At 35.5% G+C, this 115,343-nt stretch carries 89 protein-coding genes, 2 tRNA genes, 2 rRNA genes and 1 pseudogene (1 of these 94 running past the window's edge); 61 read left to right on the plus strand and 33 right to left on the minus strand.

The window, feature by feature from the left end:
* The first annotated feature begins 422 nt into the window (after nucleotides 1–422).
* The 8 genes from HAV12_RS11015 to HAV12_RS11050 all read left to right on the plus strand — a co-directional run bounded on the left by HAV12_RS11015 (nucleotide 423) and on the right by HAV12_RS11050 (nucleotide 8,762).
* Entirely contained in the window at nucleotides 423–2,924 is a 2,502-nt protein-coding gene (locus HAV12_RS11015; RefSeq protein WP_171569708.1) for a T9SS type A sorting domain-containing protein, read from the plus strand.
* 300 nt (nucleotides 2,925–3,224) lie between these two features.
* A complete protein-coding gene (locus HAV12_RS11020; RefSeq protein ID WP_171569709.1) occupies nucleotides 3,225–4,310 on the plus strand; it encodes an IS3 family transposase in 1,086 nt (361 codons plus the stop codon).
* 34 nt (nucleotides 4,311–4,344) lie between these two features.
* Complete coding sequence (locus tag HAV12_RS11025) at nucleotides 4,345–5,520, plus strand: IS3 family transposase (protein ID WP_171569710.1); 1,176 nt, start codon at nucleotides 4,345–4,347, stop codon at nucleotides 5,518–5,520.
* Between the two features lie 960 nt (nucleotides 5,521–6,480).
* Nucleotides 6,481–6,897, plus strand: coding sequence for a hypothetical protein (locus HAV12_RS11030; RefSeq protein WP_171569711.1), 417 nt, complete (start codon nucleotides 6,481–6,483; stop codon nucleotides 6,895–6,897).
* Nucleotides 6,898–6,940: 43 nt separating this feature from the next.
* Nucleotides 6,941–7,225, plus strand: a complete 285-nt coding sequence (locus HAV12_RS11035; RefSeq protein ID WP_171569712.1) for a helix-turn-helix domain-containing protein — start codon at nucleotides 6,941–6,943, stop codon at nucleotides 7,223–7,225.
* A gap of 94 nt (nucleotides 7,226–7,319) precedes the next feature.
* On the plus strand, nucleotides 7,320–7,535 hold the full coding sequence (locus HAV12_RS11040; protein ID WP_171569713.1) for a helix-turn-helix domain-containing protein: 216 nt from the start codon (nucleotides 7,320–7,322) through the stop codon (nucleotides 7,533–7,535).
* Entirely contained in the window at nucleotides 7,532–7,846 is a 315-nt protein-coding gene (locus HAV12_RS11045; RefSeq protein ID WP_171569714.1) for a HipA N-terminal domain-containing protein, read from the plus strand. The genes HAV12_RS11040 and HAV12_RS11045 overlap by 4 nt, the downstream gene beginning before the upstream one ends.
* On the plus strand, nucleotides 7,839–8,762 hold the full coding sequence (locus tag HAV12_RS11050; RefSeq protein ID WP_171571675.1) for a HipA domain-containing protein: 924 nt from the start codon (nucleotides 7,839–7,841) through the stop codon (nucleotides 8,760–8,762). The genes HAV12_RS11045 and HAV12_RS11050 overlap by 8 nt, the downstream gene beginning before the upstream one ends.
* A 774-nt stretch (nucleotides 8,763–9,536) precedes the next feature.
* Here the strand turns inward: HAV12_RS11050 and HAV12_RS11055 are convergent.
* The gene (locus HAV12_RS11055; RefSeq protein WP_171569311.1) at nucleotides 9,537–10,814 is read right to left on the minus strand and encodes a glycosyl hydrolase family 18 protein; all 1,278 of its coding nucleotides are present in this window, start codon (nucleotides 10,812–10,814) and stop codon (nucleotides 9,537–9,539) included.
* 135 nt (nucleotides 10,815–10,949) lie between these two features.
* On the opposite strand from HAV12_RS11055, the gene HAV12_RS11060 reads away from it, so the two are divergent.
* Both HAV12_RS11060 and HAV12_RS11065 read left to right on the plus strand, forming a co-directional pair.
* A complete protein-coding gene (locus tag HAV12_RS11060; RefSeq protein ID WP_171569715.1) occupies nucleotides 10,950–11,126 on the plus strand; it encodes a hypothetical protein in 177 nt (58 codons plus the stop codon).
* A 39-nt stretch (nucleotides 11,127–11,165) separates the two neighbouring features.
* Nucleotides 11,166–11,834, plus strand: a pseudogene (locus tag HAV12_RS11065) (IS6 family transposase).
* Between the two features lie 65 nt (nucleotides 11,835–11,899).
* Here the strand turns inward: HAV12_RS11065 and HAV12_RS11070 are convergent.
* The 7 genes from HAV12_RS11070 to HAV12_RS11100 all read right to left on the minus strand — a co-directional run bounded on the left by HAV12_RS11070 (nucleotide 11,900) and on the right by HAV12_RS11100 (nucleotide 17,852).
* Complete coding sequence (locus tag HAV12_RS11070) at nucleotides 11,900–12,259, minus strand: hypothetical protein (protein WP_171569716.1); 360 nt, start codon at nucleotides 12,257–12,259, stop codon at nucleotides 11,900–11,902.
* Nucleotides 12,260–12,985: 726 nt separating this feature from the next.
* Nucleotides 12,986–13,474, minus strand: a complete 489-nt coding sequence (locus HAV12_RS11075) for a hypothetical protein (protein ID WP_171569717.1) — start codon at nucleotides 13,472–13,474, stop codon at nucleotides 12,986–12,988.
* Between the two features lie 491 nt (nucleotides 13,475–13,965).
* Nucleotides 13,966–14,334, minus strand: coding sequence for a hypothetical protein (locus HAV12_RS11080; protein WP_205423371.1), 369 nt, complete (start codon nucleotides 14,332–14,334; stop codon nucleotides 13,966–13,968).
* Nucleotides 14,335–14,860: 526 nt separating this feature from the next.
* Nucleotides 14,861–15,214, minus strand: coding sequence for a hypothetical protein (locus HAV12_RS11085; protein WP_171569719.1), 354 nt, complete (start codon nucleotides 15,212–15,214; stop codon nucleotides 14,861–14,863).
* Nucleotides 15,215–15,356: 142 nt separating this feature from the next.
* Nucleotides 15,357–15,824 (minus strand): hypothetical protein, encoded by a 468-nt coding sequence (locus HAV12_RS11090; RefSeq protein WP_171569720.1) that lies wholly within the window; start codon nucleotides 15,822–15,824, stop codon nucleotides 15,357–15,359.
* 208 nt (nucleotides 15,825–16,032) lie between these two features.
* A complete protein-coding gene (locus tag HAV12_RS11095) occupies nucleotides 16,033–16,533 on the minus strand; it encodes a hypothetical protein (protein ID WP_171569721.1) in 501 nt (166 codons plus the stop codon).
* Between the two features lie 365 nt (nucleotides 16,534–16,898).
* Nucleotides 16,899–17,852, minus strand: coding sequence for a hypothetical protein (locus tag HAV12_RS11100; protein WP_171569722.1), 954 nt, complete (start codon nucleotides 17,850–17,852; stop codon nucleotides 16,899–16,901).
* A 774-nt stretch (nucleotides 17,853–18,626) separates the two neighbouring features.
* Between HAV12_RS11100 and HAV12_RS11105 the strand changes: the two genes are divergently transcribed.
* The 6 genes from HAV12_RS11105 (at nucleotide 18,627) to HAV12_RS11130 (ending at nucleotide 24,308) form a co-directional block, all read left to right on the plus strand.
* Nucleotides 18,627–19,625, plus strand: a complete 999-nt coding sequence (locus HAV12_RS11105; protein WP_171569723.1) for an SDR family NAD(P)-dependent oxidoreductase — start codon at nucleotides 18,627–18,629, stop codon at nucleotides 19,623–19,625.
* Nucleotides 19,626–19,638: 13 nt separating this feature from the next.
* Nucleotides 19,639–20,307 (plus strand): SDR family oxidoreductase, encoded by a 669-nt coding sequence (locus tag HAV12_RS11110; protein WP_240345266.1) that lies wholly within the window; start codon nucleotides 19,639–19,641, stop codon nucleotides 20,305–20,307.
* Between the two features lie 257 nt (nucleotides 20,308–20,564).
* Entirely contained in the window at nucleotides 20,565–21,380 is an 816-nt protein-coding gene (locus HAV12_RS11115; RefSeq protein WP_171569724.1) for an AraC family transcriptional regulator, read from the plus strand.
* 548 nt (nucleotides 21,381–21,928) lie between these two features.
* Nucleotides 21,929–22,195, plus strand: a complete 267-nt coding sequence (locus HAV12_RS11120) for a hypothetical protein (RefSeq protein ID WP_240345267.1) — start codon at nucleotides 21,929–21,931, stop codon at nucleotides 22,193–22,195.
* Nucleotides 22,196–22,872: 677 nt separating this feature from the next.
* On the plus strand, nucleotides 22,873–23,646 hold the full coding sequence (locus HAV12_RS11125) for a sensor histidine kinase (protein WP_171569726.1): 774 nt from the start codon (nucleotides 22,873–22,875) through the stop codon (nucleotides 23,644–23,646).
* Nucleotides 23,643–24,308: a response regulator transcription factor gene (locus tag HAV12_RS11130; RefSeq protein WP_171569727.1), complete on the plus strand. Its 666-nt coding sequence runs from the start codon at nucleotides 23,643–23,645 to the stop codon at nucleotides 24,306–24,308. Before HAV12_RS11125 ends, HAV12_RS11130 begins: the two co-directional genes overlap by 4 nt.
* Nucleotides 24,309–24,814: 506 nt before the next feature.
* Here HAV12_RS11130 and HAV12_RS11135 read toward each other — a convergent pair.
* Nucleotides 24,815–25,081, minus strand: coding sequence for a hypothetical protein (locus HAV12_RS11135; protein ID WP_205423372.1), 267 nt, complete (start codon nucleotides 25,079–25,081; stop codon nucleotides 24,815–24,817).
* A gap of 306 nt (nucleotides 25,082–25,387) precedes the next feature.
* The gene (locus HAV12_RS11140) at nucleotides 25,388–25,654 is read right to left on the minus strand and encodes a hypothetical protein (protein ID WP_205423373.1); all 267 of its coding nucleotides are present in this window, start codon (nucleotides 25,652–25,654) and stop codon (nucleotides 25,388–25,390) included.
* Here HAV12_RS11140 and HAV12_RS11145 point away from each other — a divergent pair.
* From HAV12_RS11145 to HAV12_RS11180, 8 genes are all read left to right on the plus strand, one after another.
* Nucleotides 25,653–27,290 (plus strand): T9SS type A sorting domain-containing protein, encoded by a 1,638-nt coding sequence (locus HAV12_RS11145; RefSeq protein ID WP_240345275.1) that lies wholly within the window; start codon nucleotides 25,653–25,655, stop codon nucleotides 27,288–27,290. The genes HAV12_RS11140 and HAV12_RS11145 overlap by 2 nt on opposite strands.
* 133 nt (nucleotides 27,291–27,423) lie before the next feature.
* Entirely contained in the window at nucleotides 27,424–29,142 is a 1,719-nt protein-coding gene (locus HAV12_RS11150) for a choice-of-anchor tandem repeat GloVer-containing protein (protein ID WP_171569729.1), read from the plus strand.
* A 33-nt stretch (nucleotides 29,143–29,175) separates the two neighbouring features.
* Nucleotides 29,176–29,478, plus strand: coding sequence for a CPBP family intramembrane metalloprotease (locus HAV12_RS11155; protein WP_171569730.1), 303 nt, complete (start codon nucleotides 29,176–29,178; stop codon nucleotides 29,476–29,478).
* A 925-nt stretch (nucleotides 29,479–30,403) separates the two neighbouring features.
* Entirely contained in the window at nucleotides 30,404–34,099 is a 3,696-nt protein-coding gene (locus tag HAV12_RS11160; protein WP_171569731.1) for a two-component regulator propeller domain-containing protein, read from the plus strand.
* A gap of 175 nt (nucleotides 34,100–34,274) precedes the next feature.
* The gene (locus HAV12_RS11165) at nucleotides 34,275–37,244 is read left to right on the plus strand and encodes a TonB-dependent receptor (RefSeq protein WP_171569732.1); all 2,970 of its coding nucleotides are present in this window, start codon (nucleotides 34,275–34,277) and stop codon (nucleotides 37,242–37,244) included.
* Nucleotides 37,245–37,260: 16 nt separating this feature from the next.
* Entirely contained in the window at nucleotides 37,261–39,003 is a 1,743-nt protein-coding gene (locus HAV12_RS11170; RefSeq protein WP_171569733.1) for a RagB/SusD family nutrient uptake outer membrane protein, read from the plus strand.
* Between the two features lie 210 nt (nucleotides 39,004–39,213).
* On the plus strand, nucleotides 39,214–40,185 hold the full coding sequence (locus tag HAV12_RS11175) for a tartrate-resistant acid phosphatase type 5 family protein (protein ID WP_171569734.1): 972 nt from the start codon (nucleotides 39,214–39,216) through the stop codon (nucleotides 40,183–40,185).
* 563 nt (nucleotides 40,186–40,748) lie between these two features.
* The gene (locus HAV12_RS11180; protein ID WP_240345268.1) at nucleotides 40,749–41,885 is read left to right on the plus strand and encodes an alkaline phosphatase; all 1,137 of its coding nucleotides are present in this window, start codon (nucleotides 40,749–40,751) and stop codon (nucleotides 41,883–41,885) included.
* 257 nt (nucleotides 41,886–42,142) lie between these two features.
* Here HAV12_RS11180 and HAV12_RS11185 read toward each other — a convergent pair whose 3' ends face one another.
* Together HAV12_RS11185 and HAV12_RS11190 are read right to left on the minus strand one after the other, a co-directional pair.
* Nucleotides 42,143–42,670: an ankyrin repeat domain-containing protein gene (locus HAV12_RS11185; protein ID WP_171569735.1), complete on the minus strand. Its 528-nt coding sequence runs from the start codon at nucleotides 42,668–42,670 to the stop codon at nucleotides 42,143–42,145.
* A gap of 10 nt (nucleotides 42,671–42,680) precedes the next feature.
* Nucleotides 42,681–44,204, minus strand: coding sequence for a catalase (locus HAV12_RS11190; protein WP_171569736.1), 1,524 nt, complete (start codon nucleotides 44,202–44,204; stop codon nucleotides 42,681–42,683).
* A 92-nt stretch (nucleotides 44,205–44,296) separates the two neighbouring features.
* Here HAV12_RS11190 and HAV12_RS11195 point away from each other — a divergent pair, with 92 nt between their 5' ends.
* The 9 genes from HAV12_RS11195 (at nucleotide 44,297) to HAV12_RS11235 (ending at nucleotide 55,302) form a co-directional block, all read left to right on the plus strand.
* Nucleotides 44,297–45,253, plus strand: a complete 957-nt coding sequence (locus tag HAV12_RS11195; protein ID WP_171569737.1) for a hydrogen peroxide-inducible genes activator — start codon at nucleotides 44,297–44,299, stop codon at nucleotides 45,251–45,253.
* Between the two features lie 64 nt (nucleotides 45,254–45,317).
* The gene (locus HAV12_RS11200; protein ID WP_171569738.1) at nucleotides 45,318–45,971 is read left to right on the plus strand and encodes a metal-dependent transcriptional regulator; all 654 of its coding nucleotides are present in this window, start codon (nucleotides 45,318–45,320) and stop codon (nucleotides 45,969–45,971) included.
* 800 nt (nucleotides 45,972–46,771) lie between these two features.
* Entirely contained in the window at nucleotides 46,772–47,362 is a 591-nt protein-coding gene (locus tag HAV12_RS11205; RefSeq protein ID WP_370528497.1) for a superoxide dismutase, read from the plus strand.
* A gap of 1 nt (nucleotide 47,363) precedes the next feature.
* Nucleotides 47,364–47,828, plus strand: coding sequence for a tetratricopeptide repeat protein (locus tag HAV12_RS11210; protein ID WP_171569740.1), 465 nt, complete (start codon nucleotides 47,364–47,366; stop codon nucleotides 47,826–47,828).
* 28 nt (nucleotides 47,829–47,856) lie between these two features.
* Nucleotides 47,857–48,459, plus strand: a complete 603-nt coding sequence (locus tag HAV12_RS11215) for a peroxiredoxin (RefSeq protein WP_240345269.1) — start codon at nucleotides 47,857–47,859, stop codon at nucleotides 48,457–48,459.
* Nucleotides 48,449–49,909, plus strand: coding sequence for a M17 family metallopeptidase (locus HAV12_RS11220; RefSeq protein WP_171569742.1), 1,461 nt, complete (start codon nucleotides 48,449–48,451; stop codon nucleotides 49,907–49,909). Before HAV12_RS11215 ends, HAV12_RS11220 begins: the two co-directional genes overlap by 11 nt.
* A 55-nt stretch (nucleotides 49,910–49,964) precedes the next feature.
* Entirely contained in the window at nucleotides 49,965–50,543 is a 579-nt protein-coding gene (locus HAV12_RS11225) for a peptide deformylase (protein WP_171569743.1), read from the plus strand.
* 121 nt (nucleotides 50,544–50,664) lie between these two features.
* Nucleotides 50,665–51,303 (plus strand): 2,3-diphosphoglycerate-dependent phosphoglycerate mutase, encoded by a 639-nt coding sequence (locus HAV12_RS11230; RefSeq protein WP_171569744.1) that lies wholly within the window; start codon nucleotides 50,665–50,667, stop codon nucleotides 51,301–51,303.
* An 882-nt stretch (nucleotides 51,304–52,185) separates the two neighbouring features.
* Nucleotides 52,186–55,302 carry a TonB-dependent receptor gene (locus HAV12_RS11235; RefSeq protein ID WP_171569745.1) on the plus strand — a complete coding sequence of 1,039 codons (3,117 nt, stop codon included), beginning with the start codon at nucleotides 52,186–52,188 and terminating at the stop codon, nucleotides 55,300–55,302.
* A 592-nt stretch (nucleotides 55,303–55,894) separates the two neighbouring features.
* Here HAV12_RS11235 and HAV12_RS11240 read toward each other — a convergent pair.
* A complete protein-coding gene (locus HAV12_RS11240; RefSeq protein ID WP_082564369.1) occupies nucleotides 55,895–56,065 on the minus strand; it encodes an Arc family DNA binding domain-containing protein in 171 nt (56 codons plus the stop codon).
* Nucleotides 56,066–56,068: 3 nt separating this feature from the next.
* Nucleotides 56,069–56,923 (minus strand): SPFH domain-containing protein, encoded by an 855-nt coding sequence (locus HAV12_RS11245; protein WP_171569746.1) that lies wholly within the window; start codon nucleotides 56,921–56,923, stop codon nucleotides 56,069–56,071.
* Nucleotides 56,924–58,167: 1,244 nt separating this feature from the next.
* On the opposite strand from HAV12_RS11245, the gene HAV12_RS11250 reads away from it, so the two are divergent.
* From HAV12_RS11250 to HAV12_RS11260, 3 genes are all read left to right on the plus strand, one after another.
* Nucleotides 58,168–58,995, plus strand: a complete 828-nt coding sequence (locus tag HAV12_RS11250; RefSeq protein ID WP_205423375.1) for a hypothetical protein — start codon at nucleotides 58,168–58,170, stop codon at nucleotides 58,993–58,995.
* Nucleotides 58,985–61,441: a hypothetical protein gene (locus tag HAV12_RS11255; protein ID WP_171569748.1), complete on the plus strand. Its 2,457-nt coding sequence runs from the start codon at nucleotides 58,985–58,987 to the stop codon at nucleotides 61,439–61,441. Before HAV12_RS11250 ends, HAV12_RS11255 begins: the two co-directional genes overlap by 11 nt.
* A 171-nt stretch (nucleotides 61,442–61,612) precedes the next feature.
* Nucleotides 61,613–62,692, plus strand: a complete 1,080-nt coding sequence (locus HAV12_RS11260; RefSeq protein WP_171569749.1) for a hypothetical protein — start codon at nucleotides 61,613–61,615, stop codon at nucleotides 62,690–62,692.
* A 6-nt stretch (nucleotides 62,693–62,698) separates the two neighbouring features.
* Here the strand turns inward: HAV12_RS11260 and HAV12_RS11265 are convergent, their stop codons facing one another.
* The 3 genes from HAV12_RS11265 to HAV12_RS11275 all read right to left on the minus strand — a co-directional run bounded on the left by HAV12_RS11265 (nucleotide 62,699) and on the right by HAV12_RS11275 (nucleotide 65,005).
* Nucleotides 62,699–63,166 (minus strand): RadC family protein, encoded by a 468-nt coding sequence (locus HAV12_RS11265; RefSeq protein ID WP_171569750.1) that lies wholly within the window; start codon nucleotides 63,164–63,166, stop codon nucleotides 62,699–62,701.
* Nucleotides 63,167–63,559: 393 nt separating this feature from the next.
* Nucleotides 63,560–64,591, minus strand: a complete 1,032-nt coding sequence (locus HAV12_RS11270; RefSeq protein WP_171569751.1) for a DUF932 domain-containing protein — start codon at nucleotides 64,589–64,591, stop codon at nucleotides 63,560–63,562.
* A gap of 27 nt (nucleotides 64,592–64,618) precedes the next feature.
* Complete coding sequence (locus HAV12_RS11275) at nucleotides 64,619–65,005, minus strand: single-stranded DNA-binding protein (RefSeq protein ID WP_171569752.1); 387 nt, start codon at nucleotides 65,003–65,005, stop codon at nucleotides 64,619–64,621.
* Nucleotides 65,006–65,415: 410 nt separating this feature from the next.
* Here HAV12_RS11275 and HAV12_RS11280 point away from each other — a divergent pair, with 410 nt between their 5' ends.
* The 9 genes from HAV12_RS11280 to HAV12_RS11320 all read left to right on the plus strand — a co-directional run bounded on the left by HAV12_RS11280 (nucleotide 65,416) and on the right by HAV12_RS11320 (nucleotide 79,998).
* Nucleotides 65,416–67,077, plus strand: coding sequence for a hypothetical protein (locus HAV12_RS11280; protein WP_171569753.1), 1,662 nt, complete (start codon nucleotides 65,416–65,418; stop codon nucleotides 67,075–67,077).
* Between the two features lie 11 nt (nucleotides 67,078–67,088).
* Nucleotides 67,089–67,505 carry a hypothetical protein gene (locus HAV12_RS11285; protein WP_171569754.1) on the plus strand — a complete coding sequence of 139 codons (417 nt, stop codon included), beginning with the start codon at nucleotides 67,089–67,091 and terminating at the stop codon, nucleotides 67,503–67,505.
* 10 nt (nucleotides 67,506–67,515) lie between these two features.
* Nucleotides 67,516–68,610 (plus strand): hypothetical protein, encoded by a 1,095-nt coding sequence (locus tag HAV12_RS11290; protein ID WP_171569755.1) that lies wholly within the window; start codon nucleotides 67,516–67,518, stop codon nucleotides 68,608–68,610.
* Nucleotides 68,611–68,638: 28 nt separating this feature from the next.
* Entirely contained in the window at nucleotides 68,639–70,357 is a 1,719-nt protein-coding gene (locus HAV12_RS11295; RefSeq protein WP_171569756.1) for an amidohydrolase family protein, read from the plus strand.
* Between the two features lie 3 nt (nucleotides 70,358–70,360).
* Complete coding sequence (locus tag HAV12_RS11300; RefSeq protein WP_171569757.1) at nucleotides 70,361–72,517, plus strand: AAA family ATPase; 2,157 nt, start codon at nucleotides 70,361–70,363, stop codon at nucleotides 72,515–72,517.
* Complete coding sequence (locus tag HAV12_RS11305) at nucleotides 72,514–73,338, plus strand: HNH endonuclease (protein WP_171569758.1); 825 nt, start codon at nucleotides 72,514–72,516, stop codon at nucleotides 73,336–73,338. The genes HAV12_RS11300 and HAV12_RS11305 overlap by 4 nt, the downstream gene beginning before the upstream one ends.
* Before the next feature lie 603 nt (nucleotides 73,339–73,941).
* Nucleotides 73,942–75,861 (plus strand): hypothetical protein, encoded by a 1,920-nt coding sequence (locus HAV12_RS11310; protein WP_171569759.1) that lies wholly within the window; start codon nucleotides 73,942–73,944, stop codon nucleotides 75,859–75,861.
* A gap of 2 nt (nucleotides 75,862–75,863) precedes the next feature.
* Nucleotides 75,864–77,576 carry a hypothetical protein gene (locus tag HAV12_RS11315; protein ID WP_171569760.1) on the plus strand — a complete coding sequence of 571 codons (1,713 nt, stop codon included), beginning with the start codon at nucleotides 75,864–75,866 and terminating at the stop codon, nucleotides 77,574–77,576.
* A gap of 436 nt (nucleotides 77,577–78,012) precedes the next feature.
* Nucleotides 78,013–79,998: a tetratricopeptide repeat protein gene (locus tag HAV12_RS11320; RefSeq protein ID WP_171569761.1), complete on the plus strand. Its 1,986-nt coding sequence runs from the start codon at nucleotides 78,013–78,015 to the stop codon at nucleotides 79,996–79,998.
* A gap of 28 nt (nucleotides 79,999–80,026) precedes the next feature.
* Here HAV12_RS11320 and HAV12_RS11325 read toward each other — a convergent pair whose 3' ends face one another.
* From HAV12_RS11325 to mnmE, 3 genes are all read right to left on the minus strand, one after another.
* Nucleotides 80,027–80,689: a phage integrase SAM-like domain and Arm DNA-binding domain-containing protein gene (locus HAV12_RS11325; RefSeq protein ID WP_171569762.1), complete on the minus strand. Its 663-nt coding sequence runs from the start codon at nucleotides 80,687–80,689 to the stop codon at nucleotides 80,027–80,029.
* Nucleotides 80,686–81,249, minus strand: a complete 564-nt coding sequence (locus HAV12_RS11330) for a helix-turn-helix domain-containing protein (protein WP_171569763.1) — start codon at nucleotides 81,247–81,249, stop codon at nucleotides 80,686–80,688. The genes HAV12_RS11325 and HAV12_RS11330 overlap by 4 nt, the downstream gene beginning before the upstream one ends.
* Before the next feature lie 233 nt (nucleotides 81,250–81,482).
* A complete protein-coding gene (mnmE, locus tag HAV12_RS11335; RefSeq protein WP_171569764.1) occupies nucleotides 81,483–82,883 on the minus strand; it encodes a tRNA uridine-5-carboxymethylaminomethyl(34) synthesis GTPase MnmE in 1,401 nt (466 codons plus the stop codon).
* 195 nt (nucleotides 82,884–83,078) lie between these two features.
* Here mnmE and HAV12_RS11340 point away from each other — a divergent pair, with 195 nt between their 5' ends.
* Both HAV12_RS11340 and HAV12_RS11345 read left to right on the plus strand, forming a co-directional pair.
* Nucleotides 83,079–83,912, plus strand: coding sequence for a universal stress protein (locus HAV12_RS11340; RefSeq protein ID WP_171569765.1), 834 nt, complete (start codon nucleotides 83,079–83,081; stop codon nucleotides 83,910–83,912).
* A gap of 68 nt (nucleotides 83,913–83,980) precedes the next feature.
* Nucleotides 83,981–85,753 (plus strand): DNA mismatch repair protein, encoded by a 1,773-nt coding sequence (locus tag HAV12_RS11345; RefSeq protein WP_171569766.1) that lies wholly within the window; start codon nucleotides 83,981–83,983, stop codon nucleotides 85,751–85,753.
* Nucleotides 85,754–85,970: 217 nt separating this feature from the next.
* Here HAV12_RS11345 and HAV12_RS11350 read toward each other — a convergent pair whose 3' ends face one another.
* From HAV12_RS11350 to HAV12_RS11375, 6 genes are all read right to left on the minus strand, one after another.
* Nucleotides 85,971–86,600 (minus strand): DsbA family protein, encoded by a 630-nt coding sequence (locus HAV12_RS11350; protein WP_171569767.1) that lies wholly within the window; start codon nucleotides 86,598–86,600, stop codon nucleotides 85,971–85,973.
* Between the two features lie 446 nt (nucleotides 86,601–87,046).
* Nucleotides 87,047–88,165 carry a DNA polymerase III subunit beta gene (gene dnaN / locus HAV12_RS11355; RefSeq protein WP_132037587.1) on the minus strand — a complete coding sequence of 373 codons (1,119 nt, stop codon included), beginning with the start codon at nucleotides 88,163–88,165 and terminating at the stop codon, nucleotides 87,047–87,049.
* Between the two features lie 107 nt (nucleotides 88,166–88,272).
* A complete protein-coding gene (gldG, locus tag HAV12_RS11360; RefSeq protein ID WP_171569768.1) occupies nucleotides 88,273–89,958 on the minus strand; it encodes a gliding motility-associated ABC transporter substrate-binding protein GldG in 1,686 nt (561 codons plus the stop codon).
* Nucleotides 89,958–90,683 carry a gliding motility-associated ABC transporter permease subunit GldF gene (gene gldF, locus HAV12_RS11365; protein ID WP_171569769.1) on the minus strand — a complete coding sequence of 242 codons (726 nt, stop codon included), beginning with the start codon at nucleotides 90,681–90,683 and terminating at the stop codon, nucleotides 89,958–89,960. Before gldF ends, gldG begins: the two co-directional genes overlap by 1 nt.
* A gap of 89 nt (nucleotides 90,684–90,772) precedes the next feature.
* On the minus strand, nucleotides 90,773–91,069 hold the full coding sequence (locus tag HAV12_RS11370) for a putative quinol monooxygenase (protein WP_171569770.1): 297 nt from the start codon (nucleotides 91,067–91,069) through the stop codon (nucleotides 90,773–90,775).
* Nucleotides 91,070–91,234: 165 nt separating this feature from the next.
* A complete protein-coding gene (locus tag HAV12_RS11375) occupies nucleotides 91,235–92,062 on the minus strand; it encodes an S-adenosyl-l-methionine hydroxide adenosyltransferase family protein (RefSeq protein WP_171571676.1) in 828 nt (275 codons plus the stop codon).
* A 183-nt stretch (nucleotides 92,063–92,245) separates the two neighbouring features.
* Here HAV12_RS11375 and HAV12_RS11380 point away from each other — a divergent pair, with 183 nt between their 5' ends.
* The 8 genes from HAV12_RS11380 to HAV12_RS11410 all read left to right on the plus strand — a co-directional run bounded on the left by HAV12_RS11380 (nucleotide 92,246) and on the right by HAV12_RS11410 (nucleotide 100,089).
* Nucleotides 92,246–93,196: a PhoH family protein gene (locus HAV12_RS11380; protein WP_132037591.1), complete on the plus strand. Its 951-nt coding sequence runs from the start codon at nucleotides 92,246–92,248 to the stop codon at nucleotides 93,194–93,196.
* Between the two features lie 194 nt (nucleotides 93,197–93,390).
* Nucleotides 93,391–93,753, plus strand: a complete 363-nt coding sequence (locus tag HAV12_RS11385; RefSeq protein WP_171569771.1) for a DUF1801 domain-containing protein — start codon at nucleotides 93,391–93,393, stop codon at nucleotides 93,751–93,753.
* A gap of 139 nt (nucleotides 93,754–93,892) precedes the next feature.
* A complete protein-coding gene (locus HAV12_RS11390) occupies nucleotides 93,893–94,723 on the plus strand; it encodes a Cof-type HAD-IIB family hydrolase (RefSeq protein ID WP_171569772.1) in 831 nt (276 codons plus the stop codon).
* A 189-nt stretch (nucleotides 94,724–94,912) separates the two neighbouring features.
* Nucleotides 94,913–95,119 carry a hypothetical protein gene (locus HAV12_RS22925; RefSeq protein ID WP_240345153.1) on the plus strand — a complete coding sequence of 69 codons (207 nt, stop codon included), beginning with the start codon at nucleotides 94,913–94,915 and terminating at the stop codon, nucleotides 95,117–95,119.
* 108 nt (nucleotides 95,120–95,227) lie between these two features.
* Nucleotides 95,228–97,258, plus strand: coding sequence for a prolyl oligopeptidase family serine peptidase (locus HAV12_RS11395; RefSeq protein WP_240345154.1), 2,031 nt, complete (start codon nucleotides 95,228–95,230; stop codon nucleotides 97,256–97,258).
* Nucleotides 97,259–97,394: 136 nt separating this feature from the next.
* Complete coding sequence (locus HAV12_RS11400; RefSeq protein ID WP_171569773.1) at nucleotides 97,395–98,351, plus strand: phosphoribosylaminoimidazolesuccinocarboxamide synthase; 957 nt, start codon at nucleotides 97,395–97,397, stop codon at nucleotides 98,349–98,351.
* Between the two features lie 29 nt (nucleotides 98,352–98,380).
* The gene (locus HAV12_RS11405) at nucleotides 98,381–99,520 is read left to right on the plus strand and encodes a glycoside hydrolase family 26 protein (protein WP_171569774.1); all 1,140 of its coding nucleotides are present in this window, start codon (nucleotides 98,381–98,383) and stop codon (nucleotides 99,518–99,520) included.
* Nucleotides 99,521–99,708: 188 nt separating this feature from the next.
* On the plus strand, nucleotides 99,709–100,089 hold the full coding sequence (locus tag HAV12_RS11410) for an ankyrin repeat domain-containing protein (protein WP_132037597.1): 381 nt from the start codon (nucleotides 99,709–99,711) through the stop codon (nucleotides 100,087–100,089).
* Nucleotides 100,090–100,161: 72 nt separating this feature from the next.
* Here the strand turns inward: HAV12_RS11410 and HAV12_RS11415 are convergent, their stop codons facing one another.
* On the minus strand, nucleotides 100,162–100,701 hold the full coding sequence (locus HAV12_RS11415; protein ID WP_171569775.1) for an SRPBCC family protein: 540 nt from the start codon (nucleotides 100,699–100,701) through the stop codon (nucleotides 100,162–100,164).
* Nucleotides 100,702–101,202: 501 nt separating this feature from the next.
* On the opposite strand from HAV12_RS11415, the gene HAV12_RS11420 reads away from it, so the two are divergent.
* Nucleotides 101,203–101,583, plus strand: coding sequence for an ankyrin repeat domain-containing protein (locus tag HAV12_RS11420; protein ID WP_171569776.1), 381 nt, complete (start codon nucleotides 101,203–101,205; stop codon nucleotides 101,581–101,583).
* 206 nt (nucleotides 101,584–101,789) lie between these two features.
* On the opposite strand, the gene HAV12_RS11425 is transcribed toward HAV12_RS11420, so the two are convergent.
* The 6 genes from HAV12_RS11425 to HAV12_RS11450 form a co-directional block, all read right to left on the minus strand.
* Complete coding sequence (locus HAV12_RS11425) at nucleotides 101,790–104,888, minus strand: efflux RND transporter permease subunit (RefSeq protein WP_171569777.1); 3,099 nt, start codon at nucleotides 104,886–104,888, stop codon at nucleotides 101,790–101,792.
* 2 nt (nucleotides 104,889–104,890) lie between these two features.
* Nucleotides 104,891–105,976: an efflux RND transporter periplasmic adaptor subunit gene (locus tag HAV12_RS11430; protein WP_171569778.1), complete on the minus strand. Its 1,086-nt coding sequence runs from the start codon at nucleotides 105,974–105,976 to the stop codon at nucleotides 104,891–104,893.
* Between the two features lie 12 nt (nucleotides 105,977–105,988).
* Complete coding sequence (locus HAV12_RS11435; protein ID WP_171569779.1) at nucleotides 105,989–107,236, minus strand: TolC family protein; 1,248 nt, start codon at nucleotides 107,234–107,236, stop codon at nucleotides 105,989–105,991.
* 84 nt (nucleotides 107,237–107,320) lie between these two features.
* On the minus strand, nucleotides 107,321–108,682 hold the full coding sequence (locus HAV12_RS11440) for a HAMP domain-containing sensor histidine kinase (RefSeq protein WP_171569780.1): 1,362 nt from the start codon (nucleotides 108,680–108,682) through the stop codon (nucleotides 107,321–107,323).
* Complete coding sequence (locus tag HAV12_RS11445; protein ID WP_171569781.1) at nucleotides 108,679–109,359, minus strand: response regulator transcription factor; 681 nt, start codon at nucleotides 109,357–109,359, stop codon at nucleotides 108,679–108,681. Before HAV12_RS11445 ends, HAV12_RS11440 begins: the two co-directional genes overlap by 4 nt.
* Before the next feature lie 69 nt (nucleotides 109,360–109,428).
* Nucleotides 109,429–110,517 (minus strand): M42 family metallopeptidase, encoded by a 1,089-nt coding sequence (locus HAV12_RS11450; protein WP_171569782.1) that lies wholly within the window; start codon nucleotides 110,515–110,517, stop codon nucleotides 109,429–109,431.
* An 81-nt stretch (nucleotides 110,518–110,598) separates the two neighbouring features.
* Here HAV12_RS11450 and HAV12_RS11455 point away from each other — a divergent pair, with 81 nt between their 5' ends.
* From HAV12_RS11455 to HAV12_RS11475, 5 genes are all read left to right on the plus strand, one after another.
* A complete protein-coding gene (locus tag HAV12_RS11455; protein WP_171569783.1) occupies nucleotides 110,599–111,279 on the plus strand; it encodes a DUF4294 domain-containing protein in 681 nt (226 codons plus the stop codon).
* 1,051 nt (nucleotides 111,280–112,330) lie between these two features.
* Nucleotides 112,331–113,844: ribosomal RNA gene (locus HAV12_RS11460) — 16S ribosomal RNA — on the plus strand.
* 121 nt (nucleotides 113,845–113,965) lie between these two features.
* Nucleotides 113,966–114,039, plus strand: a tRNA-Ile gene (locus HAV12_RS11465).
* Between the two features lie 98 nt (nucleotides 114,040–114,137).
* Nucleotides 114,138–114,211: transfer RNA gene (locus tag HAV12_RS11470), tRNA-Ala, on the plus strand.
* A gap of 185 nt (nucleotides 114,212–114,396) precedes the next feature.
* Nucleotides 114,397–115,343: ribosomal RNA gene (locus HAV12_RS11475) — 23S ribosomal RNA — on the plus strand; it runs 1,937 nt beyond the window's last position.
* The 16S and 23S rRNA genes sit together here with 2 tRNA genes alongside, the layout of an rRNA operon.

Below are 115,343 nucleotides of genomic sequence, written 5' to 3' on the forward strand. Positions count from 1 at the left end.
ATGGAGACATAAAAAAAAGAAGTTTAAAGATCAAAATTTAGAGATTGAATTAATATGTAAATTTTCAGCATCTAGTTTTATTCTAATTTTAATTGCGTCAGATACTATTAGTAAGCAGTTGTTATTAAATGATGTACTGATAAAAACACTTCCCGATGAGGTTTGTTTTGTGAGATTATTTAAAAACATAATAATAGAGGATAACAAACTAATTATTACAGAATTTCAGAATAGACCTAAATTTATATTTGACTTGGAAGATGTCTATAAAAAAGATTTGTTTTTAAGTTGACTGATGTTGGATTAATTTATGAGCAACTTGTATGATAAAACCCGATAACTACATATTAAACTTCCACATCACTTGCAATTTAAATACCTTTCTTATCATTACTTTACTATCTTTGGCCAAAATCTGAAATATGCGAAAACTATTACTTTTACTGTTATTGCTTCCTTCTTTATTTCAAGCGCAAAATGCAGCTAGTGCCGATCCGGGATTTATTCCTGCCACGGTTTGGAATAATTATGAAAAACAAGTCAACGATATGGCGCTTCAGTCCGACGGCAAAATTGTCATTGCGGCTACCCAATATGATTACGATACGGGATGGACGCGAACCATAGAACGACTCAATGCAGACGGTTCGAGTGATGCTGCTTTTAGGGTATTGACCGATAATACGGCAAATACGCATAAATGTCTGATACTGATACAATCCGATGGCAAAATTATATTGGGCTCCCAATTTACCGTAGCAGGTGTAATCAAACCTATGATTCGGCTGAACACCGACGGTAGTATTGATACAACCTTCGACACGCCAGCTTTGCCAGCGTCTTCTTATATTTACTGTTTGACCTTGTTGCCAGACGGGAAGCTACTGGTTGGAAATGACTCTTCTAAAAAACTGCTTCGCCTGACCGCCGATGGTGCTTTAGATACCACTTTTTATGATGAGCATCCCGAAATACAGTCTTGCAGGGCCGTATTGGTATTGCCAGATGGCAAGTTGATTGTAGCCGGCTCAATGTTAGATCCAGGAGGGGCGGTTACGTACTACAATATTGAAAAACTAAATGCCAACGGCACAATAGATCCGACATTTGATATCAGCACCAGTTTTATAGGTCGGAATGGTTATACGTCTTCATTGGCATTACAGCCTGACGGAAAAATACTGGTGGGCGGAAGGTTCGATACATGCGACGGAAACAATTCTAAGAGCTTAGCACGGCTGCACCCCGACGGAAGTTATGACAACACATTTACATCTCCAATATATGACACAGAACCTGTGGTAAATGACATTTTGGTGCGACCTAACGGCAATATCCTGATTGGAGGTAATTTTAGCGCGAGCAGTATTTATGGTATTGCTATGCTGTTACCAAACGGTTCAGTAACTTATTCTTTTTCGCCATCGACGACTGGTACTAGCGTTAGGATTACAGAATACTCGGAGGTGCGCAGGGTCGTGCAGCAACCTGACGGTATGATCTTGCACTGTGGTGATTATGGAAATATTGGAGGCCAGAATAATAAGACCAACATGATTCGCTTGCTCGGTACTGATAGCTACCTTGTAAACGGCTATACCCGACTTGACATGCAAAATAACGGGTGTACCGATGCCGATCCCGGATTTCCGTACCTTAAGTACAAACTGGTGAACGGTGCGACCCAAAGTTCTTATTATTCCAGTTCCAATGGTTACCATGGCGTAATGCTCAAAAATGGCACAAGTGTTATCACACCTATACTTGAAAATCCGACTTGGTTCAGCGTTTCGCCATCAAGTATCAGTCTGAATATGCCATCGGCAACGAATTATGCAAACCAGAATTTCTGTGTGACCGCAGTCGGAAGCCACCATGATTTGTCGGTTGTAATAGTGCCAATTAACCGAGCGACACCAGGTTTTGACGCCTATTATAAAGTTTTGGTTAGGAACAATGGCAATCAAACGGCAACAGGTACTGTACGATTTACGTACGATGCCGCTACGGCGGAATACATCCAAAGTACCCCTTTGGCCGCAAGCGCAGGTTTTGGCTCGGTGACATGGAATGTTGAGGGTTTATTGCCGTTATCTGAAGTTAAATATATTGTAAAACTAAACTTAAACAGCCCTACCGATACGCCACCATTGAATGCCAATGATATATTGAAATTTTCAGTAGTGGCAAACATTGCTCAAGACGAAGTTGCGACAAATAATGAAGCTACATTGGAGCAAACGGTAGTAAATTCGTTTGATCCTAATGATAAGATTTGCCTCGGAGGTGACTATGTGCGCCCGGAACATGTAGGTGATTATATGTATTACCGCATCCGATTCGAGAATTTGGGTACGGCATCGGCGCAAAACATTAAGGTGACCGATATGATTGATACCACTAAATTTGATATCGCTAGTTTGAGTCCAGTAGACGGTAGCCATCCTTTTACTACCCGCGTGATACAAGGTAATCAGGTCGAGTTTATGTTCAACAACATACAGCTTGGGTTTGCTGATGAGAATAATGATGGCTATTTGGTTTTTAAAATTCGTTCATTGAATTCGCTTACAGAAGGTGCTGTGCTAGAGAATATAGCTTCGATTTATTTTGACTACAATCTCCCTGTTGTGACGAATATTTCGGCCGTGACGGTGCAGACGTCTTTGCATACTATATCATTTGAAACGATTAAATTGGCGCTTTATCCTGTTCCTGCGGGCGATATGGTATTCATCAGTATTCCCAAACAAGTTAATGTTCAGTCAGTAACAGTGTATAATCTTTTAGGGCAGTCGGTACTTGAAAATGTAAGACCCGGACCCCAAGGCGATGTGAATGTTACAACACTTGCCAATGGAAGCTATTTAATGCGGGTGAGGACGGAACTGGGCGATGGTGTGATGCGGTTTGTTAAAAAGTAGGTGCTCGGCGTAATTGGTAGTGTATCAGATTAGGTGTTTTTACATATTAGCGATTTAACTACGTGAAAGAGAATATAAATTTGTAATTTTTGAATGGTAAAAGAGACGACCTGCAGGTCGTCTCTTTTGTTTTTGATATTTTAAAAAGCCTTAAAATGCTTTTATTGTACCTTAGTGTATCAAAAGGAAGTTGATCAATAAAGAGAACGAAATAGGTCGTATTTCGTTCTCTATTACTGTTTATACATCTAGGTCATTAAATTGCTTACATTCACCGATAAAGAATCTGAACTTTCATAAATGAAAAAACTTAAAATTTACGACCGAAGTTTCAAATTGAAAGCTGTCCAATTAAGTTATGAGATAGGTATGTCAAAAGCTGCAAAAGAACTAGGTATATCGCCTTCTCTAATGACTTATTGGCGAGATGAACTTGATAAATTTGGAACAGGAAGTTTCTGTGGAAGAGGCTACTTTAAGACTGCCGAAATTAAAAGATTTTCCGAACTTAAAAGAAAGCTTAAAGAATCAGAACTTAAAATTGAGATTTTTAGAAATGGTAGTAAATATCTTGATCAAGGAAAGACAATTATTTTTGATTTTATTGAAAAGAATTCAGACAAGTATTCCCTTTCACAAATGAGTGAAGTTTTAAGTATTAATAAGGGGACATATTTAAAGTGGAAGCGTGAGATAATATCGCCAAGCAAACGCCAAATCATTTTATTACAAGAACAAATAACTTCCATATTCTTTGAATATAAAGAAATATATGGGAGTGCAAGAATTGCTGCAGAATTACAAAGTCGAGGCTTTACGATACAACAACGACAAGTTGCTAACCATATGAGTGAGCTAGGTCTCGTTAGCAAGGTAAGAAGAAATTATAAAATCAAAACTGTTTCACGTTATAATCCTTTTGTTTTTCCTAATATTTTAAATCAACAATTTACAGTTGGAGAACCTGCTAAAATTTGGGTATCTGGGATAACTCGTATTCAAACGATGAAAGGACTTTTAATTCTAACTATTATTATGGATTTATTTGATAGAAAAATTATCGGTTGGAGCCTGAGCAATGGATTAACCGTTAAAGAGACTACAATACCAGCCTGGGACATGGCTGTTCAAAATCGTGAAACAAAATCGGGTTTGATATTTCACTCCGATAGAGGAATTCAATATGCAAATAAGATGTTTAACCGTAAATTAGACTCTTATAAGTATATTATACGAAGTATGAGTCGACAAGAGAATCATTTAGACAATAGTGTTCCTAAAACCTTTTTTACTCACCTTAAATCTGAGTTAGTCGATTTAAATATGCTTCTAACCAAAAACCAAATGGAAGAAAAAATATTTGAATATCTTGAAAATCTCCATTAAAAATATTCTGCTATAAATTATCAAACTTCTGACTATGATGAAATACGATCGTACTTTCAAAGAAAACGCAGTTAAATTAAGTTATGAGCGAGGCAAAAAGCAGATTGCAAGTTTTGCAAGAGAATTAGGAATAGCTCCAGATTCCTTGTACACTTGGCGAAAAGACTTTGAGAAATTTGGAACAGGAAGTTTTTGTGGAAGTGGTCACTTAAAATTAACTACTGAACAAGCTATCATTGCGAACCTTGAAAAGAAGGTTAAAGATTCAGAACTTACACTGGAAATTTTAAAAAGGGGCAGTAAATATGTGACTCAAGGAAAAGTAATGACTAAAAAATTCATAGAAAGCAATAAATCTGAATTTTCGGTTACAAAAATATGTGCCGTATTACAAGTATCTAGAGCCACGTATTATTTAAGAAAAAAACGAGAACTTTCAGCTACAGAAATTCGAATAAACTTATTAAAAGAGCAAATTACAGCTATATTTTATGAATTTAAGCAAAAATACGGAGCAGAAAAAATTGCTAAAGAACTTGAAAAGAGAGGATTTAAAATGTCAAGTTCCCGGATACATGTTTATATGAAAACATTAGGCCTTCGTAGAAAAACCAAAAGAAAATTTAAGGCGACAACTGATTCAATTCATAATCATTATGTATCTAAAAATGTTTTAAATAGAGAATTTACAGTTAGTGAGCCTGCTAAAGCTTGGGTGTCAGACATTACATATATACAAACTATGAGAGGCTTTTTGTATCTTACAATTATAATGGATTTATTTGATAGGAAAATTATTGGATGGAATTTAAGCGACACAATGAGCACTAAAGCAACTACTTTGCCTGCATGGGAAATGGCCGTTAAAAACAGGAAAATCACTAAAGAATTAATTTTCCATTCTGATAGAGGCTCTCAATATGCTAATAAAATTTTCACTGATAAATTAGACTCTTATAAATTTATGAGGCGAAGTATGAATCGTAGACAAGATCATTACGACAATTCCGTTTCCGAAAGTTTTTTCGGCTCTTTTAAAAAAGAATTAATTAATGGGAATAAACTTTTGCCGAGAAAACAGATGAGAACCGAAGTATACGAATACATTGAAAATTGGTATAATAAAAAAAGAAGACATTCATCTTTAGGCTATAAAACCATCGAAGAATTTGAAAATATTAATAAATCCCTCTATGGTGTTGTTTTTTAGTTTATCAATATAAGTAAGTATTATTACCTAAAATAAATGTTCAGCTGCAGATTAGAACCTAAACTTCCTAGGGTTTGATTTCGCTGAATTTTTGATTTTAAAAAATGTGAAATGCCACGATTTTGCCACAAAACTTAGTCCAGTGAAATATCTTTAAAAACTGCCTTAACTTTTTGTGGCAAAAAAGGTGTCCACTCCAGATAAATTGTTCATTTTTTTAGCTTGTCCATTTTAAATGAACAGTGAGATTTAATGAACAATGTTTAACAATTTCAAATTTATTGCATTTAATTTATTTTACTATTGTATCTAAATCTTGTGATTTTTTTTAAAAGATATCAGAAGCTGTAGTTTTACTCCGATATTTTTTCCATTATTGATTTATAAATTTTAATATTAATATTGTTGCTAATGTTTGTTATTTCATACATATTAGGTGTTTTTGATTGAAATGACGAACATCGATCCATTATATTGAAGCGTTTTTTGAATCCGTAATTATTTCTCATTCTGACATAGAATTTTCCTGAACTCATTATAATCAAGTATTGTAATATTTACTGCTTTAGCGGTAAAAAAGCTATTTGATATTCCTTTTTGATACTTTGAAGTTTTTAAAATACATTTTTACTGCTTTAACAGTAAAAATTATTAATACTGGAAAATTCGGAGATTTTTACTCTTATACATGATCTTGTTAAAATACATATTATATTCAAATTCATCATGTCTGCTGGGGCTTAGTGCTAGTTAATTGTAGTGTAAATACTTAAATGTTAAATAAATAAATAAAAGATTGGAATGTGACAAATGGCACAGATAATCCCATTTTCGACAATTATTTTAGCATTGTTTATAATCAGATTGGTTTTACAGCTTTAATAACATACAAGCATTGTTGGTGATTGTCCGACAGAAACTTCTGCTGAAAAAAAAAATCAGAAATAACAACTTATTTAAATGACGAAATCCAAGACCTATGATATTTTAGATAATTTTTTTAAACTCGATATGAGGGTAAAAAAGATTGAAAACTTAATGATTTTAAATGAATCTCAAAATAATCTATCATCGTCTGAAAGATGCAAAAGCTCTTACAGTAAAAGTGAACTTGCAATTCTTTTCTATATCTTGATGGATGAAGGTCTGTTATTTTTTGATTCAGCTGATGTAAAAAAAAATCGGATCAGTTTTCAGGAATTTATAAGTGGAAATTTTACATATAGAGATAATGAAGGAGTTCAGAAAAAAATAACTAGAATAAGCAGACAGTTTTCCGAGTGTAAAGGTTATACTTATAAAGAGAAACAGATAAAATTTTTAGATGACTTGATTGGAATATTGATGGAGCGGAAAAGAAAACTTGAGAACTGGTAAGCTGAGGAAGAGAAAATTTATAACATTAACAGACAATTCAATTATGACAAAGAAAGAAAAGAGACAGGCTTTTATAATGGAGATTAAAAATATTATAGATCCTTTAATACTAAAATTGGAAATGATCGATTCAAAAATCAGTAAAGGGAAAACCTTGAGACCTGCTTATTACAGAAATGAAGATTTAAAAAAGATATTTGGGCTGTCTAATAATACTATTATAAAATATAGGCAGACGGGAGTGCTTCCATATACCAAATTGGGAGATATATTTCTATACGACAGTGTAAAGATTGAGGAAATTCTTAGTAAGAATATTGGTACTTGAATTTTACCGCTAAAGCAGTAAAACAGCACTTAATTCATTTCATTTTTTTGGTTTATGAACTAATATGTGTATATTTACTGTTAAAACGGTAAAAATGGAAGATTTTAATTTAGGTGCATTTATTAAAATGCATCGTAAAGAAGCTGGACTAACACAGTTGCAGCTTGCAGACCTTGCAGGTATTGGAAAAACTACGGTTTTCGATATAGAGAAAAATAAAGAGTCGATAAGATGGGATAACTTAAAGGCTGTCATAAAAGTTTTAAATATAGATATTAGATTAATAAGTCCTCTAAAAAATAAATTATGAGAAGTGCCATTGTTTACGTTCATGATATTAGAGCGGGAATTCTTTCCGAAGATGATTATGGAAAATATCAATTTACATATGATAATGATTATGCCTTAGCACCTGTTTCATTAACTATGCCTGTAAGTCATAGAACATATTCATTTAACGATTTCCCCCCTTTTTTCGAAGGACTTCTTCCTGAAGGAATTATGCTCGAGGGACTTTTAAAGATAAGTAAGATTGATAAAAAAGATTATTTATCACAGCTTATTGCAATCGGGGGTGATCTAGTAGGAGCTGTAACTGTAAAAGCAATTGATAATGAATAGATGTCTAATTACATATGAACCATGCGGTGAAAATTTATACAGTGAAGCAGGTTTGCGAATGCTTTCACCTTATTTAAAAACCCTTGAAAGCCTTCCATTCTCTGCATCAGAATTGAGACAGGAAGCAGCACAACGGGCAACTAAGTTATCAATTCAGGGTGTACAGCCAAAATTAAGCGCGATACTGTCTGCCAGAAACCAGCAGTTTGAGATTGTAAATCAGCACGGAAATTTCATTATAAAACCTCAGAGTGACATTTTTCCTGAATTGCCTGAAAATGAAGATTTGACTATGCGGATGGCCAAATTTTTTGGAATAAGCGTACCGCTGCATGGACTGGTGTATGGAAAAGATAACTCAAAATCATATTTTATAAAAAGATTTGACCGCTATGGCAAAAACAGAAAATACGCTACCGAGGATTTTGCCCAGCTGACAGGAAGTTCAAGAGATACCAAATACAATTTTACAATGGAAAAAGTTGTAAAGGTTATCGACGAATACTGCACTTTTCCATCAGTTGAAAAAGCTGAGTTTTTCAAAAGAATTATTTTTTGTTTTATAACCGGAAATGAAGATATGCATTTGAAAAATTTTTCACTAATGACAAAATCTGGACAGGTTAGATTGACTCCCGGATATGACTTATTAAATTCATCTATCGCTATTAAAAATCCTCAGGAAGAAATGGCTCTTACTTTAAAAGGAAAAAAAAGTAATTTTAAATCCGGTGATCTGATAGAATATTTTGGAAAAGAACGATTACAGTTAAGTGATAAAGTAATTGATCTTACAATAAGAAAAATGTTTGACAGCACTCAAAAATGGAATGAATTAATCGAAATTTCTTTTTTATCATCGGAAATGAAAGAAAAGTATATTCGGCTATTAACCGAAAGACTGAGCAGATTTTAATTTGAAGAACATAATTTAATAGATTTACAAAGTTAGCTAGCTATTGTGGTTTAATTCATTGATTGAAAGTTGTAATTACATCAAAAATCGTTTATCTATATTGCTTCCGACAAGTTCCAACTTCGATAATCTGAATGTATTATAAAATGCATACAGGATGTATTATTTTCAGAGCAGTTAATGACAGAACAGGATCATCGTTTTTAAAATGGAGGATACAAAACGGGTTAGGCTTTAAAAGCTTTGAATCAGCAAGACGAACATTGAGCGGAATTGAAGTTTTGCATATGCTGAGAAAGAATCAGATGATTGCACCAGGGATAACTATGTTTAAATCATTCTGTAAATTGGCGGCCTAACTTTTAAATTACTTAAAGTGTTATATTTGATTCTGACAGATGCGACAGAACCCAAAAAAGTTGCTTTATTATTTTTTTTCATTCGTTTTTTACACGATTTTTGTCATTATGCTCGCTAACGTCAGTTTGTCTCAAAACCTCCATTTTTTATTATTTTGAACGTAAATATAGCTGATTTAAACTACAAAAATAACTTCCTGTAAAAACTCAATCTGTTGATTGTTTTGAACGAGTACCCTTTTACTTGTATAAACTAAATCAAAGCGTTTGCAATGTGGCTTTTTAGATACTTACTACTTAATAAAACGTATTAAGAACCTTTTTTTATTAGCCCGCATTACAAACGCTACAATTATCTTTTAAATATTATGTAGGCACTCGTTGCATACGAGCACCAGAGGGAATAAAAAAATCACTAACCGAATACTCCGTTGATCTGCGATAACACCCAACTGAAACCTCCGCCTGCCAAATTCACATAACAGGTTTGTCCACTGAATGCAATAATAGTTCTACCCGCCGGAGCAGTCACCTGAAAATTTTGTGTATCAACTACATTGGGATTAATGGTGGCGGGATAACTTGTGCCGTTGATGGTGATTTGAACTACCACATTTTGTCCGTACCAGTAGCCTGTTACGTAACTGAAAGCGGTGAGGCCATTTGTGAGATTGATCGGATTATTCCCATTGCCGCCATCACCACCGTGTTGTAATAGTTGTACCACATACGAGCCGTCGCTGCTGGCATTGGTACATTGGATGGCATCCACAACATCTCCGCTACGGATAACGATACTTTGGATAAGAGTAGGAGTAGTTTGCGCATTCAAGATGGCTCCATCGTCGAACACAACCACATCCGGTTGGCCGGTCAGGTATGGCCGCATCAATAGTTGCTGACTTTGCTCGAAAGGCCAGTTGGAAGAATCAAGCCGCCAACTCATCATAGTTTGGTAGGGGTATTGCTTACTCTGGTACTGAATCCCAGCAGCGTATTGCTGAGAAGCATAAAGCGCAGTGACGCCACTTTCTAAATAAGCACCGAATCCCAATAGATCGGCATTGATGCCGTGTGCAATAAATACGCTAGGATCGCTAACCCAGTAACTTTGCAAATTGAACACATCCACATTGGCATTCACAGCATCCGCATTCAGGTTGTTGACATTACCGGACTGGTTAGAACTCGCCGAAATGGCCAGATAATAGGTATCCCCGAAAGCCTTACCCAATGCGTTGAGCCATTGGCCACATTGCTTATGGGAGAGTTGGCTCGTGGGCTGTTCCCAATCAATGTCGAAACCATTGAGGTCATTGTTAGCCAGAAAGTTGGCAACATTGGTCGCAAAAGTGGTCAGCAGGGCGGGGTTGTTGATGATCGTTTGGAGATCGTTGGTGATTTCTTGGGTATAGGCCAGTAAAGCAAATATGGTGATGTCCGGGTTTTGTGCACGGGCATCTAAAACCTGTTGTGCAAGATATGTGTTACTGGTTTGCAGGGTGGGACTGCTAGGGTTACTCATATCCACTCCAAACCAGCCGATGCTCAGGTAATCAAGGGTGCTGTATATCCCGTTGAGCTTAATAGAACTAAAATTGCTGTTGGGTGAGCTGTAGGTCGCGTTTGCTGGATGTAGCTCATTAGTCAGCCACGCACCGATGGCGCCGGTAAAGTTTTTTTTGCTTTTCATGTGATTAGAATTTTAGAGTTTTCTACCTAGTTTTTAATTTCTTTATTAAAAATACCAACTAATAGGCTTTTATAATGCAAAAAATGTAATGAGTACGATTTTCTAATGTATGAGTAAGCATAATCTTGGAATAAGATGCAGTTAATTATTTTAGACGATTTAGAAGAAGAATTAAAGGTTAAGAATCAAAACACAAAATTAGATTATAAAATAAACACAAATTTGTCTTATGGATTTTTAAAAAACCGAATTTTAGAATTGCTTTTTAAAGAAGCTCCTTTAGAAGAAGTATTCAGGTTCTGTCGCATCTAAAGCTAAGTTTTATCTTTACCTTTTTAAATTCTTAAACTCATGAATACTAAAGGTCATTGCTATCGGAAGTCTATTATACTGCAGGCCGTATATTTTAAGCTTAGGTTTACATTAAGCTATCGGGATGTTGAAGAGATCATGAAAATGCGAGGAGTTTCTGTTGATCATGCCACGATTCAGCGCTGGGTTTATAAGTTTACACCTTTGCTTGAGGCTGAGATGAAGAAGAGAAAAGGCAGAGTGGGGGCGAGTTGGAGATTGGATGAAACCTATATCAAAGTAAAAGGTATTTGGTGTTATTTATATTGAGCGGTAGATAAATTAGGCAATACAGTAGACTTTCTTTTGACCAGAAAAAGACAGAGAATGAGTGCTCAGTCATTTCTAATTAAAGCAATTAGTAATAACTACAAACCAAGAGTAATAAATATTGATAAAAGTGGTTCTAATACTGCCGCTATCAAAGTCTATAACAAGCGTTTGTTCTCAAAGATTAAAATCCGACAGTGTAAATATGGCAACAATATTGTAGAACAGGACCATCGTTTTATTAAGTGGCGCATACAAAACGGATTAGGTTTTAAAAGTTTTGAATCGGCCAGACGAACCTTGAGCGGAATTGAAGTTGTGCATATGCTGAGGAAGAATCAGATGGTTAGTAGACCAGAGATAACTATGTTCAAATCATTCTGTAAATTGGCGGCCTAAATTTTAAATTACTTAAATTCTTGTATTTGATTCTGACAGATGCGACAGAACCGTTTTTTATAAAATTAGCAAGGTTTAAAATCTATTTCGAATCCAGAATAATTTACATCATATAATTCCGCACCATCAACCAAAATCATAAAAATTTTTTTTTCTGCTGGTTTGTGAAATGAAGGATAAGATGCTTCAATCTCAAAAATTATATTTACATAATCCAAATTGATTTCCTCAATATTTACAGATTCAACTTTAAATATCATTAAACTATTGAAGTGCTTGATTAAGTCCTCTTTAAAATCATATAAAAAATATTTAATAGATTCAATTGATGAATCATTATTAAAATCTGCGACATTACTTTCTGCCCAATTTATTAATTCGGCTCGTTTAATTTTCTTTTTAAATAAAACATTACTTCTATTCAATTTGTCCCATAATTTTTTTGTTAGAGGTTCTTATTTCTCGGGTTTTCTCAAAAATTGTTGCCAGCTAATTTATATAAGCCATAAAATGGCATCAATATGGCTTTCAGTAGTTGGCTTTGTGCCATTAGTAAGATTTTTAAGCGAATATAAGAATAAATACCAAATCTTTTTAGCTGTGCGGCAATAGCTGTCACTAAATATTTTTAGCCCGTGTCCTTTACAATACATTGTTGGTTCAGGTGCCAACTTTTGGAATTCATGCCCGAAGATGCACGCTTCTTTTTCCAGGAATACTATCTTTGTTTTGCTGTGGAGAAATAAAAGTTTTTTATTTTTTGATCTAAAGGTGGCAGAATTCTGAAAAACTTAGATTATCGAGTATTAGGAATTGTTAGCGGAATTGTCAATTGTATTTAATATTTTTTTAGGTTTAATATTATTTTTTTTGGAGCTTTTTCCCGCTATACGTTCCAATCTTTTGTGCCGAACACCGGCACAAAAGGATTTTTACTGCTATCGGGGCTAGGGTAGTATCGCACAACGTTCTGGTAATACAGCGGTTTGTAACTAAATTAAGCTCTATTATTGGATTTTTAACCTGAGATGTCGAACAGGCCAAGCACCCGAGTTTTAGCGAATAGACGAAGTAAATTATCCTAAATACAAAACCAACTTTCCATTAAGCCAATTACCCAAATCCGTTGCAGCAGCTGTTGGCGCATTTTTTTATCTCATCGAGTTTTGAAACTTCTCTATGACATCAATCACGCTTTTATTATTTATAAATTTATCACGAATTAGAATTTCGTCGTAATTCTCTGCGCTTACCAATGGATTGATTTTTAATTCTAAATATGCAGGAACCTGAATAACGCTTTTCGACATTCCTTTTAGAAGAAAATAGGGAAACATTTCTTCCTGAGTTTTTGAATGTAATGCTATATAAACCAAACTAAGATTCTCGTATAATTTTATAATTTTATCAGTTGGTTGTTCAATTAGTTTAGGATAAGATATATAAGTATCTATTGTTTCTTTTCGATAGTAAGTTAAATAACTGATATTGGAATTATCGTCTCTTATAAATTTCTCAATATCTTTAATTTCCAAATTTTCTGTATTGGATTGTAATTCCTGAAATTTCTTCAGAGTGTTAAAAAAAAATGTCGAAAGAGTATTAGAGTTTTTATGGGTAAATAAATTTATATATTTCATTTTTTTTCGAATTACCAGTCCCCGGATTTGTTATTATGTATAAGATGGAGTCATTTTTTACAATGCGCTTTTTGATATTCAAAGTATCAACTCTGGCAATGTATTCTTTTGAAGAATTGTAATTACCAATTCTCCCGGTTATCAATTTGTCTTTAGTTATGGTATTTAACGATATGTCTTGGATTCTAAAAGTATACCAATTACCTTCAAATTGTGCATTTGAATACTGACTTATACATAATAATGCAATTATAATAATTTTTTTCATAGCGTTATTTTTGATTCTGCGGTAAAATATCTGCCAACGTTCTGATAGTAGAGCGGGTTTGAGGCTAATTAAGCCCATTATTAGGATTTACCACCCTCGGGGTAGCCAATAGGCGGAGCAGCCGAGCCTTAGCGAGTAGACGAAGTAAATCATTTCTAAATACAAAAGTAACTTTCCATTAAGCGAAATGCCCGACTCCGTTCTAGCTGTTATAGCTAGTTTTTTATAGTTCAATGTTTTCATTTCCATAATCGTCTTCTTCCAAATATAGTTTCCAATTCAGTTTATTAGCAATTTGCTTAAATGTGTCAATATATATTTGTTGGTCTATATTTTGTCCTTTTGAGCAAACAATTGCAACCAAAGTTACGAATTGATTTACGTTGGCAGAAGACGAATAATTTCCATTATAAGTTTCTACCAATACGATGTCAACCCAAGGGAATTTGTCAGTGTTTGTAAACGATTGGTGATTTGTCTGCTTAAAGAATTCTGTTTCTAATAGACACTGAGCCACAACTGATTTGTCAAGTTTCTGACAAAAGTTCTCGTCACATTGAATGTTTAAGTAATTATATCTGTCGCTCCACATATTATATTGTTTTTTTTCGTCTCTTAAAATTGGCTATAATAATTTATACCAGCCATAAAATGGCACCAATACGACTTTTTTAAGCTGGTTTTGGGCAATTGATAAGCTTTTTAGCGAATATAACAATAATATACTAAATCTCTTAGCTGTGCAGCAATAGCTGTGAATCAGTTATTTTACTTGTCGTGCTGCTGTTTTTACTGTAGTTAAAAATCAGCTGATTTAGTTTTAGGTTGGATTAATCCAGTATGAAGAATTACTGCCAGAATCTAATTTGAAGGGATCATCATGCTCAATTGTATATAATATTATTTTTTAGTTTTAATATTATTTTTTTTGGAGCTCTTCCCGTTATACGTTCCAATCTTTTGTGCCTAGCTCCGACACAAAAGGATTTCCACTTCTATCGGGGCTAAGGTTGTATTGCACAACGTTCTGGTATTACAGCGAGTTTGGGACAAAACAAGACCTTTTCCATTAAACCAATTGCCCAAAATCAGTTGTACTACCTGTTAGCAAACTTTTATTATTTATGCCAATTGTGTGAACAAAATCTACATTGTTTTGCCTTTGGTGTACGAGCTATCTTTCCACATTTTGGACATAAATTCAAATCCAATTCATTTTTATGCTCTTTAAAAATTCGAGTGGCTGTATTTTTAATAAAATCCGAATAGCCATTTATTAATAAATTCAGAGCATTTTTGTCCGATGTTATATGTCGGTCTCTAACTTCAGTCAATTTTGGGTGCAAATAAGTTCGATTATCAAACTTCAAAGTTCCAATATGATGGTTTATAGCTTTTTTTTCCGTTTCAGAATAATAGCGCCAACAGTGTTGAAAAATGTAATCTATTAATTCAGGATAAAGTTCATTCATTACATTTTAATGTTTTTAAATGTGATAACGTTCCGGTGCTTGTGGGTATAAAGAGTTGATATTTTTTCGGTTAAACAGAATTTTCCAAACACTAAGACCATCTTTAAATTCAATCTAAAACCCCAATCTCGCCAAACGACTATTAGCAAACGTTTTTTAATTCTATCAAATAGGATTTGATTTTTAAACCTTCATCTAGTTCTGTTTTAAATTTTTCAAAATCAGCCTTAGTAAGAATTTCTAAATCAACAGTTGTTAAGCCTATTGGTCCATAATTCATTTCTGTAACGAAGTTCCCGTTTTCTAATTCTAAGTATGCCTTAAATTCCATATGGGATTCTTCCTCCTCAAGCCAAAAATGTATATCAATTATCTTTTGATTTTCAATTTCAGTTTTACATTTGCTATTTGGTTTTTTAGCTTTTGAGAAAATTTTACTTAATTCCTCATCTTTATCAATTTCAGAATCAAAAATTTGTGGAATTTCTATTATTGACCCATTAGACAATTTTAGATAAGCAAAAAACTCTTGCATATCATATCCATTCTGATAAATGTAGTTATATCGAATTTCCGTAATTTTAAGTCCAATAATTTCTGATACGTTCATTTGGTAAATTTTTGCTAACGTCCCCGCGCTACAAGCAGTTTGAGACTAAATTAAGCTCTATTTTCGGATTTGCCACCCGAGCGCTAGGAACAGGCGAAGCACCCGAGCCTTAGCGAATAGACGAAGTAAATCATCCCAAATACAAAACCAACTTTCCATTAAGCCAATTGCCCAAATCTGTTGTAGTAGGTGTTAGCTGTAGTTTTTTTTATTGTTGGATTTCAGCTTCTAATATTCTTATCAAATCCTTTTTACTTGTCGAACTTTCTGTTTTAAATGCTCCGTAAAGTAAAGCAATTCCAAAAAGTAACATTCCAAAAGGTATTAAAAAAAATGGTGTAAATTCTTGTGTGAAGAGAGCGAAAATTGTCGCTAAACAACCAATAAAAACTCCTCCAAACCAAATTGTCATAAATAGTAATACAAAAACGTGAGGTTTCATATTCACTTTGATTTTTGTTCCGTCAAGTTCAGAATACACTTCGGCTTTGATTTGTGGTAGAAAAGAATTTCTATAACTAATTGCTCTTTTTATTTCAAAGTTGCTGCCGATTACTCGTCCAATGTATGGTTTGGAATAATTGTAACTATTAACACCAAAGCCAAATGATTTTTCTGCTTCAATATTTTCAGATAATTTTTGAATTGTCTGTTCTTTTGAATGTTTAGTTCTATAAAAGATGTTTTCTATTGGAAAGAATTTACTCATTATCTATTCTTTAACTGTTTTTCTGGGAATATTATCATTTTGTTTTCGGTTTCAAGAGGTTCAATATTCTAAAAGTTTCGAACCTAAACTTGTTAGACCTTGATTTTGCTGAATTTCTATTTTTATAAAACTCCATGCGCCACGATTATGCGTAGGAAACTCTATATTTCTAGTCACTAATACAAGAGGATATTTAAAATGGAATGCACACAAATAATAGGGTCGTCTCAGATAAGATTTTTTTTAAAAATTATTACTAACCAGTCAACCTTTTTCAGGACAACTGAATGGCTGTTAAGTCCTAAAATTTACATTTAATCGTAACAAATTATGATGTGACTGTTCTGAAATGTTATAAGATTTTTCTAAAACTTTCTATAAGCTGACATAAAAACATTTTTTTTACCTGTAGTGTTATCACCTGTTTGATAAGCCATCCAATGAATTTCATACCATTTGCCATTTGGCAATATAACATCTGCCGTTAATATTTCTGTTGCAGTTGTGGACCAATATGTAATATTATTTCCATCAATACCTTGATTGGCTCCAGCAGCTATTAATACATTAACTGCTTGATTATTTTCCGCAGTCGAACCTCTAAATCCACTTGCAAAAGTTATGGTTATAGCACTAGAACTTATATTTTCAAGGTATGGTTTATAGAAAGTTGCATCAACTCTATTTAAGCCAACTCTAACTAATCCATCTAATGCAATTAAACCGGTAGAAGGCAAGATTGTTCCATTAGCTGCGTTAGCTGCCATAGTTTTATATACACTTACCCTTTGCCCTACGGCTAGATTGAAGTTTTGACTATAAGAAATATAATTTGTTCCATCCCAAATCCAAATAGAAGCATCCAGCCCATAATATGTATTTTTAGAATTATTTTGTAAAGAAGCATCGTTAGCAACCACAGGTAATACATCATCAAAAATTGTAGCACTGTTTGGATTGTTCGTATTAGAATATACATTTACACCCGAAGAATTTGTGTTGCCTGCTACTGCCAGCCATTGATTTAATGTAGAATTAAAAACATATAATCCTTCACTTGTTAGATTTAGCACTTGTCCAGATGGAACACTAGCTATTTGTGTTACATAGACTATTGCTCCATTTTGAGCAGAAGTATAAGTTTTGGCTTGTAATTGATTACCTGTAATTCTTGGTGGAATAATGCCGTCCATTATTGTTGATGTTGTTGGTTGACCAGTGACATCAAGTGTTGCTTGTGGGTTAGTATTGTGAATACCAATCTGAGCTTGCAGATGTATTGATATGATGATTAAACATAAAGATAAAATTGATTTCATTTTGTGTTTGTTTATATGTTAAAATCATTTAAGTGTTGCAGATTTGTAATTGACAAGGTTCTCAGTACAAAAAATGTTCATTTGGAGAATTACACTTCTATAACCAGAAAACTTTCTTCGGAGCAAATAACTCTAACTATCGCAAATATGCTGAACGAAACCTGGCTAGCATTTTACGAGTTTTAGGACCTTTACGAAGGTAATTAAAAATCTTGTAACTATTTAGTCTGTAATAAAGTAATAATTTTAAAAGCATTCAATATGGTTCTGTCGCATCTGGGAATAACTTTTATCTTTAGAATTTTAAACCCATCTAAAAATGAATACGAAAGGTCATTGCTATCCAAAGTCTATTATTCTGCAGGCAGTATATTTCAAACTTAGGTATACTTTTAGTTATAGAGATATTGAAGATATCATGAAAATGCGTGGAGTTCAAGTTGATCATGCTACCATTCAGCGCTGGGTATATAAGTTTACACCATTAATTGCGAGGATCTAAGCAATAAGTATTTCATTGCATCCTACTCTGAAATACTTATTGCTTAATAAAACAGATAGAAGCATAAAATGGAAGATTATGTTTTTATGGACAGCCGTCTTGTATTTCATGCAAGGCGGTTTTTTAGTCACTCAAAAGCATAGTGTCTGATATAACATAGCGTACTGCGCTTTTAATGTGACATTATAAACAAAATAATTTGACTTTGTAAACAAAGCCGACTGTCCCGAATCCTGATAATTTTGTCTTGTAACATTTAAACAATAAATAAGATGAAAACAAACAATTATCAAGGAGCGCTCCAAAAACCTGCAAATTCGGGATTTAACGCAGCATCTACTTCAGATCAGGTTATGAAAGGAATTGATCTTACCGGAAAAATCGCAATCGTAACGGGAGGAAATACAGGAATTGGACTGGAAACCACTAAGGCGCTTGCAGCTGCAGGAGCTACAGTTGTAATACCTGCAAGAGATATTGAAAAAGCAAAGAAAAATTTACAAGGTATTACAAACGTCGAAATTGAAGAGATGGATGTCATGGATCCAACTTCTATTGATCATTTTGCCAAAAAATTCCTCTTGTCTGAAAGACCTTTACATCTGCTTATTAACAATGCCGGCATTATGTGGGTACCCCTTCGCAGGGACAGCCGCGGAATCGAATCGCAGCTTACTACCAATTACCTTGGACAGTTCCACCTGACAGCCAGATTATATCCTGCACTTAAAAAAGCTGCAGGTGCCAGAGTTATAAATGTCTCCTCCCTGGGGCATCAAATGGCACCATTTAATTTTGAAGACCCTAATTTTTTACACAGGGAATATGAAACGCTTCAAGCTTACGGTCAGTCAAAAACAGCAAGCAATCTATTTTCCCTTGAGCTTGACAATCGCGCCAAAGCACACAATATCAGGACATATTCAGTGCATCCGGGTTCAATTGCAGGCACTGAACTGGGCAGAGAAGCATCAGTGGAAGTATTTCAAAAAATGGGTTTTCTTGATCAGGATGGTAATATACTGCCTGAGGTGGCAGCTAAGCTTAAATCAATTCCACAAGGTGCTGCAACGACCCTATGGTGCGCCACAAGCATTTTACTGGATAATATTGGAGGGGTTTACTGTGAAGATGCTGATATTGCCCAGCTGGCTAACGATGTGGAAAGTGTCGAGTTATATGGTGTTGAAGCCTACTCGCTGGATGAGGCGAATGCTAAAAGGCTGTGGGACCTGAGTGAAAAAATGACAGTCGTAACATTTAATCTTTAATTAATTTTTTAAGATGAAAAAACCAGATAAACTAGCTGTCATTACCGGCGGTAACAGCGGAATAGGCAAAGCCACGGCCCAACAGCTCAAAGAAATGGGTGCTCAGGTTATCATAACGGGCCGAAGAAAAGATGCTGTTGAAAAAGCTGCATCAGAATTGGGTATCACCTGGATGATCGCCGACCAATCTAGTACAAGGGACATTAGCAATCTGGATACATCAGTCCATGAAAAATTTGGCAAGATTGACATGTTGCTCATAAATGCAGGAATAACCAAGACAGCTTCCATTGAGTCAACATCTGAAGAGCTGTTTGATGAAGTTATGGGCATTAATTTTAAAGGTGCTTTTTTTACCTTTAGAAAGTTTATCCCCTTTCTCAATGATAGTGCATCTGTAGTTTTCCTGTCTTCTACATCGGCACGCATTTCCCCGGCAAGTGCCTCTGTTTATGCGGCAAGCAAGGCGGCAGTTAATGCTGTTGTGAAGATAGCGGCACTTGAGCTATCTACGAGAAAAATCAGGGTGAATGCCGTCGGTCCTGGGCCTATAGCGACAGAAATTATGGATAAGCTCGGCATGGATGAAAAATTGGAAACCCAGATGATAAACAGCATCCCATTGCAGCGCTTTGGCAAGCCTGCCGAGGTTTCCAGCCTTATTTGTTACCTTTTGGGGTGACCAAGCGCTTTTTATTACCGGATCCGACTTCCTAATCGATGGCGGGCTGGCCATTTAATCTTGTAAAACAGTTGTACTATATTATAAAGTTGATGAGCCACTCAAATCAAGTGTCAACTCCAAACCCAGATTTTTTTTGAGTATGGCAATTAAAACATGTAATTAGGCAGATGAATTTTCTAAATTTGACAACGTTATTTTTGTTAGGCAGAACAGAAAACATGTTATAGAAGCTAATCAAATAAACAAATTCTAAAATGGAACACATCTCAAAATACCTTACGCCAGAAATTAAGCTTTCCAGTTATGATGACAAGCTATTTAAATCAGATCTTATGTTCGCTGACCATATGCTTATATGGTTTATCTCGGGGGAAACAAAGATTATACAGGCAGATGCTACTTTTTATTTTAAGACCGGGGACATATTTTTGATTCCCCGAAATCTTCTGGCTACCATTATAAATTATCCTAAAAATGGAGAGCCTCACAAAACCGTGGTAATGCATTTATCTGCTGAACGGCTGAAGAGGTTTTACGAAAAAATAGATATAGACAGAAGGCATACCGCTGAGCAGAAAATCTACAGTTTCAACGGTCATCCTCTTTTGGAAAGCTGCCTGAAATCCGTGGTGCCTTATTTTGATATGGAGGGTGAATTTCCTGAAAATATTGCATCATTAAAGATTATTGAAGCCATCAGCATTTTGAGAGAGATTGATAGAAGCGTGGATAGTGTATTGGCAAATTTCGAAGAGCCCGGCAAGGTTGACCTTGTCAGCTTCATGGAACGAAATTTCATGTTCAATATGCCTATGGAGAAATTAGGATACCTGACCGGCCGCAGCCTGTCGACTTTCAACAGGGATTTTAAAAAGTATTTTAATATCACGCCACAAAAATGGCTGACCGAAAAAAGATTGCAATTAGCATATTATCAGTTGTCAGAGAAAAAGAAAAAGCCCACGGAAGTTTATCTGGAAGTTGGTTTTGAAGACCTCTCTCATTTTTCCTTCGCATTCAAAAAGAAGTATGGCTTGTCGCCAAGCCAGATGGCAATGCCTAATTTTTAACTAATCTGAAATTGGATTATGACTAAGTGTAAATAATCTGGCAGAGTATCGCTTGTACCTGAAAACTATTTGGAATGACGTCTCCATCCACTATATAAAATAAAGAGATTGGGAGCAGCATAAACGGTGTATTTACCTCGAAATAAAGATAGACAGGCACAGCAGCAACGATCTATATGTTGCATTTTAAATCCTTTTTTAGTACATCTATAAAAGTACATTGACTGACTGAGATTAAACTTGATCAAGGAACAAAGGGCTGCAAAGTAACTCATTAAAAATGAGACCTATTTCGGCTATCCCTTTTGGGTAGAATGCTTGGAAACACTAGTAAAATCAACGAATTAAGGAATAGGTAGGTCGTCTACTTTGAGCAGCTCTCTATTTTTTACTTCAAGGCGCTCGTAAAACTTTTTGCCTCCTGTAGCCTTAATTCGATCGGATCAAATGGAATCATCGATATGACAAAATTTTTTATTATAAAATACGTGAAAACACGTATTTTATAACTTTAGGATAAGTCCTACATTTGTGAAAAATGAAACACAATGGAAATAAATCAAAATTCAGGCGAGGTAATTTCCTTGCAAGAAGCACAGGATTATACAAAAACATTTCAGGCAGCCTTCCCGAATGATCTTAAATCCTTTTTTGTAGGGATAAATAAGCTAACTTTGATACTTGAACAACTGGACTGTATTGGCGTGCGAATCTACAACGGCTACTCCGGAAAGGATAATGCGAAGAACTTGGTTTTGGTAGGTGTAGGACTAGATGGTGAAGATCTTAACCAGGGTGTTTTTTGGAACGCCTAATTGCCTGTCCAAAATTCTGTCCAAAAAACAGTTCGCTTTTAGGAGACTAATGTGTATGAGTTAACGATCTATTTTGCACTATTGCTTGGGCTTGTCCCTGTAGCATTTTTTTATGTAAGGGGAGGGAATATATTTTCCAGCCAGGCCCAGTCATTCTTACCGTTTTTGTACCTGACAGCGATTGCCAGTTTGTACGAGTTTTTCGGAAGCATTGTCGCAGGGCTTGACGTGGCTATATGGTTCAGGCTATGTGGACTGCTGGAATTTTTGGCCCTGCTTTACTTCTTTTGCAGTGTCCTTCCCGCCAAGATACACAGGTTATTATATGGCCTTGCAATCATTTTTGCAGTGGAGTTTGTTTTTTTTCTATTCTATGGGGACATGAATGAGGAACTTTTCATCGACAGCATACTCAATTGTACTACCTACAGCCTTATTGTTGCCAGTGTAATGTATTATTTCGTAAAGTGTTTCGATATGCTGCATTTCGAAAGGGCTCTCCTTGACTGGACTGTTTTCTGTTTTATGGAGGGCACGCTGTTTTACTATTCAAGTATCTTTTTCTTATTTTTGATGGCACATTCCGTATTAATAAGTAGTCCCGGAAATTTTGCTGACTACTGGGCATTGAATGTGATTGCTATCATAGTTTTCAGGACTATCTTAATTTTTGGGATATGGAAGGGATGATGCAGAGCCAATATGTATTCTGGGGCGGTACACTGATCATGTTTGTTTTTTCTGTTTCCGTTGTGGCATTCATATCTTTTTACAAAAGTAGGCTTGCAAAGATCAGAAAAGAAGAGACGGAATACCTTTTAAATGCAACAATGGAACTTGAGAACAAGGAGCGCAAAAGGATAGCCGCCGACCTGCATGACAGCATCTGCGGAGATCTTGGAGCCATCCGGAATTATCTGGCCATACTCGAACAGGGCAACTTCGATGATTCCGCCAAGGCGATAATTTATGAAATCAAGGAGAGTGTGAGTACTGTACTCCAGAATACAAAAGAAATCAGCTATAATATGATGCCCCCGCTGATCGAGACGTTCGGGCTTGCGGCCGCGGTGGAAGAATATATACGCCGGATAAGAAAGATGCATGCTGTCGAACTGCAATTAAGATGTGCTTCCAATGGCACTATGGGGCTTTGCCCGCTGGCCGCCTATGAAATCTATCGTGTCCTGCAGGAACTGCTTACCAACACTCTGAAATACGGCGATGCGACCTGGGTGGTCATCGAAATTACAGATCACACGGACTGGATCTTCATAAACATTACTGATGACGGAAAGCCATTTCTGATAAAGGAGCAGTTGCGTCTTGCAGAGGGGCTTGGCGTTAAAAACATCTTTTCCCGTCTAAGCTATATAGACGGGCACCTTCAACAATTTCCAAGACAGGACGGCAATGAACTTAACCTTCAGGTTCCAAAAAAACATATATGATAAGGGTAGCAATTACAGATGACCATACTATTTTCAGGAAGAGCCTTAGCCTGTTGATTAAAACCTTCGGCTTTGCAGAGGTTGTCATTGAGGCCTCGGGTGGGGCCGAACTTCTCGAACAGCTGGAAACAAAGCAAGCAGACATAGTATTGCTGGACCTGCAGATGCCAGGAACAGATGGCTTTGAAACCTGCACCATGCTGCATTGTAAATTCCCTGAAATTAAGATACTTATCCTTTCGCATCTTGACTCAATCAATACGATTTCAAAAGTTATGGAACTTGGTGTCGATGGCTACCTGACAAAAAGTGTTGACCCGCTGGAACTTCGGCACGCCCTGCTGTTCCTTGAAGATAAGGGGTTTTATTTTGAAAGAAGCCTGACGAATGTTATTGCTGAGATCATAAAATCTGGCATTGCAGTAAAAGACTGTAAGCCCAATATTTCCTTTACCGATCGGGAAAAGGAGATAATGATACTTGCAGCCAAGGAATACAGTGGCAAGGAGATAGGTGATATGCTGAGCATAAGCCTAAGGACTGTCGAAGTCCATAAGAAAAACCTGATGGAGAAAACAAACTCCAGGAATTTTATAGGTGTTATCCTGCATGCCCTTTCGAATAATTCGATCTCTCTCGACAAAATCAGGCCTGAACGGTGATCCCCGCCCATATGCTGGACACTTGCGGTATGAAGTAGATTTAAAAATCTGCTCTTATACAAGCTTATCTTTCATAGCCCATAACACTATTCTCCTTTTTAAAAAATACGTGAAAACACGTATTGATAAGTAAAATCTTAAATTATAGCTTTGGACTGTGTTGAAGATAGCGTTTCTTCTTACGGCATATTGCCAAAACAGCAGACTCATCATTCAACTTGACTGATAATAAAAATTACAAATAATTCTTGATAGACACAAATGATTCCAGTATTGAAATAAAAGAAAGTCATGGTATTGATCGGATGATGCACGGAAAGAAAACCGCGTGGCTTTGAGTTAACAGTTTTTGCTGATAATTACAGCATTTTCATGCATTGCATTTTTTTAATCCTTAATTTATTTTATATGAAAAACATTACTTTTTTTAGAAAGAGGATGCCGGGCAAAATTGCCTTGGCAATACTCATGCTGACTGGATCCCTAGCGTGGTCACAGGTAACAGTTCAAGTACCGGCACAATGCCAGGTTGTGGTTGCCGGAGTCGGCGGGACTCTAGGTTTCGGTCCAACCGGAAAAGTGGGTGCTGGAGGTGTGGTCGTGATGCCTGACCCATTCGATGAAAGCTCTACGGCTGGAGATTTTATTTTGTCAGGTCTTCCTTCGGGTTCAACCATCAATGGCTGGTCTTTACTGGGGGATATCTCGGTACAGACAGGAACTACTTCAGGTTCGCCCGTACAGTCGGCATCAAGTGTCAGTACAGTTAACATCCAGTCTTATAATAAAAGATTGCGTCCTACCGAAAGCCTTGCCCCATCTACTAGCAATCTGGCCAGAAGCAAGGGAAGGGTTACCATTAGCTATACTGGTAATGCTTGTGGGCAGGCCATCTCTTTTGATATATTTAAATCATATAGTAACAATGTTCCCAATATTGTAGGTCCGGACTGCTTACTGCCAGATACAGAATACACATTTTCTGTCGATCAGGTGGGCAGTGATAATGCAGATGATTCCATTGGTTTTGACAAGTATTACTGGACGGGTTTGCCTCCACTGCAAAGCACAACACTTTATTATTCTGCTGATGGAAGTTCAGTTACATTCAGAACCGCAGTCTCATTGACCGGATCGCCATGGACTATCAGGTGTAGTTTTGGACGTGCAAATCCATGGGATAATGGCATATCACCAACGGCTTCAGGCATACCTACAACTTTTGTTGAAAAAATAGTCGGCTCAACGCCAGTAGCACCTACTTTCAACCCCTCTATACCATCGACCCTCGTATTATCAACAACTATACCTGGTTGCGTATCGACTGGACTAAATTCATTTACCATTAATTATCCTGCACCTCCGAGCGGAACGACTTACAGTTGGAGCGCCCCTAATACAACTTGGGACGTGGTATCGACCTCGACACAGGCTGTAGTTAGCAATATAGGTAATAATTCAGGCTCACTGGTATTGACAGCTACCAACAGTTGTGGTGAACCATCAGAATTTGTATATCAGATACGCCGCACCTTTACCAGCGCAATTACCATAACACCTGCGACGTCCAGTTGCTTGACTCCGGCAGTCGCCAGCTCATTTTCTATTGGGCCTAACGCTTCTATAAACGGTACAAGCTGGACTATTACTCCGACGCCTGCCACCGGGTCTTTCACTATCGGAATCAACACGCCAACCACTACAGCCACCATTAATACGACGGCAAACGTTACACCAGGGGCATATACCCTGACAGCAACATCCATTTCTTGTGGCGGCAGTGTCAGTATTCCCATTTTCGTTAGGCCGTCAGCTCCTATATTCACAACTAGTACAACTACGCCGGTCGGCACTTCCCAAGCCTGCGTGCAACGTAATGGCGGATCATCTGTAACCTATAGTGTTGCACCGGTCACCGGAGCTACTGCTTACGTGTGGACCTTCCCTTCAGGTTGGTCGCCATCGACAACCACCACCGCTACAAATACAATAACGATTACACCAAATGGTAATACCGCTTCAGGAAACGTTACGGTGCAGGCGGTAAGCGGATCAGGCTGCAACAGTACAACGGCTATTTTTCCTGTAAGTTACAGAGCTGTGGCACCTGGAGCAATATCCACCAATAGCTGCTTCAATGTTGGAAGATCCAGCGCGGTTTCAGTTACCATCCCAGTGGCAAATGTTCCTAGCCCGTTCTTTGGCAGCTACACTGCCACGCTGATCTCAACCGTGGCAGGCAGTACAACAAATTATGCTTCTGGATCGGCTGTGTTCAGCGCGCCAAATACGGTAACATTCAATACCACGAATACGGCGACCGGTACAGCATCGCCTCCACCAGGAACATACAATCTGATACTAACTCATAATGCAGGTTGCGGATCTCCGGCAGCATCAACAGCTTACGTAGTGACAATCAATTCGCCTTCGCCAGCGCCTGCAATTACGGCCCAATACAACAGCAATGGCGGCATATGCGACCAGTTTACCCTGGTTAATAATCCTAATGGAGGAGGTACAGGAATCACATGGTATGTTAATGGCACAGTTGCAACAAATGGGGGCAATGTCAACATTTTTCTTAATACACTTACAATTTGTGGATCAACACCTGCAACTTCTGTCTGGGCCGATGTTACTGTTACTCCTGCATCACCTGGATGTCCTTACATAGTACGTGTATTTGCAGTACCCGGCACCCATGGATTAAGACAAGCAAATTCTAATAGCCAAAAGTTTACCAATGATGGGATCAGCATTTACCCCAACCCGAGTACAGGAAACTTTTCTATACAGGTAGACCACTTTAAGGAGGCAGCCAGCGCTACGATAAGTGATACGACGGGCAAGCAAATCGGGTCTTACAACCTTAAAATCGGGGAAAATCGGATTGAAAACCTTAATGTTACACAAGGCACCTATATCATACTTTTAACGGTTGACGGCAAAACAGAGAGCCGAAAAATAATTATAAAATAATAACCCTGATAATGTGAAGTTCTGCGGCTTCCCTCTTACATTTTAATATTTTTTGTTTTAAAACTCTGTCAGCTATTTGAATGTAACTGACAGAGTTTTTATACATTTACGTTATTATATTCTAACATAATTTATGAAAAAAATCTACTTAATCTGCACACTGTTTATGTTTATTTCTTCATATTCACAAAGGGAATTCTGGGGGCTTTCCCCTACCAATGACGGCTATTCAACGACTTTTGGGAGTATTTTTAAAACAGACAGAAACTGTCAAAACGCACAAATTGTACACTTGTTTGATGAAGTGCATGGAAAGCAACCGATTGCCAGGCTGTTTCTGGCCTCCAACGGGAAGCTCTACGGGACCGCCACTAAAGGAGGCAGTTTTTTTGGCGGAGGGAATAATGGCGGCGTCTTGTTCGAATATGATCTCATATTTGATCGTTACAGGGTTGTAGCAAATTTCGGAGGAGGAGGCCTTACAAGGGAACCTTTTACAGACGTAATTGAGCCCATTCCGGGTGTGCTTATGGGTGCTTCGCTATATAGGATCTTCAGATATGATATGGCTACTGAAACCACGACCATAAGTGTAACGATGCCTGAGTACAATAATGGAAATTATAATTTAAGCAACAACGTCAACGACCAGTTCGTAAAGGCATCAGATGGTTTTATTTATGGCGTTACCGTAGCCATGGCGGGCTGTATTGGAAGTACCACCCAGGCTGCAGGAACAATCATCAAGGTCAATCCCCAAAACAATACATTTACCCAGCCCTATATTTTTGCATGTTATCCTAACGAATCGGGCAACTATCCGATTGGCAGCCTCGTGGAAGGTGTCCCTGGGAAGCTCTACGGTACCACTGAAGTCGGAGGAGCCTATAACGACGGCGTGCTTTTTGAATTCAATATCACCAATAATACCTATACCAAGATATTTGATTTTGAAGAGGCGGTTTCTGGAAAGTCGCCCCGCAATTTGATAAATGGCGGCAATGGCAAACTTTACGGAATAACCCTACAGGGCGGTACAGATCCTTGCAACCCGGAGCAGCATCTGGGGACGCTTTTTGAATATGACGTGGCAGGCCAGACGGTGGCAACTGTCATAAATATGGGTTGCGACGGAAATTTCAGTGGTATAATACAGCCACACAGCACCCTGCTCAAAGCCTCAAACGGTTATATATATGGCATTGGCCGCTTTGATAGTAGAAGTATCTTCAAGTTTGATCCTGTGACAAATACGGCAGTTGCCGCAAATCCTTTAAGTACACCGGTAACAGGCCTGATACTTGATAGGAGTGAAGGCCTGATTGAAGTTTGCCGTAAGCCATCATATCACTATTTTGATGTCGATACGTTTTCGCCATGTGTAAATACACCTTTTAGCTTTGATGTTCAAAATACCAATGCCACATCTTATTCCTGGAAAAAGAATGGCAAAATTGTGCCGCAGCAAACCACGGGCGTTTTAAACTTTTCAAATATTACCGCCGCTGACGCTGGTGACTATACCTGCGAAATGGTAAACGAATGCGGGACAACCATTACCATGGTGCTGCATATTAATGTAGGCTGTCTTGGCATTGATGAAATGGCCGCTTATAAGGAGAAGATTACCTTATACCCGAATCCAGCCAAAGATGTTTTGAATATAAAAATGCCGGAAAATGGTATTTTTAAAGTTACAGGCTGTACAGTCTCTAATATGCTAGGGCAAATCATCTATGAAAGCAAAGCTGAAAAAACTCAGATTAATATTGCCAACTACGCGGCAGGAATGTACAACGTGACTATTAAAACCGATAAAGGCAATTGGTCTGGGAAGTTTGTAAAGGAGTAAATCAGCTTGTAATCATACTTACAATATTTCAAAATGTTTGGTGCTGGTTTTATACCTATGATGTATGTTTTTATTATAACTGGTTTAACAGGTTATGTATGGGCAGGGGCTTTTATTAAATCTGGTACAATATGGCTTGCATTGGGAATGCATTTCGGCTGGAATTTGATACAATCTCTCTTTAAAGGAAAAGTACCATACGGCTCGATGGTACATAATCAAGTTTCTAAAACAGAACTTAATAATTTATTCTTGTCTTTGTTTACAGGTGTTTTTCCTAGTGTGGTCATGTACTTGGGGTTAAATTTATATTTTAATACAAAAAAAGTACACTAAATTTCACAACCTCAACCATCACTTCGAATATTTGAGGCAGGTTAAAAATCCAATATGATCATATAATTTATAAACAGATAAATTACAAGTGTTCAGTCTTTTTTTTGTGCAGACGGTTCGCTATAAAAATAGCGGAGTAAAATAAATTCGAAAAATATTTATCACAAAAAAGCTTCATAGAATCTGAAGCTTTTCTTGTAATAGGAGGTATTTAAATAAGCGTAAATATTTGTGTTTTCTGTAGAGCAGTATAAATCCAGAAGCTAGCTTTTTAGCTATTTATTCATGGACATTCAAAATGCTTTAAAAAAATAGGCGCCTGTAAATGCACTCAGAAAATTGATTTAATACAGTTTCGAACCTAAGCTTGTAGGACCTTTGTTTTGCTGGTTTTCTATTTTTCAAAAACGCAATATGCCACGATTTTGCCACAAAACTCAAAGCATTAATTTTAATGATAGTTATTACTAAATTTGGTCTTAAAAATTTATAGATAATTTATGATGAATTTTTTTATTGTGAGTATGAAAATCTAGCTACAATTATTTTACTGGTGGAGAAAGAGGGTCCAATGCCTTTATGAAAATCCCAGTAAATACAAGGGGGGTATGATATATTATTTAATTAAGTAGCACTTAACTTTCAGCGTATTAAATAAAAACAAGATCAAAAATAGTAAAGTAAAAATTGTTGTGATAATAAATTGTTGATTTTCAACGGAAATATTTGCTGGTTTCTATTTTATTTATTTTACAGCTACATCATTAAAATCACTCAAATCCTTCTCTGCTTATTTTTAGCATATCCTTATAAGGCTTTTAATTATACCCAAAGGGATTATAAAAGAAATCCTTTTTTTATTTAACACACAATTTATGTTCAAGTAATCTTATGATTGTATCCTTGTGAGTTAAAAAAGAAACAAATGCTTAAAAGGTTATTTGTACTATGTTTTATTACAGTACATTCATTTGGACAACAAATAAAATTTGAAAATTTTACAACCAACCAGGGATTGTCAAATAATTCAGTACTTGATATTGAAAATGACTCAGGCGGAGGACTTTGGATTGCTACCTGGGATGGATTGAATTATTATGATGGTCATAAATTTAAAAGTTTTAAGCACAATGTTACCGATGCTAGAACAATCTCCAGTGATTATATAACTAAATTAAAGAAGGATAACGGTGGTTTTATTTGGCTGATTACTAAGGAGGGTAATGTAAATAAATACAGTGGTAATGGAGAATTTGTAAAATTCAATTTTAAAAGTATTCCAAAAGATATTCATTTATCTCAAAAAGGAAATATAGTAGTTCAAACAAACACTTCCTATTATGAATTTCAAAATGAAGCTTTTATTCCAATACCTCATAATGCTGTAAAAAAAACAGATTTAAACAATCTTAAAAAAATCTTGCTAAAAGAATATCCTAAACTGATTATAAATGATGTCCTAAAAGATAAGTCAGGGAATTTTTGGTATGCTACGCGCGATAACGGATTGTATATTATTTCTAATGATGCTAATAAAAAAACAATTGAACATTTTACTTCTGACTTGTATCAATCGTATTCATTTAACAGTAATGAAATAGAAACGTTACACCAAGATGATTTTGGAAACATTTGGCTGGGACAGAAAGATGGAGGCTTAAGTATGGCATATACGGGGTCTGAAAAAATAAATACCATAATACCACATCCTCGAAAAAACCCGAATTTACCTACTGAAACAATTAGAGCCATTACTAAAGATCCGAAGGGAAAAACCTGGTTGGGTTATTATACAAATGGACTTTATTACTACAATCAACAAAAACATACTTATGAAAAATACGTAATTAAAGAATCGGATCTGAATCCTGATTGGGAACGGGTTAGAAGTTTGTTTACAGCTAGTGACGGAACAATTTGGGTAGGAACTTATAAAGGTATTATACGTATTTCAGGTACTAAGTATACTTGTTATGAGGCTGAAAAAATTAAAGAACTGCCCAATAATAGGTCTTATTCTATTTATGAAGATCAAAACAAACAACTTTGGATAGGCTGTTGGGGAGGTTTGGCTAAATTTAATTTGAAAACTGAAAAATTTGAGAGTTTTAAAGGGCAAAAGGCACTGGAAAAATACCATGTCAGATGTGTCAAAAAAAGCAAACAGGATTTAATTTTAGCAACTGAAAATAATGGCGTTATTATCTTTAATCCAGATACTAATAAGATATACCAAATTTCAAAACAGCAAGGTATCTTAGGCAACAGTGTTTATTCTGTACTGATTGATAAAACTACTGAAAATTATTGGATTGCTTCTTTAGGCGGTGTTAGTATTTTTAATAAAGAAAAGCGATTAATAAAAAATATTACTGAGGCGGAAGGTCTTCCCAGTCATATGGTGTATGGTCTCTTAGATAATGGTGACAGAATTTGGATCAGCACCACTAAAGGAATTGCATCTATTGATAAAAAAACTTTTAAAATCACCTTTTATAATCCAAATCATGGATGGCAGGCACCGGAATTTTCAGAAGGGGCTTACTATCAGGATAAAAACGGTCTTTTGTTTTTTGGTGGTGTAAGCGGACTTAATTATTTTAACCCTAATAAGATTCACTGCGCTAATCCTAATGTGAAAATTAAATTAATTGTTGATGGCAATGAAAACTATTTGCCTGTGATCGAAAAAAGTTTTGCTGATAATGAATTAGAAATTGAAATAACACCAATTGTATTTCCTAAAGAAAGTAAATCTGAAATTTATTATAAATTAGAAGGAAGAGATAAAAACTGGATTTTGTTACAAGATTCCAAAAAAATAGAATATGCTAATTTAGCTTCGGGAAATTATAGTTTTTTGATTAAGCAGGGTGAAAAAGGAGTGGCAAAACCGTTGCTTTTCACCCTTCACATCAGTAAGGCGTTCTATGAAACAATTTTGTTTTATATCTTAATATCAGGCTGTATACTTTTGAGTTGTATTCTGCTAATCTATTATAAAAACAAAACTGCTGCAGCACAACAAAGGGAGTTAGAAGAAAAAATAAGAACTCGTACCGCAGTTATTGAGAATCAGAAAAAAGATTTAGAAGCAATTAACCAGAAACTGGATGAAAAAAATACACAAATATCAGAACAGAAAGAAAAACTTTTAAAACTGCATAGCAAACTTAAAAATGAAGATTTTGAAATCGAAAAATTTAAAACTTTTATGTTATCGGAGTTTCAAGATCCAATAGCCAAAATAATTAAAATTTCAAGTACACAAAAAAAAGACAACGAAGCGCAACGGGATTTACTTCTTGAATCGGGTAAACTTGCCGATTTAATTTCGGGGTGGAATTATTTGAGTTATGTTAAAGATATAGGGGCAATAAGGAAATCAGCAATTAATTTGTTTCCTGTTTTAAAAAATAGTATTGAAAAATTAAAAAAAGAACTGCAGCATAATCAGGTTAATTTAAGTTGTGAAATAGATAATGTTGCTCATTTTGTGAACATAGATGTATTGCGATTAAAGCTGTTATTACAGTATTTTTTTAATGATATAAGTAAATATTCCGAAGCGGACAGTACCTTAAATATTGAAATTGGTTATGAAAATAACTTTTTAAAAATTACGGTAATTTCCGATAGTATCATCTTAAAAAATAATTGGTACAATATTTTACATTACAGCCCTTATTTTAAAGCTTTACATGTGTTATTGGAGGATTTGAAAGGTGAATTTTTCGATAATTCTGAAGAAAAGTTTGAAAGTACTTTACAAATTCCTTTAGAATTAGCTGCCGAAAATTTAAAAACTAAAGAAACAATTTCCTGGAAACATTTCAACGAACAAGATCAATTTTCTTTAGATAAGGAGTTGTTTTTAGTTTTTAGTGACCAATCTGATTATACAGCAGCAAATCAGGTTTTGGAGAATAGTAATTACCACTTGCTTTTTGAAAATTCAGTAGCTAATTTAAACTCAGCCATAAAACAGATAAATTTTTCTGCTTTGGTGTTTTATCAGGCAACATTCTCAAAAGAACTGATTTATTTTTTAGATTCTAATAGAAAAATGTTAGGTTTTAAAATGCCCATAATTTATATTTCTGAAGATATCAATTATGAATTGCATGAACAATTATTAGAGCTTGGTATAGACACACTGATTCAGCTGCCTGCCAGCGCCTCATTTATTACAAAAAAGATAGCTTCTTTAATTGACAAAAACAAAGAGATATTGCAGGAAAACAAAATGCAGCAAAAGATATTTGAAATTTTAACAGAAGATGATCCACTGATAACGAACAATGATAAACTGGTAAAACAAGCTTTGGAAATAATAAAAAAGGAACTGCAGGATCCTTCTTTTAATGTAGAAACCCTTGTAGAAAATTTAGAAATTTCGAGGGTAAAATGCTACCGCATATTTAAAGAAACACTAAATCAATCTCCATCTGATGTCATAACCTCTTTTAGATTACAAAAGGCAGAAATATTATTAAAGACTAAGAAATTAAACATTTCTGAGATCAGTTTTGAATGCGGTTACAATGATCCAAAATATTTTGCACGTTCCTTCAAAAAATATTTCGGAAAAAGTCCTAAAGAATATAAGGCATTTTCCTGAAAGTTCTGTTAGCCCTGTGTTTACATAAAGTTAGTTCAATGTTAGGGTACAAAACAACCCTTTTTTGTCGTTAATTTTATCCTAATTTGAATCTAAAATCCTCTTTTATGAATCAAAATCACCCCATTTGGCAAGATTCATAAAATACTTTTGGCAAAACTAAAAAAGTATTTAAATGAAAAAAATTTACGCATTGTTAATTCTTGCCTTAGGATGTATATCATTTTCCTATGCGCAGGGAACTGTATCGGGAATCGTGGTTTCTGATGTTGAAAAAATACCCGTACCAGGAGTCTCTGTTTACGTTAAAGGATCACCAAAAGGAGCTGTCACAACAGATTTTGACGGGAATTTTAATATTAAAACACAGCAAAATGATGGTGTTTTAGTTTTTTCTTATGTAGGATTTCAAACAAAAGAGGTTTCTTTCTCGGGCAGTCAAAAACTGACCGTTTCTTTAGTTGAAGAGATTAGTACCTTAAACGAGGTAGTAGTTGTAGGTTACGGTTCTCAAAAAAGATCTGATGTAACAGGGGCTATCTCTTCGGTAAAAAGTGAAAATTTCAATAAAGGGGTTGTGGCCAATGCAGGACAGCTGATTCAGGGTAAAGTTGCCGGGGTTAACGTTGTTGCTGCGAGTGGTGAACCGGGTGCTTCTCAGGATATCATTATTCGAGGAGTTGGAAGTTTACGTTCAGGAACTACACCGCTTTATGTAGTAGATGGTTTTGCTTTAGACAATTCCGGTACCGGTGTTGCTTCAAACCCTTTAAACTTTATCAATCCACAGGATATTGAAAGTATTGAAGTACTTAAAGATGCATCTGCAGCTGCCATTTATGGTGCAAGGGGTGGTAATGGAGTAATTGTTATTACGACCAAAAAAGGATCAAAAGGAAGAACGCAAATAAATCTTTCTATGACTACGGGATTTTCAACATTAGCCAATAAAGTTGATGTTTTTAGTGCTGATGAATTTAGAAAACAGGTTGTTGCCGTAAACGGAACTTTACAGGATGGCGGAGCAAATACGGACTGGCAGGATGAATTAACCAGAACCGCTGTTTCTCAAAACGTTAATTTCACAATGAGCGGCGGAACAGATAAATCAACGTATGCAGCTTCTTTAGGCGTGGATAATCAGGAAGGTATTTTACGAAATAGTGATTTGAAACGCTATTCGGGACGTTTGAACCTAAATCAAAAAGCATTTGACGATAAGTTTAATGTTGCTTTTAATTTGACAGGAACAAAACTTGAAAATTCGAGACCGGATGCCAGAACCATAGTAGGCAGTATGCTGACAATGAATCCGACGGATGCAGTTTATGTTAATGGACAACCAAATGTTAATCTAAGTAATGATGCTGTGAATCCTTTAATCAGCGAAAAACTTTATTCTGATGAAACGAACAACAATCGTATTTTAGCGAATATTGCCCCGTCTTATGAGTTTATAAAAGGATTAACCTATAAATTTAATCTTGGTGTAGATTACTCTATGTCTGAAAGAGACATTCAGTTTTTACCCTATACTTCGGCTACTAATACAACTGAAAGTACATTGAACAATATTATAACCACCAATAATAATATTTTATACGAAAATACATTAACGTATAATTTAAATGTTAAGGCTCATAGTTTTACGATCTTGGCAGGTCAGTCTTACCAAAAAACACAAGTAAATCAAAAGAACTACGACTTTAAGGGATTTCCGGACAATGGAGTTGAACCCAAAAATCAAATCGAAGCAGCAACTGAGCTTAGAAGCAAATCTTCATCTGCAGTAGAAAATGAGCTCCAGTCTTTCTTTGGAAGGGTAAATTATGGGTATGATAACAAATATTTATTGACAGCAACCATACGTGGTGACGGGTCTTCTAAATTTGGTAAAAATAATAGATACGGATACTTTCCGTCTGTAGCTTTGGGTTGGAATATTACCAAAGAAGATTTTTTAAAAGAATCGGAGGTTTTGAATAATCTTAAACTAAGAGCGAGTTGGGGAAAAACGGGTGTTCAGGAGATTCCTTCTAAAATAACCAAAGCCAGTTATACGGAAAGCAACACCGGAAACGATACTTATCCTTTAGATCCATCGACTACTGACTTAAGCGGATATCCTTATGGTTCTATCTATACTCGTTTATCGAATCCTAATATTCAATGGGAGGTTTCAACACAGACCAATATAGGTTTAGATTTTAGTTTATTTAATAATAGATTATCAGGTACTGTTGATTATTTTAATAAAGTTTCGGAAAATATTTTATTAGAGGTAGCACCTGTAGATCCTATTCAGCCTACATCAAAGTATTGGACAAACATTCCGAATATGGAGATAAAAAACAACGGTATTGAAATAGCTTTAGATTACAGCAGTGACAAAAGCAAAGATTTCTCTTATAGTATTGGCGGAAATATATCTTTTACAGATAATAAAGTAGAAAATTCTCCTTATAAAATATTAACAACAGGTGGAGCGCAGGGAGGCGGACAATCCGGAGCAACAATAAATGGCGTTCTTAATGGGCAACCTATAGGTACTTTTTATATGGTTGAGTTTACAGGAATTGGTCCAGATGGTTTAAATCAATTTAAAGATATAAATCAGGATGGTGTAATTCTTGACAATGACCGTGTCGTTGCTGGCAGCGCTTTACCGGATTATGTTTATGCTTTTTATCTGAATTTTAAATATAAGAATTTTGACTTAGGAGCTAACTTTAATGGTGCCGGAGGTAATAAAATTTACAATCATGTTGCCATGTCTTCATTCAATAGAGGGCAGCTTGCCAATTCTTTTAATACTACTGACAGAGCTTCAGAATTTTTAAATGAAGCTTCTACAAACTCCAACAGAGTTTCTACCAGATATTTGGAAGATGGCAGTTTCTTAAGATTAAATAATACAACTCTGGGGTATAATTTAAACCCAAAATCAATCGGACTAGATAATGTAATGGATAATTTACGCCTTTCACTAACAGGACAAAACTTATTTGTGATTACAAAGTACAGTGGTTATGATCCTGAAATTAATACAGGAACATCAGTTGGTGACATTCAGTCTTTTGGAATTGACTACTTCAGTTATCCAAGAAGCAGAACCGTTTTAATTGGTTTAAACGTTTCATTTTAATCAAAAATAACATAACATGAAAAATAAAATAATAGTAGCAACTCTTGCATTTAGTTTATTATTTACCTGGAGTTGTACTGACTTAGAAGAAAAGGTATTAGATGAATCTTTGAACGGCAGCGGGCAGGGAGAGGCGATAAGTGGCGCAATTGCTCCTGCGTATGGTCAATTAAAAGCAACCTGGATTCACACCAACAATTTTGGTTTGCAGTTAATTGCCAGCGATGAAGGTATTTTACCTTACAGAGGAGGAACGGACTGGTATGATGGAGGTAAATATTTGGCCGTACATGCACATACTACTACACCTACAAATGATTTGGTGACAAGTACGTGGAATGAGCTTACTAAAAATATTTCCAGAACATTGTCTGCTATCGAAGTGTTAACTCCACTTGCTGAAAGCGGGAATACAGAAGCGCAGGGAGCACTTTATGAAATGAAAGCCCTGAGAGCTTATTTAAATATGATGACATTAGACAGTTGGGGACTTGTGTTTAGAAAGGAATCTTCAGCGAGTATTTCGGAAGTACTTCGCGGACAAGATGCTGTTTCTTACATCGAAAGCGAGTTATTGTCTGTGGCTGATGTTATTAATACTACTAAAGGACCGGGAAGAATGACACAGGCAGCAGTTTGGGGACTTCTTTCCAGATTATATCTAAATGCCGCTGTTTACCGTGATCCTTATGGCACACCTCAATTTAATAATGCGGATATGGATAAGGTTATTAAATATACGGATAACATTATAAACTCAGGTAAATTCACTTTATCTCCTGAATATTTTGACTTATTTGATGACGCTAATAATTCTAATAAAGAATTAATCTTTGCTTTAGATCAGCGCGGTGTATTAAAAGACGAAAATAACCGTTGGGCCTACTGGTCAATACCGGGGTCAATGTTTCCAAGACCGGAATCTATTAATGCTGATGGTACTGATGGTCCGGCTATTACATCTGATTTTTATCAGACCTGGGTTGATGCTTACGGTTCTGTAGATCCTGCAGATGCTGACTCCAGATTTTATAAAAACAATGCAAAAGTACCTGCAAACCTAAAAGACCTTACCGGATTTTCACCACTCAACGATCAGGATCATTATTACTGTGTTAAAGCAGAGGAATTTGAAATTGACAGGGGGATTATGAGAGGTATCCCTTGGGCAGCAAGAAAAGATGCCAATGGTGCTTTTTTCAAATGCGACGGCGGTTACAGAATTTATCCTGTTAAACAAATAAAAGGAAACGGTCCAGATAAAAATGTAGGCTATGTTAATCTTACGCTGCAAGTAGATTTTACGAAGGAAGGCAGCATGCACTATTCCGGATACAGAGTGTCTAAATACCAATTCAGCCATACTTCTCCTGATGGAAATTTTTACAGCAGTGTAGATATGGTATTGCTTAGATATGCTGAAATTTTTATGATGCGTGCAGAAGCTAAATTAAGAAAAGGTGATAATGCCGGAGCATTGGCTGATATGAATAAGGTAAGAACGTCAAGAACTGCACGTACTCCGATTCCTGCTGCGCTGCCTGCTATCAGTTTAGATATTTTGTACAGAGAATATGGCTTCGAATTTTACTGGGAAGGTTTAAGAAGAACCAATCAGATTCGTTTTGGTCATTTTGAAGATAAATGGACTGAAAAAACAGATACCGATGTAAATCATAGATTGTTCCCAATTCCACAGGTAGCAATTGATGGGGCTTCTAACTCTCCTGGATATTTAGTACAAAATAAAGGATACTAATTTTAGTTTGGTTTTAATTTGAAGACTGCTGTCGATTTTATGTCATCTCAGTAAATAGGTAGTCTTCTGGCAGCTATTGTCAAAAACAGGGCATTTTATAACGCCCTGTTTTAATTTTTTCCGAAGTCTGAAGTTGTTGGAAAGTGAAAATTATTCCATTTGGCTATCAGATTATGATAACAGATTATCTCTTTAAAAAAAAATAAATAAATGAAAACAAATGTACTAGAAAGAAAAATAGGTAAAGTATTTATTTGTATGCTTTTTGTGAATGCAGTTGTGGCTCAAACAAAAGATACGAGCATTAAAAAATATCCTAATTCACTTAATTTTATTGTTATGGGAGATTGGGGGAGGTTTGGTGAAGATCATCAGATTCCTGTAGCAAAGCAAATGGGGCTTACTGCCACAGCCATTAATCGTGATTTTATAATTTCTACAGGGGATAACTTCTACCCGGTAGGCGTAGCAAGTGAATATGACCCGCAATGGAAATCTTCTTATGAGGACATTTATACTGATTTTTCACTTCACTGGAACTGGTACCCGGTTTTAGGGAACCATGATTATGCCGGTAATCCGGATGCACAGGTAGCCTATTCAAAAATAAGCCGTCGCTGGAATATGCCTGCCCGCTATTACAGCAAAACATTTAATATAAATGGAGATTCAAATCAACAGGTATTAGTCGCTTTTATAGATACGAATCCTTTAATTCCTGCATTTTATAAAAATGAAGTATACGGCAAAAATGTAATCTCACAGGATACAACTGCACAAAAAAAATGGCTTATTAAAACTTTGTCAACAGCCCCTAAAAGTGTTAAGTGGAAACTAGTTGTCGGACACCACCCTTTGTTTACGGCAACTTTAAAAAGAAGAGAAAGCTATGATACCAAGGCAGTACGAAAATCATTAAAAGGACTATTTGATAAATATGAAGTAGATGCCTATATCGCCGGACATGATCATGATTTACAACATTTATTACCAGAAGGGAAAACCAATTATTTTGTTTCAGGATCTGCTTCTGAAGCTACTCCAATCGACACTTTGCCTTTTAGCAAATTTGCTGCGTCAGAATATGGTTTCATGGTATTTTCAGTTTTAGCCGACACTTTGCATGTACAAGCTGTTAATGAAAAAGGAGAAGTAATCTACAGTACCGAAATAAAAAAATAAACTGCACTCAAAAATAAATCTGGTTCGCTTTTATTGACCCGGACTCATTTTTTATTTAGTACATATAAAAAAATGACAGTCAAAGTCAAATCAATTAATAGTTAGTTTTGCGTTTTTTATTAGTTTTTTACGCTGCAGGCTTTGCGTAAGTCTGCAGTTGTAAAAAAGATAAATGACAAATTAGACACTAAAAAGCGACAAAAAAAGAGGCAAAGTTACCTACGGCTTTGCAAATGCATAAAATTCTATTTCAATGAAAAAAAATAATAACCCTTTTTTGCCTCCAATTTTTCCTGTTAGTACAAGCACAGGAATACAGTTCTTCAAACATTCATTCGCATAATGATTATGCTGCCCCGCTTCCCTTTTACGGAGCATATTCCAATGAAGCCGGTGTTATTGAAGCTGATGTTTTTTTAGTTAATAATGAACTTTTTGTCGCTCATACTTCAAATGAAATTGCACAACACAATACGCTTAAAAGTTTATATTTAGAACCGCTTTCTTCAAAACTGAAAAACTTGGGAGGAAAAGCTTATTCGGGTAATAAACCTTTGATTTTAATGATTGATATCAAGTCTGATGCAGAATCAACTTTAAAACTAATTGTACAACAGTTAAAAACATTTCAGGAAATAATCTCCAGCAAAAATATAAAAGTTGTTATTTCAGGAAACAGACCACTTTCGGCTCAGTGGGCATCTTACCCGGAATTTATCTATTTTGACGGAAGACTGAATGAAAATTATTCGCCGGAAGAATTAGCCCGCATCGAAATGATGAGTCAGGATTTAAAAGAGCTTACCGTTTGGAATGGGAAAGGCGTTTTGACACAGGCTGATTTAGGAAAAATTCAATCAACAATTAAAAAAGTATATGATCAGCACAAAAAAATTAGATTTTGGGCTACCCAGGATAATGTGAATACATGGGTGACGCTGATGAATTTAAAAGTTGATTTTATTGGTACTGATGATGTAGCGGCACTTGCAGAATTTATCAAAAAGATAAAAACTACATTCTACCAAAACACAGAGTTTCATGAAGCTTACATTCCTAAAAACTCAGCAGCTGCTTTCAAAAATAAAAAGCCAAAGAACGTAATATTGCTTATTGGTGACGGAATGGGTCTTTCTCAAATTTATGCAGGTTATACCGCCAATAAAGGTCAGTTGAACCTCTTTAATATTCCCACTCAGGGACTTTCTGTAACTTATGCTTCAGATAGTTATATTACTGATTCTGCCGCCGGAGCAACAGCTATGGCTACAGGACATAAAACCAATAACCGATTTATCAGTGTTGACGAAAATGGAAAACCTTTAGAATTAATTACGCAGCAGTTAGCAAAGAAAAATTTCAAGACAGCTATTATTTCTGCTGGAAATATTACAGATGCAACTCCTGCAGCTTTTTATACACATCAGCCTGAACGAAGTTCTAATGAGCCAATAGCTTATGATTTTCTTGCTAATCTTTCTGATATATTAATTGGGGGAGGAATAAATGAGTTTATAGCCAGAAAAGATGGAAAAGACTTGTCTAAAATGCTGATTGAAAAAGGATACTCTTTTTCAGATAAATTTACCAGTTTAGATACTATCAAAAACTCTAAAATTGTAATCTTAGATGATAATGCTGTAGTTTCAATGAAAGATGGAAGAGGAGATTTTTTAGCGAAAGTTATATACTCAAAATGAATTATCCAAAAGATTATTTTTATAAGAAGAAGTAAGTATTGCAAGTAAAATCAGGATCAGAGCAAAACAGATTCCTATTATATAATTGTGGATTTTGGTAAATGTTCTCATAGTTTTTATTCTCAGTTCGTCGCAGTACTTAAAGAGTAAGAGCTGTTCAATAAAACAGCACTTACTCTATTAAAAATCTCCACTCATTCTACATTTCTTATAGTAGAAGCCCGATCATAGGTTATAATTTATCAGAAATGCATAGTTTACGATGGATTGAGCAGTTTTATGATAGTTTCATTCTCCTGAATAAGTGCATAATCCAATGCCGTTTTATTGTAGTTGTCCCGAATAGAGGAGTCTGCACCTTTTTCCAATAATATTTTTGTAATGTCTTCTGCCCCAAAGGTAGCGGCAAAAAATAATGCAGTTGCTCCATTGGCGTTCTTTTGATCGATAGACGCTTTATACTGTAATAAAAGTAGCGCTATGTCGGGGTATCTTTTAAAGGCGACACCCATTAAGGCCGTGTTACCCATTTTATCCTGAATATTGGGATTAGCCTTGTTTTCCAACAATAGTTTTGTTGCCTCTAAGTTGTTATTGTAACAGGCAATGATAAGAGCGGTGCTTCCTCTTTCATCCGTGGTATTTATATCTTCATTTTTAAGCAGCAGCTCGCGTAATACTTCGGTATTATTGCTGCGAGCCGCTGAAAAAAGTGTCTCCTGTGCAGAGACCAATGAAGTAAACAGTAGTATTAAGCAAACTGTGTAAATACTTCTCTTTTTCATTTTGAATTAATTATGATTTTATAAAAAGCTTTTCAACTTCTTCTCTTGTTAGTCCCAATGCTTTAGCCAGGCGTTTGCCGTAATCGCTGTCTGCCATATAGAAATAGCCAACCATTTTACGCACTACGTCTTTATTGGTAACTGAACCAAGATCACCTGAAAGATTTTTAATCAAACTTTCTTTTTCTTTTTCAGATAAGCTGCGGTAAAATTCACCGGCCTGTTTAAAATCATTAGGTTTGGTGATTTTTTGCTGTACCGTACTGACATTGGTAAATGTTGATTTAGAATACTCATTTTTCTCATTATCTACATAACCATTTTGAGTAGAACTTGGCTGGTAATTTATATCACCATTTACTGGTCTGGTAGAAAAAGCACCGTCCTGATTATTGGTTGCTGTTGGAACTTTTGGCGCATTTACAGGTAATTGCTGGAAATTGCCACCAATTCTGTAGCGCTGGGTGTCAGGATATGAAAATAACCTGCCCTGAAGCAGTTTGTCTTCTGATGGTTCTATTCCGGGCACCAATGTTGCAGGTGAGAAAGCAGACTGTTCTACTTCTTGGAAAAAATTCTCCGGAATTTTGTTTAAAGTCATCTTTCCAACCAATTGAAGGGGTGCTACATTCTCGGGCCAGATTTTGGTAGGATCAAGCGGATTGATATCCAGCTTGTCAAAATCTTCGGCTTTTAGTAATTGCACATACAACTCCCATGCTGGAAAATTTTTGTTTTTAATATTCTCGTACAAATCAACTGTGGCATGCTGAAAATCCTGGGACTGGATAACAGCAGCTTCTTCTGCAGTCAGATTTTTTTCTCCTTGTGATGATTTCCATTTATACTTTACGTAAGTGACTTCACCATTTTCATTTACCCATTTGTATGCATGTACACCAAAACCATCCATTTGTCTGTAATTGGCAGGGATTCCATAGTCAGAATAAACACGTGTCAACATATGGGTACCTTCGGGTATATTGCTGAAAAAATCAAAAACCCTGTTGGCATCCTGTTTGTTATATATCGGTGAGGGTTTAAAAGCGTGAACCATATCGGGGAATTTCATAGCATCCCTGATAAAGAACACGGGCAGATTGTTTCCTACCAGATCATAATTTCCCTGATCAGTGTAGAATTTTGTTGCAAATCCTCTTGGATCTCTTAGTGTTTCAGGTGACCCTACACCGTGTACAACAGTAGAAAAACGAACAAATACTGGTGTGCTTTTTCCTTTTTGGAATACGGAGGCTTTTGTGTATTTAGAAAAGTTGCCGGATGCTACAAATTCTCCGTAAGCGCCCACCCCTCTTGCATGAACTACTCGTTCAGGAATACGCTCTCTGTCAAACGAAGCTAATTTTTCAATTAGATGGAAGTCTTCGAGTAAAACCTGACCATTCTGACCGATTGTTTTTGAATTTTGATTATCACCAACAGACGCTCCGGTGTTGGTAGTAAGCTGTTTTTGCTGTGCACTGCCGCTTACTGCGGAAAGGATAGAAGCACATAAAATTAAATTTTTTATCATAATACGTTGTTATTTATTTGGACAAATGTACATTTGCAGATAAATAGATACAAACTGATATTTTCTATAACAACTTAGATAAAAACTAACACATGAATATTCAGCAATTAGAATATATTGTGGCTCTGGACAAGCACCGTCATTTTTTAAAGGCGTCAGAGGCCTGCTTTATTACCCAGGCGACATTAAGCGGAATGATTAAAAAACTGGAACAGGAACTTAATGTTATCTTGTTTGACAGGAGTAAGCAGCCGGTACAACCAACTGAAATGGGAAAAAAAGTAATAGAGCAGGCAAAAGTAGCCCTGCAGGAAACCCATAAGATCCGCGAGCTGGTTTTGGAAAGCATAGCCGAGCTAACGGGTGATTTAAGAATTGGGATTATACCATCGCTTGCGCCGTACTTATTACCATTGTTTCTAAAGGACTTCATGGACCATCACCAGCAGGTAAAGTTGATTATCAATGAAATGACAACCGATAAGATAAAAGAAAAATTAAAGGAAGGACATATTGATGTGGCCATACTGGCTATTCCACTTCTTGATAAAGAGTTGCACGAGGAAACCTTATTCTATGAGGAGTTCTACCATTACGGGCAGTTAAAATCCGACAGTGCTACAAAAAAATATATAAAGCCTGAGGATATTAATATCAATAAATTATTATTGATAGAAGAGGGTCATTGTCTTAGAAATCAAGTGGTTAATATTTGTCAGCTCCGGGTAAAAGAGGATGCAACGATGAAACTGGACTATCAGTCGGGCAGTATTGAGACCCTGAAGCAGATGGTGGATCTGAATATGGGATCAACTATTTTGCCTGGATTGTCTGTACTGACCCTTAATGAAACGCAAAAAGCAAAGCTCAGCACTTTTGTATCGCCTTTTCCGGTCAGAGAGATCGGACTAGTTTACTACCGTCACTTTACAAAAAAAAGAACCATCGAAGCTTTAAGAAGTTCCATTTTGAGAACTATTCCCGAGACGATGCTACTTAAGAAAAACATGTGCATTATTCCGGTGAAGCAAAACAGCATTTTTGCATAAGGGGATTTCAGAAAATTTTAGTTCGATATCTGTGGCGATTGGTAATTATTTCTAAATTTGTGTTATGATTTCGCAAACAGAAGAAAATTACCTCAAAGCCCTGTTTTCCTTAACTTCCCAGAGTGGGGAAACCAGTGTAAACGAAGTCAGTAAACATTTGGATTTAAAAATGCCTACGGTCAATAGTATGATTAAGCGTCTTGCAGAAAAAAACCTGGTGTTATATGAAAGTTACAAACCTCTAAAACTTACTAAAGAAGGCAAGAAACAAGCGGCGCTTATTGTTCGAAAACATCGTCTAACCGAATTATTTTTAGTTGAGAAAATGGGATTCTCCAGGGATGAAGTTCATAGTATTGCTGAGCAGATTGAGCATATTCAATCCCCTGAATTTTTTGAGAGAATGGATAAATTGTTAAGTTATCCTAAGATAGATCCGCATGGTTCTTCAATACCTGATAAAGATGGAAATATTGCATCAGATCATTATCTACCTCTCAGTACGTGCCACGCTGGTGATATAGTGACTTTAATGGCTCTGCAACAATCCTCAGAGCAGCTCCTACAATTTTTAAGCAGTAAAGAACTACCATTTGGATCAGTGCTGCAAATCCGCTTTTTGGAACTCTTTGATAACAGTATGGTCATCACTTATGGTCATAACAGAGAAGAAGTGCTAAGCCGTGAGGTCTGTGAGATGTTACTGGTACTTAAGTAAAGTAACAAAAATCAAAAGTTATAAATTATTGAGAATAACTTTTGATTTAATACCGATTATCCATAAGAAATTTATTGAGATACTTATAAACTCGCTATTTCTTATACAATCACGGTTTCATTATGTACCAGAAGGATACCTGTTTTTTCGTAGTTTGATTTTTTTATTCTAGTATGAACTTTTATGTTTATTTAAAATTTTGGACGGCCCGGGGTTTCATACGTTCCCTACCTACTAAAACTGCTGAGTCTATAATCTACTATTTTTATCTCATTGAATGTTACTTTGATGGTGATAACCACAAGATATAGCCCACTTTTCTTTTGTACTTAAAAATTTTTCACCACACTTTGCTGGGTTTTCTACCCCTATATTACATTTCCCCTTTTAATAAAATTATTCAATAGTACTGGAATCGGTATTGGTAGAGACAGTCTGTTTTTTACAACTCTGTTATTTGATAAAACAACCATATAGCTTATATAAGTGTTTGAAAATTAATACGGTGTATTTTAATAAAAATATTTGCAGCAAATTTTCTTTAACCTTAAAATCCCAAATACAAAAAATAAATACAAAATTATTTTGTTAGATTAATCTAACTTATTATTTTTGCTTATCTAAAATTTATATTTTGGACAGCGAAATCAAACTTTTCTTATTTATAAAGTCAGATAAAAAGTTAATTAAAGAGATATAATTTGTAGTCTGCTTGCTGTAAATAAAAATGGTAAAAACTATGTAAAGAGGGATAAAAAAGAGGATTATAATTTAAAATTAAAGAACAGAAAACAATGAAAATTACACAACAATTAGCAGCGCTCCCGTATGACAAAAATGCACTCCAACCTATTATTACTGAGGAAGCATTTGATTATCATTACGGGAAGCACCATGCAGCTTACGTAAACAATCTTGCCGGATTAGTGAAAGACACGGCACTGGAAGAAGCAACTGTTGAGCAGATCATTAAAACCGCTTTTATTGAAAATGACACAGTTTTGTTTAATAATGCAGCACAGCACTGGAATCACAGTTTTTTTTGGAACTGCCTGTCTGCCGACGGCGGAAAGCTTCCCAGCGGAAATATAGGGTATTTGATTAATCGGGATTTTGGAAGTTTTGAGCGTTTTCAAGAACAGTTTTCCACAACAGCCGTTAAGCTGTTTGGCAGCGGATGGGCATGGCTTGCCCTGAATGCGCAGAACAAGCTGGAAATACTACCCATGAAGGATGCAGCCACACCGCTAACCCAGAATAAAAAACCGATTCTAACTCTTGATGTCTGGGAGCATGCTTATTACATTGACTATCGAAATGCCCGTCCAAAATTTGTTGAAGCTTTCTGGGATATAGTAAACTGGGATTTTGCCAATCAAAATTTAAAGTAAGATGAACGACTCCTGTATACAACATATAGAAAATCACTGGAAATCACTTACGGTTTCCAATAATGAGTTTTTTAACCAGGGGCATTTTGAAAAGGCATTATCAGGCTACAAAGATGCACTTTACAGGGCTGAGATTCTTAATAATAATGTAGAGGACTGTCTGCGTTTGAAGATCCCCTTTATACAGGTATATATCATTTCGTGCAATAATCTGGCTAACACTTATGAGGATCTGGGTAAGAAAGAAGAGGCCGAAAACATGCTAAAGCGTGTGGTCTACTACCTGCTTCATTTGGCAGTTAATCCACTTGTAAAGCCCGATGAATTACAATCCGAACTCAGAATGGCTACCCTTGCTTACATACGTTTTGCGGAGAAAACCCATACCAAAAAGGACAAGCAGGAGCAGTTGTTTAAAGTCTTAAAAGAGCAACTCAAAAAGAACAATTTTATAAAAATCAATTAGAACTATGTGCAATTCAGTTAAAGAACTTATGAATCAACAACAAAATCAATCGATACAAAGAGGGCCTCTTACCATTGGGGATAAACTTCCCAAATTTTCCAAAAAGGCTGTGGTAAGTAAAGCCACTGGTGATGAAATCATCACAATGGACAATAAAACACTATCAGGGAAAGGACAGTGGACAGTATTGTTCTGGTGGCCCAAGGATTTTACATTTGTGTGTCCCACGGAAATTATGGAGTTTGATAAACGCAATGCTGAATTTGCAGCGCAAAACGCCACAGTGGTTGGGGCTTCAACAGATTCTGAATATGTGCATATGGGCTGGAGACAGAGTCATCCTGGTCTGGCAAAATTATCTATAGCACTTATTGCCGACACTTCGAAATCATTAGCCGAAGCAATGGGGATACTGGATAAGGAAGAAAAGGTAGCCTACAGGGCGACTTATATAATCGATCCCGACGGGATTATACAATGGCTGAGTATTTATCCAATGAATGTCGGCAGAAATGTCGATGAGGTGCTTCGTATACTTCATGCTTTGCAAACAGAGGAGCTTACTGCTTGCGGCTGGAGAGCAGGTGAAGAAACACTAACTTCCAAATTGAAGCAGGATAATGTTGCCTGATTACCTGCATGTGGAACTTAGATCCTACCTCAGGAAACAAAATATTCCTGCTGATGCAGATCATATCGCCATAATGGCCAGCCGGGAGCAGGCGGCCCGCTACGATTTTCAAAAAACCCTCGACAGAAACATAAAAAGGGCATTTTCAAAAAATGAAGTTACGATGATTACTTCTTTAGGGGATAAAAGAAGCTTTATTATTATCATTCCAAAGAAAGATGCCGAGAGCATCCGACTTGCCGGTGCTCTTATATATGAAACACTCGATAAGGAACAATCACAGTCGGCAGTATTCAGCGGACTGGATGAGCTTCAACCCAAAGACCGTTATGTATTGCTGGAGGGTATGTTACTAAGCAGTTATAAGTTCACCAAATACAAAACAGCTCAGCAAAAATCGGTATTTAAAGTATATGTGCGCAATCGATCATTTTCAAAGGAGAAAATTAAAGAGCTTTCCCTGCTTGTTCAATGTATATCATTTACAAAAACACTGGTCAATGAGCCTCCTAATTATATGGATGCGCTGAAGTTTTCTCAGAAGGCAAAAGAGGCAGCACTGCTTTTTGGATTTGAAGCCCAGATATTGCGCATAAAGGAAATCGAAGAACTGAAGATGGGTGGTCTGCTTGCTGTGAATAAGGGATCCGATACACCGCCTACTTTCAATGTTTTAACTTATAAACCTGACGGGGCTGTAAATGCCAGACCACTGGTACTAATAGGTAAAGGTGTCATGTTTGACACGGGCGGATATTCTCTTAAAGCAGCAGGTGCCATGTCTGGCATGAAATGCGATATGGCGGGAGGTGCTGCTGTTTTGGGAACCCTTGCTGCAATAGCTGGGAACAAACTGCCTTACTATGTAATTGGATTAATACCGGCAACCGATAATAAAATCTCATCTGAGGCTATGGTTACTGATGATATTATCACGGTCATGGATGGTACAACAATAGAGGTGGATAATACGGATGCCGAAGGACGTTTACTGCTGGCCGATGCCCTTACATACGCCAGAAGATTTGATCCTGAACTTGTATTTACTGTGGCCACACTTACTGGCGCTTCGGCAGCAATTACCGGCTCGTTCGGCATTGCAATGTTCGGTAACGAGCAGCAGCAGATGGACGCTTTAAAAATAACAGGAGAAGAAGTGTACGAAAGGCTGTTGGAATTACCACTGTGGAAAGAATATGCCGCTTTGCTCAAATCCGACATTGCTGATTTCAGGAATATTGGAGGGCCAGTGGGCGGAGCGAGTACAGCAGCAAAATTTCTGGAGCATTTTACTCATTTTCCATGGCTTCATTTAGATATTGCCGGAGCAGCTTTTTTAAAAGAAGCCGCCGGATACAGGCAAAAAGGAGCAACAGGTGTGCCAGTAAGACTGTTATACAGTTTTATCGAAACAAAATGTAATGTTCTTAGCTGTAAGGTACATTTTTAATGCTGTAAGGATTGGTCTTATGAAAATATAGATAACATAAATAAAAATTACAGCAATGAATCTACCAATTTACGGGTACGGAAACCAAGTACTAAAAAAACAGTCACAGCACGTTGAAAAGGGCTTTTCGGATTTAAATATTCTCATTGCAGATATGTGGCAAACCATGGCAGACGCTTGTGGGTGTGGTCTGGCAGCATCTCAGATTGGAAGGCCCATTCAATTATTTGTTGTAGACAGTGCACTTTTATACTGCAATATGAATCAGAGTGAGACAGATGAATTTTTTGAAGCCGGAGACAGAGGAATACGTGAAGTATTTATCAATGCTCAAATCATCAGTCAATCAGATCGAAAGTGGGAAGATATCGAAGGATGCCTGAGCGTGCCGTATCTTTCAGGAAAAGTCAGTCGTCCGTGGAGTATCAATGTACGGTATCAAAATGAGCAATTTGAACTTGTGGAAAAAGAATTCAGCGGCATGACTGCGCGTGTAATCTTACATGAATATGACCACACACAAGGTGTGCTGTATATCAATAGGCTAAAGCCGGGTTTCAAAATGCTGCTGGAAACCAGACTCAAACTATTGTTAAAGGGAAAAGTATACACGCCTTATAAAATGAAATTCTAAAAAGGAGCTAAAAGGCAGCTTTGGAGGATTTCATCAATTTTTAATAACAATATTTAAACCGGATCTAAAAATTTACAATTACTAAAGGAATGAGTTCAATTAATAATTACAACTATTTGCCATGAAATTAATATTAATTCGTCACGGACAATCACAGTGGAATCTGGAAAATCGTTTTACAGGATGGCAGGACGTCGATATTACAGAACTTGGTAAAAGGGAAGCTCATATGGCAGGGATGCTGTTGAAGGGCGAAAAAATAGATGTGTCGTTTTCATCAACTTTGGTAAGGGCAAACCATACATTAAGCATTATACAAGAGGTCTGTGGTTTAAAGGAGATTCCAGTTTACAGGCACCAGGCTTTAAATGAGCGCTGCTATGGAGATTTGGAAGGGCTTAACAAGGATGAAACTGCCCGGCAATATGGAAAAGAACAGGTTCATATATGGAGGAGATCCTTTGAGACCGCTCCGCCCAACGGAGAGAGTCTTAAAGATACCTGTGACAGGGTAATTCCTTATTTTGAATCCCATGTAAGACCTGTATTGCGGGAGCGGAAAAATGTTCTGATTGTAGCCCATGGAAACAGTCTCAGGGCACTGATTATGTATCTGAAAAAGTTTTCTGCCGAGGAAATTCTGAAATGGGAAATTGCAACAGGAAAGCCGCTGATTTACATTTTTGATGATGAATGTCAAAACGATGGAAATTTTGAAACGGTGACAAGCAGCTGGATTTCTCCGCTGGATACACAATAGAAACTCAAGATGTATACATTTAAGTTGTACTAAGAAAAGTAAAAAACAACCTTGTGAGTTTCATTTTTAATTTTGTTTTATTTTTTTTGGTTGTTGACCGCAATTAGTGATAATTGCGGTTTTCTTTTTTAGTTCTAGTTCTGCTACAGTTTCTTAAGATACTTAATAGATAACCTTTTTATCACAATACAGCAATTATCCAGAACTTATTGATGGAACGGGCTTTCGCAAACTCCCTAATAAAATAGAGGGGGCCCTTTAGTTGCAATTAGAAAATTGATCAGACTGTATAATGTTTCGAACCTAAACTTCTTATAATTTTATTTTGCTGTGCTTTTACTTTTTCAAAATGCAATGTTCCACGATTTTGCCACAAAATTTAATGTACTTAAAATTTTAAAATCTTCTTTTATAAAATTCTTTTGACTGACTTTTATGTGGTGCGGAATCGCCGTTCTGCAAAAGACATGTTAGCAGCTATGCTTAAAAATTTGATAAAAGAAGATTTTGATCAGATCGCCGAAATTAATCCAAAGCAGTTCTAAAAAACATATCACGCGATTGCTTTTTTATTGAAAATAATCTAGTTTTTTGACAAAAATTAAGAATTTTGTCATACTTTTATAATTAGAAATGTAGTATTTTTAGTGTATTTTTAATACAGTAGCATGAATAACGTACAAACAATTGCTAAGAAAACCAATTCTAAAATATTGGAAAAAGAAAACTATTTTAAGTCGCTCTTAATTTTTGTTTTTTTAAAATAGATTTCAAAAATAATTATAATCCTCATTTTTTATAATTATAAAGTTTTCAGAAATACTTTATACACCTTTTTTGCTTTTCTATTCAAGATTAAAATAAGTAACAAATATAAAAATTATGAAAAACGATTTATTGACAAACAGAATGTTCTTTCGACTCAAAAAAGCAACCTTTCCTTTATTTATTGTAGTTGTTATTTTGACTGATGTTAGTGTAAACGCTGCTGAGAATTTAGACAGCAAAAAAAACAGAAATTCAACTTTTAAAAAAACAGAAATTGATATTGTAAAAGGAAAAGTTACCGACGAAACTGGTGCTTCCTTACCTGGTGTTAGCGTTTTGGTAGTTGGTACCAAAAAAGGAGCCGTAACCGATATTGACGGAAATTATGTTATTGAAGCCAAAATTGGTGATGTTCTGCAATTTTCGTATGTAGGTTTAGAAACAAAAAACGTAACTGTCAACGAAGCTGTTGTAAATATTACATTATCGGGAGGAAATGGTGAAACGCTGCAAGACGTAGTTGTTATTGGCTCGCGTAATCCTACCAGAACAGTAACAGAATCAGCCGTTCCTATAGATGTAATTGCAATGAAAGATATTGCTACGCAAGGTGCACAAACCAATTTAAATCAGATTTTGAATATGGTGGCGCCCTCGTTTACTTCCAATACCCAAACTGTAGCTGATGGAACTGACCATCTTGACCCTGCGCAATTAAGAGGTTTAGGTCCTGATCAGGTATTGGTTTTATTAAATGGAAAAAGAAGACATACCTCATCATTGGTAAACATTAACGGGACGCCGGGAAGAGGATCTGTAGGGACAGATCTCAATGCTATTCCGTCTTTTGCCCTTGAAAAAATTGAAGTTTTAAGAGATGGAGCTTCTGCTCAATATGGATCAGATGCGATTGCGGGCGTGATCAATCTTAATATAAAAAAAGACACTAAAAAACTCGATATCAATCTCTTTTCAGGAAGTAATTTTTCGAGAAATGCGAACGATCACAGAGGCGGTAATGACGGTAACCATTATCAATTGGATCTAAACTATGGTACAAATTTAGGTAAAGAAAAAAGCTTTATTAACTTAACAGGAAGCTTACAATTACGCGATGCCACGAGCAGGGCTAATGATGCAACAGGTACAATTTACAATGCTTATAACGCTATTGAACAAAGAGCTTCGGAAGACGGAATTAATATCAATTCTCTTTTTGGAAATATTTCTAACACACCCAATTCTACTCAAATCATCAATACAATAAAAGGATATGCACCGCAAGTAAGCTACTTTACAGGGGCACAACAAACTGCGATCAGCAATGCGACCACTATTCCGCAATTGCAAACCGCTTTAAACTTTGATGCCACCGATGGAGAACTAGCGTATAGAAATCTTGAAAGAAAGAATTTTAATATGAGAATCGGTCAGTCTTCGTTTGAAAGTGTTCAGTTCTTTTTGAATGCTGCTTATCCTATAAATGACAAATTGGAAGTTTATGTATTTGGAGGAACCAGTTACAGAGAAGGTGAATCTGCCGGCTTTTACAGAAGACCTAATCAATCCAGATCGTACACAGGCTTGTATTTAGATGGTTTTTTACCTGAAATTCATTCGACAATAAATGATCTTTCTGCGGCAGCAGGGCTAAGAGGAACCATTTTCAAAGATTGGAATTTTGATTTGAGTAATACGTATGGTCGAAATGCCTTTGATTATAATATAGAAAACACCGTAAATGCAACCTTAAGAGAGGGCTCTCCCGATGAATTTGATGCAGGAGGTTTGCGTTTTACCCAAAACACTACGAATTTTGATATGAGTAAAAAATTCGGCACACTAAACGTTGCTTTTGGTGCTGAATACCGTTATGAAACATACGGAATTAATGCCGGAGTTCCTGATTCTTACAATCAATATGATATAAATGAAAATGTCGTTACAGGAACAACTCCAGCCAATATTCGGGTTACTGACTTCTTTGGCGCTGCAAGGCCTGGAGGAGCTCAGGTTTTTCCGGGATACAGAGCAGAAAATGCAAAAGAAGAAAATAGAAACAGTTATGCTTTTTACACAGATTTAGAATGGGATATTACGGATAAGTGGTTATTGAATGGCGCTGTTCGTTTTGAAAATTATTCTGATTTTGGAAATACAACCAATTATAAAATAGCAACTCGTTATAAATTAACAGATAATATCAATTTACGTGGTGCTTTTTCAACTGGATTTAGAGCGCCTTCTTTACACCAAATTTATTACGAATCAACAGCTACGCAATTTACAGGAGGCGTTCCTTTTGAAGTAGGAACTTTCAGTAATGATTCTAAAATTGCCGAACTTCTAGGAATTCCTAAACTGAAACAGGAAGAATCTACAAGTTACAGCGCCGGATTTACGGCTAAAATTCCTTCTGCGAATATTACCATAACTGCCGATGCTTATTACATAAAAATAGACGACAGAGTTGTACTTACAGATCAATTTACTCCAACACCAGTTACGCAGCCTTTATATGATCAGGCGAGTGCGAATGCGGCAACTTTCTTTGCCAATGCCATAGATACCGAATCAAAAGGAATTGATGTTGTGATTACCAACAAGCTTAACTTAAATGAAAATATGACTCTGAAAAATGATTTATCAGGAACTTTTTCGAAGACCCGTCAGGTAGGCCAAATTCATGCCTCACCAGTCCTTGAAGCTGCAGGTCAGGTAAATACTTATTTTTCTGAATCATCCAGAATTTATTTGGAAGAAGCGATACCAAGAGTAAAAGTAAACCTGACCAACAATCTTACTTATAAAAAATTAGATTTCTTTTTGAGAAATGTTTATTTTGGAGAAGTTACAGATCCAAACGTCGCGGATGTAAATGGTGATGGTTTTGTAGGCGCGACTATTGTAAATGGCAAAGCCGTAGAAAATGAGCATCCTGTTTGGGGAGGTAAAATTATTACTGATTTTTCTGTTGGTTTTAAAATTTCTGCTATTACCAAAGTCGTAATTGGTGCCAATAATATTCTTGACATTTATCCGGACAAAAATTTAGCGCCACAAACGGCAAGAAGAGCTACTGGTGTTGATGCAGGTGGAAATGTCACGTATGCCCCGGCCGCAACTGCTATCGACTTATCCAATCAAAATCAATTTGTATATTCCAGAAATGTATCTCAATTTGGTCAAAACGGACGCTTTGTTTTTGCAAGATTAAGTTTTAGTTTCTAAATTTTGTAATTCATTTACTAAGAGAGACCGTCAGCATTCAATTGCTGACGTTTTTTTTATACATTTTCGTCAAAAAAAATCAAACTTATATCTTTGTAATCAGAACTGTTATTCAACAAAATGGTTTGCAAGTAAGCATAAATTTGCAATGTTAGGCTAATCATGAGGTAGATTTGTAACACAGATAACGCTTTGAAAGATCCTGATTTAGTTAGTTAAGCCATTTTGAATTTGATAAAATAGTTAGTGAAGCAACGACATTTTGATAACATCAAGGTAAACGCGTCTTCTATTGGCGTTTATAATATACAGTTTCGAACCTAAGCTCACTAGTACTTAATTTTGCTGTGTTTCCATTTTTCAAAATACAACTGTGTCACGATTCTGCCACAAAACTCTGCATTCTATTTTTTTTCTTTTTTTCAATTATTTGTAGAGCTGCAGATTCGAACCCAAATTATGCATTGCTTATCAACATTGAATTTCTATTTTTCAAAAACTCTTGCGCCACGATTCTGCCACGAAACTTAAATATGTGAAATATCTTTAAACACCGTCTTAAATTTTTGTGGAAAAAAAGGTATCACTTCCATTATTTTTTTTGTTCATTTTTTTCCTTTAATCTTTTCGCATTCTTTAGGCTATTATTAAGCATCCACTCAATCTGACCATTGACACTACGAAATTCATCACTAGCCCATTTTTCAATTGCTTTCATCGTTTCTGAATCAATTCTTAATGCAAATGACTTTTTTTCAGACATCTTTTATTGATTTAAAGTACCGGTATTTATTACAGGTTTAGTTTCACTATCGCCACAAAGTACAACCATTAAATTACTTACCATTGTCGCTTTTCTATCTTCATCAAATTCTATAATTTCTTTATCGGCTAAAAGTTTTAAAGCACTCTCAACCATACCCACGGCGCCTTCTACAATTTTATGACGTGCCGCAACCACAGCCGAAGCTTGTTGTCGTCGTAACATCGAATGAGCTATTTCGGGAGCATAAGCTAGATATCCTATTCTAGATTCTATTACTTCTATTCCGGCAATTTCCAATCGTTGCGTCACTTCATGTTCAAGTGCAATGTTAACATCATCAAAATTAGTACTTAATGTTACGGTTGCTCTCTCATCTTCAAAATGGTCATATGGAAAAGAACCTGCAAGTTTTCGAACAGCCGAATCCGTTTGAATTCTAATGAATGTCTCATAGTTGTCAACTTCAAACGTAGCCTTAAATGTATCTTTAACTTTCCAAACTAATATAACACTAATTAAAATAGGATTCCCCATTTTATCATTAACCTTAATTTTTTCGCTTTCAAAGTTTCTAGCACGCAAAGATAAACTAGTTTTATTATAAAGTGGATTTACCCAAAATAAACCACTTTGCTTAATACTTCCTTTATAATTTCCAAATAACAATAAGACTTTTGAGCTATTGGGACCTATTACAATAAAACCCTTTGTTAAAACAACAGATAGCAGAAGTGCAACTACTGCTAATATAACGTTGTTTGAGATAAAGCCATAAAAGGCTGTAGTGATTGATAATAATAGAATGACAATGACCAAATAGCCATTAAAGGGTATTAAAACTTTTTCTGTTTTCATAATAAGTAATATTTAAATGATATTAAATTGATATCATAAAGATATGTAATATTCTAATGCAAAAACAAATTTTTTAATATAACTTATAAGTTCAAAAATAAGAGAAGAGGTGGAATTAAAGTATAAATAATGCCGATAACACAGATTTGAAGTTTCTGTTCCTATAGAAAATCTAAAAGTACTAATAACAAAAAAAGCTCCAGATTTCTCTGAAGCTTTGTCGTAGTAGCGGGAACGGGATTTGAACCGAATTAATCATTGGGATTTTTCCATAAATTTTCATTAATGATTTTGTGAGCAAAATAAATCTTAGTCGTGTAGAATTGCACTTTTTTACGTTGTATCTTACTTGTACCTCAAATCAATTTTACTTGGTAATAGTTGGAAACTTAATTTATGGAAGTGTAATTAGCATTATTTACTTTTATGATCTTCAAGTCCATTTATGAAACGGACTTTTTTATCTCTTTTTTGTAAAATTTAGGATACTTTTTTTTGTAGGTTTTTACTGTTTTTATGTCCCGTAGGGTGACCTCTACGATACAAATTCCAAATCATTTTATGCAAGATTTAAAGAAATTGGCATATTTTTAAGAATATATTGTAAGATAAATTTTAAAAATATGTTTTTAATCGGTTTAATGCCCTGTAGAGGTTAAAATGTTATAAAGACGATATTTCATAATAAAATTCAATTTTTAGAAGAACATTATATCAGAATGAAATTCTCAAGCATAATGAGATTATTAGTCATAAATTGAATTCAAATAATATTTAAAATTAAATAAATAATTTTAGAAAATGAACGTCAAAATTTGTTGATGATAGCAATATAATTTTATGGTTCGAAGATTTTATCGACCAACATAAGTCGCCATCTCTAACGCTATTTGATTTTGGAGTTTTTTCATTTCAATTACTCATTGTTCTATTTAAGCGTAAAATGTATTTATTTAAACTACATACCGATTGGCTATTGAAGCGACTTTTATATTATTACTATAATTTTTTTTCGGAAACAATTGGATCTAAAGATATTTGCTTGTAAATAATTAAAAAACAGGTATTTATACCTGTTTTTTTAAAATAAAAAAAACTTTATTTTTGAATGAATTGGATGAGGATTTTTATTTTTTTAGGTTAAACAACTATTCATTCCTTTAATACAACTAATTAACTGAAAATCAATATAATTATTTGATATCTATTATTAGTTTTTTATTAATCTCTTTCAAAATTCATTTATGAGGACTAGAAATACAGCATTACCAAAATGGCTCTATATAACATTGGCTTTAGCGTCAATGTTCGCAGTAATTTACTTTACAAATAAATTGCTTGAAAGCGAAAAAACAGCCACTCAGCAATCTTTTTTCTTCTTGCTTCTATCTTTTGGAGTTTGCGTTGCTATATTAATATTTAGTATAACTGAAATTGTAGCGGACGTAAACGGGCAGGCTCTTGGTTTTCAAATAAAGGCCGGAGGGCCTTTTGGAGCATTTGTAATTGTAGTAATATTGGGTTTGTTTTTTAATAGTTTAGATGACCAGAAAACCCTTAATGTGCAGATACAGGGAAGTAAAGGTTTACCTGATATACCAATTAAAACGCTTGATAATGGTTTGATCCTTATCCCCTCCAATAATAATAAACCTATAGTTGCAGATGTTGACTCCAAAGGTGTAGCCTCTTTTGAATTAGCGAAAGGATATTATGAAGACAGTATCCAATTTAAGCTTTCAAACAATGAATTTAAAATAGAAGGTAAAAGTAAATTTTTAATTACTGAAAGTAAATCTATTACATTATTTGTTAGTAAGGAAAAGACCAAGTTCGTGTTTAAATTTTATTCTAGAAACGAAGAAGAACCTTTAAAGGGCATTCGTGTTGTAAGTGAAGAATTAGCCTTGGATGCTATTTCGAATAACTATGGTACAATAACGCATTTAGCGGACGTTACTAATATAGAAACATATCATTTTCAAATTGTTTCCGCAAACTATGCTTACAAGGGCAATAAAGAATACTATATAAATCAAACAAAACCGTTATTTTATCTCGATGAAAAATAATTTGTGGAAAATATTATGGTTCGTAGTTTTAATGTATAATCCCTGTCTTGGACAAACAAACTTTGAGCTAAAAGAATCCATTGGAAATGAGTTATTGATCTTGCCAAATGCGGTTGGTGATTTTGTTGGAATCGATCAAAAGATCAATCATGCTTACCATAAGGGTTTACTACGGATCAGTTTACCTGATAGCTTATACATGAAGAAAAGAATTCAATTAAAATTCTTTAAAAAAACGGACTATTATTTTTGGAATCCTCCATATGGTAATGTTAATTTATATATGGATAAAACCCAGACTCACACATTAATATTTAAACGAGGTAATGAAGTGTTTTTAAGACCAGAAAAATTTAAATCTGACTCTTTATCGGTTATAAATGCAATTTACAATCAGAATATACAGGATATCAAAAATTTTGCAAAAATGAACAATAGTGAAAAGCAAAAATACAAGGATGTATTTTTTAATAAGCTAATTGCTAAATATAATAACAAAAAAAAATACAGATCAGTAATTAAGAATATAAGTTTTTTTCTCGATAATCAAGACCTCATAAGTGCGTGTGATGTATTGGAAAATGATTTAGGCTTTGTAGAAACCGAATCTGCGAACCATGCTTATTATGGTGCGTATTTATTCTCTAATCGCGGTAAAGAAATTGGGTTAATTTGTAAAGCTATATTAGCAAGCGATATAAAAAGTACCTTTTCATCTATTGAAATCCAAAATATTCAAAATATTTTAAGATTTATGGATGATCCAGAAATATTACTATCTTTTGATGTGAAGGTGGATTTGCAATTATTTTCACAGTCTATTAAAAATTTTATTAGGGTAACAATTGATAAACAGCAGCCCAGTCCACTAAAATTAATAAAAGTTACGAAGCCATTTTTTGGCGGTAATCTTGAATTAACTTCAATAGCAGATGGCTTAGCTAGATTTCTTTCTGAGAGAATTGAAGAGGAATTTAATAGAGACATCTTTAGCAACGTGTTACTTTCCAATAAGGATCTCATTGATTTTTTTCCTGAAACCTACGCTCTTGTGGAAACAGCAAAAAAAAATCAATTTTGGACAATTAAGGATTTGCAAAGTGCATCAAATATTGATATTGAAAATTTACCTCTAAATATTTTAAAATGGAATAAAAAACAGTTGTTAGGTGTAGAAAATCAATACAGCGTGGCATATGAAAATATCTATACAATTTTAGAGAGTGATAATATTGAGAATGTTTTTAGTTTAGAAAATGATTCAATTCAACAAATAGGTCTTGCAAATTTAATATACAAAAATATATCTAATACCATATCTCAGCAGCATTTGCTTTCTCTTTCAGAACTGAATAATCTAAATAGCCAAGGGAGAAAATATTTTTATTCTTTACTTTTTGTACAATCACCTAAATTGTATAAAAGTCTTACTGCAGCTAGAGATGCTGTAAGGAATGATTTTTTATCTAAGACACCTTTATCATTTGAAGAAAGAGCTTTCGATTTCTTTAACAAGTTAACTGAAATAAGCAAACTCTATAATGATTATAAGATAGATCGAAATGTAAAGGAAAATTTCAAAGGTAATGTGAAGGAAAATGTAAAGGAAAATGCGAAATGGCTAAATAGGATTTATTTAAAAGTATATAAAGATTTTTATTTTGAAGATGAACTTAAAAATAATGAATTGACTGAGCTACAAGAATATTCTTTAAAAGTCATTAATTTTATCCAAGGTTCTAGAATGAAAACATCGCAACCTTTTTTAATGGATTTGAGTGATATTTTATATATGCCTTTAAAGGGGCATTTAACTGATGAGTTTGAGAACAAAAACAATAAAATTAAAGTAGATCATCAATTATCAACTATAAATTCAGTAGTTAAATTAAATTTTGTTTTTACAGCAATGAAAGAAGCGAAGAATATTGATGAAGTTTTAAATGTTATTGAAACTATTAGTCTTCCCTCAAAAGCAACCACTTATAAATCGTATAGTAATTTAACTGTTTCAATTCAATCCTATCCGGGAATTGCATATGCCATTAATAAAAATAATCAATTTATTAGCCCTACAATACCTCTTGGAGTTGCACTTACAAAAAAAACAAATAATGAAAAACTATATGAAAATTATAGTAAATTTAGTGATTACAAAAAAAATCGAAATGCTTCCCCAAGTTCGTATTTCAGTCTTTTCTTATATGTTTTTGATCTTGGAAATCCATTCTCTTTTAATTTAAATAGCGAGCGCAAAAACTTTCCAAGATTAAAGAGTGAGGCTTTATTTAACCCTGGTTTGAAACTAGGTTACACAATATCTAATTTTCCTTTATCGTTTATGGCTGGAGTGGATTATAATTTAGATTATAATGGCAAAAGAGAATTTTTCACATCAATTTCTTTAAATTTTGACCTCCCATTGTACTACCTGCTAAAGAATTAAGATAAGGAATTCAGTGTATTGACGATTAATATGTAATACAGTGTAAAAAACTGCTTACTTATTGTAAAACGCTTCTTAAATTCAGAATTATAGTATTTTTTTAGTACTTTAAATAAATGGTTCTCCGATAAGGCAGTAAAAAATATTATTTTTAGATTTTATATACTGCTTATGAAAACAGTTACTTTTACAAGATTAGAATTGTACGATCTGGTCTGGAAAAAGCCTATGGGTTTGATCAGCAAATTGTATGGTATTTCCAATTACAGCATCCGTCAGGCCTGCACCACACTCAAGGTACCGCTGCCTCATGCGAGCTATTGGATACAGCTTAAACACGGCTACACCTGGACTTCCAAACTCTCAGAGCCATATGACGGTCCCGAATCGGTTGAGATCCTAAGAAAGAAATATGAAACCAACATTCCGGTACCTTCACCTTTAGTGGCACTGACCAAGGAAATAGATAAGGATCCCAAGGCACCGCTGAAGGTACCCAATGAACTCACCAAAGCGCACAGACTCATTCAGATTACCAAAGAGAGCTGGGACAAACGAGATAAAAAGAAAAACAACTGGGAGCGAGGTCCGGCAGGACTCTATTTAAGTGTTGCCGATGCGCATATGCCCAGGGCGCTGCGCTTTATGGATGCGCTGATCAAACTTCTCGAATACCGCGGGCATGAATTCCAAAAGAACCAGTATCATGGTACCGTGGCAGTGGTAGACGGCATTGAAATCGAACTTGATCTTCGAGAAGCCACCAAGCGGGTACCTGCTACGGGCGGGTACAGCGGAACGGAGCTTGTCCGGACAGGGGCCTTTATTGTTAAGGTCGGAAAATATTCCGAAGAGAAGGAGTGGAAAGACGGTGCTACAGTAGTTGAAGAGCTTTTAGCCAGAATCGTTGCTAAACTGGAGCTTATGGCAAAGGCCAAAAATGAGAGGAAGGAAACATCGCGTCTAAGGCAAGTCGAACGAGATAAAGAAGAGGTTATTGAAAAAGCGATAGCCGTAAGGCGTCAGGAGGAAAAAGACGGTTTTAAAATGCTGCTTCTAAACGCAGAGCGTTCTGATCAGGCCGAGCGTCTTCGAAGGTATGTAAGGCTGGTAGAAGAATCTGCAGATTCTGAGGAGCAAAAGCAGTGGCTTGAATGGGCCAGAGCGAAAATCAACTGGATGGATCCACTGGTGAATGCGAAGGATGCCATCTTCATGGATGATGATCTGCAGCACTATTCCCAATGGTAAGGGGCGCTACAGGGCGCCCTCATCTGCAAAGGAGTAGTAGGATTCAGAAGTGATGATCAGATGATCCAAAAGTTTGATATCCAGCAGTTCTCCGGCTTCTTTAATTCTTTTGGTATAAAATTTATCGGCCTCGGAAGGTTTGAGACTGCCGGAGGGATGGTTGTAGGCAATCATGATATTGGTGGCATTGGCTTTGAGGGCTGCCGAGAAAATCAGGCGGACATCTACTACAGTTCCGGAGATGCCTCCTGAGGACATTTCGTAGAGTCCAAGGACTTTGAAGGACTGATTGAGAAACAGGATTTTGAACTGTTCGAAATATTCTATTTTACCAGAGTCCCAAGAGGACAATAGTACTTTATAGGAATCCCTGGAGGATTTGATCTGCGGTCTTTGGGAGGCTTTGACTTTGGATTTGTAAATCAGTTCTACTTCTGAGACGATGTGCCAGTCTGGGTTTTGATGTGTTTCCATGATACTATATTTTAAGATTAATTATAGCACCCGCATCGGGCTGGGAGAAGCAAGCGCAAAAAGCAACGCAATAAAGTGAGACGAAGGCCTCACATTTATGGGGGAATTTTTTGCTGCGAACCGCTCGCGCTGCCCGAACTTTGTGATAGAATTCACCGAAAAATGATATAATGTTCTGTGGATCTGGAAAAAAAGAAAACAGACCATCCTCTACAACCGCGCTTGCTTACTGAAACCTCATGGGACTCTAGGAAATAGCAAATCCTAAAAATCCCTGCCAGCTTCAGAGGTTCTGCAACCAAAGCAAAACCTATAGTCCTCTACAGAACCTTAAAGTGTCTGACGCGCGCCAAATAGGGACAGACCTCCAATTAGTCTGTCCCCATAGGACTATCAGTTTTCAAGAATAGCACTTCCTTTCAGAGCAAAGTCTCTGCAAAGATTAAAGGCGTCCTGTGAGCGCTGTTGTGCATTTCCGCCGAGTAGTACGGATTTGAGTCTGGCCTGCGGGTCTTTATAGGATTTCACGTTCTGGAAGTAGCCCGTTACGGCATTGTAGGTGCCAAAGAGCGTGCCTTCACAGGTGGCAGTGAGCTGGGTGTTGTCGCTCATGGCGTAGTTGTAGGCATTTTCCACGATGTTGGAAAAGACGGAAGACAGTTCTTCATACTGCTTGTTTTTAACATGGGAAAGTACTTCTTTGCTGGGTGCCAGCGCCATGGCAATGAGTTTTTTAACCTGGCTGTCGGTAATGCGCACGGTTGACCAGTGATTAAAAATATCCTCTAATCCTGAACTCATGCGGTCGCTGATTTCCATTACCTTGTGCGCCTGTTCCAGACGGGCACGGGCATTGGAGGTGTGGCGGATGCGCACGGTATTGCTTTGGTTTTTAAGCGCTGCATTCAGGGTATTGGCGCATACAATTCTAATCGGGGTAAAGGCTGCTGTGATGGAACCGCTCCCGTCGTGGGAGGTGGTGAGAAATAAATACTTCTCAATAAGGTCGTCTTTGCCTACACGGATGTAGTCGGGGAGTTTGGCGGTAATAAAGATGCGCTCGCCTTTGCCCAGAGCGCCTGCGGTTTCATAGAGGATGCCGTGCCCGCCTACAATGCTGTCAAAGAAGGTAAAAGCGTCTTTGTTCTGTACGATGTGGTAGTCTTTCCCCACGATCCCAAGCAGTTCGCGGGTATCGGTGCGCATGGTGGCGAAGTAGTCGCTTACAGGTTTGAACTCCTGCGCAAAGCCTTCTGCAAACAGCGGTCTTTTAACCACCTCATAGTCCAGCCCCGAATGCGCAATGGCTTCACTGCTGGTGGGATAGTCTGTTACAAGCTGACCAAGGCCGTGCCAAGGTTTTTCCTTTACGGAAAAGAAAGCATGTTTTTGTGTGATTTCATTGAAGTGGATTTGATGTGCCATGATGTAAAAATTTAAAGTGAAACAAGATTAAAAAGGAAGGTCGTCGGGATCTTCCGTGTTGTTATTGGAAGCAACTGCAGGCAGGGCGCCTATGGTTTCTTTTTTGGCAAAGGCCAGAATTTTAAGGTGGTTGACATGAAAGGTGATCGATCCGCGGGGATTGCCTTCGTTGCTTAAATACAGGCTGAGTCCGATACGCCCGAAAAGAGAGACAAGAGCACCTTTTTTAAGATAAGGCGCCACGTTAGGGGAGATCCAGTAATCACAATCAATATAGGTGGTGATTTCCCGCAGGGTGTCTGATCCTTTGGGCTTGTAGCTGTCGTTTAGGGCAATGCTGAAATTAATGACCTTTTTATCGGGTTTGATGCTGGCCACTTTAGCATCTCTGGTGAGTCTTCCTGTGATTTCCATAGTGTAGTTTTTTAAAGGTTTGTACTGCTTTTATTTTCGAGTCCGCTGATCCAGAGATTATTTTCAAAAGAAAAAACGGAAAAAAAGAAAGCAAGAAACCAGCAGTGACTGGAGACCACGGGCTATAAGTCCCGAAGGGTGGACAAGGGGAGCGCCGTCCATTATGCGCACGGGGTGATCAGGTGCTGCTATCTTAGCTGCCCTTTTGGTCCGTTTCGAATTGGAAATAGATAAACTGAAAGATTTTTATGGATTTAAACTAACGTATGGAAAAACAGGTAAATATACTTGTGATAGTTCTTGAAAGTAAGACTAAATTTAGCAAGAAATTAAATACCAAATTTTACAACTTGTAAGAAAGATAAAGCTTGTAGTTTATTTGTATTATCCTTTAAACCTATAAATGCACTATGTCAAAAAAATCAAATAATAGAAAAAATAGGATTTTAATAGCCTTTGCTCTGTTGCTGGTAAGTTTAGCGCCGATTCATGCTCAGGTTAAGGAAACTGTAGTTACCTATGATATAGATAAGCGTGAATTTGAAAGTGAATTACCTTTCGATGAAGTTTTTAAAATAAAGTTTAAATCTACTAAGGTTATATCGGGGATACAGGTACGTTATAAGATCGATCTACCAGATACTATTGATGAAAAATTTATCAAAAAGTATTATTTTCAATTCCCAGATAAAAATGATCCTAAAGCCTATATTACCAAGGAAGACCTAAATCTTTCCGTGCAAAATTTTTCAATATCTGCAATAGGTCCACTTCATCCCAATGTACCTTATAAATTTGATTTTTTTATTTATGAAAAAATTAATGTCAGTGAGAATGCTGCAAACGCACTTAAGGCAGATATAAAAAAGACAATAAACTGGTTGTATCTTGAGAATGAAGTTTTACCTGTGCCTGATACTATTGTGGAACGTTTCTCTACTGTATTGCAAAAACATGTTAAAGTGCTCTACAACGAAAAAGGTATTACAGTAGGACCTCAAGATCTTTTTAAGAACGAATTAAGAGATTATGTGAAAGGCTTAGACAAGGCAAACTCAGAGATTAAAGGTGAGACTGGTAACTATACGTCGGCTTCAGGCCAAATTCTTCCTTTATTTTTAGGAAGCTCATTTTGTGATTATTTGAAAAAACTAGATGTAAAGAATATCGATAATGCAAGTTTATTGGATGATCCAATGAATCTTATGATCAAAGATTTCAGTGATGTTACATTGAACCAGATGACTGTGTTTTACAATCGAAACTGCAATCAAAGTTTTAATTACTCTTCGGAAATACTTAAGGGGAATGTAAAATTTATCACTAATCTTGGTCTGGAGCGTCTTGATAAAGATCATATATATCAAAATGCTGAATCGCTGGAATTATTAAAGGCATCTATTGACGTAATGAGTAGCTTAAGGACAGTAAATGATCATAAACCTTATTTTGACTCAAGCATTGATTCAAGTATTACTACGTTACTTGAGCAGATGATTGATGCTTCTAAAATTATTACAAAAAATAAAAAAATAATATCAACACTTAATGCGGAGATACCTGATATACTAGCCAATAAATATTCACAAACCAAATGGCCTACGGATTACAATGCAGTTCCTGATGTGGAATCTAAGGCAACTCCTTATATTAATCTGGACTTAGGCTTTCTTTATGCGAGTGAATTAAATGATGCATTCGCCCTGCAGACGGTAAATTTTCACGTAAAACCGGTCAACAGAAATGCAATTTTTTCCAAATTAAAAGGTTGGGATAAGTTCTTTAAACAAGCATGCCTGCAGATTGGTCTTGCTCAAAGACTAGGGCCAAGTGATGATTCTTATGATACATTTTTAACTGGCGATTTAGGTACGCCTTATGTTGGTTTAGGATTTAGGGTCAACAGGATTATAAGACTAAGCGGTGGGGTGATCCTTTACCAACAAAAAAATGACAATCCAATAATAACAGATAAAATAACCAAAGGTTCTTTTGCATTTACCATCACCATAAACTCGGCCTTATCATCTGCGCTGGGATATGTGGGAGGGCTCTTTGCGGGAGCTAATTAAATAAAGTTACTATGCCAACAGTAGTATTACAAAAACCTACGATCGAAAACCAATTTCCTCTTTTGAATATAAAGTTTGGTATAAAAGATGGGAGGTTGATCAGCGAACAATGCACGATTAGTGTGAAATTTAATTTTCTGCATGGTGATGAGATGGATTGTGGATTAACAGTTGGGATTTCCAAATCCCAAAACAATTATTTTAAGATAGAACCTAATACCCAGGATTCCAATATGTTTGAAATATACAGGCATTATGGTATAATAGGCAGTGGGATGATTGATACATTTACTTTCTATCTGGTGGCGCGGCAGTCCCTTGATGCTATCAGGGCTTGGGCATCACAAGTTACTTTAGTTGTGACTGCTCATGATTGTTCTAATTCCAATATCAAAAGAGAACAAAGAATTTATTTGAACGTTATTTAAATTGTATATTATGACTATCTATAAGCAATTTTCGATTGTACATTCTGTGATGATACTTTTTTTAGCTTCTTTGTTTTGTATTTCATGTGATGAGGAACAGCGTAAGGTTTCAAATGATTCTATTATTGTTCTTGATGTATATGACCAAAATAATAAGCAAATAAGTGAACTGGCCGGTGATGGTGAAACACTATTAAAATTGCAGGCGAGAATCGCTCCGGAAGCAGATAATAAATACAGGAAAGTAGTTTTCAAGATCTCCAAAGGGCAATTTATGTCTACAGCCTCAGGTACTCAATTTGAGAAAATTGTTGATAATAATGGGATTGCGGAGGTTTACGTCAAAGTCCCGCTTGATAGTGGGCCGTTGTATTTATCTGCGGAAATAGGAAGTGATTCGGATAAGTATATATCAGAAAAGCAGATTAAACTTATTGATCCGGGTCAGATTATTCAGTTAGAAATTCTGGATCAAAATTCCACTCCCATAAGTGGTGAAATTAAAGCAGATGCAACTACGATACTTACATTAAAAGCTACTGTAGATCTTAATGCAGATGCTATAGGCTCAATTAAATTTTCAGCTTCCGGGGGTACTTTTTTAGGTATTAATAACGAGAGTAACACAGTAGTGATTAAAAATAAAGTTGCAATCATCCAGTACAAGGTTTCTAAAAGTGTTGGAGAAGTGTATCTGCAAGCTGCGGCATCGACAAAGAGCAATATCTTTTTAAATAAAACGCTGCTGTTGTCAAGGGCATTTGCAGACCATTTAATTTTGGAACCCAATACTTTGTCAGTTGATTCAGCTGATGATCAGGTACAGGTAAAAACATATCTGACCAGAGATATCGGGAAGGTGAGTACTGGAACTGCAGTTTATTATAAGGCATTTCAAGCAGATGCAAATGGTATTGAATTTGAAGTTGGGAGGTTTACAGGTCTTGCTGAGGCCACAACAAATGACAACGGTCAAATTACATCTGTAAGTTTTGTTTCAGATACCGGAGACATAGATTTTAAAAAATCGATTATCATTAGAGTATCGACAAAAAATGATAAAAATGAGATGATATCTCAGAGTTTTACACTCAATAAAAAATAAGATCTTATGTAATTTAAAACTATCTATTATGGAGAAAAACAAGATCGTTAATTGTCACGCTCATGTTTTTACTGGTGATCATGTACCGTCGTATTTGGCTAAAACTTTTCTTCCTTGGCCTTTGTATTATCTGTTACCGCTTTCGCCATTGGTTAAACTATTCAGGTTCTGGTATGATGGACCTTATAAATTGCAGTTTCAACCATTTTTTAAGAAATGCAGGCGTAATTTGTATCACGTTAAAATTTTTATAATCCGAAGTGCTATTTTATCAACCCTGCGCACCATTGTTGGATTATGGTTAACAGTTAGTGTATTTTATATTATTTTTTATTCTCTAGAAGATCCCAGAGCTCAAGAGAGAAATTGGATTAGTACTCTTTATAAAATTCTAGAAAAGCTTATTATAATTCCAGACTCTCTGTTAGGAAAAGTTTTTATTGTATTGTGCCTGATTGCTTTTTATAAGCCTGGAAGAAATTTTTTATTATTTCTATTTTCAAAAATATGGTCTTTTTTAGGCGTATTCACCGGAAGTGAAAGCAAGAAACTTGCTAAAAGGTATCTGAACCTTGTAAGATTTGCTCTGTACGATAAACAATTCAAAATTTTCGGCAGACTTAAAGGGCAATATCCTAAAGGCACAGGTTTTATACTGCTTCCTATGGATATGGAATATATGGAAGCAGGAGGTCTTAAAAAAGGTAACCAGTATTCAGATCAGATGGCACAGCTTGCTGTGATAAAAGAAAATAATAAAGATATTGCTTTTCCTTTTGTATTTGCAGAGCCAAGGCGTATAAGAGCCGAAGGCATCAGTCATTTTGATTTCGATATAATTGAAGAAAAGGTTGTATTAAAGGAATGTTTTATAAAAGAGTATATTGAAAATTATGGTTTTAGCGGCTTTAAGATTTATCCAGCTTTGGGTTATTATCCTTTTGATGAAACGCTGCTGCCTTTATGGAAATATGCTGCAGATGCTGGTTTGCCAATTTTAACCCATTGTATACGCGGGACTATTTTTTATCGCGGAACAAAGAAAAAGGAATGGGATTATCATCCTTTGTTTGTAGAATCTATAGAGGAAGACGTTTACAAAAGTATGTTGCTTCCCGGGATAAAAAACAGTGACTTCATCAATAACTTTACACATCCTTTAAACTATTTGTGTCTTTTAGATAGTAATTTACTAAAGAGACTGGTAGTTAAGGCTAAAGATGATCGTATAAGAGCAATTTTCGGTTATGATAAAGAATCAGACATTCTTAAATATGATCTCTCGCATTTGAAATTATGCTTCGGGCATTACGGAGGAGATGACGAATGGTTAAAATATTTAGAATCTGATCGTTATGATCATAGTAATCAGTTGGCAAAGCATCCCTCTACTGGTATTATTTTCACAGAAACAGTTGATGGAAAACCTGCAGATGGTAAAATAGAACAATTGTGGAAACATGCCGACTGGTATTCAATTATAAGCAGTATCATGCTTCAGTATGATAACGTTTATGCAGATTTAAGTTATATTATACATAGTGAGCAAATACAACCTTTATTAAAACAGACTCTACTCAATGAAGATCTTAGAAAAAAAATACTTTTTGGAACCGATTTTTATGTTGTACGAAATCATCGCTCTGAAAAAGATATGCTCGCTGGTATACTTAAAAATTTGACAGAAGAAGATTTTGATCAGATTGCACGAATTAATCCAGAATTGTTTCTTAAGAATAATATATAGAAAATGATAAAGCTAGAAAGAGGAGCAGCTCCAAGTTTTTTTGAGAGTCCACAGTTTATTCAAGCCAAAATGCAGCTAGAGAAAGATTTTAATGAGGGTGGAAGGCAGCAGCGGCTGAAATTCAACATAAGTTTTATTCCGCGCATTAAATCGTATCTTATGGAAAACTTTCACAGGAAATGTATGTACTGTGAAACTAAATTAGGTGTTTCCGATGAAGGAACTGTCGATCCATTTCGTCCCAGAAGCGGAGCAAGGGGACTCGATAAAACAAAATACGCGTCGACACATTACTGGTGGCTTTATTATGAATGGGACAATATGATGCTGAGCTGCAGTACTTGTAATTTGAAATATAAAAGAGATTTTTTTCCTTTGGAAGACGAAGGTTTTAGAGCGGCAGTTGGAACCAAGGGGGAAGAATTATTAAATGAAAGACCACTCCTTATTGATCCCTGCTTAGATAATCCTGAAGAACATCTGTCTTTTAGTGAAGATGGAACTGTTTCTGCTCTCACCCCAAAAGGACAAGTAAGTATAGAGGTTTTAGGTTTGAACCGTCAACCACTAATATATGAAAGAAAAGAGAGTGCAATTGATCTTCGCTCAAAGCTTAGAACCCTTGAGAAAAAGATTGTTGATCGTTCCGTTGCTGAACCTCTTATTTTGTATATTGACAAATTATTTTCAAGATCTGAATTAGAATATTCTGCGGTTCAAAGAGCAGTATTCGCGTCTTGGTATGAGAAAAATATTTTCAATTGGGACCGTTTAAAAAATAAGATAAAAAACATTTCATCTTCAGTACACAAATCTGGACAGCAAAAAACAGTAAGTGATGAAAAGTTGTCAGAGATCAGTGAAACATTTAGTGAATTTAAAAGATTTTCGATAAAGTCATTTAAGATCGTAAATTTTAAATCGATAAAAGAACTTGAAATTAGCATACTACCCAGTAGTAGTACAACAGATGAACAGTATAGAGAATCCTGGTTGTTAATATTGGGAGATAACGGTATAGGTAAGAGTTCGATATTGCAGGCACTTACTTTGGCACTTTGCGGTGCTAAGCAGATAGAGAAGCTTGATCTTGACGTTATGGATTTCTTAAAAAGAGGAGAAGAGAGTGGATGCATCCTGATACATAGTTATGAAAATGAGGGTCCAATTGAACTTAATTTCAATAAAAAAGGTTTTAGATCCAGTATCTCCGATCCGCCAACATATATATTGGCTTATGGTTCAACAAGATTACTTCCGAAAGAACCTATCTTTCCGGATTCTGACAAGGAGCCTTTTACAAATGTAAGAAATCTGTTTGATTACACTATTTCTTTAGAAGATCCCAATCTATGGCTTGGTAGTCTTGATAATGAGGAATTTACAAATAGGGCTGTACCAGCTTTTTATGATGTACTTGCCTTGCGGGGTAATGATAAACTACATAGAACTGATGGACGAATTAATATCAGTCAGTATAATACAGATAATGAACTCGAAGATACCAGTGACGGATATAAGACAGTAGTTGCTCTTGTTTCTGATATTATGCAGACCCTGTCAAGCGATCTTGCTGGATATCATAATACCAACGGTATCGTTTTTATTGATGAGATAGGCAATCATCTGCATCCCAGATGGCGTGCTAAGATTGTTGGAGCTCTCAGAAATGCATTCCCTAAGTTACAGTTTATCGTAACTACACATGAACCCTTATGTTTAAGAGGGCTTTCCCATGGAGAAGTGGCTGTAATGGTCAGAGATAAAAACCACGAAGTGAGATGCATTGGTAAGGAACTTCTTCCAGATCATAGTGCCATGAGTGTAGAACAATTGCTGACTTCAGACTTATTTGGTCTCATAGATGTAATGGACAGTGATGTGGAAAAAAGTTTTGAGGAGTATTATGAGCTTTTAAGTAAAGGAAAGGAAGCCTTGAATGATGATGAGAAAATAAAAATGGAAGGACTAAAAAACCATTTACAGGCAAAAGAACTTTTGGGAAATACGCTCAGGGAACAGGTTCTCTTTGAGGCCATTGATACTACTATCGCCCAAAAAATTAGAGAGGATGGATTCAAAGTTCAGGAGACGCTTAAAAAAGAAACGGTAGATTATGTAAAGGGCATAATACAAGGTACTTATAAAGATATTTTATGATTAAAATAGAAAGAACCCCAGCCCCGCATTTTTTGGATAATGAAAGGGGCATATGGCGCCAAGAAATTAAGAGGGCTATTGAGCATTACAGCAGTGACGCTCCAGGATCCTTTGAATTCAAGTTATATAATGATAGCAGGGTAAAAGATGCTTTAAAGGAAATATTCGTAAAATGTGCCTACTGTGAAAGTTCATACGGAGCTGTATATGATGGTGATGTAGAGCATTTCAGACCCAAAGGCCGCATCAAAGAAAAAAATCCTGCCACACCAGGATACTACTGGCTGGCCAATAGTTGGGACAACCTATTTCTTGCATGTCAGCACTGCAATCAGAGAAGAAAACATATTCTTTATGGTGAAACTGATGAGAGCGGCTATGGGAAGCTGGATCAGTTTCCTTTGGATCCCGAAGCATTGCGTCTGCAGAACCATGATTCAGAATTAGAATCCGAAGAAGAAGCCAGACTTTTGATTGATCCCTGCAAGGATGAACCAAAGGAGCATTTCGAATACGAAAATACAGAAGCGGTAATAATTCCGTTAACTTATAAAGGCAGAACTTCCGTCCAAGTTTATGTTCTGCAACGTCCTTTTTTAGTGAAAGAGCGAAAAATACAAATGCTTCGACTTTTTGGACAAATGGAATGTGTATCGCGTGAGCTTGCAAGGCTAAACAGAGACACTACCGATAATGAGCAACAAGGTATCTTTGAAAAAGAACTGAAACGACTAATGGAATATGCGGATGCAAAAGCTGTTTATGCAGGTATGTGCCGCTTTTTTATTGGCAAATTTTTAAATGAAAACAACTTATTGTGATATTATTGTTTCATTAAAATTATAAAATACAGAAGTGTTTGATACCTATAATAAAAAGTTATAAATAGAAATTAAACAGGCAGTTAAAAAGATTAGGCAGCTAATTACTTCATTTTGTATCTAGGCAGATTAATTTCATTTTCCTGCGGATTTTGTCAATATGACTTGGCCTTTAAAATTCAATAAAATCATATTTGACCAATAACAAATTTAGGATTTCTTTGTAACAGCTATTTTTTGTTACAAAAATAGGATAATTAGATATCTATAATTCTGAAATTGACCCCATTTTTTTCCTATTAAGTTATCAAGAGTAAAGAATTGAAAATATTTCTTTATCAATTTAATCTTTCTGAATAAAAAAAGTTTATTGATAATAATATATTAAAAAAAGTTATAAAAAATAGATTAACAAAGTTAAACTTATAAAGCAATTCAAATAACCTTACAGTCTAAATTTGGTTTTTTTTAAGGGAAGAATTCAATGGAATGTTTTACACTCAAACATTATTGAAATTTAAATAAAAAAAGGTTTTTGTAGACATTTAAAATTAAAATTTGATAGTAAAAATTAGATATCTTTGAGATATAATCATTAAAATTATGGACATATTAAAAGTACAGGAAAATTTGCTATCTAATGAAAAATTAAAAGTTAATATTAAAAAATTACTGGAAAGTATTTTAAAAAATAAAACTTTTGCTTTTTATTGTACGGATGAGTTGTCTTTAGAACTTTTGTTAGAATTTGAAATAATTACTAGATCTGATGATGGTGATTTTATTTTAAATACGAATTCAGAAATAGCCACTTTTGTATTGCTAGAAATAATGATTGATACGATTGGTACTTCAATGCCTTCAAACCTTTTGTCTCTTTTTGATTTTATAGACAAATTTGCAGCAAAAATAAATAGCACAAACGCAAATGTACGCTGGAATGATTTTGATATTTTAATTAAGAATATAGAAAAATATTCAATTCTATATTTAAATAAAATTTTGAATATAAGTCCAATTAATCTTTTTAATGTGCTTGAAATAAATGAGATTGAGGATGATTATAAAATTATGCGAATAACAGAATGTTATTTTGAAGTTTTGCATCTTATGACAGACCAAGAATCGGAATTATTCTTAATTGTAACAAAAAATTATCTTAACAAAGATAATCAGTACTTAGGCTTAACAATGTTTAAAAACCTAAGTAAATATAATATAACTTTAGCTGAAAGATTATTTGAATACTCCCTTAACAATGATGGTTTAAATTTTAGATTTGTCTCAGCAGTCCTGTTGATAGGATTGTATAATGCTAATGCTTCATCTACCATTGATAAAATTATTAAACTGTATAATTTATCTAATATTGAGGGGATTCAGGCTTTAGTAGAGATTGAGTATAAAAAACAAGAGGATATCATACTTACTTTTCCTCTTATTAAAACAGAAAATTTGGATTGTGGCATTTCACTAAGTAAGTATTATGCTAGATTGATAAATATAGAGTTTTGCCCACCAGACATACTTGAAGAATGCTTTAAAAAGATTGAATCCTTATACAGTATCGATAATATTGATTTAAGAAGATCCATTCTGTTAAACTGCAGATTAATAGATGGTTTTGAAGAACAGAAGTATTTACTTTTACAATCGTTCTCTAAAATTGGTATGGAACTTAATGAAATTCCCCATTATTTTTTAAAATTTAATAATCCAGTTTTTTTCTTTAATACTTATTTGGAAGCTTTTTGTGAAAAAGGTTTTGGATTAGATTTTTATATATTTAGAAATATTATAAATGATTTTTGGAGAAAAAATAAAAATGATACAGAAAAATATATTTTAGAAATACTTAGTATCGAAAATTTGTTTATGAGATTTTCTGCTGTAAAACTTTTAAAATTATCTCAACCAGGAAGGTTCGAGATTGATTTGACTAAACTTGATCAGGAAAACTTACAGATTAGAGCAATTGATGGATTAATAATGTATCCAAACGGTATCGAAACAGTTTTACCATTTGTTCTTCAATTAAAAAAATCAAAATTTAAAAATGTGATAAAACATTTACAGCTTACATTGTCTTTGTTGATAGATAAGTCCTATGGTGAATCTCTGTATGGTTTAATAGTTGAAAATGTAGATCTTAAAAAAGATAAGAATTTTTTAAAACCTATATCTGATTCTCTTGACCAGTATAAAAAAAATATAGAGTTTAAAGAAAGTATCAATGATTTAAATCCTTATAATAATGAAAGTAATTTGATGGATTATTATAACAGTCTTGATCGAGAGAATACGCAGAAAGTTACAAAACAGGCAATGGATAATAATAGTTTTCTAGCTCTTTCCGGTGGTAAAACTACAGTAATAGTTCGAGGAAATTCATGGAAAATTAACAATATGGAACCTTCGCCATTGACGAATATAAGTTTTAGTGTCTTAATTGATCGAGAATTTGTAAAAAACCCAGACCTTTTTGAGTTAACAATTAGTTCCTTAAGAAACTTAAATTATTAAGGATGGATAAGCATATAATAATTAAAGACTATCTGGAGTCTTTAACAGAAAAAGAAGAACTTGACTATTTGTTTCCAATGTTGCTCGAATCAATGGGGTTTGTAATACTTTCCAAGCCTACTGAATATATTGGATTTCCTCAATATGGAAAAGATATCATTGCAGTTGGTATAGATAAAGAGGATAGAATTAAGAAAAAATTTTATTTTGAATTAAAAGGGGGACATGATAAAGACATTACGACCGCAACTTTCAATAAAAATGATGGTGTAAAAGAGTCTTTGGTAGAGGCTAAATTTAAAAAATTTGAAGCTTTTTCATTTCCAAAATTCAAAGATTTGCCTTTAAAAATTGTTTTAGCACATAATGGTGTAATTAAGGGAAATGTACAAGAACTATTTGAGGGTTTTATACAAAGCGAATTTCCGGCATCGGGAGATATTGAGTTTGAAAATTGGAATATTTCAAAGCTAACTCATCTATTTTCAGATTATTTGTTTAACGAGCAATTATTAATAAATGCTGAATCAACAAGATTATTTAAAAAGGTAATCATTAACCTTGATAGTACTGATACTATTTCTAAAGAGTATCAGCAACTTTTAGATTTAATATTCTCTCAATTTTCTAAAAATAATTTTTCGGGAAAGAAAAATAGAAAATGGCAGGTCTTTTTTGAATCATTAAAATTAATTTCATTTATAATTTATACATCTGCCAAAGATTACAATAATCTAGAAATTGCAAAGAGTCACATTACTTATTTAGTTCTAAAATCCTGGCACTGGATTTTAAAAAATAATTTTGAAAAAGAGAAAATTATTTTGATCTATTTTAGGCAGATTATTGATTTTTATATTGGGAAAGTGCTTCATGATTACTTTGCACGTACATTGCCAATAGCAACTCAGCAGGATGGACTCTATTACGAGAAAGGTGGTAGGTATGAAAGTATTGGCTATACTCTGCGTACAATGGACTATCTTCAGTATTTTGTTTTTTTTGCTGACGCAACAGCAAAAAATAGTGAAGAGTTAAAAATATTTAAAGATCTTTTCTTATCTATTTTGTCTAATAATAGTGTATCAGCAAGACCACTTATTGACATACACTCTATATCAGTTATTTCAAATTTAAAAACATTAATTTTCTTTGAAGAAACAGAAAAGGCTAAGGATTATTTGAGGGAAGTATTTAACTATATAATTTATGCTAAAACTAAATATGAACGTATGCCTGATGCAAATAATAGCATTAAAAATGTAATAAAGCTTATATTAACTAAAGAAAAGTCTATTTACTATTCCGATACAACTTCCCCTTTATTAGCGTCATTATTTGAATTTTTGGCCATTTTAAATATGGAAAAAGAATATATTACTTTTCGGGATTTTGTAATTAAAAATAAGATTGATTTGGGCTTATTTATACCTCATGTTAAAATAAATGGCAGGAATGATTTAATTAAGAATCAAGCTGCTGATTTAGAGCAATTATTATTTTCGCAGTCTGTATTTGAAGGCTATCAAACTGAAATTAAATTACCTGAAAAGTTCCAAGATTTTAGAGAAAGCTTATGTCGAAATAAAAATGAATTTGAATATCATTATCGTACTGATGCCGTGGGATATTTTTATTTAAGGAGATTGGCGCATATTTGGTTTAAGACTCCTTTATTTACAGATGAATGGAGAACTTTAGATATTGGCACTTGATGTTATTACGGATGACTGGATCTATTTTTAAATTTCTTTTATAAATACTGGGTCCTAAAAAACAGTGAATTAAAAATTACTACATTAGTTATTTAATACTTAATGATAAATTATGATTTTTCAACTCTAAATGACCGGGATTTAGAAGAGTTGACAAGAGACGTTTTAACTGAGAAATTAAATTTTAATTTTCAATCTTTTAAGCCAGGACCCAATAAGGGAATTGATTTGCGATATTCAACAATTGATGATGAAAAAGAAATCAGGCATTCGAAGGAGATCTTCACTGGAACAGAATAGGGCTTTAGTTTTATAAGAATGTAATAATTTAATGAACCGCTATAAAGAGCTTTAAAATACATTGCTAAAGATAATTTCTATAACAATAGTAAGTTTTAAAAAATCCTTGTTTTTTTTCCAGTTAAACAGCATTATAATGGATAAACCGAATAGACATTTTACACATGTTTTAGAAAACAGATCGAACAAATTTTTACATGCTCAGATCCCCGATGAATGGTTTTTAGACAAGCCTGATTTTGATTATGGAATTGATTTCACAGCCAATATTGTTATCAACGAGCAGGTAACGGGTCTTAATTTTTCTATTCAGTTAAAATCTAAAAAGATAGAAAGCCACGAAAGTTCAGTAGCGATATCTATAAAGTACAGTACATTACGATTGTATAATACAAGATTGGAGCCTGTACTTTTCATCGCATATGTTAAGTCAGAGAATGAAGCTTACTATTTGTGGTTTGATGAACTTAAAATTGATCTCACCAGTGAGCAAAAAACATTAAGAATTAATATTCCTAAAACAAACAAACTTAGTTTGATAAATTGGGATGATGTAACTTCCCATGTACAAAAAAGATTCAGCCTTAAATCACTTGCTGATGGTATCAAGGATTTAGAGTATAGTGAGATGTCTAACGCACAGGTTTTGGCATGGAGTAATTATTATGGCTCACGATTTGAAGACGCGGCCTTTTACTTTAAAAAGGTGCTTACAGAAGAGCAAGAATCAGCATCAAAAATCTCCCTTATTGAAGGACTGTCGCACAGTTTGTACATGCTTTACCGTTATCAGGAGGCATTGGAAAATATCAATAGGGCAATACTATTATCCGGCACTACCGGACAATATCTTACTAAGGCCTGCATATTGGCTGAGGACGGAATAACCAATAAAAATAAAGCAAGGGCTTTAGAGGCGAAAAAAATATTTTCTTCTTATATAAACGAACATGATACTAACGCCAGTTGTTGGTTTAATTCTGCCAATGCACTGCGATATTTAAACGAATACCAAGAGGCGGCAGAACAATATGAAAAGGGATTGGCAATAGATCCCAACCATGCAGAGGCATGGAAAAATTTAGGTTCCTGTTATTACGAGTTTCGTGACCATGAAAAGGAGATCAGCTGTTATGATAAAGCCTTAAAGTTAAATCCAAAGCTCGCTGAAGCGCTTTTCAGTAAGGGAGCAACTCTTTCTTTTGTATATAATAAAGATAACGAAGGATTGGAACTGATGATGCAGGCATTGGATTTGGGGGAGAAAGCTATGATTCTTAATTTTCCTTTTGGTTATTTTTGGATTGCGCAGGCACATAAAAAATTAGGAAATACTGAAGAGGTTCTTTATTTTATAGATAAGGGGTTAGATATTGATCCTCAAAACAGTTCGATGCTCGATTTTAAAACAGAATTTTTAGCATTACATTGGGATGATAGTGAGATTTTTAAATCAAAAGCGCAAGATTTTTTTTCTTTCCGAATAGAATTGGATGGCAATTACAAAAGTCTTTATTATTTAATAAAAACTCAGGATGATGTTGATAATAGAACTCTGTTGAACTATCTGAAAAAACATCTTAGCATACTGCAAACTATAAAACTGGATACGTTTTTACAAAGCAAAGTTGTGCTTGCTGATTTACTTTCTTTTTTAATTCATTACGATAAATACACACAATTCAGAACAGATTTCCCGCAGAGTCGTTACAGCGGGCATCTTGTTAGTCCACATTATTATCCTGCAAAGGAATTTTTAGAAATTTTCGATATAATTGCAGCATACAGTTTCAGCGCGGCCATATCGGTATATGAAGAGGGAGGTGATTCGTATGAGATCGCTAATAAAATTCTGGACTGTCTTCTTTCACTACCAGATTTAATAATTTTACTTACTGTACTAGATGATCTTACCAAGCAGGATAAAATGGAGGCGGTGATTATTTTAATCAGAGAGTTTCCAAATGTAGCAATACGGGAATTTTCAAGCCAGCTAGGCTATATAGTAGGAAGACTTGATCTTGAGCCTGTAAATACTGATGATATTATTTCTGATAAATGGCTGGATCAGCTACATGAAAATGTATATAATTTGGCAATTAAAAAGTTTAAACTGGAATAATTTTAATTAATGCAGGAACAGATACGGATTACAAGTACAGTTTGTTGTAATTAGTCCATTCAGTGGTGGTGTAATCACAGCCATATAAATAATTACTGCAGCCAAAGAATTTATAGGTATTGCCGTTGCTGGCAGTTCCGGTTTTTCTCACCACAATATCTGCAGTTTTACAATTCGGACACTTTTTATTTGCTAGTGTATTCCCGGTATCTCTTCTGTTTTTTGCCTTTAATAAATATTCTTTGTAATCTTCAATTAGTGTCACTGTTATATCTTTAAAAGTAACGTCGCGTCCTGAAAGAAAATTTTCAAAATGAATAATTGCAGTGTACCAAATCTGATAATTATTCCCTTCTTTCTTCTCTGCCAAATTTTTAAAATACTCTAAAAATGAGCCACGTCCAATCCTCTGAATTTCCAGTTGTTCTTTTTCAAACTCACTATACACATCATGTTTGCGCATTTCATTCTGTCTTCGAATTTGAATAAGTTCTGCTGTGTGCAGATTTTCAATATTGGAAATTTTCTGAATTTGATTCTTTGGGTGTTCATAAAGGTACAGCTTTAAGAATTCACGTCTTGTGTACTTATTAGTTTCTGTATTTAGTATTGGCGGATAAAAATCCAGGTAAAGTGATATCATTCCGTTTTCTAAAAGTTTTTTTCTCAATTTTACATTTCCTTTTTTCATTTTTCCCTTGCATTAAATATAATATCAATATCTTTCTTCGCAACATAATTAAACTTCCCTATGGAATATTTAGTTATTCCATGGCGTTGAATCACCATATACAGTGCTCCAGCAGATATGCCAAATTTATGCTGTATCTGCCCTATAGTATAACAGTTCTCTAATCCAGGAAACTCCTGAACAGGCCTTAGAATAGACTCTTGCATAGGAATGGAGAAAAAGCTCTCAAGATCACATCTGCGTATAATAGTCCTTCTTCCAAATTTCGCAATATCTAGTTCACCGCGCTCAATAAGCCGGTAAATAGTCCTTCGACTGATGCCGACCAAATTACTGGCCATATTAACATCGATATAATCTCTGGCTTTAATTGCTTCGAAATTGGCTTTTTTGCCCGATTCTGTTTCGTTGTTGCTTTTGTCGATTTTTGCCTGCCTTGTCCTTTGTTTATAGGCTTTGGAGCTGCATTTGAGCGAGCAGTAAAGCGTCTTTGTTGTGCGTGCTGTAAACTCATTTTTACAGCATTCGCAGATTCTGGTAATCTTAATGTTTGAACTCATAGAAATGTGACTTTAAGTGTCCCACTGTGACTATGTGTGTCTCTATGTGCCATAATTTGGCTAAAAAAAAATATTATTTGTACCTCGCATTTTCGAGGTACAAATAAGGTACAAATTTAATCAAAACATCACATAATATCCAAAAGAAAAAGGAATTAAAAAACGAGTTAAAATATTGTTTATCAATGTTTTAACTCGTTTGTTTGTTGTTTATTTTGCTTTATTTTGTCCTGCTATTTTCCGATACAGAAATTAGCAAAAATATTCCCCAGTAACTCATCATTAGAAACCTGACCGGTAATAAGCCCGAATTGATATAAGGCTTCGCGAATATCAAGAGCCATTAAGTCGCTTGAAAGATTAGTTTCAAGCCCAAATTTTACCTTTTGTATTTCATCTAAAGCTTTCAATAAAGAATCGTAATGTCTTGTATTGGTAATAATTGTTTCATTATTACGAAGTGCTCCAGTGTTTACAAAAGAAAGTAATTGGTTTTTTAAATCTTCAACGCCGATTTTCGCTTTGGCACTAAGAAAAATCTGTTTGAGGTTTAAAGTTTCAAGTTCCTGACGTGTGGACTGAAGTTGATCCGCTGTAAGCTGGTCTATTTTATTGCAGACAATCAGAATTTCTTTTAAAGGATATTTATTTTTTATTTTTTCAATTTCAACTATAAAAGAAGTACTTGAGACCTGAAACTTCAAACTATCCATTAAGTAGATTACGAGTTGGGCCTGTTCTATTTTTTCGAAGGTTTTTTTAATTCCGATACTTTCTACAACATCTTTCGTTTCACGGATTCCTGCAGTATCAATAAACCGGAAACCGATTCCGCCAATGACCAATTCGTCTTCTATTGTATCACGGGTAGTTCCCGCAATATCAGAAACAATAGCACGTTCTTCGTTAAGTAAAGCATTAAGCAAAGTCGATTTACCGACATTGGGTTCTCCGACAATGGCTACCGGAATTCCGTTCTTAATAACGTTACCGACCGCAAACGAATCAATTAAACGTTTTAAGACAAACTCAATTCGGTTCAGTAATTCATGAAACTGACTTCTGTCTGCAAATTCTACATCTTCTTCTGCAAAATCAAGTTCCAGCTCGATTAAGGAAGCAAAATTCAAAAGTTCTTCGCGCAATTTGGCAATTTCATTACTAAAACCACCGCGCATTTGCTGCATGGCAATTTGGTGTGAAGCCTCATTGTCTGATGAAATTAAATCGGCCACAGCTTCTGCCTGTGATAAATCAAGTTTACCATTTAGAAAAGCCCTAAGAGTAAACTCTCCTGCATCAGCCATTCGACAGCCCTTTCTCAATAAGAGCTGAATAATTTGCTGTTGGATATAAGTTGATCCGTGGCAGGAGATTTCTATTGTATTTTCGCCTGTATAGGAATTTGGCCCTTTAAAAACAGAAACCAAAACTTCGTCAAGGGTTTTATTATCATCTACAATATGACCTAAATGTAAGGTATGCGTTTTTTGCTTCGTTAAATCTTTGCCCTTGATTGATTTAAAAACAGAATTTCCGATAGTAATAGCTTCGGAACCTGAAATTCGAATTATGGCAATGGCACCGGCTCCCGAAGGTGTTGCCAGGGCAACTATAGAATCTTGATTTATCATAATGCAAAGGTATAAAAAAAGGCTCGAAATTACGAACTCAGCGTTGGTGTACTTTGTGGCATTTGCAGCCAGTTTTTTTATAGCAGAAACAATTTTGAAAGAAAATCATTAAATGTTAAATTACTGATAATTGTCAGTTTAGTTTGATTTTAGAATGATTAAATTTGAGAGAACAACTTATAAATCTGAAACAAAATGAAAAAGATATTATTCCCAACCGATTTTTCCGAAGCTGCAACAAACGCTTTTGTGCATGCTCTGGAATTTGCTAAAATTGTCAACGCCGAACTTGTTTTGTTGCACACCTTTGAAATTCCGGTTTATGACAGTCAGTTCTTTCCTGAAAATTATGCTTCAATTTACAGTTCAATTGAATTAGCGAAGTTTGAGATGTTCAAAGATGAAATTCCAAAGTTGAGAACCATCGCCATGGAACGAAAATTAGATAACATTGTTATAAAGCATCGTTTGATGGATGGTGATTTATTGTATAATCTGAAAAATGCTATCGAAGAAGATAAAATCGATTTTGTGATTATGGGAACAGCAGGGGTTTCTGACTGGACAAAGTTTTTCCTCGGATCAAATACCAGCTCCGTAATTTCGGGAGTAGAAGTTCCGGTTTTATGTGTTCCTCTTGATGCTAAATTCAAAAAAATAAAAATGATAGGGTTTACCACCCGTTATCGTGAAAAAGATAAAAAAGAATTGAGAAAAGTATTGAATATCGCCAGAAAAACCAATGCGAAAGTAAAAAGCCTTTACGTTAAAACCTCTGATTCTGATGTTTCTGAAACCACAGTTAAGGAATGGGAAAAAGAATTTGCAGGCGAAAATATTGAGTTTCTGGTTTTGCCAAGCGATGAAGTAAAAGAAACAATTCTTGATTTTGTGCTCTATAAAGAAATTGATGTTTTGGCAATGATTACGCATAAACGTTCTTTCTTTGAAAGTATATTTGATTCCAGCTTCACCAAAAAGATTTCCAAACAAGTGTCTGTCCCGGTTTTGATTATGCATGAAGATTAATTTTCCTAAATTTCGGAAGCTGATTTTGCTGTCTAAAACCTATATTTGTATTTCATCAAATCATAAAAATGGATTTCTACCAAAATAAGCTTGCACAATATTCAGAACTTTTAAAAATAATCAATAAAAGATACAACAGCATTAGTATTTTACGTCTTTTAAGCGTTTTCCTTTGTTTGCTATTACTGTTTTATTATATCAAAACAAATGAAATTCTCTGCGTTGCTTTTGCATTTCTGTCTTTTATTGGTTTTATTTTTTTAATGAAAATTCATTCCCGTTTATCTTTTCGAAAACAGCTTACAACTGCCATTTTAAAGATTAATGAAAATGAAATTGGTTTCTTAAATAATAAAAAACTTCCTTTTGAGAATGGTATTGAGTTTAATGATTTTCATCACCCTTATGCCTATGATCTGGATATTTTCGGAGAGCATTCCTTATTTCAGAATTTAAACAGAACAGCTACTTTTATCGGAAAAAAAACGCTGGCGAATCAATTACTACATACGCTTCCAAATGAAACTATTCTGGCGAATCAGGAAGCTGTAAACGAATTAAAAACTAAAATCGACTGGAGGCAGGAGTTTCTGGCTCTTGCTGCTATAAGTAATGATTCTAAAAGTTCATATGATTCCATAATGCATTGGAATTCATTTAAAAATAATTCTTTACCTAAAGTTTTAGTTGTATTATCAATTGTACTGCCTATATTGTTTTTTGGAATACTAACAGCTTATTTTTTTACTTCAAAAACGATTTTGCTATCGTATCTCACTTATGCTTTTATTGCTAATATGATCGTTTTAGGACAGTCGTTTAAAAGAATTCAATCAGAAATCGCAAAAGCGGATAACGTTGATAAAATCATTAAACAATACAGTTTATTGGTAGAGAAAATTGAAAAAGAAACGTTTCAGTCCAAAAAGCTAATTGACCTGCAGCAACAGTTGATTTTCAGGAATGCAACCGCCAGTGCCCATTTGAAACAGTTGTCTGAATTGTTTTCCCGAATGGATACTATCAATAATTTTGTAACGGCAATTGTTTTCAACGGGACTTTCTTGTTCAATCTTCATGTCCTGAAAGCGCTTTTAAAGTGGAAAGACAATTATACTGCCGAATTGGAAAAATGGATTTCAATTATTGGAGAATTGGAAGCATTAAACAGTTTGGCCAATTTAGCTTATAACAATGCTGATTTCGTTTTCCCGGAAATAAATTCTGAATATAAAATTGGTTTTAAAAATTTAGCACATCCTTTATTGAATCCCAAGGGCAGAGTAGGGAATGATACCGATTTTTATCCCCAGTCCTTTATGATTTTAACAGGTTCTAATATGTCAGGTAAGAGTACTTTTTTGAGAAGCCTGGGTGTCAATATGGTTTTAGGCGGAATTGGTTCTGTAGTGTGTGCTTCAGAGGCTAATATCCATCCATTGCCAGTATTGGTTTCAATGCGGCTGTCCGATTCACTAGCAGATAGTGAATCGTATTTTTTTGCTGAAATCAAGCGTTTAAAACAAATTATGGATGCCCTGGAAGATCAGCCTGCATTTGTTTTACTGGATGAAATTTTAAGAGGAACCAATTCCGATGATAAAAGAAACGGGACTATTGAAGTAGTAAAAAAGATAATCGCCAGAAAAGCGATCGGAGCAATTGCAACGCATGATATTGAAGTTTGCCTGACCACTAACGAGTATCCTGAGACCTTAACCAACCAATGTTTTGAAGTTGAAATTCAGAATAACGATTTACATTTCGATTACAAACTCCGTAGCGGCATTTGTAAAAATAAAAGTGCCACTTTCTTAATGCAGAAAATGGGAGTTATTTAATTCGGGATTATTCGATTCTTAGATGATTGGATTTTTGGAGGTTAGATTTTAGTCTTTAAATTTTACAATTAATCTGTCGGTTGGAGTGAAATAAAGGCTATAATAATAACTCTTTAATCATTTATCAATAAACAAGTGATATATAAATAATCCGCAATCTTGTATCTAGTTTCTAATATCTAATAATCTAAAGATCCAATCATCTAAAGATGTAAAATCACTTCTGTACTTCTTTAATGGTCTGTACGAAAGTCTCAACAGGCTGTGCTCCTGAAACGGCATATTTTCGATCAAAAACGAAGAAAGGAACGCCCTGAACGCCAATTTGCTGTCCTTCTATAATATCAGTATGAACTTCGCTTAAAAACAGTTTTTCGTTTTCGAGAACTTTTAACGTTTCATTTTTGTCCAGACCTGCTTTTTCAGCCAGTTCCAGTAAAGTTGGACCGTCATTTAAATCCTTTCCTTCCGTGAAATAAGCTTTAAAGAAAACCTCTTCCATTTCGTCGCCCAAATTTTTAGTTTTGGCGAGTTGAATAATTCGATGGGCTGTAAATGAATTTGCGATAATAGCTTTGTCAAAATGGTAATCCAAACCAACACTTTTTGCGCGTTCTGCGACACCTTTGTGCATTTCTACAGATTGTTCAACAGACATGCCTTTTCGTTCCGCTAAGTACGTGTAAACATCCTTATCAGGTTGGGGTGAAATGGTGGGGTCAAGTTGGAAACTTTTCCATTCAATTTCAAATTCATCATTGGGAAATTCAGCTAAAGCTGTTTCCAGTTGTCTTTTTCCGATATAACAAAACGGACACATGATGTCCGACCAAATTTCTATTTTCATATAGCGAAGTTAAAAAAAAATGTTTCAGGTTTGAAGTTTTTTTATAACCAAACGTGTCGGGTTTAATTGTTTCAGGTTTCAAGTTTCAAAGTTTCAGGTTGCTACTGATGATATTATTAACCGCAAAGTTCGCAAAGTTTTTCCAAGTTGTGTTTGCGGTTAAGAACGCAAAGCTTTGCGTTCTTAACCTTGTAGTCCTACACCAAAAAAACTTTGCGAACTTTGCGGTAAAAAACCGCATAATCCCAATCGCATTTCAACCTGAAACCTGAAACCTGAAACCTGAAACAAAAAACACCTCCAAATAAAAAACCGCAACTCTTTAAAGGAATTGCGGTTTCTAGGTATAAAAAATGGTTGGTTAATAGCGATATTTTTTTTTTTACAATGATATATCTTTAATTTGAAATTAAAAAACATCCCTGTAACAAAAAGAAGTTTTGATGTTAACTATTTAACATAACAGGCATTACCAGCATGGTAACCGTTTCGCCTTCTTCTAAACCATCCACCGGAGTTAAAATCCCGGCTCTGTTTGGTAGTGACATTTCCAGCATAATCATATCTGATTGTAAGTTGGTTAACATCTCCGTTAAGAAACGAGAGTTAAAGCCAATCTGTAAGTCATCTCCCTGATAATCACAAGTCAGTCTTTCTTCTGCTTTGTTGGAGTAATCAATATCTTCAGCAGAAACATTTAATTCAGCTCCTGCAATTTTTAAACGAATCTGGTGTGTTGTTTTGTTTGAGAAAATGGCCACACGACGAACAGAACTTAAAAATAAAGAACGATCAATCATTAATTTGTTTGGATTTTCTTTTGGAATTACCGCTTCATAATTTGGGTATTTTCCATCAATAAGACGACACATCAGGATATAATTGTCAAATGAGAACGTCGCATTGGAGTCGTTGTATTCAATTTTTACTTCAGCATCTGAACTTCCTAAAATACTTTTTAAGATATTCAAAGGTTTTTTTGGCATGATAAAATCAGCCACCTGAGATGCTTTTACATCTGTGCGGGCATATTTTACTAATTTGTGAGCATCGGTAGCTACAAAGATCAATCCTTCCGGAGAGAACTGAAAGAAAACGCCCGACATTACAGGACGCAAATCATCATTTCCGGCAGCAAAAATAGTTTTGCTTACTGCAGTCGCTAAAACTTCAGCAGGAACCAAGGTTACAGACGGGTCTTCCAGGTTTACGGCTTTAGGGAATTCTTCTCCGGCAGCATAGGCCAAAGCATATTTTCCTGAGTTGGAGCTAATCTCAACTGTATTGTTATCTTCAACTGTAAAAGTCAAAGGCTGTTCCGGGAATGTTTTTAAAATTTCAAGCAAAAGTTTTGCAGGTACAGCTACGCTACCTTTACTTGTAGAATCGATAGATAAGGTAGCCGACATTGTAGTTTCAAGGTCTGAAGAAGAAACTGTTAACTCATTATTGTCCAGTTCAAATAAGAAGTTGTCCAGGATAGGCAACGTATTATTACTGTTGATTACACTACCTAAAACTTGTAATTGTTTTAATAAGTACGAACTCGATACTATAAATTTCATCTGTTTTGTTTTATTTTTTTGAAAATACTTTAGTTCTTTTAAAAACTAAGATAGATTTTACAAATATATCGTAAACAATCTTAGTTTCGTAATTTTTTTATTAACATCTATTTACTGTATTTCCTTTTTCGGAAGTAAGTAAAGGCAAGCCCGAAAACCAATAAAGTAAGAATTGGAAGCCCGATAGTTATGAATTGTGTTAAACTGTAATTTTCATAAACTTTTTCCTTATCCAATAATGGCAAATCAAGATCTTTGCTTCTAATGTTAATAAGTCCGGTATCATCCAGTAAATAATTGATACAATTCATCATAAAATCTTTGTTGTCATAGAGATTTCCGGTGCGCTGATCATAACCCAATTCTACCGGCATCCTGTTTTTATCCAATTGATTCCTTGCCAGATCGCCATCAGAAATCACAATCATTTTAGTTGGTTTTCCTTTTGCGATAAAGGAGTTTTCTTTGAAAGGCAAAATACGATTTTCAAAAGCGGAATGAAACGAGCCTTCCAGTAAAACCGAAAGCGGTAAATTTCCTTTGCCAGCATAATCCTGAGGCGAAGTTTTTTCGGATACACTGCTTAAACTGATTTCTGCCGGTGTTCCGATGAATTTTGAATATTGCGATGATTTTAATAAAACCGTTTTCTTAATTCCGTTTTTCAAAGTATCAATCGGACTGGCAAAATCGAATTTAATTCCGCCTAAATTTTTAACAATAGGGTGCTGGCTGTCAGGATAAACCAGTGGCGCAAATTTCCAGAGAAAATCCTGATATTGTGTAGCGCTTCCCTGTTCTCCGGTGGCCAGTTTTATCGGACTTCCGTTTTCATCTTTTACCAAATCAGGATTGATTCTGAATCCGTATTTGAAGAACATATCGTTCAGGTTTAAATCTCTCGGATAGGCAAGAGTTGCACCTGATTGATTGTATAAACTGTCCATATCGGCAGCCACCTGATCAATTAGCCAGAGTGTTTTTCCGCCATTCATGATAAACTGATCCAAAACCTGCTTTTCTTCATCAGAAAAAGTTTGGGTTGGTTTTGAAATAATAGCTAAATCGTATTTTTCTAAAGCTTCCAGACTTCCTGTTGGATTTTTAGCAACAGAGTCCAGTGTAAAAGGCCCGATGTAATAGCTTTCTCGAATCTGCATCAGCATTTTGGCGATATGAATTTCGTTCATTTCACCATTTCCTTTTATAATCGCAACTTTTTTCTGTTTGTCTTTCGTAATTTTATTAATTGCATCGGCAATCGAATATTCTAAGTGCTGAATGGATCCAATCACTTTCTGTGTAGTGGAAGCACCCATTCTGTTTTTCAACAAGGGAATATTAACTTCTTTATTGTTGTAAACCGCAATTGCCCACGGAAAAACCATGGCCTGCGACTGTTTCCCTTTATCGTCAACCGTTATATTTATTGGTGTAAGGCCTTTTTGGTACAAGGATTTTACAACGCTCATGCTTTCTTCTTCGTTTTCCATTGGATTTACGAATTCAAAAACGATGTTATTGTTATACGCCTGAAATTCTTCCAGTAATTGTCTGGTTTCCTGTTGTAAACGCCTGAAATCAGCAGGAAGTTCTCCCTGCATATAAATCTTGATTGATAACGGGTTTTTGACTTGTTTTACTATATTTAAGGAGGTTTCGGATAAAGTATATCGTTTGTCTTTTGTTAAATCAAATCTTTGGAAATACAAACTTCCCAGTACATTTAAAACAATTAAAACGAAAACCGTAATACCTAATGTTTTGATATTTTGTTGAGTTGATGCTTTCATTAGGCTTTAAATGATTTTAATTTATAAACGGTAAAAGACAGAAACAAAATGGTGATGCTTAAGAAATAAATAACATCCCGTGTGTCGATTACACCTCTGCTCATACTTTTAAAATGATCCTGCATTCCAAATGCCGAAATAATCCCTGCAAAGCCCGGTAGTAAGGAGGCTAAACCTTCAAATCCGAAATAAAAGATAAAACACAGAAAAACCGCAATAATAAAAGCCACAATCTGATTTTCTGAAAGGGTAGAAGTGAAGATTCCGATTGCTGAATAAGAAGCGATTAAAAACAACAAGCCAAAATAGGAACCAATTGTGCTTCCCATATCTATATTGCCTTCCGGTAAGCCTAAATTAGAAATCACTTTTACATAAATAAAAGTTGGAACAATTGCCAGTACGATTAAAAATAAAGATCCTAAAAACTTTCCGTTTACAATTTCCCATATCGATAAAGGCTTGGTTAAAAGTAATTCTAAAGTTCCTTGTTTTTTTTCATCAGAAAAACTTCTCATCGTTACGGCCGGAATCAGGAAAATTAAAATCCAGGGCGCTAAGGTGAAAAACGGTGTTAAATCCGCATAACCGGTATTCAGAATATTATAATCTCCTTCAAAAACCCATAAAAATAGTCCGTTGCTGATTAAGAATACAGCAATGACCAAATAGCCAATAGGAGAGCCGAAAAAGGATTTTATTTCCCGTAAAATGATTGATTTCATGTATGACGTTTATTCGTTTAATCGATTTTATTTGTTTAATTGTTTCAGGTTTCATGTTCAAAACTGAGACTGAAAACCGCGACTGCCAACTACTCCAGGCTCACCAGCTTATCCACACTCCAGGCTTCCGGTTTTGCATTGAATAATGTCTTGGTAAAATTCCAAACCGAATTAAAAAGTTCCGATTGTCTGTAATTTTCTAAATCAGCTTCTGTTTCCCAATAACTATAGGTAAAAAACAGGCATTTATCATTTTTGTCCTGATACAATTCTAAAAAACGATTTCCGTTTGCATTTCGTATTTTGTCTTTGACGGCTTCGAAATTTTTCAGAAAGTCAGGAATCCGGTCTTCGTGAAAACTCATTTTTACAATTCGAACAAACATCTTTATAATTTTAGATTTTAGATTGCTGATTTTAGATTTTTAGTCTCTAAGATTTTACAGGTGCGCAAAAATACCAAAATTGATTGTTCTTTTTATCAAAAAAATGAAATTCCAATAATGAAATTCCAAATTCCAAATTTCCGGCATCTCTAAAACTAAATTTCTCTACGAAAACGTAACTGTAATCACATCTCTGTAATTTAATCCTAACAAACTATTGGCAGAACCTACTTTTAAAGGATTACTTCTGAAAATAGCAATTTCCAGAAAACCAGCTTCGTTAAAGATGGCCAGTTTTTCCCCTTCATACGTTTTGATCGGATATTTTTCAGAGGTAGCGATAGCCGAATAACCGGGCAGAATTGTTTTGATACTTTTCGGTTTCATTACGATCTCATATTTACGGCCTTTTGCTACTTCGATAAATTGCTGTTTAGAGATATTGGTTACCACATTTCCAAAATGGTCGATATAAATAACGTATCCTTTCAGGGAATTTCCATCATTGGCCAGAACAGCCTGTAATTCGGTAACTTCCTTAACAGACGGAATTTCTTTTCCAATAACATTGAGTAATCCGCCCTTTGCAATGTGGCAGGCAACCTGTATAAAAATGTCTAAATCACTGGATTCTGGCGGAAAGCGATCGTGAATATTGATGGCGACAATTTTCTGTGGTACAATTTTCTGTGTCAGCATACTTAAGATACCGTTATCGGCACAAATAAAGTAGTGATCGTTCCATTCCATGGCAATATGCTGGTTCTCTTTATTGCGCTCAATATCGACTCCGATTAAGTGTACCGTTCCTTTTGGGAAACTCAGGTAAGAGGCTCCAATAAGGTAACTTGCTTCAGCAGTGTTAAATGGGTCAACGTCGTGTGAAATGTCAATAATTACAGCTTCAGCAAACTCTGATAATATTTTACCCTTTAGCGAACCAACAAAGTGGTCTTTTAAGCCGTAATCCGTAGTAAGGGTAATTATTGACATCATTTTGTTTATAACTATTGGTAGTTTTTAAATCTAATTTTCATTAAATTTGAGAAATGCAAAGCTAAGAATAGTAAAGTCATAAATGCAAGAAAGAAAAAACAAATTGCATTTTACGATATAAATTACCCGACAGCCAATTGATTTAAAAAAAGATTTAATTTTAATTTAAAACTATCTCATTTGAACGAAAGAATAATCGAGCTAATAGACATTGCGCCAAAAGAATTTTGGGGTGCTCAGGACAGCCATCTGGAAATCATTAAAAAGTACTATCCAAAGCTTAAAATAGTAGCGAGAGGAACGACTTTGAAAGCATTTGGCGAAAAAGAAGTTTTAGATGAATTCGAAAAAAGATTCCAAAGATTAATGTTGCATTTTACCCGATACAACAACATTGACGACAATGTAATTGAACGCGTAATCATGAGTGATGGTCAGGATGAAAAAAGATCATATGATCATGACAAAATACTAGTTCATGGCGTTGGGGGTAAAATTATAAAAGCCATGACGCCCAATCAGCAGCTTCTGGTAGATACCATCAAAAAAAATGATATGGTATTTGCAGTAGGTCCGGCCGGAACGGGAAAAACCTACACAGGTGTTGCAATGGCTGTTAAAGCACTTAAAGACAAAGAAGTAAAAAGGATCATATTAACCAGACCGGCAGTAGAAGCAGGAGAAAATCTTGGTTTTTTACCCGGTGACATGAAAGAAAAACTGGATCCTTACATGCAACCGCTTTATGATGCGTTACGTGATATGCTTCCCAACGAAAAACTGGAAGATTACATTTTAAAAGGAATTATTCAGATTGCACCATTGGCATTTATGCGTGGACGTACACTTGATAATGCCTTTGTAATTCTCGATGAAGCACAAAACACCACCCATTCGCAAATGAAAATGTTTTTAACCCGTATGGGGAAAAACGCCAAGTTTATGATTACGGGTGATCCGGGACAGGTCGATTTACCGCGAAGAACTATTTCCGGTCTTAAAGAAGCAATTCTGGTTCTGAAAGACGTTGACGGAATCGGAATTATTTATCTGGATGATAAAGATATCGTACGTCACAGATTAGTGAAAAAGGTAATTGATGCTTATAAACAAATAGAAAATCACGATTAAGTTTGTGAAATGATTTTAGTGAAATAATTTTCGCCACAGATTAGAATGATTCACACAGATTATAAAATCATTTTAATCTTTTAATCTGTGGCAAAAAAAAAAATGAAATATTCGTTTTATTCATTCTTTAGAAATGCGTAAAACGAATATTTTTTTTTTTTCAAATTTTAATTGATTATATTTAATTTTGTCAAATGAAAGAAATAGATGATTTTTACGAAAAGCAGGAGCAGCCCTTTAAAGAGGTTTTGCTTGCCTTGAGAGAAATTATTCTGCGTCAGGACCAAGACATTACAAATGTGCTCAAATACGGAATGCCCTTTTTTTGTTACAAAGGAAAAATGTTCTGCTATTTATGGATTCATAAAAAACTCCACCAGCCTTATATCGGAATTGTAGAAGGGAAATACTTTGATGAACCTTTTTTAATTCAGGAAGGCCGCTCCCGAATGAAAATCATGATGCTTGATTTTTCAGAGGATTTACCTCTGGATGAGATTGAAATCATTCTGCAGAAAGCTTTGAATTTGTATAAATCGGGAATTATTAAAGTATAAATTATTTAAAATGCAGTATTTGATCAAATAGTTAAATAAATAATAAACTTCCTTTATTTGGGGCTTTAAAACCCCTTTATCTTTGTTCTTTTGAGGCGAAATCCTTAAATTTGCACATCATAAATACTTGATCTTTAATATGACAAAATTAAAAAATATAAAAGTTGTAATAAGTGACTTAGACGGAACTTTACTCAACCCACAACACAAAATATCAGATTACACCAAATCCATTTTTCAGGAACTTCACAATCAAAATTACCTTATAGTTGTTGCTACAGGCCGCCATCATCTCGATGCTATGGCGATTATAGAAACGCTTGATGTTCCGGTTTATCTGTTAAGTTCAAACGGAGCAAGAATCCATTCACCCGAAAAAGAACCGCTTTTCTCTTTCAATTTAAGCAGTGATGTTGTAAAAGCAGCTTTGAATGTAGATATTGACCCTGAAATTACAGTAGTTTTATTCAAGGAAAATGTTTGGCAGACGAATAAATTAAGTGAGAAACTAAATAGTTTTCAGGCAGATTTAAAATACCTTCCGGAATTGGTGGATTATAAAACGCTGGAAGATTTCGGAGCTATAAAAATATTCTTTTCTAATGATGACCATGAAAAATTAGTAGCGCTGAAAGATGCTATTTTAGAAAAATCTTCAAGTGAATTGCATCATGCTTTCAGTTTACCAACCTGTCTGGAATTTATGGACAAATCGATCGATAAAGCGGTTGCGATTGCGACAGTTTTAGAAAAAGAAGGTTTTACAATGGATCAGGCAGTTTCTTTTGGAGATGGTTTTAATGATGTTCAGATGTTGTCTGCAACCGGTAAAGGCCTGATCATGGGAAATGCACCTGCTTTGTTAAAAGAAACCTTACCCCACTTAGAAGTAATTAAAACCAATGCTGAAGATGGTGTAGCCAAATATATTGCCTCAAGAATTCTGGATAAAGAATTTGCGACAAGCTAATTTTGAAACAATAGAAATCAAACTCTTGTAAATACAGGAAATATTTTTATTTTATAAACTGCTAATGAATTGTATATCAATTATTAGCAGTTTTTTTATTTATAATTTACTGATTTGGGAAGCAAAAAATAAAAACTTTTTTTTAATTCTTTTCAAAGTGTATTTTTGCTTTACTAAAAAACCATAATTATGATTAAAAATACCTTTATCCTTGCTTTTCTAATTCTTTCCATAAACGGTACCAGTCAAACTTTAAAATTGGAAGAAATCATGAAAGGAGAATCTTTTATTGGGAATCAGCCAACAAATGGAAGATGGTCTCTTGATGGAAAAAAAGTTTATTTCGAATGGAATCCAAAAGATGAACTGGGAGCGAGTACTTATTCCTGGCAATAAGGCTTTTCAAATCCTGTACTTGTTGAACCGAAAGAAGCTGTTTTTTCTAAATTTGATTTTAAAAGAAAACCAGGATCAGATATTGCCTATTATATCGATAAAGGAGCATTGTACGCTTATACCATTAGTTCGAAATCAGTAAAAAAAATATACCAGCAAAACAACCCGATTTCTAATCTTGAATTAGGAAATGAACCGGGAGTTGTATTTTTTGAACAAAAAGAAAATATCTTTAAATACAATAGTAAAGAAGGCACAGTGCTCCAGATTACTAATTTTAGCAAAGGAGTTAAAAAAGAAAAAACGCCGGAAAAAGATAGTTTTCTGAAAAATCAACAGACGGAATTATTCCAGTTTATAAAAGATAAAGAAGCCAAAAAACAATGGAATTTGGCTAAAAGTAAAGCAGTTAAATCCGATTTCGCCAAAGAATACTTTTATGGGAAAGATAATTTAGCAGGCCTTAAAGCGAGCCCAAAAGGAAATTATGCAACCTTCAGTTTAATTCAGAATATTGAAGTAAAACAGGAAAAAATGGAGGTTTTTATAACGGATGACGGTTATAATCAAACTCCCGATACAAAAGAAAAAGTATCGACCGATAATTTGGTAAAAACGCAATTTGGAATTTATTCTGTAGCCAAAGATTCTGTTTATTTTGTCAATTTTTCAAAATTGAGCCATATTCAGGATGTGCCAAAATATTATGAATCGTATGATAATTTAAAAAACAAAGAGAAAGAAGATAAGCTCATTGTTGCGCTGGCTCCTGTTTATAACGAAGACGGATCTTTTGCTATTACAGAAATCAGAAGTCAGGACAATAAAGACAGATGGATTGTAAGTCTGAATCTCGAGAACGGCTCATTTACAGAAATAGAACACCAGCACGACGAAGCCTGGATTGGCGGGCCCGGAATCCCGGCTTATTCTTTTGAATCTGGCATTCTTGGTTTTTTAGCAGATAATGAAACTGTTTATTTTCAATCGGAAGCAACAGGATACTCGCATTTGTATACCTACAATCTAAAGTCGAAAGTAAAAAATCAACTTACAAAAGGGAATTGGGAAGTTCGTGATCTGATTGTATCGAAAGATAAAAAAACATTTTATTTAACGACGAATACCACGCATCCCGGAAACAGAAATTTTTATAAATTAAACCTTGCAGACGGTATTTTACAGCCAATTTTGACGAAAGACGGGGCTCACGAAGTAGTGATATCTCCGGACGAAAAAACACTTCTGGTACGTTATTCTTATAAAAATAAACCCTGGGATTTTTATGTAGCAGAGAATAAGAAGAATACGGTATTGCAGCAAATTTCATCATCTGCTTCAGAGAATTTTAAAAAATACCAATGGAGAGAGCCTCAGGTTATTACCTTCAAAGCAGAAGACGGAACTCCCGTAAATGCAAGATTGTACACTCCAAAAACAGAAAATACCAATAAAGCGGCAATCATTTTTGTACATGGAGCCGGATATCTGCAAAATGCTCATAATTATTGGAGCAATTATTACAGAGAATACATGTTTCATAATTTGTTAACCGATTTGGGTTATACCGTTTTGGATATTGATTACAGAGGAAGTGATGGCTACGGACGTGATTTCAGAACCGGAATTTATCGTTTTATGGGCGGAAAAGACCTTTCTGATCATCTGGATGGTAAAAAATATTTAGTTAACAATTTAGGTATCGATCCTAACAGGGTAGGAATTTATGGAGGTTCATATGGCGGATTTATTACTTTAATGGGTATGCTTACTACTCCGGGAGAATTTGCTTCGGGTGCAGCTTTACGTTCCGTAACGGATTGGGCGCATTACAATCATGGATACACGGGTAATATTTTGAATTTTCCTGAAACGGATCCGGAAGCATACAAAAAAAGTTCTCCTATTTATTATGCAGATAACCTGAAAGGTAACTTAGTAATGCTGCACGGAATGGTTGACGATAATGTGGAATACAAAGACATCGTACGCTTATCACAGCGTTTTATAGAATTGGAAAAGAAAAACTGGACACTTGCCTCATTCCCTGTAGAAGCACATGGTTTTAAAGAAACGTATTCCTGGATTGACGAATACAGCAGAATCCTGAATTTATTTAATTCGACACTTTTGAAATAAGTTTTCAGTCGCAGTCTCAGTTTACAGTCACAATGTGCAAACTGAGACTGAACACTGAAAACTGAATACTTTTTTTGCTTCCTCTTTTAATTAGTTTTAAATTTGCATTCATAAAACAAAACACAGCTAAAGCATAATGAGCAATACAATCACAACAACAGATTTTAATTTCCCGAATCAGAAATCAGTTTACCGCGGAAAAGTTAGAGAAGTTTATAATATTAACGACGAACTTTTGGTAATGGTGGCAACTGACAGATTGTCGGCTTTTGATGTAGTTCTACCAAAGGGAATTCCGTACAAAGGCCAGATTCTGAATCAGATTGCTACAAGATTTATGGAATTGACAGAAGATATTGTACCAAATTGGTTGATTGCTACGCCGGATCCAAACGTGGCCGTGGGACATTTATGTGAGCCTTTTAAAGTTGAAATGGTAATTCGTGGTTATCTTTCAGGGCATGCTGCGCGTGAGTACGCTGTGGGAAGAAGACAAATCTGCGGTGTAACAATGGCAGAAGGTTTAAAAGAAAACGATAAATTTCCGGAACCCATTATTACGCCAACTACAAAAGCGGATAACGGTTCTCATGACGAAGACATTTCCCGTGAGGCTATTTTGGCGAAAGGAATTGTTTCTGAAGAAGATTATATTGTTTTAGAAAAATTTACAAGAGATTTATTTCAAAGAGGAACCGAAATCGCTGCTGATCGCGGTTTGATTTTAGTAGATACCAAATACGAATTCGGAAAAACAAAAGAAGGTGTTATTGTCTTAATTGATGAAATCCATACACCGGATTCTTCCCGTTATTTTTATGCTGACGGATATCAGGAAAGACAGGACAAAGGGGAGGAGCAAAAACAATTATCAAAAGAATTTGTTCGTCGCTGGTTAATCGAAAATGGTTTTCAGGGTCAGGATGGACAGCAAATTCCTGAAATGACAGATGCTTACATCGAATCTGTTTCTGAAAGATATATTGAGTTATACGAGAATATCCTAGGAGAAAAATTTGTAAAAGCTGATATTGATAATATTGATCAACGTATTGATAAAAACGTATTAGATTACCTTTCTGCTAAAGCGTAATTTTCGGGTTTAAACTAACTATTTAAACCATGAAATTTATACCCAATAAAAAAGAAGCCCTGCTATTTATATGTATGATAGCAGGGCATTTTCTTTTTGCACAGATTGATAAAGAAGCCACAAAAGAAACAAAGGCTTTGTACAGGAATCTCAAACTAATTTCAAAAAAAAATGTTCTTTTTGGACATCAGCATGCACTGGAATATGGGCATGGATGGTCAAATGAAGTGGACAGGTCTGATGTAAAATCCGTTACCGGCTCCCATCCGGCTGTTGTTGGAATTGATTTTAGCGGATTTTCAGGTCATTCGAAAGAGGAAGTTGCAAAGACTGCTGCCATTTTAAAAGAGAATGTGATTGCGACTTATGAGCGTGGCGGAATTACCACGGTTTCCTGGCATTTTAGGAATCCCGTTTCGAATGAAAGTTTTTACTGGAAAGATTCTTCTTCAGTTGCTGCCATGGCATTCATTAAACCCGGTGGTTCTCATCACGAAGAATACAAAACGATTTTAAAGACTATTGCTGATTTTGCACATTCCGTTAAAGGAAAAAACGGAACGTTGGCTCCAATGATTTTCAGGCCTTTCCATGAGTTTGACGGCGACTGGTTTTGGTGGGGAAAGAAATATACTTCAAGGGAAGATTTTATCGCCGTTTGGCAATTTACGGTTGCTTATTTAAAAGACACTTTGCAGGTGCACAATTTTATTTATGCGTTTTCACCGGACACCAGATTCAATTCTGAAGCAGAATATATAGAACGATATCCCGGCGATGATTTCGTAGATATGTTTGGTCTTGATGATTACGGTGATTTTGGCAGGGATGGAAAATATGATGTAGAAGCGGGACTTCACAGGCTCACCATAATCTCAGCTTTAGCAATTAAAAAGAAGAAACTGGCTGCTTTTACCGAAACTGGATTAGAATCTGTTCCGGATGCGAATTGGTGGACACAAACCTTATTAAAACCCTTAAAATCTAAGAACCTGCAATTGGCTTATGTTTTGGTTTGGAGAAATGATACAACCAGTCCAACTCATTTTTACGCTCCCTTTCCGGGGCAGGTCAGTGTTCCTGATTTTATTAATTTCTACAATGATCCTTTTACTTTGTTTGAAAAAGACGTGGTTCATATTTATGATAAAAGTTTTAAAATCAGATGATTAATTATTAAAATAAAGAAAATGTAGTTCACATTGAAATGAGTTACATTTTTTTTATTTGTATTTTTTTTGCATTTAACTGTAACACTTTGGCCTTTTAGTAGTCTATAGTATTATAACAGTTATTTAATTAAACAGGTTTATATTTAAATCATCATAATCATCAATCATTTTAACAAACAATCATCATGAAAAAATCAGTAATTATTTTAGGAGTAGCTTTACTAGCATTTGCAAATGTAGCAATGGCTTCAAGTCAAAAATCTTCAGTAGAAGGTCAAATCGAATTCACAATTTCCAACGGATCACCATTGCATTTTGCGATCAGCAAAGGCGATATTGAAGGTGTTAAAAAATGCATTGAGTACGGTGCTGATGTAAATAAAATTGTAAGAGACATGTCGCCTCTGATGCTTGCCGCTCGTTACAATAATCCGGAAATTGTTAAAATTTTGCTGGAAAGTGGCGCTAAACCTTCGGTAGAGAATGACAAAGGACTTACCGCTTTAAAGTTTGCAGAATATTCAAAATCAACAGAATGTATCGCTATTTTGAAAGGGCTGAAGTAAAATTATCACTTTCAGTACTATTTGGTAACAAAAAAAGCGCAATTTGAATTGCGCTTTTTTTATAAGCTTAAATTAGTGTTCCATTTTTGCTTTGAGATTTTCGAGTCCTTTTTGTAAATCGTTTCCAATCATTTTGTCCATGTTCATTATGGGCATCATTATGTTCATAGGATAAGGCATTACGCCCTCGATTCCCCATTTTACTTTAGTCTGGTTATTTGCTATAGCTTCGGTTGTCATAAAACCAACGGCGGTGTCATTCATTGGTTCTTTAAAACGAAGATCGAACTCCAGGCGTTTTCCTTCTGTAATTTTTGTAATTTCCTGTTCGCCCACACCAACTTCTTTTACTTTGCTCTCCCAGGCCGATACAGCTCCGACCTTTCCATCGGTTCCTTTATAAGTCGATTTCATTTTCGGGTCTATATTTGCCCAGACGCTAAATTCGTTTTGATTTCTTAAATACCGGACATAATTAAAAATAGTGTCGGAAGGTTTATTGATGGTAATTTCTCTTGTTACAGCATAATTTTTTGGCATAAAGTAAGCCGCAATTAATACAATTGATATAATTAAGATTAATGCTGTTAGAATTTTTTTTAGAACTCCCATATTTTTGATTTTAAAAGTTACTTAAATGTTTTATTTCATATTTAGAATGACTTTTATTAGCCATTTTCTTTATAAAACAAAGCTTGATATTTTAAGTATTTTCTTATTATTTATTCTTTTTTAAAAATAAATAATTTAGATGATTTTAGTATGAATTATTGTCCAAAAATTTGATTTTAATTAAAAAAAGAACTCTTTTTTGAACATAACTTTAAAGTAAAGTTAAAAAAGTAATGTTTTAGTTTTACAATTTTGAAAATATTTGATAATTATTTTTAAAAAATATTCGAATATGTGTAACATTTCTACCTTTGCACCGTCTATTATACAGAATTAGTCAAAAATTTCATGGTGTTATTTAGGAATTATTAACAAACCGTTAATAATTGGTTAAAACATAGTACCTTGTAATACAATATACTGATTTTTAATTTACATTTGCATAGTATTTAAGATCATCAATCATATTTTATCAATCAATTTTAACAAAACAAAACCATTATGAAAAATTCAGTTATTTATTTAGGATTAGCTTTAGTAACATTTGCAAATGTTTCAATGGCTTCAAATCAAAAAGCAATTGTTAACGAACAAGTTGAACTATCTCTATACGATTCAACTCCATTGAATGTTGCTGTTAGCAAAGGAGATGTTGAAGTAGTGAAAAAATTTATTGAATACGGAGCTAATGTAAACGAAAAATCAGGCGATATGTCTCCTTTAATGACTGCAGCTCGTTATAACAGAGTTGAAATTATTAAACTTTTATTGGCTAGTGGCGCTCGTCCTTCTGATAAAAACGAACAAGGATATACAGCTTTGAAATATGCACAATTATCAAACGCTACTGATGCTATTGCTATTTTAAAGGATTTAAAATAAGAATTAGTTTAAAAGAGTTTGAGTTAGTATAATCAAACGGTCTTCTTTGAGCAGAAGGCCGTTTTTTTGTTTAAAAAAGTTTCTGAACTGAAAATGGTAGCTATTGAGAGTTCGTAAAATCAAAAAAGCACCATTATAAACTAATGATGCTTTTTCTTTTAAAACCAAACCAAATTAATTTAACCAATTAATTTATTTTAAAATTCTTATTCAATAGGAACATCTTTTTTACGGTTGAATACCCAGAAAATAATAGGGAAAACCAGTAAAGTTAAAATCGTTGCCGTAATTAGTCCTCCAATAATTACAATTGCCAGTGGCTTTTGTGATTCAGAACCAATTCCTGTTGAAATGGCGGCCGGCATTAAACCTATTGAAGCCATAAGGGCTGTCATCACTACTGCTCTCGTTCTGGCTTTAACCCCCAGAAATATAGATTCCTCCAATGTTAATTTGGACTTCATATTGTGATGAAATTCAGATATCAGAATTACTCCGTTCTGGATACAGATTCCCAGTAAGGCGATAAAACCAACTCCTGCCGAGATTCCGAAATTCATACGTGTAAGGTGTAAAGCAATAATTCCACCGATTATGGCAAACGGTACATTGGCTAAAACCAGTAAGGAATCTTTAATGTTTCCAAAAAGGATAAATAACAAGACAAAAATCCCGATTAAACTAATTGGAACGACTTGTGCCAGACGTGCACTGGCACGAACCTGATTTTCGAATTCTCCTGTCCAGCCTACGGTGTATCCTGACGGAAGTTTCATTTTGGCTACTTTTGCCTGTGCTTCTGCAATGGTGCTTCCTAAATCCCTGTCACGAACTGAAAATTTAACTCCGATAAAACGTTTGGTGTTATCCCTGTAAATAAAAGCAGGACCCGTAATCGTCTTGATATCGCATATTTCTTTCAAAGGGATTTTTATGCCACTGATCGTAGGAACTTTAAGTTCACTGATGTCATTTTCATCTTTACGATACTCTTTAGAAAAACGAACCCTTACATCAAATTTTTTCTCATCTTCATACTTTTGAGTAGCTGTTTTTCCACCGAAAGCAAGTTCCAGAACCGCCTGGGCATCACTGAGAGTCACTCCGTAAGCCGCCATTTTATCCCTGTCCAGAATTACACTTATTTCGGGCTGACCGACATTCCTAAGAATACCGACATCTTTAATACCCGGAATATCTTTTATCTGTTTTAAAACTTCATTTGATAATTCGTCAAGTTTATCCAGATCATCCCCGTAAATTTTTACTGCATTGGAGGCCTTGAAACCTGCTACGGATTCCGCTACATTATCAATTACCGGTTGCGAATAATTATAGGTAATTCCCTGATGCACTTTTAGTTTTTGATCCATTTCGTTAATCAAATCATCCATGGAAATTTTTCGTTTCCATTCTGATTTGGGTTTTAAATCGACCTGAAGCTGTATAAAACCAAAGCCATTCGGATCCGTTCCGTCGTTACTTCTTCCTGTTTGCGATAAAACATTTTTAACTTCCGGAAATGTTTCCAGGTCTTTTCGGATCATGGCAGCTGTTTCTACACTTTCGGGCAGGGAAGTACTCATAGGAAGTTCCGCGGTAACCCAAAGCGCGCCTTCGTTTAACTGAGGCAAAAATTCTGTACCTAAAAAGGAAGCTGAAAAAAAGACTGTTACCAAAATTGTAAGAGAAGCTATAAGCGTTTTTGTTTTATGCTTGAAGGTCCATGCAAAACCTTTACCGACAATTCTATTCCAGAAATTAACAAAAGGATTGTTTTTTTCCTTGACATTTTTATTTAAAAGAATGTGCGATAAAACCGGAACCAGTGTCAGCGTGAAAAGTAAAGCACCCATTAAGGCAAATCCTAAAGTGTAGGCGAGGGGAGAGAACATTTTTCCTTCTACTTTCTGAAACGAGAAGATAGGCAGCAAAGCTGTTATGATGATTAATTTTGAAAAAAAGATGGCTTTACCCATTTCGGCTCCCGTTTTTTTAATCAGGCTGCCTTTGGCAATTTTATTATAAGCCGTCATACCCAATTGATGTGCCCGATGGTCTAAAACCACAAATAATCCTTCCACCATCACTACAGCACCATCGATGATAATTCCGAAATCGACTGCGCCTAAACTCAGTAAGTTGGCACTCATTCCCATCATTTTCAGGCACAAAAAGGCAAATAACAAGGACAACGGAATAACAATTGAAACCGTAAAAGTGGTTCTCCAGTCGGCCATAAAAAGGAATACGACACAGGTAACCAAAATTATACCTTCAAATAAATTATGCATGACCGTTTCTGTCGTGAAATTCATCAGATTGTCACGATCATAGAAAGTTTCTATTTTAATGTCCTTTGGAAGAATATTTTCATTCAGGTCTTTTATTTTATCTTTAATCAGTGCGAGGGTTTCCTGCGGATTTTCTCCTTTACGCATTACAACTATACCTTCAACGGCATCATCATTCTTTCCTATTCCTGTTTGTCCCACCCTTGGCATGGCGCTTTCGTAAACGTTGGCCAAATTTTTAACCAGGATTGGATTTCCGTGAGCGTCATCCACAATAATATTTTCAATATCAGAAATGGATTTTAATAAACCAACACCTCTCACTACAAAAGCCTGACCGTTCTTTTCGATAACATCACCACCAACATTTAGATTTCCCGAATTGACGGCATTGTAAACCTGTAGCGGTGTAATATTGTATTTAGCCAGTTTTATAGGGTCAACACCAACTTCATAGGTTTTGGTCTGACCGCCAAATACATTCAAATCGGCAACACCGGGAAGTGCACGAAGTTGTTTATCAATTACCCAGTTTTGATACGTCAGTAATTCTCTGCTGTCCCTGCTGTCACTTTTTACAATATATCGGAATATTTCACCCGTCGGACCATAAGGAGGCTGAACATCCGGCTCAACATCATCGGGAAGTGATACATTTTTAAGCAGGTTGTTTACCTGAAAACGGGCAAAAGTATCGTCTACACCATCATCAAAAATGATTTTAATTACAGATAAACCAAACATCGTAATACTGCGGACACTGGTCTTTTTTTGCACCGAGTTCATGGAGATTTCAATAGGAGAAGTAACAAAACGTTCTACTTCTTCAGCACTCTTTCCGTTCCATTGGGTAATAATTATAATCTGAGTATTCGTAACATCCGGAAAAGCATCAATTGGCATGGTTTTAAAAGAAATAAATCCTGCAACGGCCAGTAATCCAACCCAAAAAAAGGTAAACGCTTTATTCTTTAGCGAAAAAGCAATAATATTTCGTATGAATTTGTTCATGTCTATTCGTTTAAAGCGCGATAAATAAATAACTGATTGTTGGTGATGACTTTTTCATTCTCTTTTAAGCCGCTTGAAATATAAGTAGTGTCACCAACCTGTCTGTAAACTTCAACCTGTCTCGTTTCAATATTGTTTCGGTCTTTAAAAATCATTACGAAGTTTTTACTTTTATCGAAAACAATCGCTTTACTTGGAATTGCAATCATGTTTTTTCCTTCACTAAAACATAATTTTATATTTGCATTCATATCGGGTTTCAGTAAATAATCGGTGTTTTTCAGTTTAATACGCGCCTGCATGGCTTTCGTTTCCGGATCGATTACATTGAAAATCTTATCTACCTTTCCCTTAAAGATTTTATCGGGGTAACTTAATGTAGTTACATCGGCATCGATACCTAATTTTATTTTATTGATGTCAATTTCATTAATATTGGCTAATGCCCAGACTTCACTGATTTCAGCAATGTCAAAAATGTTTTCAGAGCGGTCATTTCGTAAAAGCATATCCTGATTGATACTTTTTTGAATAATAAAACCACTAATCGGAGCGGTTACTTCATAAATAGAACCCGCTCTGATGTTATAGATTTTATAGGTTTCCTGAATTTTATTCAACTGTGATTGCGCCTTATTTACTTCCGATTTGGCCTGAAGAACATCACTTTCAGAGTTTAGTTTTCCGTCAAATAATTCCTGCGCTACTTTCAAACCATTTTTGGCTACCAGTAAATCACTTTTTGCATCTATAGATTGTTTTTCAAAATCGGCGATATCAGTACTTTTTATGGTGGCCAGAACTTGTCCCTTACGCACGTAATCCCCAAGTTCTACATTTACTTTTACCACATTACCTCCCACAAGCGGATAAACATCAATCATTTTATTGTTGTCAGCTGTAATTTTTCCGTAAAAATTCAGTTCATTTTTTACCGGTTGTGTATGAGCTTCGGCAGTTGTAGTCGTTTTTAGCATTGCATCACTTAATGCAAAAGAGGTACTGGTTTCAGGATTTTCGACTTCCTTTTTGCAGCTTGCAATTGATAAACTCACAAGAGCGATTCCTATAATTAGTTTATATTTCATCTTGATGTAATTTTAAAATAAGTCTTTGTTGATTGTACTATTTAACTCTTCCCCGGAAAGCACCACTTTTTTCTTGAGTTCATTTACCTGAATGGCCGCCTGATTGTAGCTTTCCATAAAATCAGTAAATTCTAGGAGGCTAATATTTCTTTTCTGGAAATTGGTTAGGATACCATTGTAAACAGCTTCAAAATCTGAGTTCACCGTTGGTTTTATAACAATGTAGTTTTTTCGTGATTCATCCCATTTATTCCAGGCCGAAGTTATTTCAGTCTGCAATTGCAGGTCAAAATTTTGTTTTTCTATTTTTGACTGTTCTAAAATCGTTTGTGCATATTTAATATTCCCTTTGTTTTTGTTCCATAACGGCAGCGGAATTCCAATAGTAAGATTCGCTTCTTTATTGAAAGCACCGCTTCTCTGATCATAGTTTGCACCCAGAGTAATATCCGGAATCGATAGCGACTTTTGCCATTTCACATTCAGTTCGTTTGCTTCAATATCTTTTTGTTTGGCTAAATAATCAGGACGATTGGCAATAGCGTCAGTTTCAAAGCTTTTAAGATCAAAGGGAATTGTTTTTGTGTACTTGTTAAAATCATCACCGGAAACATCCGGAACTACATTTTCTGTTGTATTCAATAATAATTTCAAGTTAGCCTGTTCCTCTATATTGCTGTTTACTACTGCCATACGTTCGTTTTTGAAGTTTAGAAACAACGATTGTAAACGAACAACATCCCGCAAAGGAACATTTCCTTTTTGTGCCTGGATCGAATAAGAATTCACCAAATCCTCAATATGAACGAGCTGCCTGTCAGTAGTTTCAAGACTTTTGGTATTGTAATAAACCGTAAAAAAGCTTTTCCGCAATTGCAATTTTAAGTTCCTTAGCAAATCATTAAATTGTAATTCTGCCAGTTTTTCATTGGTTTGCGCTAATTTTATTTCATTGCGTTTTTTTCCGCCTAAATAAATCAATTGCTCGATGCCAAATGCTTTCTGGCCTTCTTTCCCAATATCAAAATATTGATTTCTCTCCGGATTATAGGCATTTAATTCAGCTGTAATAGTGGGATTGTCCCAGATACGCGCCTGAATGGTCAGTGCTTTCGACGCATCGATATTGTACTGATACGCCAATAAAAAGAGATTGTTTTTTAGAAATTGGCTTTCGCAGTCCTGAAGTGTAACTGCATTTTGAGCCAATACTACCTGATTGAACAATACAAGTAGTAATAATGCACATAGTTTTCTCATTGTATCATTTTTAATTTGTACAAAGATGCTATGGGCAAGCTTTAAGAGGGCTTAAAATCTAGCTTAAAATTAGCTTAAAAACGCTTACAGATTAAAAAGTATCTGAAATAAATTTATATTACCACTTGATATAGAGTAGTTTATTGTTGCTTTGTGTAATGTTAATATACGCTGAACAATTCTCAGGCCAAGGCCAAATCCGGTTGTTCCTTTTGAATTTTTGCCGCGCATAAAAGGCTGAAAAAGGTTTTTTTGCTCTTCTTCACTTAAGGTAGTTCCTGTATTGGAAATTGAGAGGATCAGGTTTTTGTCTTCTGAGCTTATTTTTACTTTTGCCTGTTTGTTATCCGAGTAGACACAGGCATTTTTTAAGACATTGCTCAAAGCAATCTCCAGCAGGTTTTTATTTCCTTTTATTTCTAATGCCGTATCCAGATTTTCATTTTCTTCTATTTCAAATAAAATAACAAAGTCCGGAAAGCTTTTATTCAGATTTTCGATGGCAGAAAACAGAATTTCATCCATGCGGTGCACTTCATTGTTTTCGTGATTTTTAGTATCAATCTTAGATAAAATCAACAAAGAGTTGATTAGTTCCGTTAATTGATTGACATCAGATAAAATCGTTTTTAAAAACGATTTACTTTCAGGAGTTGTTTTACTGTCTGCGGCTACATTTTCTATTTGAGAAGTAATTCGGGATAGGGGAGTCCTAAGTTCGTGAGAGGCATGCGCTGTAAATTCTTTTTGTTTCTGATACGAAACCTCAATGCGGTCCATCATGAAATTAAATTCATTGGCAATCAGGTCAATTTCATTTTTACTGCTTTTTGTTTCAACACGGGTGTCAAGATTATTCTCGTTTATGTTTTTAATTTTCTGATGAAAAGCATTCAGGGGATTCATTATCTTTCTGACGGCAAAAGAAGTTGCCACCCAGCAGACACAGGTGAAAAATATATAGGATAAAATTAATATATAACGCAGAAAAAGCAATTTCTTTTTTCCATAATCATCTGTTGCGGAGATCAGCGCATAAAAATCTTTATCATTTGTATCATAAAAAACGCCATACACTTCATAATCTCCCTGTTGTTTAAAGAAGGTTTTGTTTTTTTTTAAATACTTCAGGTCATCAACAGACCAGTTGATTTTAGCATCATCTATACTGCTGTAAATAAGTTTGTAATTCGAATCAAAAACTAAGGTCTTTTCATCATACAATTTATTGATTGAGTTTTGATCAATGATTTTTAAAAGCTGATTGTCTATCTGCTTGACATTTACCAAAAGTTTAATGTTCGAAAGAGCCTTAATTTCTAAACGGTCACGGAATTCTTCTTTTCTGTAATTGGAATATAAAATGAATATCACGGTAGAAGCCAATCCAAAAAGGATTGTAAATAATAAACTAACTAAAAGTGATATCCTGTTTTTTAATGTCATTCCTGATCGCTTAAATAATAGCCGTAACCAATTTTGGTTCGGATCAATTTTGTTTCATGGTCTTTATCAATTTTCTTTCGCAAAAAATTGATATAAACTTCAATCGTATTCTGATTGGTTTCTATGTGGTAATCCCAGAGCTTTTCGGCAATAAATTGTTTCGATAAAACCTTGCCTTTGGCATGCGCCAGAATTAGAATAAGCTTAAACTCTTTCGGTGTTAGTTTGATTTCTTCTCCCGAACGAAATACTTTCATTTCTTCTTCCTGAATTTCCAAATCCTGAATAATGATTTTCTTTTCAACTTGTTGCGGAATTTCCTTTCTCCTTAATAAAGAAGAGATTCGCGCATATAACTCTTCAAAGTGAAAAGGCTTAACCAGATAATCATCTGCGCCATTGTCAAAAGAAGCTAATTTATCTTCAATTTCGCTAAAAGCGGTCAGCATAATGATAGGCGTTTTTTTATCTGTTGCCCGAATCCCTTTGCAGACCTCGATTCCGTTTATTCCCGGAACATTAATATCGAGGATTATTAAATCGTAATCATAGGCAGCATATTTTTTCAATAATAAAGAACCATCATAATAAGGGAAACACTCGAATTCCTTTGAAGTAAAGAACGCTGAGATTTCTTTCGATAAAGTAAAATCGTCTTCGAGTAGTAAAATCTTCATGCTGTTTTGTATTGGTCAGTCAGGTTATTTAATAGTGTCAAATAATCGAACCAACGTTTTTATTTTCTTTTAGTTGAAATAAGAAAAAGTTTCATTGTTTTCAATTTTCAGCAATGATTCGTAAATCAGCTGAATTACATTTTCTACATCTTCCCTGTGTACCATTTCAACCGTGGTATGCATATAACGCAGCGGAAGAGAAATCAATGCCGAAGCTACACCGCCGTTACTGTAAGCAAAAGCATCTGTATCAGTTCCTGTAGCACGCGAAGTCGCATGACGCTGGAAAGGTATTTTGTTTTCCACGGCAGTATCCACAATTAAATCGCGTAATTTGTTTTGTACTGCCGGAGCGTAAGCAATAACCGGACCTTTCCCCATTTTAAGGTCACCTTCCACTTTTTTATCAATCATAGGGGTTGTCGTGTCGTGGCAGACATCAGTTACGATGGCAACGTTTGGTTTAATAGTATGTGCAATCATTTCAGCACCACGTAAACCAATTTCTTCCTGAACCGAATTTACGATATACAAACCAAAAGGTAGTTTTTTCTTGTTTTCATGAAGTAAACGGGCCACTTCAGCAATCATAAAACCACCCATTCTGTTATCAATGGCACGACAAACAAATTTGTTTTCGTTCAGAATCATAAATTCATCCGGATACGTAATCACACAACCTACGTGAACGCCCATTGCTTCAACCTGCTCTTTCGTTTCACAGCCTAAATCAATAAAAATATTGCTGATTTTCGGTGACTCTTCCTTATCACGCAGACGCGTATGAATAGCCGGCCAGCCGAAAACACCTTTCACAATTCCTTTTTTGGTATGAATGTGAACCCTTTTCGATGGTGCAATCTGATGATCAGAACCACCATTTCGGATTACATATAATAAACCATCATCAGTAATGTAGTTCACGTACCATGAAATTTCATCGGCATGACCTTCAATAACCACCTTAAAAGGTACATCAGGATTAATTACCCCTACAGCCGTTCCGTAAGTGTCCGTAATAAAAGTATCTACATAAGGTTTCAAATAATTCATCCAAAGTTTTTGGCCTTCGCTTTCGTAGCCGGTAGGAGAGGCGTTATTTAGGTAGCTTTCCAGGAAAGCAATTGAGGTATCTTTTAAGATAGATGCTGTGCTCATAAAAATATTTTTTTGCTAATTTATAAATTTGGTATTAGAGTTGTGTATAAATATATAATTTTACACTTAAATTATGATTCAATGAGATTTACTTACTGCATTTTATTCTTTATTATGATTTCGTTTACCAGTCAGGCACAGGTGACGCCTAAACAAAATCAGGAAATGGGTTATATACTAACCGAACAGGATTCAATTTTAAACGATACAATTGAATTGCCCGAGATTATCATTTCTAAAGAAAAATTAGATCCCGAAGCACAAAAGCAGTTTTTGATTCTTCAAAACCGGGTTTACAAAGTGTATCCCTATGCAAAATTAGCTGCCGATAGACTAACAGCTTTAAATCAGGGAATGGCGCGATTAAAAACCAATCGTGAAAAGAAAAAGTATTTTAAGATTGTAGAAGATTACCTTAATAATGAGTTCGAAGCAAGGCTAAAGAAACTTTCCCGTAAGCAAGGACAGATTCTCGTAAAGCTCGTCCATCGACAAACAGGTATAACGACCTATGAACTCATTCGGACTTTAAAAAGCGGTTTCAAGGCCTTTGTATCCAATACCACTGCCAATTTATTTGATATCAGTTTAAAATCGGAATACAAACCCTATGAATCCAACGAAGACTACCTCATAGAAACAATTCTTCTAAGAGGATTCGAATCCGGCCGACTGGTGAATCAGAAACCGGCCAATCCCGTAAACTACGATGATCTTATGAACTACTGGGAATCAAAAGCCAAAGCAGTAAACAAAAAATAGTATCTCCTATATATAAGGAATGATTTCATTTCTACAACCCGACAGTTTTCCAAAACCTGTCGGGTTTGTTTTTTTTGTTACCTATGTATAATAGGGGAGCACAGCCGAAGCCTTTGGAATTTGTAATTTAAAGATTGGAATTTAATTAAGGACCTATTTCCCGCTGTCCGTTGCAATCTTTTGCTTTTTACAGAAAAAAGCAAAAGGATTTCCACTTCCATCGGGGCTAGGGCAGTGGTTTGAAAAGAGGTATATATAAGTATAAATAATAAACTTTGCGCCCTTGCGCCTTTGTGTGAGCTAAGACTTTAAAGTCGGCTTTTTGAGAGGCTCCGTAACAATAGAGGCGAGATAACCCCTGTCTGCCCCCAAATAAAGACAAAAGAGGCTATTTTATTAAAAGAGCAGAAAAGCGCTTTATAATGGGAAGACCCGCTAAAAAGGGAGGCTAAGATAAAGTGTTAGTTGGATTAATCGCAAAGAGCTGTTGAAATTCCTTACAAATGGTAAAAATGTTTAATTTGTAAAAACTCTGTTATCAGAGAGTTAAGAAAAAGTTTTGAAAAAGATGTAAATTATATAAGTAAAAGCCTTGTAAATGTAAATAAAGGGACTACTTTTGCACCCGCAACAGCGACAGACGTTCATCGAAATACTGACAGGCATTACAAATCAAAGGGAAAATTTATTTTCAAAAAAGATTTAAAAAAGCTTGTGAGATTTGAAAACAGATGTTACATTTGCACCCCGCAAAACACGGAAAGTTCATTGATAGATTGGTAGGGATTTGGAGGATGCGAGACTTGAAAAAAGTTTCAAAAAAAATCTTCATAAAGTTCTTGCTAATTAAAAAAGAAGTTGTAGTTTTGCACCCGCTTTGAGAAACAAGCGAAAAGAAGAAATACACGTTCGTAGACATATTGAATTGACAGCCGCTTTAACAGAGATGTTAAGGCAAAAGAATAAAGAGTAAGATAATCGAGAGATTAGAAAGAACCGATAGAGACTGATTCGAATAACAAAACGATCTGATTAATCAGATCAACAATATACGATGAAGAGTTTGATCCTGGCTCAGGATGAACGCTAGCGGCAGGCTTAACACATGCAAGTCGAGGGGTATGGTTCTTCGGAACCAGAGACCGGCGCACGGGTGCGTAACGCGTATGCAATCTACCTTTTACAGAGGGATAGCCCAGAGAAATTTGGATTAATACCTCATAGTATAATGACTCGGCATCGAGATATTATTAAAGTCACAACGGTAAAAGATGAGCATGCGTCCCATTAGCTAGTTGGTAAGGTAACGGCTTACCAAGGCTACGATGGGTAGGGGTCCTGAGAGGGAGATCCCCCACACTGGTACTGAGACACGGACCAGACTCCTACGGGAGGCAGCAGTGAGGAATATTGGACAATGGGCGCAAGCCTGATCCAGCCATGCCGCGTGCAGGATGACGGTCCTATGGATTGTAAACTGCTTTTGTACAGGAAGAAACACTGGTTCGTGAACCAGCTTGACGGTACTGTAAGAATAAGGATCGGCTAACTCCGTGCCAGCAGCCGCGGTAATACGGAGGATCCAAGCGTTATCCGGAATCATTGGGTTTAAAGGGTCCGTAGGCGGTTTAGTAAGTCAGTGGTGAAAGCCCATCGCTCAACGGTGGAACGGCCATTGATACTGCTGAACTTGAATTATTAGGAAGTAACTAGAATATGTAGTGTAGCGGTGAAATGCTTAGAGATTACATGGAATACCAATTGCGAAGGCAGGTTACTACTAATTGATTGACGCTGATGGACGAAAGCGTGGGTAGCGAACAGGATTAGATACCCTGGTAGTCCACGCCGTAAACGATGGATACTAGCTGTTGGAAGCAATTTCAGTGGCTAAGCGAAAGTGATAAGTATCCCACCTGGGGAGTACGTTCGCAAGAATGAAACTCAAAGGAATTGACGGGGGCCCGCACAAGCGGTGGAGCATGTGGTTTAATTCGATGATACGCGAGGAACCTTACCAAGGCTTAAATGTAGATTGACCGGTTTGGAAACAGATCTTTCGCAAGACAATTTACAAGGTGCTGCATGGTTGTCGTCAGCTCGTGCCGTGAGGTGTCAGGTTAAGTCCTATAACGAGCGCAACCCCTGTTGTTAGTTGCCAGCGAGTCGTGTCGGGAACTCTAACAAGACTGCCAGTGCAAACTGTGAGGAAGGTGGGGATGACGTCAAATCATCACGGCCCTTACGCCTTGGGCTACACACGTGCTACAATGGCCGGTACAGAGAGCAGCCACTGGGCGACCAGGAGCGAATCTATAAAACCGGTCACAGTTCGGATCGGAGTCTGCAACTCGACTCCGTGAAGCTGGAATCGCTAGTAATCGGATATCAGCCATGATCCGGTGAATACGTTCCCGGGCCTTGTACACACCGCCCGTCAAGCCATGGAAGCTGGGGGTGCCTGAAGTCGGTGACCGCAAGGAGCTGCCTAGGGTAAAACTGGTAACTAGGGCTAAGTCGTAACAAGGTAGCCGTACCGGAAGGTGCGGCTGGAACACCTCCTTTCTAGAGCCTTAGTGTTAGCACTTGTGCACGCTGAGGAAAAAAGAAGAAGCTTTAAAGGTTTTAATTTTAAGACTATTTTACTCTTGCTGTTAGTTCAAATAATAAATTTTAGGAATAAGAGTGTCTCGTAGCTCAGCTGGTTAGAGTACTACACTGATAATGTAGGGGTCGACAGTTCGAGTCTGTCCGAGACAACTATTTAAACTTAAAAAAAGGAAATTTTAGAAGTTGAAAGATTAAGGATCAAAAAGTTCATAATTTTTAATTCACGATTTTTAATTTTTAATTAAAAAGGGGGATTAGCTCAGCTGGCTAGAGCGCCTGCCTTGCACGCAGGAGGTCAACGGTTCGACTCCGTTATTCTCCACAAAAGGTTTTAAGCTATATGCTTTAAGCCGTAAGCAAAAAAGCCTAAGGCGTAATGCCTAAAGCTTATAGCTAAACAAAGTTCATTGACATATTGAGATAAGAAATAATAAAAAGTAGAAAGCGTTTTTTACTATTTATAGTAAAAGACAAAAAAAACGGTCATAATTGATTTTATGATTGGTACAATAAGCAAAATAAGGGCGTATGGGGGATGCCTTGGCTCTCAGAGGCGATGAAAGGCGTGATAAGCTGCGAAAAGCTACGGGGACGGGCACACACCGATTGATCCGTAGATACCTGAATGGGGCAACCCACTATGTTGAAGACATAGTACACCGATAGGTGGGCAAACCCGCTGAACTGAAACATCTAAGTAGGCGGAGGAGAAGAAAACAAAAGTGATTCCGTAAGTAGTGGCGAGCGAACGCGGATTAGCCCAAACCAATGTTGTTACGGCAATGTTGGGGTTGTAGGACCACGACATTTTATGTACAAAGAATTAGAATTTACTGGAAAGTAAAGCCGGAGAAGGTGATAGCCCTGTATAAGTAATGAGTATAATAGATAGTGGTATCCTGAGTAGGGCGGGGCACGTGAAACCCTGTCTGAATTTGGCGGGACCATCCGCTAAGGCTAAATACTCCTGAGAGACCGATAGTGAACCAGTACCGTGAGGGAAAGGTGAAAAGAACCGTGAATAACGGAGTGAAATAGATCCTGAAACCATACGCTTACAAGCGGTCGGAGCCCTTTCGTGGGGTGACGGCGTGCCTTTTGCATAATGAGCCTACGAGTTAACGTTGCTGGCAAGGATAAGTGGTTAAGTCACGGATCCGTAGCGAAAGCGAGTCTGAATAGGGCGCTTTAGTCAGTAGTGTTAGACGCGAAACCGTGTGATCTACCCATGGGCAGGATGAAGCTGTGGTAACACACAGTGGAGGTCCGAACCGGTTGACGTTGAAAAGTCTTCGGATGACCTGTGGGTAGGGGTGAAAGGCCAATCAAACTCGGAAATAGCTCGTACTCCCCGAAATGCATTTAGGTGCAGCGTTATTTTAGTTATATAGAGGTAGAGCTACTGATTGGATGCGGGGGCTTCACCGCCTACCAATTCCTGACAAACTCCGAAT

It is taken from the genome of Flavobacterium sp. CLA17 (assembly GCF_013112255.2).
Classification (GTDB): Bacteria; Bacteroidota; Bacteroidia; order Flavobacteriales; family Flavobacteriaceae; genus Flavobacterium; species Flavobacterium circumlabens.

Bases quoted from the DNA above. Each gene is read 5' to 3' on its own strand.
- HAV12_RS11015 (WP_171569708.1), top strand. From the start codon at position 423: ATGCGAAAACTATTACTTTTACTGTTATTGCTTCCTTCTTTATTTCAA.
- HAV12_RS11020 (WP_171569709.1), top strand. From the start codon at position 3,225: ATGAAAAAACTTAAAATTTACGACCGAAGTTTCAAATTGAAAGCTGTC.
- HAV12_RS11025 (WP_171569710.1), top strand. From the start codon at position 4,345: ATGATGAAATACGATCGTACTTTCAAAGAAAACGCAGTTAAATTAAGT.
- HAV12_RS11030 (WP_171569711.1), top strand. From the start codon at position 6,481: ATGACGAAATCCAAGACCTATGATATTTTAGATAATTTTTTTAAACTC.
- HAV12_RS11035 (WP_171569712.1), top strand. From the start codon at position 6,941: ATGACAAAGAAAGAAAAGAGACAGGCTTTTATAATGGAGATTAAAAAT.
- HAV12_RS11040 (WP_171569713.1), top strand. From the start codon at position 7,320: ATGGAAGATTTTAATTTAGGTGCATTTATTAAAATGCATCGTAAAGAA.
- HAV12_RS11045 (WP_171569714.1), top strand. From the start codon at position 7,532: ATGAGAAGTGCCATTGTTTACGTTCATGATATTAGAGCGGGAATTCTT.
- HAV12_RS11050 (WP_171571675.1), top strand. From the start codon at position 7,839: ATGAATAGATGTCTAATTACATATGAACCATGCGGTGAAAATTTATAC.
- HAV12_RS11055 (WP_171569311.1), bottom strand. From the start codon at position 10,814: ATGAAAAGCAAAAAAAACTTTACCGGCGCCATCGGTGCGTGGCTGACT.
- HAV12_RS11060 (WP_171569715.1), top strand. From the start codon at position 10,950: ATGCAGTTAATTATTTTAGACGATTTAGAAGAAGAATTAAAGGTTAAG.
- HAV12_RS11075 (WP_171569717.1), bottom strand. From the start codon at position 13,474: ATGAAATATATAAATTTATTTACCCATAAAAACTCTAATACTCTTTCG.
- HAV12_RS11080 (WP_205423371.1), bottom strand. From the start codon at position 14,334: ATGTGGAGCGACAGATATAATTACTTAAACATTCAATGTGACGAGAAC.
- HAV12_RS11085 (WP_171569719.1), bottom strand. From the start codon at position 15,214: ATGAATGAACTTTATCCTGAATTAATAGATTACATTTTTCAACACTGT.
- HAV12_RS11090 (WP_171569720.1), bottom strand. From the start codon at position 15,824: ATGAACGTATCAGAAATTATTGGACTTAAAATTACGGAAATTCGATAT.
- HAV12_RS11095 (WP_171569721.1), bottom strand. From the start codon at position 16,533: ATGAGTAAATTCTTTCCAATAGAAAACATCTTTTATAGAACTAAACAT.
- HAV12_RS11100 (WP_171569722.1), bottom strand. From the start codon at position 17,852: ATGAAATCAATTTTATCTTTATGTTTAATCATCATATCAATACATCTG.
- HAV12_RS11105 (WP_171569723.1), top strand. From the start codon at position 18,627: ATGAAAACAAACAATTATCAAGGAGCGCTCCAAAAACCTGCAAATTCG.
- HAV12_RS11110 (WP_240345266.1), top strand. From the start codon at position 19,639: ATGAAAAAACCAGATAAACTAGCTGTCATTACCGGCGGTAACAGCGGA.
- HAV12_RS11115 (WP_171569724.1), top strand. From the start codon at position 20,565: ATGGAACACATCTCAAAATACCTTACGCCAGAAATTAAGCTTTCCAGT.
- HAV12_RS11120 (WP_240345267.1), top strand. From the start codon at position 21,929: ATGGAAATAAATCAAAATTCAGGCGAGGTAATTTCCTTGCAAGAAGCA.
- HAV12_RS11125 (WP_171569726.1), top strand. From the start codon at position 22,873: ATGGAAGGGATGATGCAGAGCCAATATGTATTCTGGGGCGGTACACTG.
- HAV12_RS11130 (WP_171569727.1), top strand. From the start codon at position 23,643: ATGATAAGGGTAGCAATTACAGATGACCATACTATTTTCAGGAAGAGC.
- HAV12_RS11135 (WP_205423372.1), bottom strand. From the start codon at position 25,081: ATGTTAACTGTACTGACACTTGATGCCGACTGTACGGGCGAACCTGAA.
- HAV12_RS11140 (WP_205423373.1), bottom strand. From the start codon at position 25,654: ATGGTAAATGAATTTAGTCCAGTCGATACGCAACCAGGTATAGTTGTT.
- HAV12_RS11150 (WP_171569729.1), top strand. From the start codon at position 27,424: ATGAAAAAAATCTACTTAATCTGCACACTGTTTATGTTTATTTCTTCA.
- HAV12_RS11155 (WP_171569730.1), top strand. From the start codon at position 29,176: ATGTTTGGTGCTGGTTTTATACCTATGATGTATGTTTTTATTATAACT.
- HAV12_RS11160 (WP_171569731.1), top strand. From the start codon at position 30,404: ATGCTTAAAAGGTTATTTGTACTATGTTTTATTACAGTACATTCATTT.
- HAV12_RS11165 (WP_171569732.1), top strand. From the start codon at position 34,275: ATGAAAAAAATTTACGCATTGTTAATTCTTGCCTTAGGATGTATATCA.
- HAV12_RS11170 (WP_171569733.1), top strand. From the start codon at position 37,261: ATGAAAAATAAAATAATAGTAGCAACTCTTGCATTTAGTTTATTATTT.
- HAV12_RS11175 (WP_171569734.1), top strand. From the start codon at position 39,214: ATGAAAACAAATGTACTAGAAAGAAAAATAGGTAAAGTATTTATTTGT.
- HAV12_RS11180 (WP_240345268.1), top strand. From the start codon at position 40,749: ATGATTGATATCAAGTCTGATGCAGAATCAACTTTAAAACTAATTGTA.
- HAV12_RS11185 (WP_171569735.1), bottom strand. From the start codon at position 42,670: ATGAAAAAGAGAAGTATTTACACAGTTTGCTTAATACTACTGTTTACT.
- HAV12_RS11190 (WP_171569736.1), bottom strand. From the start codon at position 44,204: ATGATAAAAAATTTAATTTTATGTGCTTCTATCCTTTCCGCAGTAAGC.
- HAV12_RS11195 (WP_171569737.1), top strand. From the start codon at position 44,297: ATGAATATTCAGCAATTAGAATATATTGTGGCTCTGGACAAGCACCGT.
- HAV12_RS11200 (WP_171569738.1), top strand. From the start codon at position 45,318: ATGATTTCGCAAACAGAAGAAAATTACCTCAAAGCCCTGTTTTCCTTA.
- HAV12_RS11210 (WP_171569740.1), top strand. From the start codon at position 47,364: ATGAACGACTCCTGTATACAACATATAGAAAATCACTGGAAATCACTT.
- HAV12_RS11215 (WP_240345269.1), top strand. From the start codon at position 47,857: ATGAATCAACAACAAAATCAATCGATACAAAGAGGGCCTCTTACCATT.
- HAV12_RS11220 (WP_171569742.1), top strand. From the start codon at position 48,449: ATGTTGCCTGATTACCTGCATGTGGAACTTAGATCCTACCTCAGGAAA.
- HAV12_RS11225 (WP_171569743.1), top strand. From the start codon at position 49,965: ATGAATCTACCAATTTACGGGTACGGAAACCAAGTACTAAAAAAACAG.
- HAV12_RS11230 (WP_171569744.1), top strand. From the start codon at position 50,665: ATGAAATTAATATTAATTCGTCACGGACAATCACAGTGGAATCTGGAA.
- HAV12_RS11235 (WP_171569745.1), top strand. From the start codon at position 52,186: ATGAAAAACGATTTATTGACAAACAGAATGTTCTTTCGACTCAAAAAA.
- HAV12_RS11240 (WP_082564369.1), bottom strand. From the start codon at position 56,065: ATGTCTGAAAAAAAGTCATTTGCATTAAGAATTGATTCAGAAACGATG.
- HAV12_RS11245 (WP_171569746.1), bottom strand. From the start codon at position 56,923: ATGAAAACAGAAAAAGTTTTAATACCCTTTAATGGCTATTTGGTCATT.
- HAV12_RS11250 (WP_205423375.1), top strand. From the start codon at position 58,168: ATGAGGACTAGAAATACAGCATTACCAAAATGGCTCTATATAACATTG.
- HAV12_RS11255 (WP_171569748.1), top strand. From the start codon at position 58,985: ATGAAAAATAATTTGTGGAAAATATTATGGTTCGTAGTTTTAATGTAT.
- HAV12_RS11260 (WP_171569749.1), top strand. From the start codon at position 61,613: ATGAAAACAGTTACTTTTACAAGATTAGAATTGTACGATCTGGTCTGG.
- HAV12_RS11265 (WP_171569750.1), bottom strand. From the start codon at position 63,166: ATGGAAACACATCAAAACCCAGACTGGCACATCGTCTCAGAAGTAGAA.
- HAV12_RS11270 (WP_171569751.1), bottom strand. From the start codon at position 64,591: ATGGCACATCAAATCCACTTCAATGAAATCACACAAAAACATGCTTTC.
- HAV12_RS11275 (WP_171569752.1), bottom strand. From the start codon at position 65,005: ATGGAAATCACAGGAAGACTCACCAGAGATGCTAAAGTGGCCAGCATC.
- HAV12_RS11280 (WP_171569753.1), top strand. From the start codon at position 65,416: ATGTCAAAAAAATCAAATAATAGAAAAAATAGGATTTTAATAGCCTTT.
- HAV12_RS11285 (WP_171569754.1), top strand. From the start codon at position 67,089: ATGCCAACAGTAGTATTACAAAAACCTACGATCGAAAACCAATTTCCT.
- HAV12_RS11290 (WP_171569755.1), top strand. From the start codon at position 67,516: ATGACTATCTATAAGCAATTTTCGATTGTACATTCTGTGATGATACTT.
- HAV12_RS11295 (WP_171569756.1), top strand. From the start codon at position 68,639: ATGGAGAAAAACAAGATCGTTAATTGTCACGCTCATGTTTTTACTGGT.
- HAV12_RS11300 (WP_171569757.1), top strand. From the start codon at position 70,361: ATGATAAAGCTAGAAAGAGGAGCAGCTCCAAGTTTTTTTGAGAGTCCA.
- HAV12_RS11305 (WP_171569758.1), top strand. From the start codon at position 72,514: ATGATTAAAATAGAAAGAACCCCAGCCCCGCATTTTTTGGATAATGAA.
- HAV12_RS11310 (WP_171569759.1), top strand. From the start codon at position 73,942: ATGGACATATTAAAAGTACAGGAAAATTTGCTATCTAATGAAAAATTA.
- HAV12_RS11315 (WP_171569760.1), top strand. From the start codon at position 75,864: ATGGATAAGCATATAATAATTAAAGACTATCTGGAGTCTTTAACAGAA.
- HAV12_RS11320 (WP_171569761.1), top strand. From the start codon at position 78,013: ATGGATAAACCGAATAGACATTTTACACATGTTTTAGAAAACAGATCG.
- HAV12_RS11325 (WP_171569762.1), bottom strand. From the start codon at position 80,689: ATGAAAAAAGGAAATGTAAAATTGAGAAAAAAACTTTTAGAAAACGGA.
- HAV12_RS11330 (WP_171569763.1), bottom strand. From the start codon at position 81,249: ATGAGTTCAAACATTAAGATTACCAGAATCTGCGAATGCTGTAAAAAT.
- mnmE (WP_171569764.1), bottom strand. From the start codon at position 82,883: ATGATAAATCAAGATTCTATAGTTGCCCTGGCAACACCTTCGGGAGCC.
- HAV12_RS11340 (WP_171569765.1), top strand. From the start codon at position 83,079: ATGAAAAAGATATTATTCCCAACCGATTTTTCCGAAGCTGCAACAAAC.
- HAV12_RS11345 (WP_171569766.1), top strand. From the start codon at position 83,981: ATGGATTTCTACCAAAATAAGCTTGCACAATATTCAGAACTTTTAAAA.
- HAV12_RS11350 (WP_171569767.1), bottom strand. From the start codon at position 86,600: ATGAAAATAGAAATTTGGTCGGACATCATGTGTCCGTTTTGTTATATC.
- dnaN (WP_132037587.1), bottom strand. From the start codon at position 88,165: ATGAAATTTATAGTATCGAGTTCGTACTTATTAAAACAATTACAAGTT.
- gldG (WP_171569768.1), bottom strand. From the start codon at position 89,958: ATGAAAGCATCAACTCAACAAAATATCAAAACATTAGGTATTACGGTT.
- gldF (WP_171569769.1), bottom strand. From the start codon at position 90,683: ATGAAATCAATCATTTTACGGGAAATAAAATCCTTTTTCGGCTCTCCT.
- HAV12_RS11370 (WP_171569770.1), bottom strand. From the start codon at position 91,069: ATGTTTGTTCGAATTGTAAAAATGAGTTTTCACGAAGACCGGATTCCT.
- HAV12_RS11375 (WP_171571676.1), bottom strand. From the start codon at position 92,062: ATGTCAATAATTACCCTTACTACGGATTACGGCTTAAAAGACCACTTT.
- HAV12_RS11385 (WP_171569771.1), top strand. From the start codon at position 93,391: ATGAAAGAAATAGATGATTTTTACGAAAAGCAGGAGCAGCCCTTTAAA.
- HAV12_RS11390 (WP_171569772.1), top strand. From the start codon at position 93,893: ATGACAAAATTAAAAAATATAAAAGTTGTAATAAGTGACTTAGACGGA.
- HAV12_RS22925 (WP_240345153.1), top strand. From the start codon at position 94,913: ATGATTAAAAATACCTTTATCCTTGCTTTTCTAATTCTTTCCATAAAC.
- HAV12_RS11400 (WP_171569773.1), top strand. From the start codon at position 97,395: ATGAGCAATACAATCACAACAACAGATTTTAATTTCCCGAATCAGAAA.
- HAV12_RS11405 (WP_171569774.1), top strand. From the start codon at position 98,381: ATGAAATTTATACCCAATAAAAAAGAAGCCCTGCTATTTATATGTATG.
- HAV12_RS11410 (WP_132037597.1), top strand. From the start codon at position 99,709: ATGAAAAAATCAGTAATTATTTTAGGAGTAGCTTTACTAGCATTTGCA.
- HAV12_RS11415 (WP_171569775.1), bottom strand. From the start codon at position 100,701: ATGGGAGTTCTAAAAAAAATTCTAACAGCATTAATCTTAATTATATCA.
- HAV12_RS11420 (WP_171569776.1), top strand. From the start codon at position 101,203: ATGAAAAATTCAGTTATTTATTTAGGATTAGCTTTAGTAACATTTGCA.
- HAV12_RS11425 (WP_171569777.1), bottom strand. From the start codon at position 104,888: ATGAACAAATTCATACGAAATATTATTGCTTTTTCGCTAAAGAATAAA.
- HAV12_RS11430 (WP_171569778.1), bottom strand. From the start codon at position 105,976: ATGAAATATAAACTAATTATAGGAATCGCTCTTGTGAGTTTATCAATT.
- HAV12_RS11435 (WP_171569779.1), bottom strand. From the start codon at position 107,236: ATGAGAAAACTATGTGCATTATTACTACTTGTATTGTTCAATCAGGTA.
- HAV12_RS11440 (WP_171569780.1), bottom strand. From the start codon at position 108,682: ATGACATTAAAAAACAGGATATCACTTTTAGTTAGTTTATTATTTACA.
- HAV12_RS11445 (WP_171569781.1), bottom strand. From the start codon at position 109,359: ATGAAGATTTTACTACTCGAAGACGATTTTACTTTATCGAAAGAAATC.
- HAV12_RS11450 (WP_171569782.1), bottom strand. From the start codon at position 110,517: ATGAGCACAGCATCTATCTTAAAAGATACCTCAATTGCTTTCCTGGAA.
- HAV12_RS11455 (WP_171569783.1), top strand. From the start codon at position 110,599: ATGAGATTTACTTACTGCATTTTATTCTTTATTATGATTTCGTTTACC.